Origin of the sequence: Paenibacillus sp. FSL K6-0108 (assembly GCF_045040695.1) — a bacterium.
Lineage (GTDB): Bacteria > Bacillota > Bacilli > Paenibacillales > Paenibacillaceae > Paenibacillus > Paenibacillus pabuli_B.
Genome location: NZ_CP150288.1, coordinates 5,766,960 through 5,882,302, shown reverse-complemented (window position 1 = coordinate 5,882,302; position 115,343 = coordinate 5,766,960). Strand labels below are relative to the sequence as shown.

Here is a 115,343-nt window from a genome sequence, read left to right as displayed (position 1 = left end):
ACTTTTTCATTGGATTAACCTGCAGTCGGGACAGCTAACATACTTGAATGGCATCATGATATTCTTTGCGAAATTTGCAATTTTTATGTTCCCGGTGGGCATATTTGCGTATGGAGTATCGAAGAGTCGTAGAAACCTCATGATGGCTCTTCAAGCCATTCTGGCAGCATGTGCCGGTACCACCGTCAGTTTTATTATAGGTCACTTGCTGTACAGAGATCGCCCATTTGTGACTCATTCGGTCATTCAATTAATCAGCCATAGTGCGGACGCTTCCTTTCCAAGTGATCATGCGACGGTTGCGTTTGCTTGTGCCACTGCCTTTTGGCTGGGTCACGTCCGGTACCGATGGGGTTGGGTTTTGATTGCCGCTTGTATTGCATTTGCCCGAGTATGGTCTGGCGTACACTATCCTTCGGATGTAGCTGCCGGCGCGCTCCTTGGTGTGGGAAGTGCGTGGGGAGTCAGACAGATCTTCATCCGGTTGAAACTTCCAGCGCTGGTCATCCGTTCACAGGCCAAAGCATCCCATTCAAAAAAAAGCAAATAATATGCTGGTCATCCGATGCTTCAGATCAGCTGTTCAAGAATCAGGATTCCATGTTGCAGTGGTGGAAATGAGGGCTGTTTTGCAGCCCTCTTATCCATGACCGGTTTCGATTTGGCGCCTTTCGGAAGGCAGGTATGCGGGAAGCAGAATGGTCACGGTAGTTCCTTCATCTTCCTGGCTATCGATAAATATCTTTCCGTTGTACCGTTTGACGAGACGTTCCGCAATGGCGAGTCCCAGGCCGGTACCGCCTTGTTCACGGCTGCGAGCTTTATCGACACGGTAGAAGCGATCAAAAACAAAAGGCAGGTCTTCTCTTGGAATCCCCATGCCTTTATCGGCTACCTGAATACAGACATCGTTGTCGCGTCGCGTTCCGCAGACCTGAATCTCTTTGGTCAGCGGTGAATATTTAACGGCATTATCAACCAAAATTCGCAGGATCTGCTCCAGATGTTGAGGAAGGATCTCCACTTCTATACCGGATAGGTGCTTCAGATCAATGTCAAAGGCAGCGGCCGGGTGCAACTGCACAACGTTGGTGAGCGCATGCTGAACAGTCTCGCGAAGATTGACCGCAGCGTCTACTGCAATGTGCCCGGACTCGGATTGGCTGAGTATTAACAGTTCATTCACAAGGGTTTTCAACCGTTTAAGTTCCTGGGCCGAGACATCCAGGGACTCATTCAAGACATCCGGGTCATGCTTGCCCCAACGGTTCAACAGGGAAATGTGTCCTTCAATGATGGCAACGGGTGTACGTAACTCATGTGAAGCATCTTCGACAAACTGCTTTTGCTGCAGAAACGAAAGCTCCAGTTCATCCATCAGGCGGTTGAACATCCGGGCGAGATTGGACAGTTCATCATGTTGATCAGGTACATCGACGCGCTCATGAAGTCCTTTCTGCTGGATCTGGATCATCGTTGCACTCATAGTCATAATGGGCTTGACGAATTGGCGTGATAACAGAAATGCGCCCAGGATGCTTAATCCCACAGCTGCAATCCCCCCGGCAAACATCACCAGCAATAGCATATCGCTTAATTTATCGGTAGTTTCCAGGTTGGTCACGATTTCAATCGTCCCGCTAAACTTCGTGGTCATGAGTGGGGACCTCATAATAAGCAGGTGATCTTCGTAATGCCATGCAGTAATCAAAATGCGTTTTTGGACCGTTTGCGGCTCAACCCACTGTTCAGGAAGGCGGTCGGTTACTTCAAGGAGCGCAGTTCCATTCTGGTCCAGAATGCGGATCATCTGATTCTCCTGATTTAACTTGGTAATAAAAGAACGATTATATGCAATTTGCGCTGCTGACACTTCTTTCTCTTGCAGGTAACTTTCGATCTCATTCATGCTTTTCTCAATGTTCTGCTTTTCCTGAACAATGAGCCATTCGTTGATGACAAAGTATTGGACAATGTTATACACAATAAACAATGCGCCCAGCAAGAGCGAAATCCAGATCGTCAGTTTCCAGCGAATAGACCAATGGGCACGGGGAAGATATTTTCGAATCCAGCGAATCATTTCTGAATCCCGTAACCCAAACCGCGTATCGTCTGAACAAAGCTGGGGGAACCCGGAGCATCGATTTTACTGCGCAAATAACTGATATACACATCCACTACATTCGTCTCCACGTCGGCATCGTATCCCCACACCAGATCAAGCAGCATTTCCCGAGTCATAACACGGCCGATATTTTGCATGAGGATCACCAACAGGTCAAATTCGCGTCTCGTTAATTCAATAACCTCTCCGTATTTCTGAAAAGTGCGTCCCTCCAGATCCAGCTGCAGTCCTTGATGTACAAGTAAAGAATGTTCGCTTACCGTGTCGGAACGACGAAATAAGGATCTCATCCGTGCCAGCAATTCTTCAATGGCAAAAGGCTTCGGAATATAATCATCGGCTCCACTGTCAAGCCCCATAACCCGATCCATCACGCCATCCCGTGCCGTAATCATGATGATTGGCGTTTGTTTTATGTTGCGTATTCTTCGGCACACTTCTACGCCATTAATGCCGGGCAACATGAGATCAAGCAGGATCAGATCCCACTCCTTGTCGAGTGCCAGTTGAAGTCCGTTTCTTCCATCGTAGGCTACACTTACCGTGTAGGCTTCATGCTGCAGTTCCAGTTCTATAAAGCGAGCCAGATTTTTCTCATCTTCAATCAGCAATATGTTTTTCATTAGAATCGGTCCATTCCTTTAATTTGGAGGCAGCCAGATCGAGCTTACAGGTTAAGCTTACCAAGTCCAGTGTACAACATTCAAATTGGAAAAGATTAAAAAATGTAATGCCGTTTTCTTATCAAATTTTAATGAAGAAGGTCTAGACTGGGCTTTAACTCCCTACGAGAGAGAAGTGATCATGATGAGCCGGCCGAATCGGATTCAACCCATTAGTTCAACAACATATGCCAAAACACCTAATAACGAGATCAAATCTGAGCCAGCCAAAATCACAACAAAAGCACCGCCTAAAAAGAAATCATCGGGGATGGGGTGGCTTGTTGCCCTGATCTGCATTGGCGCTGCGGGAGCATCCGCATTTTTGCTGGTTCCATCTGTCAAGGACACCGTACTGCATGCCGTGGAGAACATGACTGGAGTTCATGCAACACCGACTGTTGCATCTGACAATCCAGTCAGTCAAGCTAAGGCATCATCCATGGCTTCGTTGCAAGAACAGAAATCCGTTCAGCCCCAGGCCACAGCTTCCACAATTCCGGTGGTTCCGGCTGTACAGTCAACGGATCATATGGCTGCAGCCAAGGACGTTGCCAAGACTTATGCCGGTATGCCTCCAAACAAGGCTGCTGCTGCACTCACACAATTGACCGATCTGGAGATCGTGTATGCCATGACCGAAATGTCCCCAGAACAAAGGGCGCTGATTTGGAGTAAAATGGACCCGGACCGGGTTGCAACCCTTTCCATGCAAATGAAGCCTCGCTCTGTAGTAACGGATCATGATCTTGCGCTTATTCAGCGTAAAATCAACAAGCAGAATAGCGACATAGCTAACCAATCGGTCAAGAAACTGGTTCAAACCTTCTCCAAAATGTCTTCCCCAAGTGCAGCCCTGCTGATCCAAAAATTGTTCCAGGCCGACTCTGTCAAAACGATAGATGTACTGAAGAAGATGGATGTGAATACACGAGCGAGTATTTTAACGGTGATGTCCAGCAATTCAGTCATGATGGATACGGCAAAACAAATTTCCCAGTCTTTTCTGAAATAATAAAAGGCAGCTGGAGCACAAACCAAGCGATAGCTCAAAAAAAATCCCCATTATGGGGATTATCATTATGTTATAATAATTTATAATTATGGAATTTGGAGGAATTCGACAATTACATATCAAGGCAAGTTTAATTCAGGAAGAAGGAGAACGGAAATGAAACGTTTAGTCTGGATAACGTTGGTTCTGTTAGTCATTTCAACTGGATTCACGGGATTTTGGGAAGAGAAAGCTTATGCTTGCAGCTGTGTAGAATCAAATGCCCAAGAGAAACTGAAAACGTCCACATCGGTATTTACAGGTAAAGTGGTGAAAAAGGGGGGTACACAAATATTCAGCCCTGACCGATTGAGAGCATATACCTTTGAGGTGGACACCGCATGGAAAGGTGTTTCTTCTAAACGAATGACCGTCATGGGTAATGATGCCGGTTCGGAATCTTGTGGGATTCAATTGGAGAAGAACCAATCGTACCTGATCTTTGCTTATCAGAATAAAATGGACGATAAACTGCATACGAATCTTTGCAGTGGCAATGTTTCCGTTGATCAAGCTGGAGACGCGTTAAAGCTGCTGGGAGCAGGAAAAAAAAGCAGTGAGCCAGGATGATTTTGGAGAAGCTAATTATGGAAGAAGTTGGTCATTTTATTTCATAATATATGGTGGGGTTATTCTATTACTTGTATTGGTAAGTGGCTGGATCTGGAGAAGGAAGAAGCGCGCCTGATGTTAGGATCTGATACAAGGGGAAATGGGATTACGGGAACGAACGAAAAAATAAATCCCCGTGTGGAACGTTGAGATAAGCTCGCGTTCCATGCGGGGATTTTATACATTTGGTTGGATAATCCTACCGATTCAATTAGTTTAACTGCAGCATATATTCATAAGCCGTGATCCCAAATACCCGTTTAAAGTGTCTGTTCAGATGAGTCAGGTCAACAAAACCACATTCGGCTACAGCGGAGTAAACATCCTTATGCGTTTCAATGGACTGTCTGGCACGCTCCACTTTGCAATTCAGAAAAAACTGGTAAGGCGAAATGCCGGCATGGGACTTGAACTCGCGGATAAATTGAAACTTGGACATGTTGAATTCTGAACACAGGTCGTCCAGCTTCAGCACATCTTCTATACTGCAAAACATCATTTCTTTCGCTTTTCGCACCAGATTGTCCTGAGGCCGCCATAGCTTGGTGTCCATTTCCGACTGGGACAGCAGCTGCAACAGGTCAAAGAGCAGTTCACTGCACTTGGCTTCATCCTGTCCGTTTTGAACGGCATCATTCAGCATCAGGATGCTTCGTGCAAGCACAGGGTCATAGACAATCGGGCTATTAAAACGCAATTCCTTTTTCCCTAGAACCTCTTCGACCAAATCGGGCTTCAGATAAAGCATGACATAGTCTATGCCAGCCTTGTCATAGGAGCTTCCATCATGGGACTGTTCCCGGTTGAATAACATCACGCCGTTTTTGTGGGAGGCCTGATAGTGTCCGTCCAGATGGTATTGCTGAATACCGCGAAGCGTTACTCCGACCGCATATTCCTCATGACAATGTTTTTTATAGGTGAAATCCGTAAAGCTGGCGGATAGAGCCAGGACGTCCTGTGATTTCTTATAGTTAAACAATTCCATGCTGTACACACCTCCCGCGCGTTAGATGATTCCCGAGACCATAATGGCTGAGTATATCAAAAAAAGAGCCATAAGGATACTCACTGCTTTTTGATGACGATTGAGCAACGTTCTGAAGACGGAGCCAAACACGACCCAACTGGAATAGGCGAAGAAGCCAATGATGGTAATGATGATTACGAACAGAAACGTTGACATGGTGCTGTCGTAGTACGGCAGCACATAGCTGGGAATAACTGTGAACGTGAACAGAACTACTTTTGGATTCACAAACTGCATGATTAAACCGTTCAGAAACCCCGTAACTTGCTTCGATGCCGTCTCGGTGGAACCCATTTTATAGACTTGATAAGCCAGATATATCATATAAACACTACCCACGATCTGCATCACTTGGAGAATGCCAGGCAATATCTCAGCGAGAAGGTGATTGAGAAGAGCAGAAGCAGCAAGTAACATGCCAAATGCAACGGTGGCTCCCCACACATACTCCATCGTTTTCCGAGGACCCACCTGCCCGACGGAAGTGAGAATGACAATATTGCTGGGGCCAGGTGTAAACGTAACGACAATACAATAGATGAAAAAAGCTGTAAGATTCATAGGGCCTCCCCGAGTTGTAGTTACATGATCATACTGCGGGGAGGCATTGGCTTATAGTACATTATTGCAGCAGAGTGCACATGAGCAGGAAAAGAAAGATGAATTCCGAATATGAAGGGCGGTTTCCTTTTTACATGATTGCGTTTACAATTTAAGCAGAATGTTGACTGCGACACCACTTGAGGAAGTGAATGGAATGAAAAAAATGCTGCTGGTTTATATTTTGCTAATCTCGGCGTTTGTATTGTATGTACTTCGGTTTGAATATTCCAGTCAGGTGAATGGCTCCTGGGAAGACCGGGGGCTGCGCGGGGATATCGGCGAAACGTACATCATGATTACATTCCAGTCTGGCCTGGAATATTGGAAGAGTCCCTTGAAAGGTTTCGAGGATGCCGGGGATGCGCTTGGCGTAACCGTAGAATACCGTGGAGCGACCCGGTATGATGCGAAGGAGCAGACAACGGTGATTGAGCAGGCCATTGCACGCAAGCCCGCGGGAATCGCCATATCTGCCATCGACCCGCAATCGCTGATCCCGGCCATTAATAAAGCACTGGACGCGGATATACCGGTGGTGCTGTTTGATGCCGATGCACCGGGAAGCCGGGCATATTCTTTTCTCGGGACGGATAATTACAGGGCGGGTGTTACGGCTGCTGATAAAATGGCCGAGCTGATGGCCCGTGAAGGTGAAGTCGCCGTGCTGACCCTGCCGGGGCAGCAGAATCATGAGGAACGGACCAAGGGGTTCCGCGATACGATTGAGCAGCGGTATCCCTCGATGAAGGTGGTTGAAGTCGCGGATGGACACGGAGATGCGATCGTATCGAGAGACGAGACGCTTAGAATGATGAAGGCTCATCCGAAGCTGGCAGGGATTTTTGTGACCGAGGCGACCGGAGGGGCAGGTGCAGGTGAAGCTGTCCAAAATTCAAGCGAAGGCCGTTCGCTCAAAATTATATCCTTTGATACCAACAAGGCTACACTGGATATGATTAAGAGCGGCACGATTTCGGCTACGATTGCGCAGGGAACCTGGAACATGGGATACTGGTCGCTTCAATATTTGTTCCATCTGCATCATCAGCTAACCGTACCTGCTCCATCCTCCTCCGGTGAGAATGCACCGCTGCCGGTGACGGTGGACACCGGAATTTCCGTGGTAACAAGCGTGAATGTGGATGATTATTATGCCAAATAAACAGAACCGACAGAATAGTTCCTTGATACGGGAAGCCATTCACCTCTGGATGAAGAGGAGCCTGTACCGTTTGCGCTTACGCAATATGCAGCTGCGTTATCAGCTGATGCTGCTCTTTTTGTTATTTGCCATCGTACCTTCCGTAGGTCTGGGATTGTTAGTGAACTGGACGGTGGAACGGATTGTTGAGCGACAGGTTGAGGGTCATACAATGCAGCTCATTGGCAAAGTGAATGAAGCACTCGACAGCAAGATGGAGAACCTGCAAAACATGACGTATCTGATTGCCTTTGATCCGGATATTATCGCTTTTATGCAAGGAAAAACAACATCGGATAACGATCCCGGTACTGGCACCGGCACAACTGTATCCAAAAAGGAACGAAATGTGTCGGAGCAGGATCAGCTGTATGGAATTAAGCAAACCTTGCAGGGCTTCACGACGTTGTATCCTGAGATTGCCGGAATCGTTCTTGCGAATGGACGCGGTGACTATATCAGCAATGAGATGTACCCCCGTGGGAGGCAAAGCCTGACCCGGGAGGACTGGTACAGGAGGGCTGCGGCGAATCCGGGCATTTTTACAGTGCTGGGTCAGCCGCTGGATCGCAATATTACAACACACGTACAGTATAAGGATAATGAGATCGTATCCGTTGCCCGTTCCATAACGGATGAAGCCTCGGGACGTGTACTGGGCGTCATTATGATTGACCTCAAGCTGAGAACCGTCTCTCAGGCTGCAAGGAATGTCACTTTGGGGAAATCCGGTTATGTGATGGTGACGGATGCAGAAGGACGGAGCGTCTATATGCCGGAGCATCCGTTGGTGGAACAGATTCCCGCAGCATGGTTTCCATCCGGTGACAGCGGGACGTTTAATGCTGAAGCGGACGGGAGGGAGCTGTTATTCCTCTATCAGTCCTCCGCGTTTACGGGGTGGAGAACGGTAGGCGTATTTCCTGCACGGGAATCGACCACGGAGGTGCGTCAGATTCAGTTTTATGTGGTCAGCTTTGTGTTTTTGGTGTGTTTATTCGGTCTGAGCGCCTCCTTGTGGTTCTCGCGTTCCATTGCGCAGCCCATTTTCCGGCTGATGTCTTACATGCGCAGAGCGGAGACGGGCAATCTCATGGCGGGCCGCTGGAGCAACCGCGCCGATGAGATCGGTATGCTGGGCAGAAGCTTTAACCGAATGCTGGTTCAGATCCGGCAGCTAATATCCCTGAATGAACTGAAGGAACGGCAGAAAAGGGAGGCCGAAATGCGCAGCCTGCAGGAGCATATCAAACCACATTTTTTATACAATACATTGGATACGATCCATTGGATGGCTCGCAAGGAAGGCGCGGACGATGTATCGGAGATGGTTGGCGCTCTCTCCAGACTGTTTCGCATCGGCCTTAGCAAAGGCAATGACTTCATCCCTTTGCATGCCGAGCTTGAGCATATAACCAGTTACTTGCAAATTCAACAGACCCGATACCGTGATCGTCTACAGTACGAATTGATCGTACCGGAGGATATGCGTGAGTTGTTTGTGCTCAAGCTGCTGCTCCAGCCCCTCGTGGAAAATGCCATCTATCATGGAATCAAGGGCAGACGAGGGCCAGGCAAAATCCGGGTGGAGGCCAAAACAGAAAACGGAAAACTGCTGCTATTGATTCAGGACGATGGAGCGGGCATGTCCGGTGAACGGCTTGCAGAGATGGAGCAGCTGCTAGCAGCGCCTTTGGAAAGTATGGAAACCGCGTCGTCGTCCGGGAAGGCTGGCAAGAGCTATGGCATGTTGAACGTACAGGCCCGTCTGCGGCTTTCCTTTGGTGAAGAATATGGCATTATGCTGGGCAGCAGAGAAGGAGAAGGCACCAGTGTGACGATCATTCACCCGCTGCTGCGGCAGCTTCCGCCAGCGGGTTCACTGGACAGGGAAGAGGGGGAGGAGTACGAATGAAAAAGTTCAATCCACAGACAACATGGACGTCAGCGGATGAGATGACAGCTTTGGCTGCGACAGAGACAGGGAATTTGGGGAAGCGTTACCGGGTGCTGATTGCCGATGACGAGCCCATTATTCGGGAGGGCATTCGGGATTCAACCGACTGGACAGCACTGGGCATGGAGGTTGCCGGAGAAGCAGAGGATGGCGAGGAAGCGCTGGAACTGGCTACAGCTCTGGGTGTGGATATCATCTTGGTTGATATGAACATGCCCTTTCTGAACGGGATCGATCTGATTCGCCGCCTTCAGGTCGACTGTCCGAACTGCCGCTGTGTGATCGTGTCCGGACATGATGAATTCGCTTATGCCCAGGAGGCGGTTCGTCTAGGGGTAGAGGATTATATTTTGAAGCCTGTACAGGCAGACCAGCTGTATTCGGCGCTTGCACGGCTGCGTCAGCGGTTGGATGAAGAACGGAAGCGTACGGCGTATGTGAGACAGGCTGCGGATCAGATTGAACGCAATATCCCATTGCTGCGCCAACGCTTTTGTCTGGAGTGGCTGGAAGGACAGGCGGAGGAAAAGAAGCTGACCGAGCAGCTTTCGTTTTTGCGTCTGCCCTCTGCGCCGCCAGTGCAGATCGGAATCGTGCGTTGGCCTGCGGCAGAAGCGAGACAGACCATTATGCGGGAAAATGATCGTCAATTGTTCCTTTTTGCTGTGGAAAATATTATCAGTGAGCTGCTGACGGACCTGTCTCATGTACTGTTCAGGGAACCGAACGGGTTAATTGGCATATGTCTGTGGCAGGCGGCTTCGGCAGATATGGAGTCCACGATTGAACAGTCCGTCAGTTCCGCTCTGAACATTGCCGTTCACGTCCATATGGAGACGCACATGGGTACGTTGAAGGAAGCGCCGGATACCTATCGCGAGTGTCGTGAAGTTATATATGGACAAGCCCGTTTGTCCCCGCTGGTTCGCCGGGCACGCCAGCTTATTCAAGAGGACTATACGGATCGGAATCTGACGCTGGAGTCGCTCGCTTCCCGCCTGCAAGTATCTGCTGTGTATTTGAGCCGGGTGCTCAAGAAAGAGCTGAACGACTCCTTCGTGACACTTGTCACGCATGCCCGCATCCGTAAGGCTGTGCAGCTGCTGGACTCTACGTCATTGCCTGTCCACCGGATTGCAGAGCATGTAGGGTACGATACGCAGCATTATTTTAGTACCGCGTTCAAAAAAACGATGGGCATCTCGCCTGTACAGTATCGCAAAGGCGGTGGTACAAGAGAGGGCGTCTCATCGGAGTGTGAATAGGCTGGTTTAAAAAGGGTTTCTCATCAAGGGATTTGTTCTGCTTGTATCAAGCGGAGCGGGTCCTTTTTTGTTGTTAGCCGATGTCTGAATGATTTATTCCGTACAACAGGCCTGTTCTTCACCTGATCCTTGAACCCGTTGGTTACAAAAGTTAAAAATTTATAAAAAAGGTTCAAATGCAGCAAAGACCTTCCTGTTCCGTGATGATAAGATGGGTCTCAGACAGGAACAACAGCTTGTATGTATCGGATGCATTGTAAGCGTTATCTTATCATTCATTCAAGTCCGTATGATTTGAGGAAAGGGGAAGTTCATATGAAAAAAGGAGCACTGATCATCTGGCTGCTGGTGATGACCTTGATGCTCTCTGCCTGCAACCTGGCTGAGAGTGAAACTGGCAGCAAGGAAAAAGGGTATGTCGGCATCTCGATGCCAACGAAATCCTCCGAACGCTGGGTTGGCGACGGGGAGAACATGGTTCGTCTTTTTCAGGAGCAGGGGTATAAAACCGATTTGCAGTACGCAGAAGACGTGGTGGAGAATCAAATCTCACAGATTGAGAACATGATCACCAAGGGTGTGGACGTGATGGTGATTGCGTCTGTTGACGGCAATACGCTGACGGATGTCATCAAGAAGGCGCATGACCAGGGCATACAGGTCATTTCGTATGACCGCCTGATACGCAACACTCCCTATCTGACGTATTACGCGACCTTTGACAATTTCAAGGTCGGCGTGCTCCAGGCGTCCTACATTGAACAGAAGCTGGGGCTCAAAGAGGGCAAAGGTCCTTATAACATTGAGCTGTTTGGCGGTTCTCCAGATGACAACAACGCCTACTTCTTTTTCGATGGCGCGATGTCGGTCCTGAAGCCATACATGGATTCTGGCAAGCTGATTGTACGAAGCAAGCAGACCACGATGGCCCAGATTGCGACGCTGCGCTGGGATGGCGCCTTGGCTCAATCGCGAATGGATAATTTGCTCAGTGCCTATTATTCGGCAGATAACCTGGATGCGGTGTTATCCCCGTATGACGGGATTAGTATCGGGATCATTTCATCGTTAAAAGGGGTTGGCTACGGGAAAGCGAACAAACCTCTGCCGGTGATTACCGGCCAGGATGCCGAACTGGCTTCGATCAAGTCCATTGTGGCCGGGGAACAGACTCAGACCATATTCAAGGACACCCGTAAGCTGGCGGAGAAGACGGTAGAGATGGCCAACAGCATATTACAGGGAAAAACGGCGGAAGTGAATGATGAAAAGTCATATAACAACGGAATTAAGGTCATTCCTGCCTTTTTGCTTGACCCCATCTCTGTGGACCGCACCAACGTGGAGAAGGATATTGTCGGCAGTCAATATTACACGAAAGAAGAAATCGGACTGAAATAAAAAGTGAAAGGAGCACATTCCATGGCCGGAATAATTCTGGAAATGAAGGGCATCACCAAAACATTTCCCGGTGTAAAAGCGCTGGAAAATGTCAATCTCAAGGTCAGAGAAGGCGAGATTCATGCGTTATGCGGTGAGAATGGCGCAGGCAAATCCACGCTGATGAAGGTGCTTAGTGGTGTATATCCGCACGGAACGTATGAAGGGGATATTTTATTTCAGGGCAAAACGTGTGAGTTCAAGGACATCAAGCAAAGCGAGGATCTAGGTATTGTCATCATCCATCAGGAGCTGGCGCTGATTCCCTACCTTTCAATTGCGGAAAATATCTATCTGGGCAATGAGCGTACTAGCAAAGGCATTATCAACTGGAAAGAAACGTTTGTAGGTACAAGGGAATTGCTCGGCAAAGTGGGCCTGAATGAAAATCCGAACACCCTGGTTTCCAGCATCGGTGTGGGTAAGCAGCAGCTGGTTGAAATTGCGAAAGCGCTCTCCAAAAAGGTGCGACTGCTCATTCTGGATGAGCCTACCGCGGCATTAAACGAGGATGACAGTGAAAATCTGCTTCAGTTGATGCTGGAATTCAAGAAGCAGGGCATCGCCTGTATTCTCATTTCCCACAAGCTGAACGAGGTGTCGAAGGTGTCGGATTCGGTGACCATACTGCGGGACGGCAAGACAATCGAAACACTGGATATGAAAAAGGACAAAGTGACTGAAGACCGGATTATTAGCGGGATGGTAGGGCGTGATCTGACCAGCCGTTATCCGGAGCGTCATGCGAGCATCGGTGAAGTCATCCTGGAAGTGAAGGATTGGACCGTATATCACGAGCATCATGCCGACCGGAAGGTGCTGGATCAGATCAATATGAACATCAGACGAGGCGAGATTGTAGGCATTGCCGGTTTGATGGGAGCAGGGCGCACGGAGCTTGCGATGAGCATATTTGGCAAATCCTATGGTCGCAGCATATCGGGCCAGCTCATCAAAGAGGGCAAGCCCATTCAGAACAACAGCGTCACGGAGGCGATTCAGAACGGCTTCGCTTACGTGACAGAGGACCGCAAGGAATATGGTCTGATTCTGATGGACGATATCAAACGGAACATTTCGCTGACTGGTCTTGGCAAGCTGACCAAAAATGCGGTGGTGAATGAACGGGAGGAAGTGCTGGTCGCCGAGGATATGAAAAAAAGCATGAATATCAAGGCACCTAGCATTTTGCAGAAAACCGGCAATCTGAGCGGCGGGAACCAGCAGAAGGTGGTGCTGAGCAAATGGATTTTTGCCGGACCGGATATTCTCATTCTGGATGAACCAACACGCGGCATCGATGTCGGAGCCAAATTCGAAATCTATACCATTATTCATCGGCTGGCCGCTGAGGGCAAGGGTGTGCTGGTGATCTCATCCGAGCTTCCGGAGGTACTGGGCCTGTGTGACCGAATCTATGTGATGAATGCCGGACGAATCACGGGAGAAGTCAGCCGGGAAGAAGCATCGCAGGAAACGTTGATGAGATATATGACCAAGTCAGGAGGCGGGAAGCATGGAAATGTTAACTAGACTGTTCAAAAACAATATACGGCAATACGGCATGATTATCGCGCTGGTTGTCATTATGCTGCTGTTTGAGGTACTGACCGGGGGACTGCTGCTCAAGCCGATCAACATTACGAATCTGATCTTGCAAAACAGTTACATTCTTGTACTTGCCATTGGTATGGTGCTTGTCATCATTACCGGACATATCGATCTGTCGGTAGGTTCGATTGCTGCTTTTGTAGGGGCGGTTGCCGCCATTATGATGGTTGATTGGCAGCTTCCGGCCTGGCTGGCGGTCATTGCTGCTTTGGTGGTCGGCGCGTTAATTGGAGCGTGGCAGGGATTCTGGATTGCATATGTACGGATTCCGGCATTTATCGTAACCCTGGCCGGCATGCTGCTTTTCCGTGGTTTGACGATGATTGTGCTGGAGGGCCAGTCAATCTCTCCTTTTCCAGGAGGGTTTCAGAAAATAAGCTCAGGCTTCCTGCCTGATATTCAAATTTCTGGCCTCGGTCTGGTGTCGATCATTGTTGGTCTTGTTCTCACGGTCTGGTATATCGTAAATGAACTGCGGGAGCGCCGTTCCCAGCGAAAATACGGATTCGAGGTTGTATCTCAGGGGCTCTTCCTGCTCAAGCTGCTCGTCGTGGCTGTAGTGACGAATTTGTTCACTTTCATGCTTGCGAGCTATGCAGGCATTCCGAATATTCTGATTCTGCTGTTTGTATTAATTGTTGTCTACTCCTTCATCATGAACCGCACCGTTATGGGGCGCCATGTATATGCACTGGGGGGCAATGAAAAGGCTGCCGGTCTGTCCGGGGTCAAAACGAAAAAAGTGACCTTCTGGGTATTCGTTAACATGGGTGTAATGGCCGCCATTTCCGGCCTGATCTTCGCGGCGCGGCTGAATGCAGCTACGCCAAGAGCCGGTACCAACTTTGAGCTGGATGCCATTGCAGCCTGCTTTATCGGCGGAGCTTCCGCTTCGGGAGGCATAGGGACTGTATTTGGCGCCATCATCGGTGGTTTGGTCATGGGGGTTCTGAACAACGGGATGTCCCTGATTGGTTTGGGTATAGACTGGCAGCAGGGCATCAAGGGTTTGGTACTGTTGCTGGCGGTTGCCTTCGATATTTATAATAAAAACAAACGATCTGCGTAGTTCTCTGTTGAAATGCAGTTTTGAAGCGGACACCTCTAGGATAGATGGAAAGGTTATATCGAAATACAGAAACAGACCATGATCCGCTGGATCGTGGTCTGTTTTCTCTGTGCACTTCTTCGTGTATGAATCGGGATATTTACATCAAGGCATCCAAAAAACGGGTTGCGATGCCGAAATAGATAAACAACGACAAAATATCATTCAGCGTTGTGATTAATGGGCCGGAGGCAACCGCAGGGTCTACTTTGAAACGACTGAGCAGAAGCGGAATACAAGTACCGGTCAGTGTTCCAATAACCAGGGTGAAGAATAGTGATACGCCAATAATCGCTCCGAGCAGCCAGTCACCTTGCCAGAAATAGGCGATGACCGTAATCAGCAACCCGCATACAAGTCCGATCATGGTGCCCACCTTGATCTCCCGCCCAATTAGCGCGAGCACTGTGGCCTTGTCCAGCTTGCGTCCGATCAATCCCCGTACAACGACTGCAAGGGATTGCGTACCCGTATTTCCCGTCATGCCGGCGATCATGGGCATGAAGAATGCCAGTGCCACAACCTGATTCAGCGTGTCCTCGAAAAAATCCACGATGCTGCCCGAAATCAAACCGATGAACAATAGTAAAATCAGCCAAGGCAGGCGACGTCTGACGGCAACCAGCGGTTTGGTATCAAAATCGATATCTTTGCTGCCGCCACCCATCTTGGCGATGTCTTCACTGGCTTCGTCCATAATAATATCAATAACATCATCCATTTGGATCACACCGCATAGTCTGCGGTTCTCATCCACGACAGGCAATGCCATAAATTCGTAACGCTGCAACAGCTGTGCGGCTTCTTCCTGGTCCATATCAACTGTTGCATGGATGACACGCCGGGTCATCAGCTCTTCCACTTTGGTGTTGTCATCTGCTTGAGCGAGGGACTGATAGCTCACGACCCCAACCAGCTTGCCTTCATCATCCGTGACATACAGGTAACTGGCCGCAGGAATGTGCAGTGCAGCCTGCGATTCTCGCAGCGCTTCTTTTGCCGTTTCATGCGATAACAGGGTACGGTAACGATCGGTCATGATCCGTCCAGCCGTCTCTGGTGGATAGTTCAGCACGGAGCGGATAATGGCTGAATGGTCGAGATTCATATTGGTCAGCAGTTCTTCTCTCCGTTTGAGGGGCAGATCATGCATGAAGCGAATCAGATCACTTTTGTCCATTTGCTGCATGACTTCAAGCGTGCGCTCCGGGCCTAACTGTTCGAATAGATGCACCTGTTCGTGAAGGGTGAGTGCTTCTGCCATGTCGGCGAGAATATCAGGCTTGAATAAAAGCAGGAAGCGTTTCGTCTCTTGTTCAGGGAACTTTTTATATATGAGAGAAAGGTCGTAGGGATGCAGTTCTTTGGCCCATTTATAAAATTCGGTCAGGTTTTGGGTTTGCACGAATTGCACAAGGAGCTCCGTAATCTCTTCAACCGAAAAATCTTTTTTGGGATGGGATCGATTCATATGTAGTCTCCTTTCTAGATGAGTTCAACAAATGAATATTTACACTGGCACTCCGATGACAGAACAACCTTCCGATCGCTGTTATCCCCAGATTTCTTTGATTCCTTTCTGAAAAGGGAAAATCCGGGGATAAAGGCGAACGCTTCGCTTCTTCAGGTTATTTCTGTCCTCTCCGTTATTGTGTAAATGTTTGGTTGAACATATTTCAAATGGATTCAACTCCGTATTCTTAAACGAAATGGAATGAAAGTTAAACAGTGACCACGAGAAATGGATATTGTAATCTTGCTAAAACATTCGATATGGGCTTACAAATGAATGCTGCCGGGATATACTTGTTGTAGAAAACCCGATGAGGAGGAGACATGTGGAATCGGTTGTAAGAACACAATTGTTATCTCTGGTCGAACCGGAATATCAGAAATTCTCGGCTGCGCTCATTCCGAATATCACGAATCTGCTAGGTGTGAGACTGCCTGAAATACGCAAGATGGCGAGACAAATCGTCAAAGAGGACTGGCGTGCCTACCTGAAAACCGCTGATGATGATTATTTTGAAGAAGTGATGCTGCAAGCGATGGTTATCGGTCATGCCCAAGCAGATATTGAGGAACTTCTGCAGCATATTGCCTGGTTTGTTCCCAAAATAGATAACTGGTCGGTATGTGACAGCTTCTGCGGTGGTTTGAAATATACAAAGTCACATCTGGATGAGGTATGGCATTTCTTGCAGCCCTATCTGGTATCCAACCAGGAGTATGACATTCGCTTCGGGGTTGTGATGCTGTTGAACTTTTATATGGAAGAAAAATATATCAGCAGAGTGCTTACTTCATTAGATACCATTCATCACGAAGGGTACTATGTGAAAATGGCAGTAGCCTGGGCGATTTCCATCGCTTATGTGAAACAGCCAGCAGCCACGATGCGTTATTTGCAGGACAACACCTTGGACGATTTTACCTATAATAAGGCTCTTCAGAAAATAACGGAGTCCTATCGCGTTGATCCGGAGACGAAGCAGATCATCCGCAGCATGAAACGAAAAGTGAAAAAACCGGTTCGTGTGTAGTATGTGTGCATAACGAAAAAAGAAACCAGATATAAACCTACAGGGGAAAGGACGATAAACGTATGAGAAAGAGCATCATGTGGACCAAAATGGAATTAGACGGTCGTCCGTGGGTATTGCTTGCCACCGAAAAAGGGTTATGCCGAATCATTATGCCGAATGAAACGCTGGAAGATTGGAGCAGCTGGATTGGCCGAATTGCTCCTGGAGTGGAGCTCGAAGAGAATGAAGCAGCGTTGAAGCAGACAGGCATGATGGATTGGCTGCAATCCTATTTTGCCGGAGACAAAGTGGCTTTTACAGATACAATCCCGCTCGATCTGATTGGAACGGCATTCCAACAGCAGGTATGGACAGAGTTGGGGAATGTTCCTTATGGTGAGACAAGAACCTATGGCGACATTGCGGCTGCGGTGGGAAGACCTTCAGCGGTGCGAGCTGTTGGGGCAGCCAATGGAGCCAACCCCGTTCCGGTACTGCTGCCGTGTCATCGCATTATCGGTGCCAACCGCAAGCTGACCGGTTTTCGCGGAGGACTGGAGATGAAGCGAAGACTGCTGGACATTGAGCAGATCGAAGGCGTGACCAATGGCGGGCATGCGCGGTTTAATTTCTGATCATCATATTTCCATGTAAAAAAGAAGCGGTGAACTATTAGCTAATTATTTCGCTCGGTCCTCAATATGTACAGGCACTCCCTAGTGCCTGTTTTTTGCATTCTCTACGGTTAACGGTTAGAAGAAAGGATGCTGAACGGAACTATCGCTGAAGTTTTCTTTTCCTTCTGGGTCACAACCTGAGTCACGACGCTACCGAATCTCATACACCTTATTGTGAGCAATAGCGTGATATGCAAAAGCTAACGAACGTCAGGCGCCTTATTCCGGTAAAAACCCGCAGATTGATGTGGTAAGACTCACAAAGCAAGGGAATAAGGTTTCTGTGGTTCATTACGATGATTGATCCGTGGAATTTCGCTAAATAGGGTGTTCTGGATTCGTTAAAATAATAATGATTGTCTGAGAGCTGTCACTGTAAATGGCTTAAACGATCCTAAGATTTTCGTATATACCACATTTTGGGTTATGATGGACGTGGATTACTCGGAAGACGTAGTCACGATTCGTTTATGAATCGATGATCAGGTGATCGGGATTACACAGGCATACCACCAAGGAAAGGGAAATGGAAGCGAAGAAATGAACAATCATAAAGATACATTTTATTTAAAATTGAGTAGTGTTTTAATCGTTGCTACCATAGGCTGTCTGCTGGTTGCTTTCTACTTGCGTACCAAATCAAACACAAACATGTATCAATTTTTGACGTGGGACATTTTCTTGGCATGGGTTCCATTCATCATTTCATCAACGATTAGTTATGTAAGCAATAAGAAACTTTCGAAAATAAGTATCGCATTGGTCGGGGTGATGTGTGTATGCTGGTTGTTCTTGCTACCGAATTCGGCATATCTTTTCACAGAAATTCTGCATGCATTCAGATACTTTGATTCTCAAGGGGAAACTAAATTCTGGGTTAATATTGATTTTTGGTATAGCCTCAGCCTAACGTTTGTCGTAGCTATACTGGGTTTAGTTCTGTCCATTTGCTCGATAAATCAAATCCACAGATTGTTAACTAAACGATTAAACCCATTTAGCAGTATGGTAATTGTAGGCGTTATTTTACTCCTGAGCAGTCTAGGGGTATACATCGGGAGATTTAATCGGTGGAATAGTTGGGATATCTTGAAGCAGCCTGGCCTTATTTTGAAGGATATCATGACTGATTTAAGTGCAGGCAACAGCATTCTGGTTGAGTTTGTGGCTTTGGTATTTGTGATTCAGGCTTTGGGATATATCTCACTTCGTATACTAACGGGGAAGTCCAATAATATCTAGACGATAATCGTATGGAACACCAACGTTTTAACTATTTTTGCTGAATAAAGTCCTATGGTACCATTGACCACAGATGAATCGGTACTCGATGCACGATAGACCGAGTGGAAAGAGGGAGTGACCATGTTGAAGCAGGAATATTGGTTAACCAACGTATCATTGGAGCAAAGTTATGTAATGAAAGACGGGCAGGTAGAGGGCACCCGGACAAGCCTTGGTCATCTGCGGATTGAAAATGGAGTCATTGCAGCCATTGTGGATGGGGATACGGAAATAACAAGCGAGTTGCCGCAGGTAGATGGTAAAGGACTGCTGCTGTTGCCTTCGTTCGAGGAAGCCCATATTCATTTGGATAAAACGTATTATGATGCACCATGGAAAGCGGTTCGACGCATCTCCAGCATTTTCGAACGGATTGAAGAAGAGAAAGTGTTGCTGCCCAAGCTATTACCCGATGCAAAGCGTCAGGCGGAGAGCATTCTGAGCCTGATTCAGGGATATGGGTCCACCCATGTGCGCAGTCATTGCAATATTGAACCGGTTAGCGGCTTGAAACGGCTGGAAGCGACAAAACAGGCATTGGAGACATTTTCGGGCAAAATATCCGCTGAAATCGTCGCTTTTCCGCAGCATGGACTTCTCCGCTCTAATTCGGTTGAGCTCATGCGTCAAGCCATGGCAGAAGGGGCCACTCATGTAGGTGGACTTGATCCTCACACCGTGGACGAGCATATCGAGAAATCGCTAAATGCAATGGTTGAATTGGCTGTTCAGTATCAGGCAGGCATCGATATTCATTTGCATGATTCGGGAGAAGCGGGTAAACAAACGTTGCTGCAATTGGCTGATCTGACTGAAGAAGCAGGACTTCAGGGTAAAGTTACCGTAAGCCATGCGTTCTGGTTTGCCTGTGCGGAGCAGCAAGAAGCGGAAGATATGGCCAAGCGAATGGCTTCCCTTGGTATGAGTGTTGCTTCGACCGTGCCTATCGGTAAAATGATGATGCCACTTCCGATGCTTCAACAACATGGGGTGAACGTGAAGCTGGCGACAGACAGTTTGACGGATCATTGGTCTCCATTTGGTACTGGAGATCAACTGGAGAAAGCCGGCCGCTTCGCCGAATTGTACGGGTATAACGATGAGCGCTCCTTGGCTCAGTCTCTTGCATTTGTTACAAGCGGCATCACTCCACTGGATTCAGTGGGAATGCAGGTATGGCCGAAGGTAGGGGACACAGCTAGTTTTGTACTGGTAGAAGCCAGCTGCTCGGCAGAGGCGGTTGCCAGAAGATCTGCACGACAGGCGGTATGGTATAGGGGGCAATTGGTGAGCGGATCTTTATAGGTTATTGGGAAAAGGTTACGTCTTATGAAACCACGAATATTCGTGGTTTTTTGTGTTGCGTATTCCACATTTTGGGTTATGATGGACATAGTTTAATGGGAGGAGCAATGACAATGAAAATTATACATGCTGATGAAACCGATTACAGTTATATTCTTGAACGAGATCGACATATGCATCCTTCGCTTGTGGAGACAAAGATCAAAGAGAACGAAATCCTGATGATATGGGAGCAAGAATCAAGAATTGGGTGGATGAGGTACGGGTATTTTTGGGATAACATTCCTTTCATGAATATGATCTGGATCGATGAGTCCTATCGGAGTGGAGGGATTGGCAGAGCCGTCGTGCAGCACTGGGAGCACCTGATGAAGCAAAAAGGGTTTGATACGGTGATGACTTCTACACAGTCAGATGAACATGCACAGCACTTTTATAGAAAATTGGGGTATGTTGATGCAGGGTCTCTATTGCTGGACACGCAGCCTTTGGAAATTATTTTGATCAAAAAAATCTAGTCATTTAATTCAAGGGGTGGGATATGTGAATATGAATGAAAAGCAAGTAACACTACAACCTATAACCCAAGAAAACGAATTAGAATGTATCCAGCTTAAACCGCGAGAAGACCAACTGAATTTGGTAGCAAGCAATGCAGATTCCTTAGTTCATGCGACGAAGGAGATCACCTCGAAGCCATACGGAATTTTTGCAGAGGACCGTATGGTAGGCTTTATTTTATTTGATAATGAGATATATAATGATGGATATTATTGGATACTTCGATTCATGATTGATGAGAAATACCAGGGGAAAGGATACGCTAAACTGGCAATAAAGGAAGTGATTCATAAGTTAAAAGAGAGAACCGATTGCAAACAAATCAGGGTATCTCATGTGCCACACAACATGGTAGCAAACGCTTTGTATAAGAAATCAGGGTTTCAGGAGACAGGTGAATTCGAGGACAATGGTGACATCATATTAAGCTATTATTTAAATTGAGGAGTGGGACCTGATGATTAGAGAGGCTGAAGCAAGGGATGCTGAGATTATTGAAAGGTTGTACAAAGAATTATTACCGAACAACGTAAATACGAACGTACTTGCGGAGCGGATTGAAGAAGTAAGGCATAATCCCAACAGTTTCTTATTTGTTTACGAAGTCGGTGATCAGGTTATCGGAACTGCGCATTTACATATTTGTCTAGATGCCTTGGTGGAAAATAGACCGTTTGGCGTGGTTGAGCGGGTTATCATTACGGAACATGTACAGAGCAAGGGATATGGATCTGAACTTATGAAGTATATAGAGGATGTATGCATACAGAAAAATTGTATAAAGGTGTTTCTCACCAGCGGTTCATCCAGATCCGAGGCACATGGCTTTTACACAAAGTTAGGATACGATGGGGAATCCAGCAAGGCTTTTAAGAAATATTTATAAAACAGATCAAGCTTGATTGTATATTCGTATCCATATTTTTTTCTGAATTGATGGGAGGGTATATAGATGAAAGACATGAACTATTATGAAACTTTTATTGCAGTAGCAGAAGATTGTCCTGTTAAAGTGGCAGAGATCCCCAAAGCCAAAAATGGCGCCAAAACCGTTCCAGTAATCCAATATGAAATGATAACAAACCATCCTTATCAATATACGCAAGAGGATGTCATGTTTGAAGTATTCGCGCAGCGCAATGATATTCCAGATAAACAAAGATCCATAGAGAGAACCAAGTTTTTCTCTAAGGGACAACCCTGTCTTCGTACTTCTTCCTTGGGCAAACGTTATGGATGGGGCATTCATCATAATTCACAAGGAAAAGTGGCGATCTACGCTGTTGAATCCGAAGAATATAAAGCCTTTCTAAACGATGGCAATTTAAAACAGGTCAAGGCGATGCGTTCGAGCCGTCAATAGCTTATGGCCAGATGAGGACATTTAGTACAAAAGAATAAAAAAACATAGGGGCTATATTGAAGAAATTACAAGACGTCCGATAAAGACTGGAGGTAAGGGATGACCGCTTTAACCAAAGAAACTACAGACGAATTACTCGAAGCAATGGACACGTATAAAAGAATTGCACAAGAATTGATCAATAAATTGATCTCGGAAACCAGCCAGGCTGAAAAGGAAAAGATTATCGATGGAGCGTACTACTTGCTTGCCAATGAGGAAGTTTTAAACGGTGAAGAACTTCTGAGTGGAAAGTGGCATTTCGATGTTCATGGAGAGCATTGCATGTTCGAGAATGCAGAAACAGGGCAAACGTTGGAGGTTTCTCTCGGCAGTAAAGATGATGCGGGAAACATGGACCCTTATTTTTTTTATAACTTCTTGAAATCCACTGCAAATTATGAACACCTGATTGCCTATTTCGAAAATCCCTTTGGGGATATGTTGGATTTTTTTGAAAGGTTGGCAGCCCAGAACGTACTTATTCATGTCCGTGGGGTTGAATATAGAAAGCTTCTTTGACTGCGTACAGCAATATCCCGTTCATTTAAATAGGGTTATACGTTTGAAGCAAAGAACGGGATTGTTCATTAATACATAAAGAAAGATTAACGATGTACGCGTATGACAATATCCTGGTCATGATTGCCGAACCCGGAACCATAGAGTGTTAATCCCCCTACGTTAGATCCTTCCTCATCAACCGTGAAACGAAGCGTCCAGAATGGTTCCTCTAGTTTAAGATCCTCAATGGTCACATCCGACATCCGCTCTCCATCCATATACGTACCCGAGTCATCAACACGTATTGTCTTTAATAGTCCATATTGATTCACATTACGATGCCACCATGTCGGCGTATATTTGCCTCGGGCAGCTCGTCCGAAGTCAGCGGGGCTTGTCCAGGTTCCAAGCGAAATGCCGTTAAACGTAAATCGGATATCTGATGGCCAATGATCTCGTAAACCCGGGGCCTCAGAAGCCATTTCCACTGAAATCTCAATGGCACTGGCAGTCTGATCGGGAAGCATATAGTTAGGCGTTTTGTATTCGACATAACCCCTTCCAAACCAGAGGATGGCCGCGTGCACCCGCTCAGGATCAAGAAAGTAGCGTGGGTCGTCCCAGACTCCAATTTCTTTCTCGTGCGTCCCAAGACCACAGGTAGGATGAACTTCAAATGCAGTATAGTGCCCCACTGAAATGGTCTGTTCTCTAATTCTTGCTGTCCGACTGGCGGAGGGGAGTTCAATCTCGATGTTATTTTGTTTGAGGAAACATAATTTGTGCGTGCCTCCATTCAGGCGTATCCTACGGCTATCGATCAGTCCAGCTTGCTCAAGCTTTCGTATGTGCATCGTGACGATGGAGGGGCTAAGTTCTAACGCAGCCGCAATATCCTTCACATTCATTTCGCGATCTGCAATCATATCCATGATTCTCCATCGAACCTCGCTTGCCAGCGCTTCGTATAACGGTATGAATTTTGGATCTCCGTTCGCTTTGATCATCCTTAACCATCTCCTAACTCGATCTATTGAAATCATATATATATTAATTTAATGAAATTAACTTGACTCTTCAACTCTAACGCATTGAAAGAATGATTGCGATAGTGTTTAATTTTTTTATCTGCTTATGAAGTTGGATTCTTAAATATGTGAATTAGAGAAAAAGAGGTGCCTCAAATGAAATACAATAATCCGGTCATTAAAGGGTTTTATCCAGATCCAAGCATCTGCAAGGTGGATGACACTTATTATCTGGTGTGCAGTTCCTTTCAATACTTTCCGGGTGTTCCGCTTTTTGAAAGCAAAGATTTATTGAACTGGACGCAAATTGGTCATTGTTTAACCCGGAAAAGCCAGGTTCAATTGGAGACGGTGAGCAGCTCAGGTGGCGTCTTTGCCCCAACGATACGATACAATAACGGGCGACTCTATATGACCACGACCAACGATACTACGCGTCAGAATTTCTACATATGGACTGACGATATACACGGAGAGTGGTCAGAACCGATTATTGTGAATCAAGGAGGAATCGACCCGGATTTGTATTTTGAGGACGGTAAGGCCTTCTTTATGAGCAATGGGACCGACGATGAAGGCATTGGTGGAATCATTCAGTGTGAGATTGACATTGAAACGGGGGACAAAAAGACCCCAAGTCGTTCAATATGGCAAGGGACAGGCGGACGTTATCTGGAAAGCCCGCATTTGTATAAAATGAATGGATACTATTACCTCATGGCATCGGAAGGTGGAACCGAATACGGTCATATGGTTACGTATGCCCGGGGAGATTCTCCTTCAGGTCCTTTCGAACCCTATGCCAACAATCCTGTTCTGACCAATCGTAACTTGGGCGGTTATGAACTGCAGGGGGTTGGTCATGGCGACCTGGTTCAGGATCAGGAAGGGAATTGGTGGATCTTCCATTTGGGCTTCCGTCAGATTGGACAATGGCTCACCTATCATCATCTTGGCAGAGAAGTATTCCTTACGCCAGTTACCTTCGATGAGGATGGCTGGTTCACGGCAGGGCATCAAGGGACCACGCTTATGAGCTTTGATACCGATCGTATCTCTGACTTAGTCATTCAACAAGAACAAAAAAGCTATACGTTTGAGAACACGGATTGGAATCTGGACTGGTGTTATCTCCGTCATCCCAATACCAAAAATTACTTGTTAGAACATGACAAAATAAAGTTGAAGGGAACCGAAGTTACGCTGGATGTTCCTGCATCCCCAACATTCATTGGCATACGTCAAAAAGACTTTGACGCGACCATCTCTGTTGACGTTAGTCTTACGAATGGAGAGGCAGGCATCACCATCTACATGGATGAACAGCACCATTATGACTTGGCCATTCGCAAAGAGCAAAGTGGGTATAAGGTAATTGAGCGTCTGAATATTGGGGATATCAAATCCGTCGAAAATGAAGTGGAACTGGGAAATGATCATCATGCCACATTGGTTATACGGTCAAGCCATGAACGATACAGTTTCTTTATTGATAGAGATGGAGAGGACATTCTCTTAGGCACGGCACAGACGAGATACCTTTCCTCGGAAGTTGCCGGAGGATTTACAGGGGTACTCATTGGTTTATACGCGAGCGGAGAAGGTTCTGTGGCTGAGTTTTCTAAATTTAAGTGTGATTACAATTAAAGTGAAGGGAAGGGACGTGGGTTCCTTCTCTTTTTTTCGTATTCCCATTTAATATATAATTAACCTAAACTGTCTATTTTTTTGAAAGACTCATATAGTATGATATCAGGAAGAGGTGTTTAATGTGGAAATGAATTATGAAATGCCTAGATCATTAATAAACATCGTCCGAATAGATAAGGAACTACGTGAACGACATGATGGAACCTTTCAAGATTATGTGGGTTTCTATATTAGTTTTAATAATAATGATGATAGATACTACTGTACTCCTGATGATGCCATTGTATTTGGAAGAACAGGGGCAGATGGTGACCACTTTGCTTTTTTAACGTTTAACGGATCAATTAGTGATTTGGAAGAAGCTCCTATTATTTTTATTCAGCCTATGGCATTGGGTAATCAAGTAACTTTAGTAGCCAGAAATCTCAAGGATTTTTTAGCTGTATTCATTAATCTCAAGGAAATTTATGTTTTGGAACGATTTCGATTTTATAAGAACAAATTAGATTTTACTAATGATTATAATGATAACTACTTAAAAGATATAAGACTGAGAGAGAATGATAGTAATTTTATCATTGATCTATTGAGGAGGAATGTCAAAGGTATAGTAAATATTGATGATGTATACGAATACATTACTGAGTTAAAGAAACAAATAAAACTAGAAATATATGATGATGATTTTTAGTTTTCGGATGACAGGTGTAGTCTAGTGGATTTAATAATTTAAATTGCGACAAAAACATAGAAAGACTTGTTTTCCTTATATAGCTGGATTAGAAACCTGAGGGAGGATTTCATGGAAGATCAATGGAGAATTGCAACGTATGATCCGTCTTGGAGGCATATGTTCCTCGATACCGGAATGAGTTTAAGAGAGGCGTTAGGAGAAAAGGCCTTACGGATTGACCATGTCGGATCAACCTCCATCGTTGGAATGGATGCCAAACCGATCATAGATATACAAATTTCCGTACCCAATTACGAAGAATTGCCTAACTACCAGCAAGAAATCGAAGCGGTCGGTTTCATATTCAGAGAAGGTAATCCGGATAAAACCAAACGATATTTTCGCGAAGTACCCGGACACAGGAGAACACATATACACGTAAGGCAAGCGGGGAGTTTCTCTGAGCAAATGAACTTGCTTTTTAGAGATTATTTGAGGGAACATCCAGAGGAAAGATTTAAATATGCCGAAGAAAAGCACAGGCTTATGGCTTTATACAAGGACCAGCGGTCAAAATACGTGGAAGGCAAAGGACCGATGGTGTGGAGCATATTAGAGAAAGCTCATATATGGTCCCAAGAAATCGGGTGGCAACCAGCAAAATCTGACGCATAGGAACATTCATTGTATAGGGATAACCTTATGGGAGTGGTGAGATGAACATTGGAAGAAAGCTGCTGACAACCGTTCTAACCATTATTAGTTTTACTTTAATTGCAAGTATAATATCTATGAATGAATCCTACAGCTTTGATTTTTATATTCTTGTTTATCTTGTATATGCGACGCCCCTGATCTTATTTATCGGGTTACCGTTATCTTTATTGCTGGACTATCTGTTGAGCAGAATACAGTTCGTTAATCATGCCTTATATGTAAGTTTGAGAATACTGGGTTACGCATGTGCTGGAATCTTAGGGATGTATATCTATTATTTGCTCATGGGCGCGGGGAATGAAATTTTAAATTTTAAAGAGTCGATAGTTTTGACCTTATTTGGCGTTCTAGCTGCTATAATATTTGTGTTGATCGATCTGGGATTGGAAAGTTTGTTAAATATGCGAAAACGGAATAACTAGTCATAACAAGTGCTGAATTCATATTATTTTTCAGGAGGAATATAAGATGCCAACCCACTGTGCACTTCTTGTAATCGATGTACAGGTAGCCATGTTCGATGAATCAGATCCGGTATATCAGGGGGACTTATTGCTTCATCGAATACAACATGTCATTGCCAAGGCTCGGCAAAAAGGATACTCCGTTATCTACATTCAGCACAGTGAAGGAGCAGGGAGTCCCCTTGAGCGTGGAACGGCAGGTTGGGCGATTCATCCGTCCATTGCGCCGATCGCGGGTGACCTTATTATTGAAAAGCAGACACCGGATTCGTTTCACGAAACAGATCTGAATCTGAAATTGCAAGAAAACGGAGTGACGGATCTTATTCTTACTGGCATGCAGACTGAAATATGCGTGGATACGACCTGTCGCAGAGCAAGTAGCCTTGGCTATACAGTAACCTTGGTTCGTGATGCTCACAGCACATGGAAGTCCAACACTCTTCAAGCTGAACAGATTATTGAACATCACAATTCGATTCTGAGCATGTTTGCGAACGTGGTGGATACTGAAAATGTAATGAATGGATGAGATGAATTGACGTTTAATAAAAGAATATTTAATATTTCGGCTTGGATTGCCGTGTTGGCTGTCATTTTTATTCCTGGAACAGCCTATACGGAGGGGCCTTTACGAACAGAGTATGGTTTTCCATTGCGATTTTTCACTGATTATCATTATAAGAAACCTGATGACACGATCTGGTTCCTTTCCAATGTATATGTGAATGCCCTTCTGTATTTATTTAATGTCCTGTTTATATACGCTGGAATTCACGTTTTGCTCTATGTAAAGAAGAGAATGACGACGCCAAAAGAGTAGGGGGCTGCGACGATCGCGGCTCTTTTGTTTTTACCATATCATGGGTTATGATAGAAGGCATGAATAGAGTGGAGCCACAGAATTAACGTGGCGCTCAAAAATTGGCCTGCCTTACGATTTTGGACCAAATCGGGATTCGATCAGATTAGCGGGATTTACGGAGACCGTGAACATACAGACAAAACTTTTGCCAATATGGAACTGATCAAAACACTTAAAAAGCATGATGTATAAATTGAACTAAACATTTACACGAGAACGTAGAGGACAGAAATAACCTGAAAAAGCGGAGCGTTCGCCTTTATCCCCGGATTTTACCCTTTGAAAAAGGAATTTCAAAAAATCTGGGGATAACAGCGATTGGAAGGTTGTTCTGTCAACGGAGTGGCAAGTGTAAATATCTTTAGTTCAATTTATATAGAAAAGGAGAATGGCTATATGGAATCTTTCTTTCGTTATAACTGGATTGTGCGTGAGCAGTGGTTTCAATGGTGTGAGGACGTACCGCTGGAAGAGCTGCTTCGGCCCCGAACAGGCGGAGTAGGCAATATATTGCAAACGTTTTTTCATATCATTGATGTGGAGTGGAGCTGGCTCCAAGTATTACAGGGCAAACCGGATGGAATGGAGAATTTTGAGGACTATAAGACACTGGAAGCTGTGCGACAGTTCGAGCACAAGCTGCGACCCGATGTGGAGGCATTTGTTCTATCCTGGGAGCCCAGCATGGAAAAGAGACCTTACATTGATCCTGAATTGGATCGTACCACTGTCAAGGAATCGTGGGGAGAAGTGATGCGTCACGTGATTGCTCATGAGATTCACCATATGGGACAATTATCGATATGGTCCAGAGAACTGGACAAGAAGCCTGTGTCTGCCAATTTCATTGGTAAAGGACTTATTGCTCCTGACAACTAAAGTGAAAAGGGACAGAAAGATCCAAATTCTAATTTCACAGAGAAGGGTCGGACACAAAATGAGTATAGCTCTGGAAAATATCCGTTGGGTCGAGTTGAGCGAAGAGATTCGCCTCTTGCTTGAAAAACCATACAAGATGCTTCCCCTGTCGCCAGGCTTGGAAGCAGACGTTGTGAAGATAGAATGTACAGATCACTCTTATGTGTTAAAGATATGGAACAAGGACTCCAAACCTAATATTCGCAACCAGTATGAACTTTTATCTGACCTTTATCAGAAGGGGATACAAGTCTCCAAACCGTACGGTTGGGGCATGGATGTGGATTCTAATCAAGTCCAGTTAACAAGTTATGACGGGGAGCCTATAGCCAAGTTAAGCAAAACCAAGCTGGAGCAATTGGCTCAAAGGTTAATTCAAGTCCATGGTTATAATGTAAATGATACGGGTAACGCGGATGCAAATTTTATACCACAATATGATTTCGTTGGATATTTTTTTCCCTCCATTGAACTGCATGAGGACATACACCAGATTCTGACGAGCCTTCTTCAACGGACTGAGTTTAGACAGGATCATTTGATCCACGGTGATTATAACCTGGGTAATATTCTGGAGGCAGATGATCAATACACCATTATCGATTGGACAAATGGGCAGCTTGGTGATCCGAGGTACGATATGGCGTGGTCGATTTTTCTAATGACGATCTATGCGGGAGAACGAAACGGAAAGATGTACAGGGCTCTATTTAAGAGTTTAACGGAATACACACCAGACGATGCAGAGATTTTTGAAGCTATGGCTTGTTTGCGCTGGATTCTATTAAAGCGAGTGTCTAATGTTCCTATGGGGCCGGGTGTTATGCAGCGGGTTAAAAAGATTACTGGCACTAATTCATATTTAAATGATGAACTGCTGTAGTGTTGTCCTAAACTATCTTTCACTGCATACCTATGGTATAGAGGAGCGTGATAGGTATGGAAAAGAAGGTGCAAACCTATTTTGAACTGAAACAGCAGCAAAAAGAAATTGAACAACAACTATCTGTGTTGCGAGATGAGATTGTCGGGTATTGTGAGGAGCAGGGCGTCTATGAGACGCAAGTTGGCGGATACGCCGTGAAAACGGTGCTTCAGCACCGTAAGGAATATGATGATCAGAAGCTGTACGCTTCCCTTCCCGATCCGGACATCTGGCGACTGCTGTCCAAGGTGGACAGTCATAAGCTGAAAAGCCTGATCAAGCTAAACATACTGACGGAGGAGCAGATTAGTCCAGCTTGTACGGTGAAGCAGGTAACATTATTACAGGTAGACAAGTTGTAACCGGATAATTTCTAGGTACGTGAAGCAAAAGCTGGCCTTTTGTGTTCTATCATTAGCTACAGCCGAAGGAGCCGTTCTGGACTATCATTAAGGAGTAGCAATCATACTTTCTTTTCATTCGCACATATATCCAATGCTCCCCGAGAAGCGGATTGAATCGGTCACGAGGTGGCCGGTTTTTTTGTTTGGCAATATGTTGTGCCAATTCCAGTCGAGTGTTCTTTGATAAGGAGGGGAGAGAATGAAGACTTTCCCTTCTCTGTCCGTATTCAGTGGAATGAAGATCAGGAAGAGAATGTATATCTTCAAAAGTTGTGGAACCATAGTTGAGGAGATGGGCCATGAAGAAAAAAATCATTTCGATTGTGCTTGCCATCTGGGTGTTAATGATTGTAATCAGTGTGGTTCTTCTGTTTCTACCCAGAACGATCCATCTTGATGGTGTGGCTGTAAAATATCGGCTGGGAGAAGACAACAGGGAACCAGAGCAAATGGTTCATATCAACATGGATGGCAAGCGTTATCTAACGACCTCGGGTGATTACATATTCAGAGGAACGATTGATATTGAAGGTGAGCCTTTACCTGTATCTGAAGATCAAAATAGGCTCGAAATTCGTTTTCATAAAGGACACGGATTGATGGAATACATCATTTATGAAAATGGGAAAACGGATATCTTCGTATACGGAACACTATTCGTAGATCGTGCATTCAGCAAACTCACTATTGCCATTTCGGAGGAAAATTCGAACGGAGAGCAAAACAGTAGAAGCTGGAGCTCCGAAGATGGGCTCATGCTCTCGATGCCCGCAACGAATCGTTCTGAAGCGATTCAGCTCTCTAATGAACTGATGGAAACTTATCTTGGGGGCTATATATTAAAATGAGAAATCATAAACATAAACAGGCATGCATTTACCTTGAGGGTCTTCTCCCTTCATGTAAACGACATGCCTGTTTTTTATTTATGCTGCATCTTTCTAGTAATTTACTTTCCCGATTCTTTTCATCCTCTTTCATAATCCAGCACGCAATGATAACTGTTTAATAGCGTTTACATTGAAATTCGAAGTGAAACACCGAAATTAAATGGATTATCCTCTTAAAATGATCGATCTGCCGTTAATTAAGTATGCCAAATGTTGGTCCGATTTTATAAGCTTATTTTGTAGGCCAGAGGCTTCTGGATTATACAAAAATAAAGGATAAAGGAGAGTCTTCGTGAGCCAGAACACAATGGCGAAAGAACGCCTTCCCTGGTCAGCTCTGCTCGCTCTGGCCATGGCTGGATTTATATGCATTCTTACAGAAAGTCTACCGGCGGGGCTGCTGCCGCAAATAGCGCAAGATCTGGAGATTGGGGAAGGTTTGGCTGGACAGCTCGTCACTTTGTATGCGCTGGGATCTCTTCTGGCGGCAATTCCGCTGACGACAGTAACTCGTGGATGGAGACGCAGGCCGCTGCTGCTATTATGCATCTTCGGTTTTCTAATTTTCAACACGATTACGGCTGTATCTTCGGTATATGGTTTGACCCTTGCTGCGCGCTTCATGGCAGGCGTGTCTGCTGGAGTGTTGTGGGGGATGACTGCAGGTTACGCACGCCGGATGGTTTCAGACTCGTTAAAGGGAAAAGGGATGGCTGTCGCCATGGTGGGCACACCGCTCGCTCTTGCATTGGGCGTTCCCTTGGGTACCTTTTTGGGCAATTACGCCGGATGGCGTCTTATTTTCGGAACAGTTTCATTATTGACAGTAGTACTTGTATTGTGGGTGCTCTGGAAAGTACCTGACTATGAAGGGGAGCCTGCGCGTCATCAGCTTGCGCTTCATCGTATTTTTGTTATACCAGGGGTTCGTCCCATATTGTTTGTTGTTCTGACCTGGGTACTGGCCCATAACATTCTGTACACGTATATCTCACCTTATCTGGGCGAGACGATATTGTCAGAACGGGTGGACCTGATTCTGATGATCTTTGGGGTGACTTCGGTGCTCGGTATATGGATTATTGGGCTGTTGATTGATCGTTACATGAGATTATTGATTCTGGTTAGCCTTGTTCTATTTGCGCTGGCCTCGCTGGGAATGGGGATCTTTATCCATCAACCGATGATGATCATTCTGGGAGTAGTGGTCTGGGGGCTTACATTTGGCGGAGCGGCTACGTTATTACAGACTGCAATTGCGCAGGCGGGAGGCAAAAGTGCCGATGTTGCCCAATCCATGCTGGTGACAGCATGGAACCTAGGGATCGGAGGGGGTGGGATCGTCGGAGCCATTCTGCTGGACCAGACAGGTGCTCGTTTCCTGCCCATTTCCCTGATCCTTTTGATCGTTATGGCTTTACTCGTGGCTTGGTCCGCCAGTAAACATGGTTTCCCAAGATAGGTTTTTGAACAGAGCAATTACACCGGATTCGTTCCTTCGATAAGATTTTTGCTAGCAATAGGTGAAGATATCGCGATGAGGGTGGTATAGGTACCGTATTGATCACATCGGTCCCCAAACGCTTCAAGATCAGCAATTGAATCCGTCATGATCTTTAACAGGTAATTATGCTCTCCACTCACGCGATGACATTCGACCACTTCGGGTGACGAACGGCAGAAATCAAGAAAGGCATGACAATCCCGTGTGCGAAAAAGAAGATAGGAAGTACTCGACCTCCCTATTTTTTGCGGGGAAATGATGGTACGGTACTCTTCGATTACACCGCTTTCTTCTAGACGCTTCACGCGTTCCGTTACGGCGGGTTGAGATAAACCTACCAGCTTGCCCAGTTCCGTCATGGATAGTCTCGCCTGGTTTTGCAAATGAAAGAGGATATTGGTATCGATTTGGTCCATGAGATGGCCTCCTTTTAAATTATAGGGAATGTTTTGTAAATGCCTTTATATTCATCGCAGATTAAAGCAGATAACTTGGTTGTCTTATGTAATACGGATGAGATCATTTATATAATAAGCACACTTACTTTAAATAATCAAGCGTAATGCACATGGAGGAGAATAGTAAAATGGGAGATAGAAATATGAAGTTTAACGCTGCATTTGTAGAAGAAGTGATTCACCGTACGTTGGCAGAAAAAAGAATCGTGGGGTCCGTTGTTCAGATTGCGTGGAAAGGGGAAGTGGTCTACAACAGCGCGGATGGCCTCGCCGATCGAGAACAGAACATACGCATGCAAGAAAATGCGCTGTTCAGGTATGCTTCTGTGACCAAGCCAATTGTATCTACTGCCGCCATGGTATTGATATCCCAGGGTAAATTGAAGCTGGATGACTTGGTTGTGAAATGGCTGCCTGAATTCCGTCCCAAACAGCCAAATGGGGAAGTTGCTTCCATGACGGTTCATCATCTGATGACACATACGGCGGGGTTAACGTATCGTTTTTTTCAGGAAAACGGGGGAACATACGAACTTGCCAGAGTATCAGATGGAATGGATATCGCTGGCATTACGCTGGAAGAGAATTTGCAGAGGATTGCTTCTGCTCCACTGCTGTATGAGCCCGGGAAGATGTGGAGATATTCGATTGCAACTGATGTACTCGGTGCAGTTATTGAGAAAGTGACCGGGCTGACACTGCGAGAGGCAGTACAACTGCTCGTGACTCATCCACTAGGCATGAAGGATACGGATTTTGTCGCTGTGGATTCGATGAGAATGACGGCTGCCTATGCGGACAGTTCCGACAGTTCGGGGCAACCTCGTCGCTTGCGTGATGAAGACCAGGTTCCTTTTATTGAAGGAACGGCGGGCTTCCAACTCGCTCCAGAAAGATACCTTGATCCGTCGGCCTATCTCTCGGGTGGTGCGGGCATGGTAGGAAGTGCGGGAGACTTTCTAGTATTGCTCGAAACGCTGCGTCAAGGTGGAGGTTCGCTGCTTCCTAAAGCGCTGGTCACCGAAATGATGACTAATCAGATTGGCGATCTGGATATGCCTTATTGGCCAGGCAGAGGATTTGGTCTGGGATTCACGGTGCTGAAAGATCCGGTAGAAGCAGGTACACCGGAGTCTGCTGGAACGTGGCGTATGGGAGGAATGTATGGTCACTCGTGGTTTGTTGATCCAACAGAAAAACTGAGCGTTGTCGCGTTTACCAATACAGCTCTGGAGGGCATGTCGGGCAGGTTCACAACGGAACTTTGCGAGGCTGTCTATAAGGGGATTGAGCGAGAGAGATAAGTGGTATTATGGATTAACGTGATGTTTGCTTCACTGATGCTGCTGCTGAGCATGGGAATGGATTTCATGAAAAGCAAAAATCAGCATTCGCTGGAGCAGCAGTAAGCCAGCATATCATTACATGTCATTCGGAATACCTTATCCGTATTTTAATAGTAGAACCGATTCTCGACAGAGGATCGGTTTTTTGTGTACAGTTGAAGCATGAATAGCTTGAATATTGATTGAGTCAGAAGGTGGGGGAGCTTTTCGTGATCCGAAACGAATATCTCTTTATCCGGCTCCCATTTACATGATCGCTATTGTTCATTACACTTGGTTTATAGTACTTATTTAATCCAAACTCAGATATTCAGGGGGAATATATTTATGCATCAATCCGCTCATATTCAGGAAGCAAGAGATTACATAGTAAACCGTATTAACGCCAAGCCTGTCGTGGGCATGATTCTGGGATCCGGACTGGGAGCAGTCGCGGACGAAATCGAGAATGCTACCGTCATTCCATATACGGACATCCCTTATTTCGCTCAATCCGAAGCTATCGGGCACGCCAACGAATTGGTTATCGGAGAACTGATGGGCAAGACGGTCGTTGCCATGAAAGGTCGCCTTCATTATTATGAAGGGTTTACGTTGGATGAAGTTACGTTTCCAGTTCGAATTATGAAAGCACTGGGTGTCGAGCAGCTGATCATCACCAATGCTTGTGGAGCGATCAATACCAGCTTTGAACCCGGACAGCTTATGTTGATTACCGATCATATCAATCTGGTAGGCAATAATCCGCTGATGGGGCCGAATAATGCTGAGCTGGGTGTGCGTTTCCCGGACGTATCACAGGTATATAATCGCGAACTCCGCAGTATCGCCCTGAAGGTAGCGGAGGAGCAGAATGTTGGTTTGCAGCAAGGGGTGTATGCATGGTGGAGTGGTCCGGCGTATGAGACTCCAGCGGAGATTCGCATGATTCGCACAATGGGTGCAGATGCTGTGGGTATGTCGACGGTACCTGAAGCGATTGTAGCCATTCATGGCGGCATGAAGGTGCTGGGCATTTCCTGTCTGACCAATATGGCTTGCGGCATACTGGATCAGCCGTTAAGTCATGATGAAGTCATTGAAGTCGCGGCAAAAGTGAAAACAACCTTCATTGGGCTGGTCAAAGGTATTCTGAAAGAGATGTAATCCGTAATCGAGAAGGAAGCTCTATTTTCAAAGCACAACTATATTAAGCATTGTCCAAGACGGAGTGATCCGTTGGGCAGTGCTTTTTTTTCTTTGGTGGACAAGGCTATTTGGCAAGATGGGCATAAGCTCCCTTGTATTTTTCAGACCTCTTATCGTACTGTTGAAAGATAAGGATTATCATGGATTATCAGCGCATCATCTATATCTGGGGAGAAGCGTGAAGTATAGACTTTCTGTATGAACGGATGAGACGACTATAAAGCGCACAAGAAGGAGGATGTAGAATGATCAAGCAAGCAGAGCTGCTGTGGCAACGTATTATTGAAAAAGGGACGGGTGCAAATGCAGACGTTGAAGCAGCGCTCAATCTTCAACCTGGTGCGAGCGATGAAGATTTTCAATCTGTGGAAAATCAACTTGGCGTGACATTGCCTGAAGAGATGAAGGCTATGTATCGTGTGCATAACGGACAAGCCTGGAATATTGGCGTAGATTCCTTTGTTCGTAACCTGACATTGTCACCTCTGGATCAGGTGAAGGAGAACTGGGCCTTTTTGCAGGAAGAATTCGACCCGGATGATATGGAGCCCGAGATTGAAGATGATGCCATTAAGCCAGTACTGTGGAGCAGCAAATGGATTCCGATCGCGGAAAATGGTGGTGGGGATTATCTATGTCTGGACACTGATCCATCTAGTGCGGGAACGGTAGGACAGGTGTTGTACTTTTGGCATGATTGGGGACATCGTTCGGTTGAGGCTAAGGGATTATTTGAATTTATTCAGAAATGTATAGAAGAAGAGGATGAGGACGATAGAACGTAGGAGCACGAGTTCAGAATAAATTAATGCATAAAAGGAGCCTTTACAATGATCCAAATAACCATGCGTCAAGCCAAGCAGGCAGATCAGGAGCACCTTGCAGAACTGCGAGCCTTGGTTCTATATGATGATCTATTCAGGTTGGGAAGGTACGACGAGGTGAAGGTACGTGAACGTTTCCGTCATACATTCGACCCAGTCCACACGTGGATTATTGAGGTGGAGGGTGAACTGGTGGGGTGTGTAGCGCTGAAACCCAAGTCGGAGGAGATGCTGCTGGAACATTTCTATATCCATCCCGATTATCAAGGTCAGCAAATAGGGACCCAAGTGCTGGATATGCTGTTGAAACGGGATGACGTCCGGGGCAAACGTGTTATTTTAAATGTGTTGCAGGGCAGTCCGGCTCGGCGATTGTATGAACGCTTTGGGTTTGTTTTGGACAGTGAAGATGAGGTGGATGTATTCATGTCCGTTCAAGTGCAGTAATCGTTACTGTCAAAAAAGCAGCATATAACAGATCCATTCATTTAATTCTTGAATGGGTCTATTGAACTTTTCTATTATACTTTCCAGTTACGGTATCCTAATATGGATAATAACCTACTTTTTATATAGGAATTATATAGTATGGAGAATGCCAAGATGCCGCATTGGAAGCGAAATCTGTATATTCTGTGGTTTGGCCTATTTTTCAATCATATGGCTTACACCTTGTCTGTGCCGTTCTTTCCGCTGTTTCTGCAAAATGATCTCGGTATTCAGAGCGGATTGGAATTCTGGTCCGGCATTTCGATCTCGATCAGCTTTCTGATTAGCGGACTATGTGCTCCCTTCTGGGGATCGCTGGCTGACAGATACGGCAGCAAACTGATGCTGATTCGTTCAGGCGTTGGTCTCGCCATTGCTCACCTGGCTAACTATTTCGTTTATGATCCTTACACGTTTATCGCTGTGCGGATATTTCAGGGACTCATGGCCGGCTTCAATCCTGCATCCATTACGTTGGTTGGCACCAATACTCCGGAAAAGCATGTAGGTTATGCGCTTGGTGTCATCTCCACATCCACGGCTGCCGGAGGAATTCTGGGACCACTTGTGGGTGGAGTACTAAGCCATTGGATCGGGCTGCGCGGATGCTTTATCGCATCGGGGATCATTACGCTGCTCTCGGCTGTGATGGTGATATGGGTAAAAGAAGCCCGCGGTCCCCGCACTGTGGTTCGCACAAGTATTCTGGGTGATCTGAAAAAAGCAGCCTCCACTCCGGGATTAATGCGGATCTATGGTTTGATTTTGCTCGTTTCAACTTCCGTGCTCATTATTGAACCTGTACTGACGCTTTATGTGGTCCAGATTGGTGGAGATGTCAATACTGCAACACTTAGTGCAGGAATCGTTTTCTCGGCCATCGGCGTGGCAACGGTAATCATGGGGCCGCGCTGGGGAAGAATTGGCGGAAAAATTGGATACGAGAAAACGCTGTTTATCGGCCTGCTGGGCGGTGGCATTGGCAGTTTACTGCAACTAACGGCGGTTAACCTCATTTATTTTGGAAGTCTGCGATTTGTCTATGGCCTGTTCTTTGCTGCCGTGTATCCGGCCTTGAATGCGTTAATCATCAAATATGCTGACCGGGATTTCCGGGGGAGGGCTGTCAGTCTGAGTCAGACTGCGAATCAATTCGGTATTGTACTCGGCCCGTTACTCGGCGGTTTTCTCGGCGGATGGACGGGGATTCCTTTTGTTTTTCTCCTGACAGGCATTGTCCTTCTGGGAGCAGCCTGGACAGTCCGGGCAAGCGAAAGGAACCAGGCGAATAAACCGGGATTGGGTATGGCAGCAGCAGATGCAGGCGGAAACAGCATAAAGAAATGAGGAATGAAGAAATGACTCTCAGAGAAAAAAAGGCACTCGGACTGAATTAAATGGTCATCACCACAACATAGGGAGGAATTAATATGTCACAACGACGATTGAGATTGGGAGCAAACTTGAATGGAGTTGGAAATAGCATCTCTTTTTGGCGACACCCGGATATTCCGATCAATGCCAGCGTCAATCTGGATTTCTATAAAAAGCAGGCGATTAAGGCGGAGGAAGGGAAGTTCGATCTGCTCTTTATTGCGGACGGTCTCTTTATTAATGAAAAATCCAATCCGCATTTCCTGAATCGTTTTGAACCGTTAACCCTGCTCTCCGTTCTCGCGGGAGCAACTTCACACATCGGGTTGGTTGCGACGTTGTCCACCTCATATAGTGAACCGTTCACAGTGGCAAGACAATTTGCCTCCCTGGACCATATTAGTGGAGGACGAGCCGGATGGAACGTAGTCACTTCACCCCTGGAAGGATCGGCACTGAATTTTGGCAAAGGCGAACATCCGAACCACGCGCTGCGTTACGAAATTGCAGAAGAACATCTGAATGTGGTCAAAGGTCTGTGGGATTCCTGGGAGGATGATGCGTTTATCGGGGATAAAGAGAACGGTGTTTTCTTTGACCCATCCAAGCTCCATACGCTGAACCACAAGGGAGATCACTTTTCTGTCCAAGGTCCACTCAATGTGGCGCGCTCGAAGCAGGGACATCCGGTCGTTTTCCAGGCAGGTTCTTCCGAATCCGGCAAGGATCTGGCGGCCCGATCGGCCGATGCTGTATACACGGGGCATGAGACGTTGGAGGAAGCTCAGGAGTTCTATTCGGATGTGAAGGCACGAGCGGTGGCTTATGGTCGTAAGGCAGAAGATATCCTGATCTTCCCTGGCATCGGTCCCATTGTGGGCAGAACGGAGGAAGAAGCGGAGCGCAAATATCAGGAGATCGCAGAGCTGGTCAGTATTGACCAGGCACTGAATTATTTGGGACGTTACTTCGATCACTATGACTTCTCCCAATTTCCATTGGATGAGCCTTTTCCGGAGATTGGTGATTTAGGTAGTAACAGCTTCCGCAGTACAACGGACAAAATCAAGCAGCAGGCACGAGAACAGGGATTAACCCTCCGCCAAGTGGCATTACTTGCATCGACGCCTCGCACATCGTTCATCGGTACACCGGATCAGATTGCTGATCAGATTCAGGAGTGGTTCGAAGGCGGAGCTGCGGATGGTTTCAACATTCGTACAGTTGTGCCGAACGGACTCGCGGATTTCGTGGATCTGGTCGTACCTGTCTTACAAGAGCGCGGCCTGTTCCGTACCGATTATGAGCATGAGACACTGCGGGGTAATCTGGGTCTTGAGATTCCACGCAATCGATATACATTGGAGACGGTAAAATAAATCAATGATTATTCATCGAACTTGCTTTCGGTTCAGAATGCTATAAAAGCGATCCGAAAGCGCCCTTGTTGTAACGACAGCACAAAGAAACCAGCAAGTCGCCCATCATCTGGGGACTTGCTGGTTTCTTTAGTTGATCTGCTGCAATTATACGATTATACTCTCAGATCAATCTCAAACGTCTTGATTTCATATGGCTCAAGTGTAAACGTTACTGGCGTATCATACAGGAGTTCGCCCTCCGGTACTTCCATAAGATTGCATTCTCTCCACGCGTGAATCCGTAGATCGCTTGTCAGTTCAAGCGTATTCATGCTGCCGGAATAATCATGAACGCGTACGATGACACGATCTGAATCCTCCGCCTTCTTAACTGCCGAGATCATGGCTGTGCTGCCGGACAAGGTGAGCATGGATCGACTTGGCTGCTCTGATACCCCTTGTGTATATCGAGCTGGAGCATTCAGAAGCCAGGCCTGCTGCACGGTTCCGCCAACGAGCCAATCTCCCTGATGCGGAAGAAGAGCATAGGTGAAGCTGTGCAGTCCCTGATCGGCATGTGGATCAGGGTGCGTAGCGCTCTTGATCAGGGTCAGCCGCATGACGTTGTCTTTAATGTCATAACCGTACTTGGAATCATTCAGCAAACTGACACCATAACCTCTGTCGGACAAATCAGCCCATTGATGGCCAACGGATTCGAAACGCGCCCAGTCCCAACTTGTGTTCCAGTGCGTGGGCCGTTTAACGTTGCCGAACTGAATATCATAGGTGGCTTCCGTAGAGCGGATACCGACAGGAAAGGCAACTTTCAGCAGTTGATGCTGTTCATGCCAATCCACCTCAGTGGCGTAATCGATTCGTCGATGCCCGGTATATACAGTCATGTTCTGCGTAATCGTGGAGCCAAGGTATTCCCAAGCAAAGCGAATCACGGTCTGAAGTGGTCCCGTCTCTACGACTTCAATGCTGGTGCATTTCGTAATCTCTCGCATATCTTCCTGATAGAAGATATCAATATCCCAGGCCTCGTGGGCAAGCGGTTTGTCCTCGAACACCTGAAGCACATTGCCTCTAGCGCCTTTGGCAAGCACCTCACGATGTGACTCTTTATCGTAAAGGCGGGTCAGCTGCCCATTCTCGTTCCACTCGAGCAGATAGTACGGCGTCTCAACCCCATTGGCTGTGTGGATAAATGGCGAGTGCTCAGGGATATCGTTTTCCGTACTGCTCTGGAAGTGAATTGTGGTGTACCCCAGTGAAGGAATATCCTTCACCTCGACGGCCCAACGTGCATCCTGGTATTGAGCGTTCAGGATCTCACCGGTATCGCTCAGCCAATTCCCCGTTTTCAATTCGCCTGATACCGCAGGAATGCTCACGATTTCTGTAACGACCCATGGGGAGGAGTTCCAAATGGTGTACGTATGCGGAGATTCTCCGCTGCCAGCGATAGCCATTCGAGCCTGCGTGTCTACGTGACTGCCAATCTGCTCAGCTTCTGCATATTCAATTCTGCTATCCTCATACACCTCTGTGATGGAGGAACCGGGAATGATGTCATGGAACTGGTTGCGCAAAATGATTTTCCAACCCGCAGTCAGAGACTTCGCTTGATACAGATTCCAGTCATTATGCACAATACTTTGCAATGCATTCAGCCATTCCGCTTCGCGGTAAGCCAGCTCAAGCTTGCGGTTCATCCGTTTGTTGTACGCCTGACTGGTATACGTTCCGCGGTGATACTCCAAATACAGTTCGCCATCCCATGTGTGAATGTACGAATCGGTTTTTTCCACCGTCTCCTGCAGCTTTTCAAAATAATCATCTGCGCGTCCTGTCTTGACCTTGGGCAATCCGGGCAGTTGATCCAGCCGTCGTCTCATCTCCAGCATTTCGCGGTTAACTCCGCCTCCGCCGTCTCCGTATCCGTACGACAGCAGCAGATCCTGGTTCATCTCCTTATCGCGGTAGGCATCCCAGATGCCCTTGACCGTCTTCGGAATAATTTTCCCGTTATAGGTATAGAACCATGAACCCGGCTCGGACCAAGGCTCGGGTGTAGTAATGAAGTGGGTCAGCACCTCTGAGCCGTCAATTCCGCGCCAGTGGAATGTATCGAATGGCATGCGGTTGTATTGGTTCCAGCTGATTTTCGTTGTCATGAACGTATGAATGCCGGATTTTTTCAGAATTTGCGGCAAGGACCAGCTGTAGCCGAATACATCGGGCAACCAGAGATATCGGCAATCCGTCCCGAATTCTTCTTTGAGAAAACGAGTGCCAATCAGCAATTGTCGGACCAGGGATTCGCCCGAGGTCAGGTTACAGTCAGCCTCCAGCCACATGCCGCCGCCCGCTTCCCAGCGACCTTCAGCGACACGTTCCTTGATGGATTCGTACAATTCCGGGTAGTCCTCTTTCACATATTCGTACAATTGGGGCTGTGTCTGAAGGAAAACATACTCCGGGAACATTTCCATCAGGCGCATAACGGTGGAGAAGGAACGAGCGCATTTCTCGCGCGTATGCTTCAACCGCCACAGCCAGGCAACGTCAATATGAGTATGGCCGATACAAGTAACAGTCACATCAGAGGCTTTGTCCATCGCACTTAGTCGGGTGCTTAAGTCATCCCTTGCGTCATGCACAGAGGAATAGAAGACATCGGACTTAGGCTGCGACCAGTCAATCAGGCGGAAGGACTGTTGAAGCGAATGAAGCAGCTTTGTACGCTCCGGTGCATGGGCATCCAGAATGTTGACCGTTTCCAGAATCGCCGACCCTGTAAATACAAGATCATCAACAGCTTCATCCAGCCAGCACAGTTCTGCTTGTCTGAACATATGCGTCTGGTTGCGGGGCTGACCACCACCTTCCAGACCGGACCATAAGCGGAAGACCAACTCGTTGGTGCTGCCTGCGGCAGAGGCTGGAAAGAACACTTCCTTGTGGTTGGAATCTACGCCTTGAAACGGCTTGCCATCCCAGTAGAACAGTGATTCAAAGCCGGAATTGTTACCACCCCCGGTATCGCCGAAATCAAACAGTCCGACAATCCGTTTATCTTCCCAGGAGGCAGGGAACTCGACTTTTGTACGCAGCCACAAATAGAGATCTCGACCGGACCAACTTTCTCCTGTATGCATAGACTTCCAATGGCTATCGTCTCCCGGCAGGACCGGGTTGATCTCTTCCCTGCGGTCTTCGCAGGCGAGAAAATGATTTAAAGGCAGACGATCCCGGTAACGGAGCTCGGATAATTCATGAATACGTGCTTGTAGTTTGTTTTCAGTAAGAAACATCATAAAAACCCCCAGTTCATTTTATCGGGGAGTGATTCATATATAGAGAGCATCCAAAGCGAGTATGTATTACATAACTTTTATAGGGGAATGCGCCCATTATAGCGCTTCCATTCAATTTTGACAAATCGTAATATGGATTACTGGTTCTATGCACTGGTGATTGTCGAATTTAACCAAACGGTGATACACTGGGTTGGAAATGGGTCTGGAGGAGGTGTTCAGGCGAGAATGTCCAGGATACGAACCATGTATAAGAACTATTTGAAGAAAAAAATGTTCAACAAAATTCTGCTGTTTTATTCCATGGTCATGGTTCTGTTGTTCATCAGCATCGCGGTGTTGGCCTACCGCTATTATGAACAGCGAGTGGTGCAGGAACAAATGGATGCCAGTTTGCAGGAGCTGGATATTGTCAGCATCAACTTGAACCAGCAGTACGAACGGCTGTATAATGCCGTGCAGCAGATTTATACCGACGCCATGATCGGCGATGATCTGAAATATTTTTTGACTCATGAATACGAGAATTTTCTCAATTGGCGCCTGAATCAATATGCATATAGCTACCGTACGGAACGAGGGAATTTCGATTATCAATTACGTCTGCTGCTAAAAGATGAGGCTTCAATTGCAAATGTCGTGTTATACAGCACGGATCAGGATTTCTTCTATGTTCTTAATCGGGAGACCCAGCACTTCTACTATCATCCCAAGCTGTCTGCAGGGCATCAGGACTGGTTGCAGCGGCTGAGGAGTGCACCTTGGCAGTACATGGGCAGCGAACCGCTTTTCGAAGGGAAAATGGCTGATGAGCCTACTCCGTATAGTTACGCGAATGTGCTCAAAGACTCCGTGACATTGAAGCAGTACGGTGCAATTATGTTTGAGCTGAATACAGACCGCATCAAAGGGCTGCTTCGAGACAGACTGGGCGGCAAGAACAGTCGGATCATGCTGATGACCGGGGAAGGGGAGGTAATTTTCGATTCGCAGGGCAAGTATGATAACACCGTCTACCCCTACTGGGGGAAGATGAATTTGCCGGAGGATTGGGTGGAACTGGAGGAGCGCTCCAAGGTGCAGCTGCTGAATATCGGGAATACGGGAATGGTCGTGGCTTCTATTATTCCGGAGTCGCAAATCAAACACAGCCTTCAGGCGATTCGTTTCAGCCTCATTGGGATTGTGATTCTGTGCATCATGATTAGCATCGCGGTGACGTTCACCATCATCCGCCGTTATTCCAAAAAAATTCACAGACTTGTGCTTTACATGCGGCGCTGGCAGGAGGGTGATCTGAGTAAACGTATCGAGATGGAGGGGGAAGATGAGCTGCAGCAGATTTCGCAGAGATTTAATCATATGTGTGATCGGCTGGAGTCTTACATAGAAACGGTATATGTGTCGGAGATTAAGCAAAAAAATGCGCAGCTTGTCGCGTTGCAAGCCCAGATCAATCCGCATTTTCTGTACAATACGTTGGAGAGCATCCGCATGAAAGCCATCAGTTTGGGAGCGAGGGATGTTGGGCAGATGATTTATATTCTCGCCACGATGTTCCGTCATTTGATCAAAAAGCAGACACATGTAACCTTGGCGGAGGAAATAGAGCTGTGCGGCATGTACCTGGCTTTGGTCCAATATCGGTATGAGGACAAGCTGCACGTGGAGACCCATATCGAGAATGCAGCGGCGGGAAGCATGGTCGTCAAGCTGCTGGTCCAGCCAATTATTGAGAATTACATTGTGCATGGTTTTCGTACGAATGATGAGGATAACCGGATCTCCATCACAGCCGAAGAAGAGAACGGCGTAATTCGTATCCGTGTGAAGGATAACGGAAAAGGGATTTCCGCGGAGAGATTGCTTGAACTGCAACAAGGGTTGCATAAGGGCGATGAAGCTGCTGAGACATCTGACCGATCTTTGGGTCTTAAGAACGTCCATGACCGCATACGTCTGAATTATGGCAGTGATTATGGTCTGCACCTGAGCAGTGTGGAGGGCGAGGGGTGTGAAGTGACCATCAGCATTCCAGTTACATGGGAGGAAACGGGATGAGAAGTGTAATGTTGGTCGATGATGAGCCGCTTATTGTCAAAGGAATGCAAGCCATCATTGATTGGGATCAGAATAACATGCAGATTGCCGGAACGGCCTGCAATGGGTTGGAAGCGCTAGCAATGATGGACGAGGTTCCTGTCGATCTGATTATTACGGATATCATGATGCCGCAAATGACCGGACTAGAACTGATTCGGGAGACTAAAGCGCGGAATCCATATACTAAATTCATTATTTTGAGCGGTTACGAAGAATTCAAATATGTGCGGGAGGGCATCTCGCTTGGGGTCGAGAACTACCTGCTCAAGCCAGTCAATATGGATGAATTGGAAGCGACCATCAAGCATATGCAGCGGGATTGGGAGCACGAAGAGATGCGCCAGATTCAAATGGATCAGAGCTGGAGGATTTTGCGCAACAATATTTTGCAGCGGTGGGCGAACGAGACCATTGACGCCAAAGAATTCCGTGAGCGTGCGCAGATGCTTGAGATTCCCATGAACAAGTCCACATATTGTGCGGCTTCTCTGCGGATTGTAGGCGATGACAAGGGGGATGATCCCCAGATATATCTGCCTGGAATTGCTGAGCAGTGTGAGCAGATCGGGAACAAAGATCTCCCTGATGGCTGCGGTGTTATCTGCTTTCCCGATCAGGAGGGAGACATCATGCTGCTGTTCGTTTCATCCGGTACGGAAGGTAGCGCTGAATGGCAGCTTCAGGCACTTAACAGGATGAAGCAAGCGGTTTCCGAGGAAACAGGTGCACGTGTATGGGGGATCATGGGTCAATCCGAATCGACCTATCTGGGTTTTCCGAAGAGCTGCAAATCCGTAAAGCTATGGCTTCAGAATCACTTGTTTATAGATTGTAATACCTTCATCATGCGAGTGGAGAACGAGGAAGCTACCAATGAGTATCAAGAGAAGCCAGGGCCTGCGATGGAGCAGTTTCACAAGCTGCTGCGGGATGGTGAAGGTACTGAGGTGGATCGGTTCATCGACGAATTCTTCATCGCTGAGGGTAAGGAATCCTGCCTCCAGAGAACACCGTTCTTCAATTCTGCGATCCAGCTGATGCTGGCCGCCAAGGAATTGGAGAAAACGCCTGACTACGGGGATATCTTCGGGCCACTGTCCAGAATTCATACGCTCAACAAACTGAAACAATTGGTCAGAAAGGTTGTTCATCGTACGCTGGATACATATCATACCGCCGAGAAAACGTACAGTCCGCATATCATGGCTGTGCTGGAGGTGGTGAAAAATCACTATCAGGATGAGCTTTCACTCAAGACGCTCAGTCAGAGGCTGGAGCTTCATCCGAACTACCTCGGCCAATTGTTCCAGCAAGAGGTCGGTACCACCTTTTCTGATTATGTGAACCAGTACCGAATCGAGCGTGCTACTCATTTGCTGTTATATTCGGACAAAAAGACGGCTGAAATAGCGGGCGATGTGGGTTATTGGGACTCCACCTATTTTTACAGACAGTTTAAGAAATATGCTGGCGTTTCGCCTACAGAGCTGCGCTCTATCTACATGAAAAAGTAAGCCTTGGGCTCCGGCTGAATGAAGACACTTCCCATTTGGGAGTGTCTTTTTTGTTAAGCAATGAATGCACGATCTTTAATTAATCCATCTATTTATTGGTTTTTTCAACTATCTCAAAATTGGTAGCGCTTGCATAATGGAGGAAGGAGTGAACGAGGAAATCCAAAGCACCAAAAGAGTGAAGGTCCAGTGTTGATTATAGGGGATTCATGCTGGATGCAGCTAAAGCGATAATGAACGAGATTATAAGGAGGGACAGCCGTGCAGGGCATCTTCAAAAGTCTGATGAAGAACAAGGCGTTTCTTCTGCTTGTACTGCCGGGAGCAGCTTGGTTTATCATTTTTGCCTATTTGCCAATGTTCGGAACGATTATTGCTTTTAAGGACTTCCGGATTCATCCGGGCGGATTTCTTGAAAGCGTTCTAAAAAGTGAATGGGTCGGGTTCAAGAACTTTGAGTTTCTGTTCTCCACCAGTGATGCCTATATCATCACACGTAATACGATTCTGTATAATCTGGGGCTGATCTTTCTCGGGCTGGTGCTCGCGGTGACGCTTGCGATCATCATGAACGAACTATTGAACAAACGGCTGGCGAAGATTTACCAGACCGCGATGTTTATGCCTTATTTCCTGTCATGGGTTATTATCAGTTATTTCGTCTTCTCGTTTCTGAGTGTGGAAAAGGGTGTGTTCAACCAGATCATCATGTACTTTGGTGGAGATCCGGTCAGTTGGTACAGTGAGACAGGGTATTGGCCGTATTTTCTCATTCTGCTCGGCCTGTGGAAAGGTGCAGGTTATGGCAGTGTAGTATATCTGGCGGCAATCGCAGGTATCGATCGTTCTTATTATGAGGCAGCGATGATCGACGGAGCCACCAAGTGGAAACAGATCCGGTACATAACGCTGCCCCTGCTCAGACCGCTAATGATCATCCTCACCATTCTGGCGATCGGCGGGATCTTCCGTTCCGACTTTGGACTGTTCTATCAGGTTCCACGGGACTCTGGTGCGCTGTATCCGGTCACCAATGTCATCGACACGTTTGTATACCGCGGCTTGACCATTATGGGTGATACAGGAATGAGTACAGCTACAGGGTTGTATCAATCGGTTGTCGGTTTGATTCTTGTCCTGCTGGCAAACTATGCTGTGCGTAAAATTGAAAAGGATTATGCCGTATTCTAGGCTTGCGGCAAGGGGGTGCTGTCCATGAGTAATTTAAGCGAACCGGTAAAGCGGGCATCTGCCCATGCGAAGAGGACCAGAAAGAAATCGAGAGATCTGAATGCCATTTCGCCATTATCCAATGTGATTTTTAATATAGGTATCGGTCTGTTTGCCTTATCTTGTATTTTTCCGTTTCTGTTCATCGTTATCATCTCATTTACCGATGAGAAGACGCTGGCGATCAATGGATTTAAGTTAATCCCTGATGTCTGGACGCTGGATGCCTACCGATTCCTTATGGAATCCGGGCAGCAGATGGCTCAATCGTTTGGAGTTACCTTAACGGTGACGGTTGTAGGAACCGCGCTCACACTGTATTTGGTCACCACGTATGCGTATGCCATCTCGCGCAAAAATTTTGCACAGCGTCGGTTTTTCAGCTTTTTGGCCTTCTTCACCATGCTGTTCTCTGGCGGTCTCGTTCCCAGTTACATTGTGGTTACGCAGGTGCTGCACTTGCGGGATTCGATCTGGGCGCTGATCCTGCCGTCGATCATGAATGCTTTTTACATTATCGTTATGCGTACATTTTTCACGACCACCGTGCCGGATGCGGTTATTGAGTCGGCCAAAATCGACGGAGCTACTGAATTCGGTATCTATACGCGCATCGTACTGCCGATTTCGTTGCCAGGCATTGCGACTATTGGATTGTTCAGTACGTTAGGATTCTGGAATGACTGGTTCAATGCGCTGCTCTACATCGACAATGCGAACTTGATTCCACTCCAGACATTGCTGATTCGAATACAGAACAATATGGATTTTGTAGTGCAAAACAGCAGCCGGGTTGTGTCCTATGACATTGCCTCGACACTGCCAACAGAGACGGTCCGCATGGCGATGGTAGTCTTGGCTACACTGCCGGTTGCGCTGGCGTATCCGTTTTTCCAAAAGTATTTTATACAAGGCCTGACCATTGGTTCGGTCAAAGAATAAGTCTGGTTGTGCCTGCCCTCAAAGGGCAGTAACAATAACATTGATAAGGGGGATACACATGAAGACCAGAAAAATCGCTCTGCTCATGGTTACTTTACTGCTTGCTTTTTCTACTGTTCTAGCAGGCTGCGGTGGCAGTAATACCAATGATACAAGCGGGAATGCGGCATCCGGGGGAGCATCCGGCGGTAAGGACACGGTGAAGCTCAAGGTATATTTGATTGGTGGTCCACAGCGCGATCTGCCAATGGTACAGGAAGAAATGAACAAATACTTAATGGAGAAAATAAATACAACCGTCGACATCACAATGATTGACTGGGGTGATTATTCCAAACGGATGCCAGTCATTACCGCTTCGGGCGAAAATTATGATATCGCTTTCACCTCTTCCTGGGCTTATGACTATCTGCCGAATGCCACCAGAGGAGCATTCCTGCCAATCAATGATCTGTTGGATAAGTATGGTCAGGGCATCAAAGAGCAGCTTGATCCACGATTCCTCACCGGATCGCAGATCGATGGCCAAAACTATGCTGTGCCAGTGAACAAAGAGTTGGCTTCGCAATGGGTATGGCGTTTCAACAAGCAGTACGTTGATAAATACAACATGGACATCACCAAGATTCGCACCTTAGAGGATCTGGAGCCTTACCTGCAGCAAATCAAGGATAATGAACCAGCCGACATTACTCCGCTGGCTGTTCCGAAGGGTTTTAAGCCTTATCTAGCGTTTGATTTCCTGCTCGGTGACGAATTCCCGGTGGGTATCAACATGAATGGTGACACCGGTAAATACGTTAATGTGCTGGAATCCGAAGAGCTGAAAAGCTCGTTGAAAACCATCCGTAAATACTATCAGGCAGGTTATCTGCGCAAGGATGTAGCAACGTTGGAAGGCATCGACAACATCAAAACAGGCAAATGGTTTGTTGACCGTGAACAGACACAGCCTTACGCCGAACTGGGATGGTCCAGAAGTGCGGGCTATGATATCGTGACTACACCGATGCAGGATCCGGTTATTTTCACTGGCTCGGCAACAGGTGCTATGCATGCAATCTCGGCGAACTCCAAGAACCCGGAACGGGCCATGATGTTCCTGAACTTGCTCAATACCGATCCATACCTGCGTAACCTGATCAACTACGGCATTGAAGGAACACATTACAAAAAGATTTCGGATAACGTTATTGAGGATCTGCCAGCGATGAAGGACGGATTCCAGATGCCTGGCTTTGCCCTGGGTAACCTGTTCTTGACTTACATGCACAAGGAAGATCCAGCTGATAAGTGGGAAGCATTCAAGGAATTCAACAATTCCGCGAAAGTTGCTCCAAGCTTTGGCTTTAACTTCAATCCTGACCCGGTGAAGACGGAAGTGGCTTCCATCTCCGCCATCGTGAAGGAATTCTATCCATCCATCATGACGGGGGCTGTTGACCCAGATGAGCATCTGCCGAAAGCGATCGAGAAGTTAAAGGCGGCAGGTCTGGATAAAGTGATTGCAGAAGCGCAAAAGCAATACGACGAATGGAAAGCTGCAAATCAAAAATAAGCCTGAATGATAAAGTAGACATGGAAACGTCTGTCCGGTTGACGGACGTTTCTTTTTCCCTGATTGGATTGCCAAAATTGAATTGGAGGGTATGGCATGAAAAAGCTTGGTGCGAGTCTCCTATTTGTAATATTGGTATGCGCAGTTCTTTCCTCAGCGGCTTTGGCGAAGCAACCTTATTCATCCTATTGGCTGCCTGAACAATTGCTCAACTGGAATCCAGCTTCCGACCCGGATGCGGCCTTCAACCGGAGCACCATTCCGCTTCAGAGCCGATTCACCGGAGAAACAGTTAACCCGAACGCAACGAAAGATCCCAAAGTGATGGCCTTGTCTGCGCTGAATCAGGGAACCAGCGGTGTTCCGTCACAGGGATCGGATACATTCTCTGCAAATACGTTCTCTTACTGGCAGTATGTCGACAAGCTCGTATATTGGGGCGGCTCGGCAGGAGAAGGTATTATTGTGCCGCCAAGCGCTGATACGATTGATGCGGCACACCGGAACGGAGTGCCCATCATGGGCACAGTGTTCTTCCCGCCATCCGTATACGGTGGCAAATATGAGTGGGTGAAGCAAATGCTTCAGCAGAACAGCGATGGCTCCTTTCCGGCCGCAGATAAACTGATTGAGGTAGCGGAGTATTACGGTTTTGACGGTTGGTTTATCAACCAGGAAACCGAAGGTGGAACAGCCACTGACGCACAGTTAATGAAGGCATTCCTCCGTTATCTTCAGGATCATAAGCCCGCGGGTATGGAAATCATCTGGTATGATTCAATGACAAAGGAAGGCAATATTTCATGGCAGAATGCGCTGACGGACCGGAATGCGATGTTCCTTCAGGATAACGGGAACAAGGTATCTGACAGTATGTTCCTGAATTTCTGGTGGAATGATCTTGGCAGTTCTGCGGCCAAAGCCAAAAGCCTGGGCAGATCGCCATTTGAATTGTTCGCAGGCATCGATGTGGAAGCTAAAGGATACGACACCAGTCTGAAATGGAACTTGCTGTTTCCTGAGGGGAAACCAGCTGTGACTTCCCTGGGCATATATCGACCGGATTGGTCGTACAACAGCGCGGACAGCATGGCCGATTTCTTTGCCCGTGAGAATCAATTCTGGGTAGGCCAAAACGGTAACCCGGCCAATACGGCGACAAGCCAGGCCTGGAAAGGGATTGCGAACAATGTGATTGAATCATCGCCGGTGGACCAACTGCCATTCACGACCAACTTCAACACGGGCAGTGGTGAGAAATTCTATGTCCATGGCCAGCAAGTACGGGATAGTGGTTGGAATAACCGCAGTTTACAGGATGTGCTTCCGACATGGCGCTGGCTGACAGAAAGTAAGGGTAAAGCACTTACGCCGTCCCTCGATTGGTCGGATGCCTACTATGGCGGCAGTTCCCTCAAGGTAGCGGGTACGTTAAGTTCAGCAAATGCCACCCATCTAAAGCTGTATCAAACCGATCTGAAGATTGAGCCAGCTACCAAGCTGTCGATCACGTACAAAACGCAGAACAAGCCGAGCATGAAGGTTGGCCTGGCTTTTGCAGACCATCCGGGCCAGTTCGTCTTTTTGGATGTAAAAGACAAAAAGGCATCAGGTTGGACAACGGACATCTTGAATCTGACGCCTTACAAAGGAAAGCGGATAGTGGCACTGTCTTTGTATTTTGACAGCAAGGAAATCATATCGGATTATGACATCCATATTGGTCAGATCGCAATCCATAACAATTCTAATCCAGTAAAGCCACTTGAAGCAGTTCAAGAATTAAATGTCATCCAATCCGACTTCCGCGGGGGCATTTACGGTGATGCAAGGTTGCAATGGAACGCGTTGGACGGGGAAGTTCAACAATATGAGGTTTACCGTGTACTGCCCGACGGCAAAGAGACTTGGGTGGGGGCCACCGCCAATAACGTATTCTATGTGCCTGAGATGAAGAGAATCAACGCGGAACAGGCAACTGTCCTGAAAGTCGTGGCAGTGAATGCAAAGTATGAGCGCGGCCAGGCTGCCAGCGTGACCATCCAGTGGCCGGCGTATCCGAAGCCGGAAGCAGGATTCAAGGCCGATGTAACCCTGATCACACCGGGTCAGCAGGTGCATTTCACTGATCTCTCTTCTGAGGTGACGGAAGGCTGGTCGTGGACTTTTGAGAATGGCAGTCCGGCTGTCAGCACGGAGCAGAACCCAGTGGTAACGTATGACAAGGAAGGCATGTACAGTGTGACGCTTACAGCTACCAACAGCTCGGGGCAGGATACGGTAACGAAGCAAGCTTTGATCACTGTCAGCAAGGGCGCTTCCGAGATCAAAAATGTCGCACTTGGCAAAACGGCCACTGCCGACCATGCCTGCGGACCTGCTGAAGGCGCAGAAAAGGCGATCGACGGCAAGGTGACAGACAACAGCAAGTGGTGCGCACTGGGTAATCAACAGCATTGGCTGCAAGTGGATCTTGGCAAAGAACATCAGATCAGCGGTTTTGTCATCAAACATGCGGAGAGTGGTGGGGAATGGTCCGGTTTTAATACGAGCGACTATTCGATCCAGGTCAGTGCTGATGGTGTGAATTGGTCAGATGTCGTTCATGTACAGGGGAATACCGCAGCCGAAACTTCGGATGCAATTGCACTGATCAAGGCTCGTTATGTGAAGCTGAATGTGCTGAAACCTACGCAGGGCGGCGATACAGCAGCCCGAATCTATGAGTTTGAGGTTCATGGGTTGCAGCCGTAGTTGGCGGTTGAGAAGTGACAAGTGCAGCTGTGAAATTAGCAAAAAAGGAATATACGAGACAACACGATTTTAATGATGGCTGTTTACTTCTGAAGTAGCTGCTTTCCTACCGGGGTATCGCTCGGCATTAGACCACGACTGAATACGACTGAATACGACTGAATCTGAGGCTCACAGATCATTGGATCTTGTGAGTCTTTTTGCGTTGATGCCGGATTCGGTTGCAAAGGGTTTAAAATCGTTGTTTCAGATAAAAAATCGGTTTTGCAATCAAAGACATTGCTAATGAAAAGTCTTATATTGTAGTTAAAAAGATAAGAAGGGAGTGAAGGTGATGAAGAATAGAAAGATCATGTTTGCTCGTCCATTGCAAGTGGAAACGGTAGAAGAGGACTTTATTTTGCCATCTCTAGGTGAGAAGGAAGTATTGGTTAAACTAATCTATTCCCTCATCAGTCCGGGAACGGAGCTGGCCATGTTATCGGGAAAAGAAGAGTGGGCCAAGCTTCCCGTATGCCCGGGGTATGCGAGTGTAAGTGAAGTGATCGAGGTGGGACAGGGTGTACACCATGTTCAGCCCGGGGACGCTGTGTTCCATTATGGTCAACATGCTGAATATCAAGTGGTATCCACAGATCATGTGTTCATCAAGGTACCTGAGCACTTGGAATTGAAGTGGGTTCCCTTCACCCGTATGGCAACCGTGGCATTCACATCAGTTCGTGTATCCAATATTGAACTTGGGGATGTTGTGGGCGTGACTGGGCTCGGATTGGTAGGAAATTTGGCTGCTCAATTGGCGCGCCTGCAAGGTGCAACCGTGATTGGCATAGATCTGTCAACAGAACGAATCCGAACAGCCCATAAATGTGGGGTTGACTATACGCTTCATGGCGGAGAAGATAAAATAAAAGAAAAGATACACGCCATAACGAATGGAGCAGGTGTATCCACTCATATTGAGGCGACTGGTGTACCCAGTGTAGGTGTTCAAAGTCTGGAGTGGATCGGGAAGCTGGGCGAGATTATTTTCCTGGGCAGTCCACGAGGCGAATATAACACGGATGTTACCGATATATTGAACTACTGCCACCTGTATGGACGAGGCTGCATTACGTTTAAGGGGGCACATGAATGGCGCTTCCCGGTGGAGCCAAACGAATTCGTGAAGCATTCCCTGGTGAGAAATTCGAACATTGTATTTGAACTGATGTTGAAGAACAAGCTGCATATCGAACCATTGATCAGTCATGTGATGAAGCCGGAACAAGCGCAAGAAGCCTACGAGGGATTGAGAATAAATAAAGACCAGTATAACGGTGTTCTGTTTGACTGGTCATAGGAGGAGATTGGGATGATTAGAGGATTAACAAGAGCAGGCTTAGGGAACATCGAGTCCAATGAACAATATATTACGAATGCTGCAAAATACGGATTTCAGTCTGTAGATTTGAATCCGCTCTCATTGATTGAAGAGGTTGGCCAGGAACAGGCTGTGCACTTGCTCAAAAGCAATCAGGTGATCATTGGATCATCCGATCTGACCGTAGACTGGAGAAACACAGATGAGCAGTTTCGTGAAGGTCTTCAAGCCCTGGTTCAAATGGCAGAAGCCGCTGCTTCGTTGGACTGTTACAGCTGTTGTACCTATATTTTACCTTCTACAGATCAGCCAGCAGCATCATTTATGGCGGCAGCTACCAAACGATTGAGACTGTGTGCAGATATTCTGGACGCATATGGAATACGACTGGGCCTGGAGTTTGTCGGTTGCCATCATTTGCGCACTCAATGGAAGAATCCATTTATTTGGAGTGTGGAGGATACGCTTGACTGGATCGAAACAATTCATGCTCCCAATGTAGGTTTATTGGTGGATTCCTATCATTGGCATACAAATGGATTAAAGATCGAAGAGGTGTTGGATCTTAAGAAGGAACAGATTGTCCATGTTCATATCAATGATGCTTATGATCTGCCCATTGAAGAATTGCTGGATCATGAGCGTTTATACCCTGGCGAGGGAGTAATTGATCTGCAGGGATTCTTGAAGAATCTAAAAGCGATTGGATACACTGGCGTCGTATCTCAAGAGGTGCTGGCACCAACGCCAACCGTCGATTCAAGTGAATTGTTTGCCAAGTCCAAGGCAGGCTTCGATAAAGTGTTTGCGACAATATAACCGGATCAGTGAGAAGGCAGCGGGGAGGAATACATGTGTATGAGGCATGGATGAACAGCATTTCGCCATTCGTAAGAGCGGCAAGAGTGACGGAATCATTTTCTTTGGCAGGGGAATGGATAGACCACGATCATGTGTATACCTACATCGAACAAGGGGAAGCGGAGTTCTTCTTGAGTGGCGTGAAATATCTGGTCAAAGAAGGCGACATTGTGCTGATGCATCCATTCATGTCTCATATCATTCGGTCCACCTCCACGCAGCCATTGATTCAGTATATTTTTCATTTTGATCTGTATTATGAGGAAGAGCGTAGTTTATTGAAGACTACCAGTGCAGCTCATAGTGCAAGACCTGATCTGGAAGATAGAGAAATGAAGCTGGCTTCCATACGCCCAATCTCTCATTTGCAGCTAGCTGATCGAATCGAATGGAAAAAGAGATTTGCGCTTATGCATAAGGAGTTTCAGGAGCAGCGGGGAGGATCTTCGTTAATCACGAAATCCATATGTTTGGAGCTGCTGCATCTGTTTTTCAAAAATCAATCTGAAGATCAGAACCAAGAGGGGAACATGACCAAGGGGTGGGCATTCATCGAAAAGTCGATTCGTTATATTCATGAATGCTACGCCGACCCTCAATTAAATAATGCTGCCATCAGCAGACATGTCGGTGTATCGACGAACCATCTATCGCATTTGTTCAAAAGCAAGCTGGGGATTACCCTTCACAAATATGTGACACATATCCGAATAGAGCAGTCCCAGAAAAGAATTATTGAAGGAACACATAATTTAACCCGGATTGCCGAGGAGGTTGGCTTTTCGAGTATTCATCTGTTCAGTCGGTCTTTCAAGGCTGCTGTAGGTATCACTCCCAGTAAATATGCAGCGATGAAATCGAAGGTAGAGTGAACTAAGTAAAATCCATACGGCCGTATGACAGCAATGATAATCATAAAAGATGGGGCTGTCTCAAAAGCCCCTAAAAAGGATATCGGTGAAAAGAAATAACAACGATTCGTTCAAAAGGGATAATGCAGATGTTTATCCTGCTTGGTCCCTTTTTACGTTTTTCCGTCCTTGCAGCTTTTTTTAGCAGATTGGGCAAGGCAAAGCCATCCGGCCTTCAGACTTTACTTTTTGCAAGCCGCAAAGCAGGAATCTGCGGAATCCCCGGTTGTTTTTGATTTGCCCAAATACACTCTCCGGCTCGATCAAGAGACGAAACGAAAGGATGTACCCTTCTTCGCTGCGCAGTCGTTCACGGGCGTTTTGCTGTTTGTGATTAGAAGCGAATAACGTTAAAGGACTCCTCATAATTCTGGGAACGCCTTGGAGTAATAGGATCAACACCAAATTTTTCAATATACATATTACGAAGCGTAGCTAGTGGGGTAGACAATTCTAAACCAAACTTTTGAAAAGTTTTTTGCTCCTGCTGTTTAGTATCCCTTCCCTCATCTGTAGAAATGCAATTGGAATACGTCATGACCGCTTTGTGTACAGCTTGGATGCTTTTAACAAATAATTTTGACAAACCAATGTAATCACTCCTTTATGTTGGTAGTATGATTCATCAGTTACTAATTTTTAAGGAATAAATGACATGCTATCAACTTTTATGGGGTTTATATGATATATAATAATCTTTGTAAAATAGACTAACATTTAGAAAGGAAGCGGGTTTAATTTTTAAGAAGTATTCAGTGGTCCTAAGTTCCATAGTTGCAGTAAGTATTTTATTATCTGGATGTGGTACTGAATCAGATAAACCTATTGATAAAACAGGAAATACATCGACAGAGACGAATAAGAGAGATGAAATTAAAAGTCATACTCCAGATTCGCCCTATGCTAATGTAGTTAAGATTGATACCAATCAAGAAAACCCGACCGTTCGAGCCCGGATAGATACAGATAATGGTGAGTTATATGTTGTTTCAGAAGGAAAAGAAGCGATTGGACATGTCACTACACCAAGTGTTCTAGGGAAAGAAAGCGACTTTTTTTATCAAGGCAATTACTCCGTGATTTACAAACATAATGAGGATCAAAAAGAAATAAAAGAATTACAGGATCTTGTTTTTATTCAACCGTCTGATCAACCTATTTCTTTCGAGAAAATCAGTTTTGAAGCAATGGACGTTTTCTTGCTCACTCCTGAATACACATCTTCAAGAGGTTATAATTCTTATGCCTTTGGCATTGATAAAAAAAGTGGAGAAGCATTTGCAATCACTTTTAAAAATGCTGAAAAAGTTCAGGATACTATCAATTATGAAAAGGTTAGTATTCCGGTTAATAAAAGCGAAAAGCTGGTTGTAACCACGAGAAATACAGAAGGACAGGGTGATACATTAACCACAGAATATAGCTTTAATAAAGACAGTAAACAATTCGTTGCTGAATAGTAAGATGCATTACGTAACCCGTATACATCTGGATCTGTTTTTTGAATATAGATAAGAGTATTAAGACAAGTATTTCCTAAACCTGTGATTGTACGGTAGTATGCAAGTAGTACTTCTTACTTCTCACATTACTTTTGAGCCACAGCTTTTAAACCAAGTTCGCCACATTCAATTTCTTGCAGAATATTCAATTTTTCAAGTGCCGTAAACTTCTTTTGTTCCATAAAAACGCTCCCCATACAGTAACAGGATTTTATTATTTCACCTGTCTACTATATGGGGAGCATATCATTATGGGACAGCCCCATTAGTGTTTCACGGGGCATAGGATTGAAGTAGACGCTGAAGTGCACTTCGAACATCCCCTTGAAAATGACCCCCATGATAGCAAATGAGCGTATCGACCTCATATCCAAGCAAACGTTGTACAGAGCGAACCGCTTCCTTCAGGTCCAGTGTATGCTGGGGATTGGCGATTCCGAGCTCTCCATTGTTCTCAATGACCACTGCATCACCGGCAATCAGGGTACGACTGGAGGGAAGGTAAATGGATATGTGCCCTGGTGTATGACCAGGTGTGTGTATAATCTCCATGCCTTCACACCATGGAAGTAGCTCATGATCATGAACTGTCTGATCAACCGGACTGGGTTCAATCATTTTCAATGTACAGATGAATTCCTTCGCTGCGGGCTGCTCTTTTTCAGGCAGAAGGCTAAGTGTTGCTAGCGCTTGCTCCAGCCGCAATGAGGTTTTCGTGCCATCAATATATGGAGCTTCCTGTTCATGCGCGATAATCCGGATATGGGGATGGGTTCGCTTGATCTCTGCGAGAGAGCCTACATGATCCAGATCATGATGGGTAATGATGAGGCCAGTCAGATTGGAAAATGACAACTCATGTCTATCCAATGCTTTTTCAATATGTGGAATGAAGCCGGCGTACCCGCAATCTACCAGAAAGGCATGCTGTTGATCACCAATCAGAGAAGGTGTAATCACCTGCGGCATCCCGTTGTATTCAAATTCGATACGTAGTGGTTTAACGTATAAACTCATGAAGTAAAGGCACCTCCTGATTTGAATCCTTCAGAAACAGATTACCGTATGCTATTAACAACGAGCAAGGACATACATGATGCGGTATTAATATTGTCCCTGTTTGTGTTGGAGAAGGATACGGCGAATACTGCGCTCTGTCAGGTAGTACTGCTGTGCCAAAAGACGAACAGAAATTCCAGAATGATGAGCCTCAGCAATCGCCTTATTGCGTTTTCGCAACATGGCTCTCGAACCGGAACATGCTCCCCATGATTTCTTATATTCCTCCTGGATCGGGATATACAAATAGGTTCCCTGAATATATTGTTGAATGCGCTGCACCAGTTCTGGTGGCAGTACATAGTCTGCATTTTTGTATTTCATCTGATTTTGCTCCTATCTATATAACGTAATGGATATATAGAGGGGCAAAGCTCGTACCTTCAATGCTGTTAGAAAAGGCTCCAGGCAAATATGGAAAGAAGGCTCTGCCCAGAGCCGGATGCATCGATTCGAACCATCCCATCAGCTCCTTTCTTAAGTTCAGGATGATGTGCATATGAACGTGACATACAGTTGAAACTGGCATTGTATTACACCGGAAGGGGACAGTCAACCGAATGTTTCTTGATCTTGCTGTGAAAGGGTGTTGTGTACTTGATAACTAAACATAAAAGATATATAGTATATTTAGAAAAGAAATAGTAAGGATGAATCAAAGTGGCATACTCTACAGCTTTATCACAGGGAATCTCTATTCTGCTCTATATTCACGCTCTATCTGAGGAGAACTGTTCGAATTATTTATCCACCAAATTGATTTCGGAGCAATTAAATATTCCGGTTCCTACGACGGTAAAAGTCATTCGCAACCTGAATAACGCCAAACTGACAATGGCCAAAGAAGGGGCCAAGGGCGGCATATTGCTTGCTCAGCCTTTATCGGAAATCACGATGTTGGATGTATTCCTGGCGGTTGAACCCGGCAAAGACTTGTTTAAAGTTCATATCGATGTAACACTCCAGGGACAAGACGTGGATGACGTGAAACAAAAGGTCATTCATCATCTTGAAGGCGCAGAGATCGCGATGCAGAATTATTTAAAAGACATACGGTTAACCGATCTGTTCCATGAAGAGAAGAAGGGTTAACCCCTTTTTTTAGATTTAACTAGATATAATATATATCAAGTATATTTCGATCTATTTTTGAGAGGAGAAGTCAAAATGAGTTTGCATACAAAAGTGGTTGAAGCCAGGAACGGTGTTCCCATTCCTCAACTGGGTTTTGGGGTTTACAAAATAACGAAAGAAGCAGAATTTACAACAGCAACTCGCGAAGCGATTCAGGTCGGGTACCGACATTTTGATACTGCCCGAATCTATGGGAATGAGAAAGCGCTGGGAGCAGAGATCAGGCATAGTCCAATTCCACGCGAGCAATTCTTTATCACATCGAAAGTCTGGAATACGGATCATGGCTATGAAGCGACCAAGAAAGCTTTCCAGAAAACGATCAACAAGCTGGGTGTCGATTACCTCGACATGTATTTAATCCATTTTGCCTCACCAAAGTATATCGAAACGTGGAAAGCGATGGAGGAATTATACGAGGAAGGCAAAATCAGGGTCATTGGGGTCGCAAACTTTGAGATTCAGCATCTGGAAGAGTTAAGGAAGCACGCGAAAATCTTGCCGATGATCAACCAGATCGAGACGCACCCGGAATTTCCACAGAACGAACTCCGTGCCTATATGGATAAACATCAAATTTTGCATGAAGCGTGGGGGCCGTTGGGACAGGGGAATAAAGTGTTATTGCAGCATCCGATATTGAAGGTAATCGCTGATCATCACCATAAGACGGTGGCTCAAGTGATTTTGCGTTGGCATCTGGAACGGGGCGTCATCCTGATTCCCAAATCATCCAATCCAAAACGGATCAGAGAGAATAGTGAAATCTTTGATTTTGAGCTGTCCACAGAGGAAATGGAGAAGATCAGCCGTCTGAACTCGGGTAAGAGGTATTCGATCCATCCAACAGGTTATATTGTGAATCCGATTTTTAATACATTGATGAAACTTTTTATCTAGGAAAATAAGACAAAAAACGAGTCGTGGGTCATATTCCATCGACTCTTTTTTTTGTATTTATGAAAACATTGACAATTCGTTAACAATTCCAGGATTTCCCGTTTACAAATCTCTCCTATAATTACAATCGTGATAGGTCATTTTTACTATGAACGTGGAAGTTTGGGGGGATGAGCCGGACAAGCTCTCATAAAGACGATACATGCAGAATACCAGACAGCAGGGCATGACAAACAAGGCAAATTAAATGGAATAGAGAAGGGTGACAAGAGCCAATGTCAATGAAAAAGGTGTTAGTGGTGTCCATGGTAGCAACAGTGTTAGGTACTTCTGTGGTTAGTGCAGTATCGGCTGCTCCTGCAGTAAAACCTGCGGCTAATGCAGCTCAGGTGCAAAATTCCACGCTTACAATAAACGGTAACAGTGTCGTCGTTCGTTCCATCGTTAAAAATGGGGAGACACTTGTGTCACTTCGTGATGTGATCAAAGCCATCGGCGCACAAGCCGAAGTACATAGTGGAACGACGGTAATCAAGCTGAATGATCACAGCGTGACGCTCCAAAACAATAGCAAACAAATCGTGGTAGATGACGTCAAAGTGAATTTGAATCAACCGGTAACCGTCATCGGTGGTACAAGTTACATCGCTCTTCGCCCACTGGTGTCGGGCGTAGGCGGTACGATCGTCAAGCGTAACGGACTGCTTGAGATCAGTACGGTATCGTTGATCGATGAAGTCGAGAATCCACGTTTTGCCGGAGCGGATAAGCTGATTGTCTCCAAGAGCGACAACAATGGCAGAAACGATTATCTCGTGGATACAACAAGCGGCAAATATGAGTTGTTGTTAACGACAGACGGTGGATCGGATCTCGTTATTTCGCCAAGTGGTGATCAAGCGGCGTATACGAATGCCGAGGGAGCCGTATATGTTATTGATCTGAAGACAAAGGCTTCCAAACTGATTACGAGTGACAACAGCATCAAGCCTGAGTTGGTATGGTCTGCTGACGGGAGTGCAATCTACTTCCTGCAAGGGGATAAAGGGTCCGTGATTGCCAAGCTGAATCTGGCGGATGGCACGATTACGAAAGTTGTCGAAGACAAGGTTGACTATAAGGAAAACCTGAATGTTTCTGCTGACGGCAAGAAATTCATCTATACCGTAACAACACTTGGTACCGTAACTTCGGATACAACCAATGTGGATGAAGACAATGTCTCCATTGATTTCTCATCCAATCAACAGCAAATATTTTCGTATAACACAGGAGATTCGAAACCAGGGGCTGTGAAGCTCACAACATCCACTGACGACAAGGTATTTGTATGGTCTGCTGATGGACAGAAAGCCTACTACGTGAGTGTACCTTCCGAAGACGGTAAAGCATCATTGCTGTCTGTGGATTCATCTCAAAAGTCTACGCCGGTGTACACCGAGTACGATGTAGAACAAGCTATTCTGTCGGGTGGCATCTTGTATGTATTGGCGGCCCAGGATGACAGCAACAGCGTGATTCTTTCGATTGACCTGGTAACTGGCAAACAAACCAAGCTGTACACCGTATCTTCCGATGTATCATCCATCGCAGTTGCCGGATCACAAATCTCTGTGGTTGAGAACGGCCGGGTTCTGGTACAAGCTGGCGGCAGCTGGAGAGCCGTTACGAAGTAATGTTTTGTATCAAGTATGATCACAAGCTTTTTAATTCGAGAGGAGTTTAGTTAACATGAAAAAATGGATCAAACCCTTCACAGCAATGCTTATGGCTGTATCTTTAATTGGTGGACTGGGCGGCGCAACAACAGCATCCGCTGCCAAGAGCACGGAGAAAGGCAAAATTGTCATTAATGGTTCCTCCGCATTGCTTCCACTGACACTTCAAGCTGCGAGCGAATTCAAAAAGGATAATCCAAAAGTTAAAATCTCGGCTTCCGCAGCAGGTTCCATCACAGGTCCTCAATCCGTTCGTAAAGGGATCGCGGATATTGGCGCTGTTGACTGGGATGCATCCAAAGATGTACCTGGCTTCAAGAAATTTGATGGTCTGGTTGCCAATCCGGTAGCTGTAACAGTGTTCACGGCGGTCGTTAATACCAATGTGGGTGTGAGCAATCTGACAACCAAACAACTGCAGGACATCTTCTCCGGCAAAGTGACAAACTGGAAGGAAGTCGGCGGATCGGATGCCAACATCGTTGTAGTTAACCGTAAATTTGGTTCCGGTACACGGGTTAACTTCCAACAAAAAGCACTGGATGGCAAGGACTTCATGAGCAAAGGGGACAACTACAAAGAGGTTGGCTCCAGCGGTGATATGAAAACAACGATTGAAACGACACCAAATGCAATCGGTTATATTGACCTTCCTTATGTAACTAGCAAAATGAAGGCTGTATCCATCAATGGTGTGGCACCAACGGAGAAAAACGTCCTGAACAAAACATACAAAGTATGGGGCATTGGATATTACATGACCAAAGGTCAACCTACTGGAGCAACCAAAGCGTTTATCGAGTATATCCAAAGCAGCAAGTTCCAGAACGGTTCCCTGAAAAAGCTGAAATTCATTCCGCTTGCTGCCGTTAAATAACGAAAGCTGCGAACGTTCGTCATTCTCGTATTTCATAAGGAAAGGGATAGCCAGCTTCTGCGCACGGTCGCCAAGCTGGCTTCTCTATGTGAAAGGAAGAGTCCTTCATGATCGATTTGAATCCATCCACGAACAGCCCTGCTCCAAGTGAGCTTGGTCCAAGCATCGGCAAGGCTCCCGGATCAGGGACCCGGTTTGACCGTAAGGCGCGTTTAAGATGGTCTAATAAACTGTTTCGCATGATCTGTATTGGCAGTACATTGTTCGTTTGTCTGGTTCTGTTATGCATTTTGGTCCTGATGCTTCGCACAGGCGTTCTAACCTTTGCGGATGTTTCACTCCGCGAATTCTTTTTCTCCACCAACTGGGACCCCGAAAATGAGCATTACGGCGCGCTGATCTTTATTCTGGGAACACTGGCACTCACGGGACTTACCATGCTGTTTGCTGTTCCAATCTCGGTCATCATTGCGGTATTTCTAGCCGAAATGACTCCCAAGTGGCTCCGTCAAATGCTGCGTCCAGTTCTGGATTTGTTGGTGGGCATTCCTTCTGTAGTTTACGGTTTTCTGGGACTGACCATTCTCATCCCCTGGCTCCGGGATCTCAGTGGACATGATCTGGCGGATGGTTTACTCGCGGCATCCATTGTATTGACGATCATGGTGCTTCCTACCATTAGCCGGATCAGTGATGATGCGATATCTGCTGTACCGAACAAGTATCGGGACGCAGCGTATGCACTTGGCGCCAACCGGTTTCAAACCGTGATACGTGTTGTTTTGCCTGCTGCAAGAAGCGGGATTATGTATGCCGTTATTCTTGGGATGACACGTGCCATTGGAGAGACGATGGCGGTGGTGATGGTTATCGGCAATACGGCGCAGCTCGCCAATAGTCTGTTCACGCCAACAGCCGTACTGACAAGTAATATCGTCATGCAAATCTCTAGCGTCGAATTTGATTCCACCTGGAATCACGGGCTGTACATGATGGGCTTTATCCTGCTCGCCATTTCTATTCTGATGATCGTCGCGGTTAGAATGCTTCAGAAGAGAGGGGGCCATAACACATGAGTGTGAAGAAACAGGCAGAAGGTATCCCTTCCTATTCCTTTGGCAAACGAAGAGGTTCATCCACACTGTTGGACCGGATTTTTACGGGCATAGTGTGGGGCGTTGGCATTGTCGTCATTTTGTTTATAGTTGGACTGTTATTTCTTCTTCTGGAAAAAGGCTTGCCCTTGCTGAGCTGGGACTTTCTATATGGTGTTCCAAGTGAGATTGAGGAAGGAGGAGGGATTGGGCCGGCATTGTTCAACTCGTTCTATGTGCTAATTCTCTCTCTTCTGATCTCCATCCCGATCGGTATGGCAGCCGGGATTTACCTGGCGGAGTTTGCACCAAACAACAAGGTCATGGAGATCGTGCGGATTTGCGTGGAGGGGCTGTCGTCTGTTCCATCCATTATCTTTGGATTGTTCGGCATTGCGCTGTTTGTAGAGTATTTTGAGATAGGTCTTACGATTCTGGGCGCCGCTGTCAGTCTGGCTTTTCTCAACCTGCCAGTGCTCACCAGGGTGACAGAGGAATCCATTCGTACAGTTCCGGTTGAGCTCCGCAATGCTTCCTTTGCCCTCGGCTCCACCCATCTGCAGACGATCCGTCATGTATTGCTGCCGGTAGCCCTGAACGGAATCATGACGGGCATTTGTCTGACGGCAGGTCGTGCGTTCGGGGAAAGTGCAGTCATTATCCTAACTGCGGGGGTATCAACTTCAGGCGAAATGTGGGACTTCAATCTGTTCTCGCCCGGTGGGACTCTTGCCGTGCATCTGTGGTACATCCAATCGGAAGCGATTGTGCCGGATGCCGAAGAGATTGCACAAAAGGCAACGGCTGTACTGATTTTTGTTGCCTTACTCATTAATATTTTGTTCCGTGTACCGCTGTGGCTGAATGCACGCAAAAATCAAGTCTGATGTGTGTCAGGCAGATGGTGACCGGACTCTTCTATATAAGTTGAACTATGCATTTGTCAAAATGGAGAGCAACATATTTTAATTCAACACCGGGAGGAACCACTGTGCAGCCAATTATTGAGATTAACAAGTTGAATTTATATTACGGTCAATTTCAAGCGCTTAAGGATGTCTCCATTGAAATTCCGGAGCGGGCCATTACCGCTTTTATCGGACCGTCCGGCTGTGGCAAATCCACGCTGCTGCGGACCCTCAACCGTATGAATGATCGGATACCCGGAACACGCATCGAAGGTAAAGTGGCTGTAGGTGGGACGGACATATACAGCGGCGAGGTGCATGTGGAGACCATTCGCAAGAAGATCGGCATGGTCTTTCAGCAGCCGAATCCCTTTCCAAAATCCATCTACGATAACGTGGCATTTGGCCCGCGGCAACATGGCATTCATGGCAAAAAGAAGCTGGATGAAATCGTGGAACAGAGCCTTCGATCTGCTGTCCTGTGGGATGAAGTAAAGGATAATCTGAAGCGTTCCGCGTTGAGTCTGTCCGGAGGACAACAGCAGCGCCTCTGTATTGCACGTGCACTGGCTGTTGAGCCTGATATTCTGCTGATGGATGAGGCTACGGCATCGCTTGATCCCGTCTCGACCTTCAAGATCGAGGAGCTGGCTCATGAGTTGAAGGAACGTTATACCATCGTGATGGTGACTCATAACATGCAGCAAGCCGCTCGCGTATCCCAGCAGACGGTGTTCTTCCTGAATGGGGAGGTCGTGGAATATTCCGCTACCCAAGACATGTTTGCCGAGCCCGTCGATTCGCGCACGCAGGACTATATCAGTGGTCGATTTGGTTGATCGTGGATTCTTAAGTGGTGGAAGTCTTTCAGATATGATCTGAAAGACTTTTTTCTGTTTTTGATTATTTCAACAGACCACGTTGCTCCAGTAATTGTGTCGTAACGGTCCACAACTTGTTTTGCATTCCAGCATCTCCGCCCGGATACACAGGAGTAATGGATGCACCGCTTCCAACATTGAAATATTCTCCCGAAACCTCACCAAATGCCGGTTCCATTGCCAGGCGAGTCATAATCTCTGCGCCCCGCCGTGGGTCGCCGATATGCAAAAACGTTAAAATGCGCTCAAGCATACTGGCAAACCACAACTCTCGCCCAAGACCCGTAACATTAAAACCTGGATTCAAAGCATTCACTCGGATTCCGGTTCCGTCCCATTGACGAGCAAGTTCACCTGTAAACATAATATTGAGCAGTTTGGTTTTGCCATAGATTGAGGAGGAGCCGCGTGCAGTAAAGGGGGTGGTATCCTTTAAATCATCGGGCAGCACCAGTTTGCCGTGATTTCGCGAGGCTTCAGATGCAACATTGACGACTCGGGCGTGGCTTGCCTGAATCAGGGAAGGTTGCAATGTGTGTGTTAGCAGCCAAGGGGCCAAGTAGTTCACGGCGATCATCTCGGCAAACCCTTCAGAAGTGACTCTTTGTTCAAAAGCATGAAGACCCGCATTATTCAAAAGCACATTGATACGCGGATAAGTGTCTGCGATTTCCAGCCCTATACGTTTTACATCGCTCAGTATGGACAAATCTCCGAAGAAAAAGTTGATCTTGGCGGTTGGCGCAACTTCACAGATTTTGTTTCTGGTGGTCTCTGCCCGTTCTTCGCTTCGGGCTGTTAGTACAAGATGTGCACCACGTTTGGCAAGTTCAATGGCAGCAAGCTGACCTAAGCCACTTGTTGCTCCGGTGATGACAATAATGGGTTGTATTGTTTTCATAATGAGGTCTCCTTTTGACACAAATAGGATTGAATTATATAATGGACATAAATCAACTATAAATATTAATTGATATTTGTCAACTATATATTCAACATTCTGTTTTGATGTATCGAGGAGAGGGGAACCACAATAATGAGTGAAAATCCAGTTAAAACAAATGCCAGAGAAACCCTGGAACTGGCACTTGGTGAGCAGATCCATGCGCTAATTAGTGCTTCGCATGCGCTTAATGTCCGATCTGCCGAGCGTTTTGATGCGACTATGCAGCCTGCGGCTTTTCATCTGGTGCGGTGGTTGTATTCTTATGGTCCTACAAGCGCAGCAGCTTTGGCAGAAGCGACGGCCATGGACCGCAGTTCGGTAAGCCGTTTGATTAAACAACTTGAGCAAGCGGGGTATGTGAGCAAGGAGCCGGACCCCGAAGATCGGCGCGGCGTTTTGCTGTCTTTGACGGAGCTTGGTCAACAATCGACGGTGAGTGCGCTCAAAGAGAAGGAGTCCGCCTTTTATGACCGTATATCCAGATGGGATGATAAGGAGCTGGAGAGTTTCACCACCATGCTTCGGCAGTTTAACGGGTTGGATGGTTAGTGTGAGGTATCATCATAGTTTCCAAGGAAGCTTTGGAAGCTTATATCGGAAAAAGGTAGTGTTTTCTTTCCTTACATAAATCCAAGGTGGTGAGATAGGGGTCCCTTTTGCTTTATATAAGACCGCCCCTTCATCGCTTGTCGAATATCCCTCGACACTTTGGATGTCGTCAAAATTAACCTTTCCCTGGTAAGATAACGTTTGTCCTTTAAGGACAACATGGGGTGCACCTGAGGTGACTCTTCTCATCGTGTTGAGAACTCCAACCTTTCCTGAGAACAACATCACCAATTCACTCATGAAAAGTATGATAATCAAAATGATTATGCTCTTAATCCATCGCTTTTTTTCCATTTTGTGGCCTCCACTACTTAGGGAATTCCCTTATAGTTCATGTCTTTTAATGACATGATCTCGTTGGATATGTTATTGAGTTTCGCTGAATAAGGTTTAATCGCATGAAGGAATTCATTAAGAATTTTCTTGCGATCTTGATCAAAGGCGGCTGATGTTATGTAATTCTCTTTTAATACATTATCGTTCTTTACGACTTGTTTAGAATAACTAACTGAATTACCATAGTCGATTAAATGCGTAGACCCCGTGAATTTGCCACTAGTTAATATGCCTTTGGAGAATTCGGATGGTTTAATCCCAATATAAATTTCTGAAGAAGCGTGTTTCTTTTTATAATTGATAATCGTGTCAAAAAAGTACGGGTCCCCGGTCAGCTTTCCATTGAAATAATTATTATCGAAGTTGATCGTCGTCTCGTGATCCGTATAACCTAATGAGACAATATCTGAAGAGTGGATTGCGTAATATCCCTGAAACGTCTTGCCTTGATTGAATGTTCCATCATTAATTGTGTTTATGTAACTCCCAGGTATAGCGTGAACTTCACCATCAGCAGTGAGATACTGTACTTCTAACCATTGCGTAATTTCCTTTCCTTTTCCATGATATGTGTCATTAATCCACGATCCGTTGTAGGTTTTTAAAGTGAATTCACCTGTTCCTTGACCCATGTTATCTTCATCATAATCTTCAAAGGGTACACCCGCACCTTCGACTAATTTATATGTATACTTGCCTATTCCTTGCCGCTTTCCATTCACCCAATCCCCTGAATACACTTCAGATTTCCCCCAGAGTGCGGTTCCTTTTCCATGAGGTTTCCCGTCTAGAACTTCGCCATAGTACGTTGCTCCATCTGACAGTTTAAAGGTTACTTTCTTCGATGCTGCCTCTGTTGGAGTAGAGCTTAACGATGTAAAATTAGCGCTATAATACTTAACCTCAAACTTTGATAAAATCTTCTCAAAAGTGTGCAACTCCTTCTATGTATTATGACCGATGTCTAGTGAACCAGAGTCATCTTCAACATTATCGGTTTATTGGGAGAATTTTTCTAGTTTAAGTATAAAGTAGAGATTGACCATATTTCACAACCTGTTAACTATCTCTTCACAGAAGTAACTATGTAAAAGCCAAATCAAAATCAAAATCCAGTCCAAACCCAGACTACCTACGGATTCAGGGCGCATTGATCCTGTGCATTCGTGGGTTCTTTTTTCTGGATCAGGCGATTGCTCATCCTCAGATATTTACAAAGTCCTTCATGTTCACATCTTCATCACGCCTGTTACTATCGAGGGGAAAGAACATAGTCTCATTGAGAGTCGCTATTTTAGCGACTTTTTGTTTAATCGGTACAAGTTCGTGTCCCGAGTCAAGGACAAGAACTTGTACCGATTGCTGATTTGATAAATATCTAAATAAAATAATGAGGAAAATGTAGTTAATAAGAAAATAAATAGAAACAATGAACCTGAATAGCAATTAGCCGCAAATAGGTGGACATCAATATAAGACATTAAATGTAATAGCCTGTTTCATTCCGGATTGAACAGACGATTCTGTTATAGAGTCCATTCATATGTCGGTAGCCACATTCAAGCTGGTTTAAACTCCATATCCTTTGATGCGATTCTGTAAAATTACCCACGTCTATGAAACAATCTCCGATCAATGAAAAATCCGATAAGTAGAGATAACATGCCAAGTATAATCGGCACAGCAAATGCCTCGATTGAGAAAGGGTTTCCCTCCAGCTTCAAATGGTCGGTAGCGCGATATTCGAGTCGCTTGGCAGCAAATTTTGCTGTTAATACATCTTCTTGCTTGGACAAATCCTCAAATGCGGGGTCCATTGCGAACCTCCCTTGCGCATCCTTGTGTAAGAAAAGCAGATTTGCACGATTGTCTGTTTTTTCCCATTGGTGGATATCTTCGGCAGCTACAGACTCGGCCTGGGCTCCGACGATAATCATCTTTGATAATGCGGGGACCTCTTCCATCTGATAACGTGCAACCAAATTCAGGCCGTGCTTGGTTACAATCGGTTTATTTTCACGAGACACAGTTAATGTAGTCGTCGTTCCAGAAGCGGCATAGGTATCGAAGGCAGCGGATAAATCTAATTCATCTGCACCTGGATATAGCAGTACTCCTGCTTTCTCCTTCTTCCATTGATAAGCTTGATTTAAAATATACGTGATATCACTCAACCCTGCTGTGAATGGTTCCATTTTTGGCTGTGTTACATAATGATAAGAGGGATAATTGATTTCACTTGCCACTTTCTTCGCAGCTGCCTCGCCCAACTGCTGGGAAATCACATGAAGGGTCGCGTCAATTCCGGATGTAAGGCCGGCAGAGGAGACGATATTGCCTTGGGCAACATAACGCTGATCTTTCACCCACTGAATCTCCGGATAATTTTTGATTAGACGATTGATATCTCCCCAGTGAGTCGCAGCCATTTTTCCGTTCAGCAAGCCGGTATCCGCCAGATTTTCCGCGCCATTACATATAGAAAGAAGAATGGTTTTATCACTCGAATGCTTGCGGATCCATTCACGGACGGGTGCATATTTTTCTTCATCTAAAATAGGCATAAACGGTATGACGATAATATCTGGACTTTTGCCAAGCATCAGGTCCATATCATCAAACGAATAATGCGGGACAACATCCAGTCCTCCGGTTAAAGACTTAATCTTGTAATCAGGTGCTACGCTGAACACGTTGTAAGCTCCCGTGAGGGCAAACATCTCGTACGGGACAAGAAAATCAAAAACTTCTGTTACTTCGTTAGCCAGCAAAACAGCTACGGTTGGTTTGTCACCATCATATGTAGGTACCTTTACATGATCCAATGTAGGAGTATTCTGGTTATAGAGTGACATTCCAGCATTCATGGTATGGGTGAAACCAAAGGCGCCTGCCCCTCCCACAATGATGATAAAAACGAGGACATACATCAAGATTCGTAATACAACTTTCACTAACCTGTTCCCCTTCCCAAAATTTAAAATTGTTACCTCAAAAAATATACCAATTCAGCATCAACTACACATCTGACTGCGGTCGGGTTGGGGGACTCGGCTACCGTAGGAGGGGAGTACTGGACTTTGGTCTATTCTCTTTTATAATCAAGACCCGATAGGGCTACATTCATATTCCGCTGTGCTAAAGGTTTTTCAATTTGATGACTTCGGTCTTTTTCTATGTGGATGAATGATTTGAGCGGGGAATTGAAAATGAAGGAGCAGTATCGCCGGCGGCGACTGCTCCATTTTTTTATTACGCTAATAGGCTTTTGATGATGTTGTAATGCTCATGCCTACCAAATTGGCCAAAAGAGCCAGTCCAGAGAACAACTTGCCATCGATTGCCGTCGTTTGCCCTCCAAAGCCTTATCGTCGAGCAGATGGTTCCTCATAGCTTTGCAAGCCGGCATCGCGCAAAGTTCTTCCGACATAGCCCAACTCCCGACGTGCAGCGGCATCGTTGACGGTGAACTCACGTCCAATCATGCGTATCATCGAGCGTGAGATCGGTGGATCGCCGTCTTTCCGCGTGACGCCCCAGATCGTGTCGAACAGCCGGCCAACGGCAGAGGAGAGCCAGTAGGGTATCGAACGCAGTTTATCGATGGACAGGCCCTGCAAGTTCGCAAGCGAGGCGACGAACTCACGGAAAGTCTGCCCATCCTGGTCTTTGATAAAGAAGGCATGGCCGCCTTCTCCGCGTTCAAGAGCGCATTGTATGGCTTCAACTACATTGTCCACATGGCAGGTTGAAAAAGGGTAATCGCCGCGGTCGATGAACGCGAACTGTCCAGATTTGACTGCTTCGGGAAGCGCTCGGCTAAACGGATCACCTGGCCCCCAGATAGCCGGTGGGCGAAGCGCGATCGTGCGAAAGCCGGGTTTGTTGGCTGCCAGAACCAATGAATCGGCCCGTGCCTTGCTCGCCAGGTAGGCGGAGAAGTGGTTCGGGAAAGTCGGCGCGCTTTCATCGGCGTCGCGGATGAGCGTACCGCCGTTATCCATGTGGATCCCCGCCGCGCTAATGTAGACGAATGTCTTTGCACGGGCGGACTCCGCTGCCTTCAGCAAGGCTGCGGTGCCATCGACGTTGGTTCGGAAGAAGGGTTCGCGTGGCCCTGAAAAGCGGAAAAGGGCGGCCGCATGCACAACTGCATCGATCGTCGGTAACACGATTGGCGTGCTGCTTTCGAGATCGGCATCAACCGGCGTCGCACCCATGGCCTTGAGTTTGGCGTGAGATGATACAGAGCGAGTGAGGGCGAAAATCTGGTGACCATCCTCCACGAGCTTAGGGATCAGTCGGCCGCCGAGCAGGCCGGTGCCTCCCGTGACGAGAATTTTCAAGGTGCTCATCCTTTCGGTTCGGAATTCAGGATAGTCCGTCATGGCGCCGCCGCGGATTTGCTCAAGAACCGCAGAGTTGTGTGTGGTCCACCTTGCGTAGCCGATCTGTGACGTGAAAGCAGGGATGCAGCATTCTCAGACGCCCACTAGCGTCAACAGACTCGCCTCCCGTCAAAACCAGACTAATGCCGAACAATCGATCATCGTAAGTGGAGTTCATCCTCCATGGGATTTTCCTTCTCTCCATCCTTTGATTATTTATCTAGCGATCTTAGCGAAGTGCTCCAGCGTACGAACCAATTGGGCTGTATAAGACATTTCGTTATCGTACCAAGCTGCGGCTTTCACCAATTGCTGGTCACCGACTGTCAGTACTTTCGTCTGCGTGGCGTCGAAGAGCGAACCGAATGTGATGCCTTTGATATCGGAAGATACAATTTCGTCTTCCGTGTAGCCGAAAGTTTCTGGATCGGAAGCTTCTTTCATAGCAGCGTTAACTTGCTCAACCGTTACCTTGGTATTCAAAACGGCAACGAGTTCAGTCACGGAACCTGTTGGTACAGGTACACGTTGAGATGCCCCATCCAGTTTGCCCTTCAGTTCCGGAAGAACCAGACCAATGGCTTTGGCGGCACCGGTGGAGTAGGGAACGATGTTCTCCGCTGAGGCGCGTGCAGCTCGGAAATTGCCTTTTGGATCCGGAGCGTCAAGCGTGTTTTGGTTACCCGTGTAAGCGTGAACGGTCGTCATCAGCCCGGATTGGATACCAAACTTGTCGTGCAAAGCTTTAGCCATAGGGGCCAGGCAGTTGGTTGTGCAGGAAGCGCCGGAAATGACGGTTTCCGTTCCGTCCAGTGTGTCATGGTTCACGTTGTATACGATCGTTTTCATGTCACCTGTAGCAGGGGCGGAAATGACAACTTTCTTCGCTCCGCCTTTCAGGTGAAGCTCGGCCTTTTCTTTCGTGGTGAAGAAGCCTGTACATTCGAGAACAATATCAACGCCAAGCTCTCCCCAAGGAAGCTCTTCAGGATTCCGCTTAGCCAAAACCTTAACCTCTTTTCCGTTTACTTTGAAGGTTCCGTCATGGACTTCAATGTCACCGTGAAAAGTGCCTTGCGTCGTATCATATTTGAGCAGATGAGCTAACATTTTAGCGTTCGTAAGGTCGTTAATCGCTACAACCTCGACGCCTTCCACATCTTGAATTCGGCGAAAAGCGAGTCGTCCAATTCGTCCAAAACCGTTTATACCTACTTTTATTGTCATTGAAAAATCCCCCTATAAGTTTTATTTATTACAATAAGAAAATGCCAGTGATGACATAAAAATGGGCAGCGTTATTTCATTCTAGAATGGCCTGTTGTATAATGTTAAAAGAGACCGATCGGTATCTTTATATTAACATGATATTATTGAATTGCAAGACGAATTGAGTTATTCATTTAAAACAAATGAAATAAAAAAAGGTTCATACGGAGGAGCTTATGAAAAAAGGGGACAGAACACGGGAACATATCATTATGAAATCGGCTGAAATTTTTAACCAGAGAGGATATGCCGGTACATCGCTAAACGATATTATTGCCGACACAGGAATTAAGAAGGGGGGTATCTATCGACATTTTGCCAGTAAAGACGAGATAGCACTTGAAGCCTACAATTATGCTGCCAGTATGGTCGCCAGAAAATTTTCTGAAGCGGTCGATCAAGAGCAGTCTGCGTCAGGAAAGTTGGTTGCTTTTTTTCGTGTCTATGAGAATGTCGTCGACGATCCACCATTTATTGGCGGATGTCCCATGCAGAATACAGCTGTAGAAAGTGATGATACTCATTTGGAGCTTTGTGGGCAGGCAAGGCAAGGGCTGCATAACTTCTTGGATATGATGAAAAGTATTATTCGTGACGGCATTCAAGCTGGGGAGTTTAAGGAGGATCTGGATGTGGATGCGCTGGCATCATTTGCATTTTCCTTGTTGGAGGGGGGGATATTACTCAGCAAGTTGGATGGAGATAACAAGCACATGCTAATGAATAAAAAAATCTTCTCGTCCTATTTGCAGCAGTGCTGCTTAAAGACCTGTTAATCTGGTGTGCTGGCACATCGAAATGGGGCTGAGCATCATCGATGAACAACTCAAGTTCAGAATTTTGACTTTCGATGGATCTTTACTTGAACGTTTAGAGGAGAAGACGTGACCACGATTGCAAGGCTAAACGTCGAATATATAATAAATTTTAAATATCAGTTTATGTAATATTTCAACTGCATTTCTCGCAAATTTGGGGAAATGCCAACTTACTATGTGAAAAAATTCTCTTTTTATTCACGAATCTATGAATCAACTAGGGGGATTTACGTTTGAAGGAGGACAATTCACAGCCGTTGACCCCGTTCAAGCAATGCTGAGTACGGCAACATTCTCCAAGTTCATGTATTAAGTTCGGCCTATTTAATTGGAGCTGCTCTGCTGGCAGGGTTTTGGTAGGGAACTTTATTAGGGGACTTAAGCTGCAAGCAGTTTCGCTGTTGTAATAATTACTGTACAAAAAAAGACGCTACAAAAGTCGATTGATAAATATGTAAAAAATTGAGTATGTATAATACGCCAGAACGGAAGCCAGCCATATAACCAGCGCTTCAAGTAGTTTTAGATGAGCATCAAAATAGAAAACGATGTGATCAGTTGTCGAGGACAAGAACATATTTCCATTAAAGTCGCTATAATAGCGGCTTTTTTGGAACCAAGATCTTGTCCCAAGCTAAGGACATGAACTTGGTTCCTTTGCCGAAAAGGCCAAGAACACGGTGTCATTTCGAATTAGATTATTCACGTTCAGCGTAACACTCAACTCTTATGGGAAGATGTCTACTTGTTTAGCAATAAAGTCCAACGGAATCGGATATGGACGCTTCACTTATGAAATGGCCTGCAATATATTAACGATCTTCCTTTCAATATCGGAGTCGTCTATCATCTTCAGATATTCAGGTTTTAGCAATTGATACTGCTTCATATAGTAGAAATCTATAATCGCTTGTTTCAAGGTGATATCATACTGAATCGAAAATGACGGCTCGATAAAGCGTCGCAGAACAGCGTCATCTTGAACCATAAACAACACGGCATTCAATCTGTTGAAAATCTGTTGCTCCATACCGGATTCAAAAAAAGTTTGTAAACTTTTATTCCGATTTTGTAGGGCAACGGACAGATTCTCAAAATGGTGCGGATAAAATTCTTTCAGATCTTGCAAGAACAAATCAGAGATATACGCGGCACACATCAAAGATTGTAAAAATGTTAATTGAAAACGATCCAAAAAAGAGATGGAATCGTCTTTGACAACGGTGTCAGCCTTCTTCGAATAATCGATGTAATAATCCACGACTTGTTCGATGATGTCGTCTTTGGAGGAAAAATGCTTATAAAGTGTCACTTTGCTGATATCCATATATTTTGCGAGATCGTCGACTTTTAGTTGGCTGAATTTTGTTTTTCTTATAACGGGTTTTATTTTTTCCACATATGTATCTACACTCACAGCTTTTCTCACGGTTAAGTACCTCCCTTTGATGCCTATAAAACATATTATAACAAATTCGCTACCCTATATGTATGAAATTAATTAAATGAACTAATTTAATAAATTTAGTTTACTTATTAAATTTATTGCTATATAATCGCTTCTATACCTAATCATCCGATTACGGATTATACAAAGGGAGGACGATTTAAATGGAACTACTCAGTAAGGGCAAATTCTCTGACAAAAGGGTCGTGATCACAGGAGGTAGCAGCGGAATCGGTCTTGCGACGGCAAAGTTGCTAGTGGATGAAGGCGCACACGTTCTGATTACTGGACGTACTCAGACGACGCTGGATGCGGCTCGTGAACAACTCGGCAACAACGCTGTCGCATTGCTGAGCGACGCAGCGTCGTTGACGGATATCGAGGAGTTGGTCGACCGGGTCAAGGCCGAGTTCGGCATGATCGACGCACTGTTCGTTAACGCCGGTATCACGCGCTATGTCCCCTTCGAGTCAATGTCCGAAGAAGTGTACGACGAGTTACTTACAATCAACGCCAAAGGTCCGTACTTCACCGTGCAGAAACTCGCCACATTGCTAAACGCAGGAAGTGGCGTGGTGCTCACCACCTCTATCACGAACGTATTGGGTATCCCGATGATCAGTGCGTACGCGGCCAGTAAAGCAGCGCTGCGCTCCATGACTCGCAGTCTGGCCCGCGAGCTGTTACCGCGGAAGATTCGCGTCAACGCGGTCAGCCCCGGCCCCATTGACACCGACATCTTGGAGAGGTCGATGCCGAAGGAAGCTGCAGAACAGACCGGGGAGCAGATAAAACAGCAGATCCCGATGCTGCGTTTCGGCGATCCAGTCGAGGTCGCCAAAGCCGTAGCATTCCTGGCATTTGAGGCCACCTATACCACCGGGGCTGAGTTCCCTGTTGACGGAGGCGGATCCCAGATCTGAGCACTCTCAGTTCGCAACTGGATCAGGGCTTCTTATCATGACTATTAAAGCGCGGGCAGGAAGGTCATGAATTTTCATATAACTCTCCCCTCAAGACATCTTGCCTTCAAGTGAACTTTATAGTTTAGGATTTCGTTGCCTTTTCCTTGGAAGAGCGTTTGAATTCACGGAGAACACTATTACATCAGAGCAAAATGGAGGGAACATCGAAATGGAGAATTTAGATACTTCTTTCAAAAATGTGAAGAATCAGGCATCCAACCCTGTTACCATGCGGACAATCCGGTTCCATGACTACGGCGAACCGGCCGATGTCTTGCATTTGGAGGAGGTGGCGATCCCAGAACCAGGCCCGGGACGCATCCGCGTAAGCGTACGCGCTTGTGGGTTAAATCCCGTTGACTGGGGGATGTGCCGAGGACAGTTTGCCGGTGAACTGCCCTTGCCTCGCGGGATTGGGCTGGACGTGTCAGGAATTGTAGACGCAGTTGGAGAGGGCGTAACCGATGTCGCCATCGGTGATGCCGTTCTGGGTGCCGCAGATTTCATGGGCGGATCGAGCGCCGGTGCGTCCGACCGAGCGATTATGTACTACTGGTTCCGCATGCCGGCTGGACTCGACTTTGTACAGGCTGCAGCACTGCCAATGGCGGTCGAAACCGCCTACCGGGGCATCGATACTCTCGGAGTGAGGGCGGGCCAGACCGTACTCGTGCATGGAGCCGGCACAACGGTAGGCTTCGCCGCCGTCCAAATTGCCCTCATGCGCGGTGCTCGTGTGGTCGCAACCGCTGGTGCCACCTACGCCGACAAACTCCGCGCAATGGGAGCGATGGTGACCTCGTACGGTGATGGAATGGTCGAGCGAGTGACCGAACTGGCGAAGCAGCCGGTTGACCTCGCCCTGGATGCCGCTCCGGTCAGCGGCGCAATGATAGATCTGATCCATATCGTCAATGGGCATCCCCAGCGAGTCCTAACCGTCAGCGATTTCGCCGCAGCCGCCGAACTTGGCGTTCGCGCCAGCTACGGAGAAATACATACTCTGCGTTATGACGTTGTCGGCGATTTTGCCCAGTACGCAGCTGACGGCAAGTTCACGATTCCGGTCGCCAAGACTTTCGCACTCGACGCATGGCGTTCGGCCGTCGAAATCAGTCAGAGTGGGCGTGCCCACGGCAAACTGATCCTCCTTCCTGCCTCCGACTGATGTGCGCAAATAACCGGTGAATATTCTGAAATATGAAGGAGGACATACATTGAATACGAACCAACAAGAACATATCGCACTGATTACAGGCGCAAGTAGTGGGATCGGGTTGGCATTAACCCGGAAATTGCTGTCGGAGAACTGGCAGGTGGTTGCTTTAAACAGGTCGGATTTTCCAGAGGACGATAGATTCCTCCAAAATCATCTCAAGGACGGAAGGCTCCGAGCCTATAAAGTGAAGGATCTCACCGATTATGACAGCTTGAGACACTCTTTGGAAAAAATAAAAAGCAAGGAGCAGCGGATCGATATTTTGTTTAACAACGCCGGAGGAGGCTTAAGTGAGCTGCGCTATTCGAAACAAGGCCGCGAATTGCATTATGAATTGTTGACGGTCGTTCCTTATATTATTCTGATGGAATTGAAGGAGCTGTTGAAGAACGGCAGCTTAAAAACGGTGATTAACACTTCATCGCAGGTGTTTAGATTTACGAAGGAGTTTACGATCGAAAAATTGGAGCATCCCAAAACCTTCCGCAAAATGTATGGACCATATGCGACTTCAAAGCTGGCTCTTTCGTTGTGGACCCAAGCCGTCGCACCGCAGCTTGCCAAGGAAGGCATCAAGATCCGCAGCGTTGACCCGGGCATTAACAACACGCTAAGAAAAGGAAAAGATTCCGGACTGACCGCAGGGTTTGAACTGTTTATGAAGTTTTTTTCCTCTCCGCCTACTCATGGAGCCAACCTATTATATGAGGGAGCTCTGGGCAAAAACAGCAATGAGACTGGCGTGTTTCTGTTCAAAGATCGGATTGCGGACTTGAAATTTCCAGAACATGCGCAGCGTGTGCTGGAAAAAATATCTGATATATATAGCCATGAATTTCTTGGCGGGCGTTTTCAAGTTAATGGTTGAGTTCCAGAAGATTGTTGCTTATAAGGTATCTTCTGAAGTTTGTTCTCACATTAGGCTGGAAGAATCTCTCCAGCTGTTTTTATGGACTGCTGGATTGCTTGGTGAAAAAGTTCTTTGATTCGCGTAAGCACCGACAGCGAGGTTATTCCATCAAAGAAATGGTACTATAGTGATTCAAATACTTCGTAGTCACATCGCGGAAGACGGCTTTAAATCGATCGAGATATGCGTTCACGTTTTGAGTGTCACACAGGGGCAGTCATTTTATGAGCTCAGTCAGTTTTTACTGGTTGAGCTTTTTAGCTTCTTCGAGGTACTTATGCGGTCGCGTCGGAAACGGCGACATTGTAGGAAAGGGCAGTACTCTGACAGTGGAACAATGTTCTTGTCTTTTAAGGAACAATGTATTCCTAATAGACCACTAGCAGTGGGGGAAATTCCCTGAATGGTGAACAAAATTTGAACTTTTCTTCCCCCTCTTGAAACTTCAATCTAGCACATTTCAAGACCATAATATGGAGTAAGAATGAGCATGATCTTCATATACAAAGTAAAAGAAATCGTTAACGAAATGTAAACCAATGCAGATATATGTCAAATTTTTAATAGGCGCTTTCATTGCGTTGACCCTTTCCCCAAAGTCACTTATATTTACTCCCGACACAACAACTTAGAACGGTGGTGGGATGACTTTGTTCAACAATAAAGGAAAGAAAATGCTCGCTATGCTTACGCTTATACCACTGGCTACGGGCCTTGTCATGGGGGCTTTCCCTGCTCCGGTATCCTATGCGGATGCGGGAGATAACACCCCAACCAACAGCTCGGCAGCAGGTTCATGGCAAACGGGAGATTTGCATGTACATACGTTTGAGTCCGATGATGCGCAGAACTCGCTGGAAAATGTACTCGATGCGGGACTGACGAAGTATGGTCTGGACTGGATTGCGCTTACGGATCATTTGCGGTTATCCAAGCGGGATCACAATGGAGCAGACATTCCAACCGGATCGATTCCGATGTCTCAAGGGATGAACGAATATCAGGTACCGCAGATCAAGGCCCTTCAGGCAGCAGGCAAGTACGCAGGCAAAACGATCTTCTCGGGTTTCGAATGGGACATGCCGACACATGAACATGTTGGGGTGGGGATTCTTACGGATGAACCGAATTCGACCGAAGCGCTTGAAGCTGCAAACGAATTTGAATATCGTTTTACCAATCGCGCAGCGAACCTGTTCAATGCGGCTGACGTAGCGAATTGGAATCAGACAGGTGGACGTGCCTATACGACTCATCAGGATGCGCTGACCGCCATTAATTGGCTGGCAACCAAGTATCCAACGACGAGTTATGCAATGATCAACCATCCTTCACGCGGCAAAAACAAATATACTATCGCGGACTTCCGTGAATTCAACGATCTGGCCCCACAAGTCGTATTCGGAATCGAAGGTATGTTGGGCAACCAGATGGAACCGGACCGTGGCGGGTACAACACAACATATAACGTAGCCAATCCGACCGCAGACGATGGATACAAATACCGTACATACGGTGGTGTGGACTACATGGTCGCCAAGGTGGGCGGACTGTGGGACGCATTGCTGGGAGAAGGGCGCCACTTCTGGAATTATGGCAATTCGGATTACCATTTCAAGACAATTGACACGAATTCCAGCGGTTATTTTCCGGGCGAATATGCCAAGACCTATTCGTGGGTTGAGGGTACAGGTATGCAAGCCGTGCTGGAAGGACTTCGTTCGGGGAAATCATTTTCCGTATTTGGTGATCTGATTAACGCACTGGACTTCACGGCTTCCGGCGCGGGTACTCAGGCTGAAATGGGCGGAGACCTGGGTGTGACCCAAGGTGACGAAGTGGAACTGAAAATCCGTTTCAAGAGTCCAACTACAAGCAACAACTATGAAAAACCAATTAACAGCGGCACGTCTGCTGGACAAGTACCGGTGGTAGATCACGTCGATCTCATCGCGGGAGATGTGACGGGTAAGGCTGAGAAGGGCACACCCGCATATTCCAAAGACACTAACGATTCCACTGAAGTGCTGGCAACCTTCACGTCCAACGATTGGACGACAGATGCCGAAGGTTACAATGTCATCACGTATAAGATCAAAGCCACAGATCAGGATAAATATTATCGTCTGCGTGGTACGAATCTGGGTATGAACGTTACAGGTGAAACCGTAAATGGTGAACCGCAGCTTGATCCGAAAATTACAACAGCTGATGCAACGACTCGGTTCAACGAGATCAATGATCAGAACTATCGCGATCTGTGGTTCTACTCCAATCCAATCTTCGTGAGTGCTGCACCTTACAGTGATGCACAGGCGGTAACGGATACGCTTCAAGCGATTGATCTGGGCGATCTGAACGCGGTCACTTCCGACCTTACCCTTCCTGTTGAAGGAAAACATGGAGCAACGATTAGCTGGTCCAGCTCCAAACCGGAGTTGATGGATGCACAGGGCAAACTTCTTACACAGCCTGAGAATAATGAGCGACTGGAATTGACGGCAACGGTACAACGTGGCAGCGAAATGGATACCAGAACGTTCACTGTCATTGTGGAAGGAACAAATAATCAGGTATTGGTGTTAAAAGGCAACATGAACACTGCTGACAGCCAGCCATATCATACGGATACATGGACAAACCAGTCCGTAACGGTTAGTGTAACCAGCACAGTATACGCGCCTGCCACTTCGGCGACGATTGAGCTGTCTCATGATGGAGGTCAGACGTATGAGCCGTATACGGAGAGTACACCTTTGGAGATCACCGAGGCTGGAGAGCATAAGCTGTTATTCAGAGCGACAGACGATCTGAACGAAACGTATACTTTACCATTGGTGGTCAAAATAGACCATGAAATCCCTGTCATCACCCTGCAAGGCAGCAGCCAGATGACATTAATGGTAGGAGATACGTATAACGAGCCCGGAGCACAGGCAGCAGATAATGTGGGCATCCGTGGTTCCGTGCAGATTGACGGCACAGTGAACACACAAGCGGCGGGGATCTACACCCTTCGTTATAATGTGAAAGATATTGCCGGCAATGCTGCACAGGAAGTCACACGTACGGTTACCGTACAAGCCCGCTCAGGTAATGGCGGTGGGGGTTCAGGTGGAGATAATGGAGGCAGCTCTGGTGGGAATTCTGGAGGAAGCACACCAAGCGTGCCAACAACGCCTACCGTTCCAACCACACCAACTAACCCGGATGCGGGGTCAGAATCAACTACTGAAGTGAAAGTAGAAGTAGGAGCGAATCAGCCTGTACAAACGGGCCTGAAAGACATCGTGCAATTCAACGCGCCGGCTGGAGCCATTGTGGCAAAAGATACGTTGCAACTATCTGTCGTGTCCAAGGACCAATTGCCGAATGCAACTTCACTGAACGTACTGGGTCAAGCGGTACAGATTACTCGCAGTGGAGGACGGACATTGAATGAGCAGGCAGCACTTCGCTTGCAATATGATGCTTCCAAGCTGCCTCAAGGTACACAGCCAGCAATCTACTATTATAATGAAGCTCGTCAGAGCTGGGTATTTATCGGCGGGAAGACAGACGCAGCAGGAACGGTGACGACGAATGTGAATCATCTGGGAACCTTCGTGGTGTCCAGTTACGTACCAGCCAATCTGTCCGACCTGAACGGTCACTGGTCATCCGACTATGCAGATCGTTTGATTGGCATGGACGTTATCCAAGGCTACACAGATGGTACATTCCAACCATCCAAGAAGATTACACGGGCAGAGTTTGTTACGTTGATCAGTAAGGCACTGGCCTTGAAGTCCGTGCAGTCGGATACGACGTTTGCAGACCAAAGCAGTCTGCCAGACTGGGCGAAGAGTGACATCGCCGCAGCCGTACAAGCCGGAATCGTGAAGGGCTATGGTGATAATACATTCAAGCCTAATCAGACGATCACTCGTGCCGAGATGGCTGTGATGATGGCGAATGCATTGAAGCTAAGTGCAGATGCACAGTCGGGAGCGAGTGGAGATACTGTAAAACCAAGCTTCACTGATGCGACGCAAACGCCGTCTTGGGCACAAGAAGCACTGAATACAGCCGTTCAGGCTAACATTGTGAACGGATATACTGATAATACGATTCGTTCAGGAAATATGACGACCCGTGCGGAAGCCGCAGCAATGATCTATAAGCTGCTGTTGGCGATGTACGTGTAATCTCAACAGAATAAATGAAGGCAAGGGCCATCCTGAAAAGGGATGGCCTTTGTTTATTTAATAGTTAACTCATATATTTCAAATAAATGATTATTTACTTGTCTCGTCCAACTTTCAACTTTATTACCTACATTAACATTGTTGAAATCAGCCTCGATTCGCATTTTGCTGAATTTGGCATCAGCTTGATAAAAGTCACTCGAAGTAACATAAAACCTCGAGTTTTTCGTTACATTCAGATATTCTCCATTATCCAGTATGATGGAGTAAAGTACCTTGTCTCCGTCTATTTTACTATCTTGCTCTTTTATTTCAACGACGGTGCCTGTGTAATATTGCTGTTCCTTTGCTGGCGAAGACCATCCTTTCATATAATCCGAAAAGAAAACGAAATAGACGATTACCAGAAGCATCACGACAAAGCTGCTTATTACGACGAAGGGCCATTTTTTTTTACTTTCAAATTTTTCATCCTTTCCCAATGTACTTATAGTATGTAGACGTCCAATCACTAAAAAAGTTACAAAAAAAGAATCTATGGCTAAAAATATCCATAGTGTTGTTTTCTTGAATTTTATTGTGTTGGAAAAATTTTAATAAACTCGATTAATTCAAGCCGTAAGCGTCAATACAAACTTGAGAAGTGGTTATGTACAATCCGATAAAAGTCAGTACAATTGAATCTGTAAGATCCTAAGAAGCGTAATTTAAAATGGTATGAAAACCAAACACCAATAGATGAAATGAAGCGAGGTATTCACTGATGACCGATTCGAATGGAACGCGCAAAGTTGACGGCTATCTTAAGAAATTAAAAACGTGGAAGGAAGAGTCCGCGAAACTAAGAGAGATTATTCTGGATTTTGAACTGACAGAGGATATGAAATGGATGCACCCTTGTTATATGCTGAATGGGAAAAATATCGCTTTAATCCATGGATTCAAAGAATACGTGGCCATTCTGTTTTTCAAAGGTGCTCTGCTGAAGGATACGCACGGCATTTTGGTCCAGCAAACGGATAATGTACAGGCAGGACGCCAGCTTCGCTTTACCAGTCTGGAGCAGATTGTGGAGCAGGAGCCTATGATCAAAGCCTACATCCAGGAAGCTATTGAAGTGGAACAAGCTGGTTTGCAAGTGGAATTAAAAAAGACTGCCGAATATACCGTTCCCGAGGAACTTCAGCAGCAATTCGATGAGAACCCTGCCTTTCAGGCTGCATTTGAAGCGTTGACACCCGGACGGCAGCGGGCATATCTCTATTATTTCTCACAACCCAAGCAGTCCAAAACGAAAGTGTCACGAATAGAGAAGTACATGCAGCCGATCATGGAGGGTAAAGGATTGAATGATTAAGGTGTTTGCTTGATAAAGGTATCTACCATCCAATGAAAGAATCTTTGTTTCTCTTCATAATGTGGGTAGTGAGCCGAATTCTTATAGGCAATGAATTCCTTTTGTTTTCCTTCAATCTGGTCAAAAAACGTCTTGGCGGCATGGGATGAGGTCATAAAGTCGTAATCTCCCATAACAAAATAAAAGGGTAGGTTCAGCTTGGTAATCAAGGCTGGCAAAGGACGGCTCATGGCTTCACTTATCAGTATTTCTTGCGAATAAATGATCCCTTTATTATATCGAATGGCATCAAACATATTGTATTCATGGCTGAAGGTCATTCCCAGGAAGCTGGTGTCAGGGCTGTCCATCAACCTTGAAGCGCCCCCATAACGTTGAACGATATTTCGCGGCGTGAATGCCTTTCCTTGTTTGATCGGTTCATAGATCTGCTCCAACTCGTCTACATCTTCAGGATTATCAGCCAACTGGGCTTGCTCCATAACGAAATTCCATCCGTCCATCTCGCTCTGTTGTGTATCTGCCATCTGCCCGATCCCAATGTAGGCTTCATATTTTTCGGGTGCTCGATGTGCAGCAAGAGTTCCTATGTATGTTCCGTATGAATGACCAATCAATATTACCTTTTTCTTCCCTAGACGTTGGGTAATATAATCCGTGACGGCCAGTATATCTTCAACCAGCAAATCCGCTGAGAGATTGGAATAGTCCTCGAAAAAATGATAGGATTTGCCGCTTGCTCTCTGATCGTAGTTCACAATCGTAAACTGAGATTCTAATAAATCTTGGTACTTTTTCGCGTACGGAAGTTCAGATGCACCCGGTCCACCGTGTAAATAAAGGATAACTGGGTTTTCCAGATCCTCCCCTCTGATCATGATTTCATGTCTCGTACCATTGAGTTTAACTTGTTCCAGTACATGAATAGGGTTTGAACCTTTTATTTTTGACGTCCATGTTGGAAAATAAAGAACTACGAGTGATAGTGTCAGAGTAGTAACACCAAGCCACAAACCTACTTTTTTTTTATTTTGTTCATAGGATAGGTCTCCTCTGGTTCAATGTCTTGAGGTGATTATTGTTCATAAACTCATAACCCTATCTTACTTGACTCGTCATTGATTCAAATCGTACGCCAGATTGAATTTGTTCTCAGTCTCCGGTTGGACGTGAACGGCCTTAGCCCTGACGTAGTCAGGATCAAGGCCGCCGCTTAACTATCTTTTTATGTTTATGGAAAGACCTCAGTATGCTGAACCTACAGCAAAAAGATTGGAATAAATGATGCAGGCAGCAGATTCAACACTTTGATCTTCGTAATCTTCAAGATGTTCAATCCCGTACATAGTGCAAGGATACCGCCAATCAGACAGTGCGAAGGGAAGAAAGACTGTAAAAATAAAGAGCACCGTTTCTGGTGCTCTTTGTCTTTTGAACTTAACCATGTTTTTAATGAGAGGGAAGTATGAGTTTGATTGCTTTCAAAATTACATGCGCCAAGGAACTTGTGGCGTTTTATAGCGAAAAAAAGTATTCAAATCTTTTTTTACATATATCCATGGTGGGTTTGGTGGTGTACCTTTGGCCTTGTAAAGTGCTTCGCCTTTATCACTTGATGCATATTCGTCAAGATCGGAAGGACTAGAATGAACTGTTCCTTGATAAGATAAACTTTTCCCCTGTACTTCAACATTAGGTGCACCAGAAATAATTCTGTTCGCTATATTGAATAATCCAACTCTTCCTGAAGACCAAAGGAATAATTCACTGAGTAGTAATAAGCCAACCAGCGTAAAAATGCCTATTAATATTCGTTTTTTTCTCATCATTCTTGATCTCCTATTGAGTTATCGACTATGGTGTTACAACCCAGGTAATAACGTGAGTGTTTCAAGTTCCGTATTCTTCTAAATATCCCGAATCTCAATAATCTCTCTTATATCTTCAATACCCAACGCTTCTGCGATCCGCTCAATATGAGCAAAGTTAATGTTCTCACGCTTCCCAGACTGCAACTCACTTAAAGCGGCGTGGCGAATATCGGCCATACGTGCTAATTCTCGCAGTGAAATGTTATGTTTTTCCGTAAGTCTGTGAATATTGACAACAACTTTTTTTGCCATCTTAAATCACTCCTGAAATTTCCATATGGTCTTGACGTTACGCATGAGCGTACCATATGCTTTTTGTATATCTGGTACTCTTATGCGTACCAATTTTAGGAGTGGTGACATGACAAGTACCAACTGCGAGATCCTATCTTTGCAGTACGCACAACTAGTCCGACAGGAAGACGATTACGTAGACCAATTGGTCACATGCAACAAACTGATCCTAGACGCCATGGACATTATTGCGAAGCGGGCAGGGGTGCTGCACATGGATACAGTAAAACAAGCCGCGTATCACCTTCATGCGATGGAACAGGATTTGAACCGCAAGTTATTTGAAGTCAGGCTGGAGAAGAGCATCTTGGCCCATCACATGAGCCAGTCTACATAAGCATTTGAATCAAAGGACGGCACAGGATCATTCCCAAGATGATCGTGCACTGTCCTTTTTCTCTTTTAACCAACCCTCAAACCATTACCAAATAAGCATTGACTTTCCACACCAATCCCCCTAAACTTCAATTATTAAAACACTTTTAAAAACTTCCCTCCAATACTTTCTCGAATACGCGATCACCCATATACATACAAACGAAAGGAGGCATATAACTAACGATGTTACCTACATCACACAATACCCAACAGGTGAAGCGCATCAACGTTGAACTGGTGAAGAATACACTTCGGTCAATGGGCGTCGGCACGAAGGCTTCCATTGCGAATCTGACCAAACTCAGCGTAGCGACATGCGGCACGATCCTGAACGAATTACTCCAAACTGGTGAAATAATCGATCTGGGCCCGGATGAATCGAGTGGGGGAAGACCTGCGAGTCGGTATCAATTCAATGCGGACTACGCGAGTGTGCTGTGTCTGATTATTCGAACGGAGGGTGGCATTCACTCGATCACACATACATATGCCAATCTGAACGGGGAAATGGAGGATGAACAGACACTCATTTTGGATGAGATTAATGTAACGGTAGTAGAGGATCTGATTGCAAACTTGATCGAACAACACCACAATGTTCAGGCGATTGGTATCGGCATACCTGGGGTGGCACACAACGGCGTTATTGGGATTTGCGATGTACCAGAGCTGATGTATCAGCCGCTCGGCCCAAGGCTTAAGGAGCAGTATGAGGACGTGGAAGTGGTCATTGGCAACGACATGAACTTGACGGTCTACGGGCTGTACAACCAGCAGCAATTTGAGGGAGAGAAGAACTTTGCGGTGGTGACGTTCCCTGAGAACCATTTTCCAGGGGCAGGCTTTATTATTGATGGTCGTCCGCTCACAGGGAACACGCAATTTGGGGGCGAGGTGTCTTTTCTACCATTTGGTGTGTCACGGGAAGAGCAGCTGCGAATGTTGAAAACGACAGAAGGGTTGAAGGAAATCGTCGTCAAGACGCTGATCTCCATTATCGCGATTATTAACCCGGCAGCGATTGTCGTTACGGGCGATACGATGGACCCGGCTATGCGGGACGGCCTGTTACAAGGCTGTCTGGATCACCTGATCCCACAGGAGCATATGCCTGAGTTGATCATCCAGAGAGACACTCGGCGCGAATATGTGACTGGGCTAGTCGCTGTTACGTTGGAGAGCCTGACCTACCGCATTCAGGTGGTTGAGAAGCAGTGGTAAAGGAAAAAGGAGCTTTTACGAGTATTCTATTTTTAGGAATAAAGCTTAACCATGTTTCCTATTTCAACTGTACAAATTATTGACACGATAACGGAGAGGGCAGAACCAATCTGAAGAACGCCTTTATCACTGTATTTTCACCTTTAGGAAAGATTCAAAAAAATACAGGGATAACAGCGGTCGGAAGATGGTACTGCAATCGTAGTTATAACGTGTAACCATTTTTCCGAACACAATGGAGGAACTTATTTTGAATCAGCAAGCAGATACGCAAGGGAACAAGAAAAAGTTCAACAAGCTGTACGCCATGCAATTGGCAACGATTTTTCTGGGATTTATCGTATTCGGCATATCGGAAAATATTAAGGGGCCAGCCATCCCGCGCATTCAATTCGACTTCAATCTGGATGAGAAACAGCTCGGAACGTTGTTGTCCCTGAATGCACTGGGTTACCTGATTGCCTGCTCATTCACCGCGATCCTGGTTCGCAAATGGGGCATTAAGGCGGTTAGCATCATTTCGTTTGCATCAATGATTCTCTCGGGTGTGTTCATTTATGTGTCTCATACATATCCACTCTTTGCTTCATCATACTTCTTCATGTACATCGGAAACGGCATGCTGGAGATTGCTTTGGCGATTCTGGGTGCGCGGATCTTTGTGAAAAACACAGGTACAATGATGAACCTGTCCCATTTCTTCTATGGGCTAAGTTCAACGATAGCACCTTTGCTGGCGACAGGTGTGATGTCGTTGCACGTGTTCGGTCACGAACTGGACTGGCGCGGGATGTATCTGGTGATGTTGTCGCTCTGTCTGCTGCCGATCATTGCGGCACTGCGCAGCAAATTTCCGGGGGATGATCTTCCTCATGAAGATCGGACTTCACTGAAGACGTTAACACGTGATCCAGCCATCTGGCTGATGGTGCTCATTCTTTCTTTTGGCGTGGTATCGGAACTGGCGGTTGGTGGCTGGCTCGTTAACTTTCTGGAGAAAGCCTATACGTGGGACACGGTCAAAGCATCTGGGCTGCTCTCTGCGTTCTTCCTTGCTTTCTCGCTGGGGCGTCTGCTGCTTGGTCCACTGACGGATCGAATCGGTTTCGTGCTATCGCTTATTCTTTTCTCTGCTTTCTCGGCGGTATGTACGTTTGTGGCGCTTACAGGTGGAGAGAGTCTTGCGTTCTTCTTTGCGGTATCCGGTGCAGGTATAGCGATGATCTATCCAACGGTGATGGCGTTTATCGCACGCAGGTATCCAAACGGCAGTGACACCGCGATTACGTTCACGGTCACCCTTATGGGGGTCGGAAGTGTCATTGGTAACTATGTGATTGGCTGGGTCATTGAAGGTGTGAAGAATGCGTACGGTCCAACGACTCAGTTGGGGTTACTACGCGGACTTCAAGCGGGATATGGATTCATTGGTTTATGTGCTGTGATCTGTGCGGCATCTGGTGTAGTGTTGTATGTGTTTTTGAAGCGGAAGCAGGAACTGATTTAGATATCATCTTTTTTGCTTAAAATCGAAATCAGGTACTGGATGTCAAAAGAAAATAAAGTGTTGAACTGACCGACGTATCTTTAAGTTAATGGGAAACGATAACTCAATAAATCCAAGAAGGCAGCAGATCATCATGATCGGCTGCCTTTGTTCAAATGACTTAGGTTTGTGCATAACTGCAAGTCTACTGCATGGGGAGCTTGAAATAAAATTCCTGTTAAATATTGAATTTGCAGTCGCAAATTTTTAGAGATTAATACTTGAATTGGATTGTCAAACGCTCTAACTGCTGTGACATATCCGACAAGGTTGTGGCTAGGCTTGTAATTTGTTCCATTGAAGCCAGTTGTTCTTCTGAAGATGCAGCTATATTTTGTGAGTTGTCTGCGGCTTGAAGTGCAAGGTTGGATACTTGCTCTTGACCCGCTGTGATTTCCTGGACACTTGCAGTTATCTGCTGTGTAACACTGGCGAGTTCTTCCGTTTGTTGCGCGATAAAGTTTGTGGACCCCACAATTTTGTTGAACTGTTGTTCTGTCTCACTAGCAATCTGTATACCGGAGTCGACGTCCTGTTTAACTCGCTCCAACGTTTTAAGAGATTGCTCTATATCTGTACGCATATCTTGAATCAACGTAGAAATCTGCTCAGATGACTGATTTGATTGTTCAGCAAGTTTTCTCACTTCAGCAGCAACTACGGAGAAACCGCGGCCTTCTTCTCCTGCACGGGCAGCCTCAATCGAGGCATTTAAAGCCAGAAGGTTAGTCTGCTTTGCGATATCCGTAATGGCCTGTAGCATCGTACCGATCTGCTGGCTGCGTTCATCAAGCATCCTCATGACTACATCGGTTTCATTAACGGAATGGTTAATCAGGTTCATTTGCTTCGTCGTGTGTTCTATGGCAGTACTACCTATGTTCGCCAATTCCATCGCATCAACAGAAGAATCAGCAATAGTTGATGAGCTTTCCGCTATTCGCTGGATACCAATTGATATTTCCTCAAGTGAGTTGGTTGTTCTTTGAAGCATCCTTTGTTGCTCTTGTGCGCCGACTGCGGATTCTTGGATCGAAATGGTGATATTCTCAGTTGCCTGACTGGTGTGCTCTGCTCCAAGGTTCAATTCTTTGGAGGATGAAGCTACCTGCTTTGTGGAGAGATCAACTTGTCTAATAAGATATCTCATGTTTTTAATCATTTCATTAAAGTCTTTAGACAGCTCGCCTATTTCATCTTTGGACTTCATTTTGACTTCTTCAACGGTCAGGTCACCGTCCGCAACTGACTTCAGTCGCTTTGCGATCTTAAGGATAGGCTTCGTTAGACGCCCTGAGACGATGCTGACGATAACTGATCCAAGAATTACTGCAACTGCCGTAACCATTATTACAAGATAAAGAACTTGCGTTGCACCGCTGTTGAACTCACTTAAATACGCACCAGAACCAATGATCCAGCCCCAATGTGGATCCATTTCAGCATATGAAACTTTCGTTTCTATTTCACCTGTGTCAGGTAGAGCCCACTTGTAGGTGACAAATCCCCCTCCGGCTGACCCAACCTTAACAAGCTCTTTTCCCAAATACACGCCATCTTCCGTTACGACATCTGTCAAATCCTGACCTTCATTGGAAGGATTCATCACGGAATGAGCACCCTTATCAACTGCCCATGGATATCCTGTTTCCCCTACAGTATATTCACTTTTTACAGGCCGCTTATTATCTGCATTTTTTTCACCGAGCAGTTCGACGCGGAGTTTTTCCTGTGCTTGCTCTAATGTTAAATCTCCGTTCTCTACTTGCTCATTAAGGAGGCTAATCATGCCAATAACCATATTCACACTATTTTCAAGTGCTGCCTTGCCTGATTCATTCATTTCATTTTTCGAAACCGTATACGAAGTGTACCCTATCACCATCGTGGGCACAATTAGTATAGCCAAGCATAGAGTGACTAACTTTGTTCTCAAAGATCTCATTTTTAGTATGGATACAATCTTTGTTTTCACTACATTTCCCCCTCATCACAACAATTTACAGCTCCCATAACTTCAATAGTTAAAATTTAAAATAAAAGTCTGTACATAATATATCGAAAAAATATACTGTAAAATGAAGTCCTTGATCTATGCCTTTCCTCTTATCTAAATCCAGTTGACCTACTAAAAACATTACGACTTGGAGTTCGTGTTAGTTTTTGGTTTTTGTATAGCAATGAGTAATAACAAATAAGAAGTATATTCATGCTGTTAATGGACTACGCTTAAGGTTAAATGTGATCTTATGAGGGAGGTCATCGTTTCTTGAGATTTGAACTAGGACGTTGCTTACGACTTTATTGAGAACAAAAGAGTGATGCCACTCAAAATTGCCATATTGATTGCCGATTCCGTCGGTTGTGATGTTAGCCTTGTATGAATTAATTCCAAATGATATCAAAGTAATGGGAGAATAGAGAAATAAGTGGTAGGTTATGTTAAAGATAAATACGTGATTCATAAAATTTAGACAAGCTGAAAACTGTTGCGGATTTCAAATTATTAACACCGTCTTACTCGGTTGAAAGCTATAAATTAGAAATTAAGGAGCCATACCCGTTTGTTCCTAGTCCATCAGTTTCAAAAGTTAGACTTCATTTTTTTGACGAATCAGGACAGACATATTTGTTTGGAATTGAGGAACATAAGGCGGGTGGATATAAAGTAAACCGAGTTGTCACTAACGTCGATATTCGTAACCGAACAAGTACAACACGAACTATAGTCGAGGATTTTAAATTTAATGAACATGGAGAGAAAATTTACATAAATGGAATCGAAGGGCGATTTGAACCATGGGCTAACCATATACCAGGAGGATATCTACGATGGGTGCAAAATGATACTTTTGTTGAAATCGACAGCAAAGAATTAACTAAAGAGGAAATGATCGTGTTAGCAAAATCAATAAGATGATTCAGTAATTCAAACTAACGGAAAACGAAAGCAATTAAGGCTGTCATCTTACATGGGAGCCTATTTTATTTGACTTTAAGTAGACTATGAAAGCGGAATGACTTGTATCCTTGAAATTAAGCAACAAATTCGATATAAATCGTTGTAGTATGAGAGAGGTAAAATGATGTGACAAAAATGAGTAGTTGGATCTTAACGTTGGTATTAGTGGTACCCATGATATTTGCTGGGTGTTCATCAACAGAAAAAAATGAAAGAACTGTGACTCAAAGTGTAGTAGCATCTGATTTTGTTCTCGAAGTAACAACGCCAACTATTATAGTTACTGGTGAAGCAATAAAAGTAAAAGGGACTCTTAAATATACGTGTATTAAACCAGTTGAAGTTTCCCATGGAGAACCGATTATTCGTTTTTTCTTTTCGGGTAGTCACTTTGTGAATTACAGATGTAACTTTCATTGATTTAATAGCGTTATTAATAACTAGGAACGTCTTACAGGTTCTAGAATATTATAAGAATAAGAGGGATAAAGTTGTGAAAAAAAAGAGACTTTTTTCTGCTGTTTTATTATTATCTTTAACAACAGCGGCCGTAACTGCATGTGATTCAACAAGTCTAACTCAAGAGAATACCTCTACTCCAAATTCTGGCGTATTATCAAGCAAGTCCACAAGTACGACCCCTACTAATTCTTTAAGTGAAGAAGAGAATAAACCCTCACACTACATTGCTTCTGGAGGCGCAACAGTACAGCAACCCTTTTCAATAAATCCGGAATTTGTACATATAAAACTTCTAATGAAGAACAATAGTAGCCATGAAGTCAATGTTAGTTTAACACACTTAGATAATAGTAAAGTGTATTTCGCTAGAACGATTGCTGCCGGGGAATCTCTGGATTGGATAAATATTAATGAAGGTTTCACACAAGGCATGCGTACTGGAGGCTACTTGCTTCAATGGAGTGGTGGCGGTTATAACGTTGATGGGGAAGTATGGGGAGCAGCTGGTTCAGACCCGGACGATACTGCTCCTCTATCTTATTGAACTTACGGGCAGGTTAATTGAATTTCTTGAACATACTACAGGTATGAGAACGAAAAAAATAATAAGTATGATTTACAAGATTTAAGACACGCTACGGTTTCAGAATTCGTGAAAGCAAGTACGACCAAAGAAAAAAGAGGTCAAACCAGTACATTCTGGTGACCTCTAATACGATCCGTTAGGTTGATGGCGATCTATTCGTTAGCGCGAAGTGACAACAAGTGTTTCAGATTGTCATCGATGAATTGATTATCGGCACTGTTGATACCGCGGCCGGCAAAGTGACCCCAGATTGACTGGATCGGGTTAAGACTAGCATTAGGGATACGTGCAGCTTCATATGCATTATCGTCCGTTGTGCAGAAGAGATCGGTACTTCCCGGCATAATGCAAGCCAATGCCTTTATGCTTTTAAGTGCCTTATCAAAATCTCCGTTATAGGAAGAGTTGGCACTAATGTCTGCATGCTGGCCTGTCCATAACATGGCTAGGACGTTATGTGGATCCATATTCATAAAGCTATTTTCCCAGACACCAGCTACAAAATCCTCCAATGAATCAAATCCCATCTCACGATAAAGCTCTTCTCGATAAAACGCATGTGATAATCCCCATCCTGCATACACCCGACCAACGGCGCGCATGTCTGCAGAAGTCAACTGATTTAGTTTACTTGAGTCGAAGCCGACTGCAGATAGCAGTGAGGATTTTACACCTTCCAGCACTACATATGTGTGAGGCCAAGGTTTGGCGATACCTCCGAAAGGTGCAATCCGTTCGACCATATCCGGGTAACTTGCCCCCCATTGAAATGCCTGAATGCCGCCCATGGACCATCCAACGACGAGAGCAATCTTCTGAATTCCGAATTTTTCGGTCAGCAGTTGATGCTGAAATCGTACGTTGTCATAGATCGTTACCTGTGGAAAGTTAGCCCGATCGAATGGAGGAGGCGTGTTACTGGGAGAGGAAGATAGCCCATTGCCCAGCAAATTGGGAACGATAATGAAATATTTATCTGGATCAAGTGCCATCCCGCTGCCAATGAGCCATTCATTCTGAACATGCTGATCTCCAAATGCCGTTGGATAGACAATTACATTATCCTTCTGTTCATTTAATTTTCCGTATGTTTTATAAGCAAGAAAAGCATTTGGTAACGTCACTCCTGATTGTAAGAGTACATCACCCAAGTTAAAAATTTCATAGTCCATCGTAGAGTCGCTCCCTTCAAAATGAAAACCACATGTTCACTGTGATCTCTTGTGGTCAGTATAGCGCTGTGATACTCTCAATAAAAGTGAATAGAATTCAAGATAGTATTCAATATAATTGAAAGAAGGAAGGGGGGCCTCCGATGGAATTGCGCCAACTGAAGACGTTTTGCACGGTTGCTGCAACATTGAATTTCACGCGGGCAGCAGAGGTGCTGAGCTACGTTCCTTCGAACGTCACGATGCAAATTAAAGCATTGGAAGAGGAGCTGGGTGTCCGCCTCTTTGATCGGTTGGGCAAGCAGCTCGCACTCACAACTGCGGGTAAGCGATTTTTAACACACGCCCAAGAGGTTCTTGAAAAAATGGACGAAGCTCGTAGTGCTGTCCATGATAATGAAAAAATAAGTGGTACCTTAACGGTAAGTGCGAATGAGGTTGTTTGCTCCTACCGGCTTCCACCTGTTTTCCAACAGTTTCGTTCGCAGCATCCGGGAGTTCGTCTAATTTTCCGCTCAGTTCCGAATCAAGAGCTCAAGCAAACGCTCTTTGAGGGAACCACGGATATTGTTTATATGTTGGATGAACCCATTCGCTCGAGTGGACTTTCCGTTGAGCCGCTCGTAGAAGAGAATTTCCGTTTGTTGGCTGCTCCAGATCATCCACTTGCTAAGCGAAGTGTGCTAGAGTTGGAAGATTTTCATGAAGAAGTGTTTTTGACCAATGAAAAGGGTTGCCCATATCGAATGATGTTTGACCGATCTTTTGAGAAAGAAGGCATTGATAGCATCACGTATCTGGAGTTTCAAAGTGCTGAAGCCATTAAAAAATGTGCAATTTCTGGAATCGGTATTGCCTTTCTTCCTGAAATTGTTGTGGAAGCTGAAGTTAAACGCGGAGAACTTGTTGTCCTTCCATGGCAAATTCCGGATTTGCAGGTGTTCACACAGATGTTGTGGCATAAAGATAAGTGGCTTTCACCAATCATGTTATCTTTCATAGAAGCAACAAGGAATGTTTTTCATGTACAGAATGAGAATAAAACCATATAGCCTTGTACAAAAGAGGCATCAACATAAATGTGAGAGGAGCTGGGTGAGAAAGGTGTCTCATTATCCAACTAACGGGGAACGATAGTTCAACCTCAACATAACGGCAGCTGACCATGACTGGCTGCCGTTTTTCATTGATGTAACGAGAGCTCATCTTTTTGTTAATACTATGAAGAAATAAACGCAGTCAGTTAGGGTATGCAGGATAGTTATTTCTGAAAATACAAAAAAAGCCGCAACCGCGGCTCAAATAAATTAGAAATTAAGATGTAGTAATGGTTTAATATGCTCAGCTGCCGCACTAAACTTATCCGCAAACCCCTTCGAATTTTCGTATTCTTTTGGCAAGTTATTCAGGAATAATTTGACCTGTTTGGCCACTTTCATACGAATTTCAGAATCTGCACGATTACCTTTTAATTGATCTTTTACAAGATAACCATATTCATCTCTAAATATTAAAAAGTCATTGATGAGAACATTTAGTTCAGGGAAACTTTTAGCATTTTCTTTTAAAAGAGTTAATCGGTCAGTCACCAAAATAATGGAAGTATATATGTCAAACATTTGCTCCATTTCGCTATTAGACGCCATTTCACTGGTTTGAGAAAGTGTATTATCCAATTTCTGTACTCTCGCAACAAAACCAGTATAATAATTCGAATTAACCTCAACTTCCTTCTTTGTGTTTAAGCTTTCAATTAAAATAAAAGTTGAAGCAATAATCAAGAGAGCAACAACTACTAAAATGATTTTAAAATATTTTTTCTTCATCATTAATTCAACGTGTGGTATTTTCTGCAATTAAGTATGCCCCTATAATTATTTTTGTTATGTACACAACATTAGCGATACTACCACAAAAAAAGGGAATAGATCTATCTGTACAATTTACCAATTATATGGAATCGAATTACAATAATCTATCATATTGCTGCAATAGATATAGGTTGTGAAGCTCCATATGGACAACTCTATCTCACTTGATACAATCGTATTTTCTTATTGCTTTCATACGAGGAAATGCCCTAGTCTAAACGGATTGTTTTATTGGTTTTTATCTTTACACTTTTCTGTTGGAATCAACAATGATCTACTCATCGCATCGGCTAAACCTGCGCTAGCTTTTTCAAATGTTGATTTGGACAAGCTGAAAACTGCTGCGGATTTCAAGCTCTATACACCGTCTTACTCGGTTCAAAGCTATAAATTAGAAATTAAACCCGTTGAAGTTTCCCATGATGAATCCAATTGAAATTCTTGTTAAATAACCTTAGTTGTATTTATCTAACGGGCAGGTTAGCTCAATGTTATTATAGAATACAATAATATTGGATACATAGAAGTAACTCAGAATGATTTCGAAGATGTGGTTCAGATATATACCAACGAGCAAGTTAGAAAATATCTAGGCGGAATCATTCCTGAAGAACATACTCATGCAAAATTTCTCGATACTTTAAATCGTAATGATAAAACAGATTCGTTTTATTGGGTTGTCCGGTTAAAAAAGAGTAATCAATTTATTGGGTTGGTATCCCTGGATAAGCATATTGATGGTGGGACAGAATTGTCATATGAATTTCTTCCTTCCTACTGGGGGCAAGGGTTAGCATCAGAAGTTACCATTAGAGTTATTAAATATGCCTTCGCGGAGTTGGGAATAAGCAAACTTTTGGCTGAAACACAAATCGCAAATTTAGGTTCATGCAAACTTTTAGAGCGAGTAGGAATGAAAATGGAAAGGACAATCCAGAGGTTTGGAGCAGAACAAGGGATTTTTTTGTTACAAAATGATGGGGTATCATTAAGCTAACGCGAAACAATAGCTTAAAAATATCCAAAAAAGGTAGCCGATATATGCAACGCGGGACCTAGGTCTAGCGCGTTTTTTATTATTTGTTACAAAAGAAATGGAGGACAGTAAAAATGGCAATCATGACAGATTCAAGAGGTAATATTTTTTTGGAATTTATTAATATAGAGTATGATAAGGTCATTCCGATTACATTGGATGCTCCACTAACACATGCTCTAATTGTGGTGAAGTGCCAAGGAAAGTACCTTTTCATGCAGAATAAGTGGAGAAAGAACTGGGAACTGCCGGGAGGTATTATTGAAGCCGGAGAGAATGCTCAACAATGTGTAATTAGAGAATTATTTGAGGAAACCAATCAAAACATCGAGACGGCTGAGTTCAAAGGACTAATGAAGTTTAGACTTCAACCCAGTTTTCATGGACCTGAGCGGACAGAATATGGGGCTCTGTTTATGGGTGAACTGTACCAACTTGATGATTTTGTTGAAAACGATGAAGCTTCTTCAATTATCCTTTGGGATGGTACATCGGAGATTGGTGATATCGCAGAAATAGATAGGAAGTTAATTGAATTCGTGTGATATATGATTAAAACTAAAGGGAAATACGATTCTTTACATAATAAGCCAAGCACCCGATAAGTACTTATAGTTACGATTATATCCAGAAGGACGGTACGATAATGATAATTCTTAAACGTATGACCGCTTGCTTTGTTTTAGCCACATTACTTTTGGGATCTACAACTGCAGTAGCCGGATCCGAGATACATGAGCAGAATGACAAAGATATAGTCACTTGGGAATGGAAAGGAATCCCGGTAATAAACATGAACGAACACTGGGCCAAGCGTCTATTTCAATGGGGTATCTCTCAAAATATCATCAATGGATATTCTGATGACAGCCTTAAGCCCGACCAAGAAATAACAGAGGCTGAATTCCTCAAAATGTTGTACAGAGCAATGGGTGTGGCGATTCCAAATGCAAGTGCAAATAGTGCATATCTTCCCAGTGAGAGTTGGACAGAAGGCCCCTACAGGATAGCTAAACTATACAACCATCCGACAACTGGAGAAAACAACTTTGCGATGAGAATGAAGCCGATTACAAAACTGCGTGTTGCCGAAATTATCAGTGCATCTCAAGGTGTTCATTATACTGGTCAATATGCTGTTACCTATCTGATCGTACATGGTTTATCCAATAGTAAAGCTAATTCTCCGGAGCAGTTTGATGAGAAAAGCACACTTTCGAGGGCAGAAGCACTTCAATGGATACGTCAGCTTGCTTTTCATGGAAAACTTAAGATTTATGAAAGACCAAAAGTTCCTACGGACCTCAGTCTTCTTCCTGATATGATTGATATACCTACTGAGGTGATTCCTGATTTCAGTACAGAGCCCGTCACTGATGAGGATTTTAATTTGTTCATGCATGGCGATTTTTCAGATCTTAAATTTGGAGACTCGAAAAAATCCATTGATGAACAATTTGGAGAATCGACAGAGCAGAATATCTTTAATTATAATATCTATCCGTTATTCAATGCACACTTTAACCAGAGTGGAGAATTGGATGGTTGGAGTACGGACTCAGATATAGATGTTTCCCCTAATACAGATATTTCACTATTTACCAAAAAAGAAATTGTATTGGGTAAAAGTACCGTGTCAGATATTATAGACCGATATGGTTCAGCTGGAGTGAGCCGCCAAGGGATCTTAGAGTATTTTTACATAAAGATGAACGATGGTACCTATCAGGATATTTCAATCTATGATCCAATTCAAAATATTGAAGATGTGTATACGATCACGTTTATTGTCGATGATGAAACCAAGGTACTCTATCATATAATGGTAGCACCATTAAAGACTGCTTTGGGTTATTCCTAGATCTTTGTTTTATTAAATTATCGAAAAACGAAAGAAGCAGCTGATCCATGTGATCGGCTGCTTTTGTTCAACTAAACCAGCTATTAGTTTGTCAAGATTTTTCATTAGAACCTCAAACAAATACTGTGGAAAGCTTCCAGCCCTTCACGATTATCAAAGACGATAAAGCTCTTTCCGTAAGGCTTACCTTTGTCTAGAAAGCATAAGGAGCCGCCATATGGGCGGCCTTTTTCTTCACTTTGCATTAATCCGGTGATTTATAAGATCCTGCACGCTCAATCATTACCTTCCAATCCTCTGCTTCATAAGGCAAGCTGTCCTCATTCTCCGGTACGCCAAGCTGGACCTCAAGAATTACCATCCTGGTTTCGGCCAGAATTGAAAAGAGGCTATTCAAGGTAATCGCAAACTGATTGCCTGTGGTTACCTGCCTGATCTGCCCGTTAATAAGCACCTGCCCACGGCCTGAAATTACAGTCCATGCTCGGCACCCTAATCGATGCTGGCGCAATCCGATATGTTTGCCAGGCAAAAGCGTCATATTCAATGTGGTTACGGTTGTATTTTCGTCTTCTACCAATCTCTCCATGACGCGATAGCTGCCCCAAGTTGCCTCGACGTACATCGGTTGCAGTGGAATACTGCCCAATTGCTCTTTAATTTCATTTGAATCTTTTTTGTTGGCTATGAGAATTCCGTCCGGACTTGCAACAGTGATAATTCCTGGGACTCCGATGACGTGGATCGGGTAGGGGAGCTCGTTAACGATATAGGAATCCGGGGAGGATTCGGATATTCTGCCGTGTCCCAATACATTGGAATCCAACTGATTACACAGAGCATCCCAGCTCCCGATATCCTGCCATACACCCTCATATGGCAGTACAACAGCCCGTTGCGTTTGTTCAGCAACTTGTTTGTCAAAACTGCGTTCAGGCAACTGTTCATACAGGGTTAACAATTGTTCGTAATGAACCGGAAGGCCATTTTTTTCAATATGGGACAACATAAACGCAAGAGAGAAGGCATACACCCCGCAGTTCCACAATGCGCCATGCTGTAGCAGGGTTTCAGCGACATCCAATTCAGGTTTCTCTATGAATTGTGTAACCGGTGCATACCCATTAGGTTTTTTTCTTCCTGGCAGGATATATCCATATTGTTCTGAAGCGTATGTGGGCCTTGTCCCAATTAAAATGATATCGGCACGAGTCTGTTTCAATATATCTGGAAGTAATTTGAAGCTCCTGAAAAAGTCCTCATCTGCGAACACATCCGCTGGCGCGATACAAATCATATCGTCAGGTTCAGCCGCGCCGGAGGATTTCAGATACAAGGCCGCCAAGGCAGCTGCGGTAAAAGTTCCTCGCTTGAAAGGTTCTCCAATGACAGGTATCTTGCCTTTGGTATGACGGGCTGTAATGTCGGTCTGGTCCTGATGTGAAATGATGAGCGTTGAGTCCAGTAAGCCTGAGCTGTCAAGCTGGCGGCATACTCTGCTGATCATGGATTCCCTTCCGCCTGTAGGTGACGGAAGTATATCCACGAACAGCTTGGAGCGAAGCTCATTGGACAGCGGCCAAAGCCTTTTGCCTGCGCCGCCACATAGCAGTACGATATGCATGGGCTTCCTCCTTAAGCTCGGGGAGTTTTGCTATAGATTTTACGTTTGTGAAAGGAAAGAGATCGGTATTTAAGCGCAAAATTGCGAATTTGTTGTTCTTTTAACGAAGAAGCGTTCATGTTCAGACTTTTATTCATGGAACTTTTCAGGATCATGCTGGCCGGGTTCTTCGAATACATAAAATTAGCATAGGTTTCATACTCGGAGAACCCAAACTGCTTCTTCTTATTGATATTCGAGATAATCGCTTTGTACCATGGCAGCTGATGGATCGTTTCGATTTTCTTTTTCAAAGCAGAGAGTTTCGATTTTTCGAACAGCATATAATGGGTGACAAAAGAGCGTGGGCGCGGCGCTTTCATGTCTAACAGCTTGCGGTAGGTGTTGAAATATTCTGGCTGACTCCAGTCGCGACAGTAAAATACTGTCTTATTTTCAACAATAAATGTATGAGGTCTAATGAGCACCGTATCCGCATCCATCACGAGAAAGTGCTTCGCTCTCACAATGTGATCCCCGTTCATTTTAAGCAGTTGTTGATATAACCAGCCTGAGCGGTCCCAGCGGGATGATTGATAGTGTATATCTTTTTTGGTGATAGGCAGGACTGACCGCTCGTTAACAAAAATGCAGTGTTTGCGGGAACAAAGGTTTCTGATTTTGTTGCTGGTCGGGGAAACAATATAAATCTGTCCAATCGGATGCCGTACATAACGGCGAATATTATCGATAACTTGGGGAAGGGTACTCAAATCTTTTTCGATCGCAGGTATAAGAACATCGATCATAGGCGCACGTTTTAACTGTATTCCATGCTGAACTGGCATCTTCTCAACTCCTTGCACAAATGGTTACGTCTTGTTCATGATATGTGTGCAAAATTGGTTTGGTCAGGGCATGTGCGAATATACCGTTTTTACGAACAAGGGCATTTGTTTAGGGTTGTTTTATCGGTATTACATATAATGCATGATCTTGATGAAACAGCAGGGGTTGATTCATTTGCTGAAGGGAGAAGTGTGTGTTATATGGAGGTTGATAAATTGAAGCCGTTAAGAAGCAAATGGTTGAAAACAAAAGTGATCCTCAATAATGGTGCTATCAAACCATTTATACCTGATACGCAGCGATATAATAAAGCCAACCTGCGGTCCATGCTCAGCAGATACGGTATGGTTTATATTAAACCTGAGATTGGCACTTACGGAATGGGTGTCATAAAGGCGGAGATGGTGAGTCATCAGAATTTTGCCTATCAGATTGAACAAAAACGCCTGTCGTTTGACAACTTTGACTCGTTCCATGCAAGTCTTGCACGTCTGGTGCATAAAAGAAGCTACCTCATTCAGAGAGGAATCGATCTGCTTAAGCACAACAAGAGGCGTTTTGACATCAGAGTCATGATACAGTTAAGTCCCGACAAGCAGTGGGAGGCTACGGGAATCATCGGACGACTCGGTCATCCGAAAAAAATCGTGACCAATTATCACAGCGGTGGTAAACCAATGGATGTTCACAGACTGCTGGAATCTCATGCATCCCTGAAACGCAGAAATGAACTCATTCATGAGATGAATGAGCTTGGATTACGTATTGCACGCCACATGAAGAAAAAATACCCGTACCTAAAGCAAATTGGCGTGGATATCGGGCTGGACCGGAGGTTGAAACCCTGGATTATTGAGGTGAACGTCAAACCGGACCCTTATATTTTCAATCAATTAAAGGATAAGACAATGTATCGCAGGGTGATAAAATATTACCGCCATGCTGCTAAAAAATCAAAATAGGGAACCAAGGGACAGATTGTCAAAGGAACAGGCATCGGAATGGTAAACAATGAATTGGTTTGTGAAGCAGAAATAATGTTTGCATTTAATTCTATTGAGGCGTTCAACTAACGGGAAACGATAAGTCAATAACACCAAGTAGGCAGCCGATCCATGTTGAACTGCACCTCCAATTGTTAGATGGTGTCTAACAATTGGGGTGCAGTTCAAGTGATCGGCTGCTTTTGTTAAACTAACGGGCAGGTTAACGTGAAAACATATTTCTCATACTTAAATTCCATGTTATGGTAATGTAGAGTTCGATTTATGAAAAGTGTACAAGGGTGTGTAAACGAAATGTATGAAGAACCGTTCATCTTTCTGACGTGTATAATATGTTTTAAGAAATGGATGAATGTAAATAGTACATATGGAGGTAATTAAATTTGAAGACTCACTACTATTTCAGTTGGTTTAATGATTTTTTTCCAGAGAAGCTGGTCAAATTGTTGCATAAGGATATAACTGACAGAAAATCGCTTGTTATGATTAGCGCTGATCCGTCTGGTTATACAGGTGAGCAAATTAACTTTGATGATATAGCTGAATGGACATGGTTGAATCAGGCTAACATTATTTTTGAGGAATATCATTTCATTGATTACCGCATGCAGAAGGCAGATGCCCAGCGAATCATTCAGAACGCTTCTGTCATTTTTTTATGCGGTGGATATCCTGTTTTGCAGAGCGATTTTTTGGCGGAATATGAATTATTGGATGTTATTAAGAACAGCAAAGCCGTTATAATGGGTGCCAGCGCTGGCTCGTTAAACATGGCTGCCAAATGGTTAAGCTTGAATAACACGGATGAAGTTGAAACAAGTACTATTTATGAGGGTATTGGCTTTGATCCTTTTGCCTATGAATCTCATTCTCAACGCGACTACGCTACGTTTGTTCAAGGCTACCTGTTCCCCTTGTCTGAAGAGATTGATGTTTATGCTGCAGAACAGGAGAGCGCTATACGTGTAAAGGATGGCAAAATAGAAACAATGGGTCCTGTATATTTAATTTCCCACTCCAAGATTCAGAAATTGGTTGAGACACTAGGGCTCTAGCCTCTTTGTTATAGACATTTTTACATATATAATTCAGGTCAAGCTGGTTCATAACTTCCCTTCTAGGGACAAGGGATGAGACAAAAGCGGATATGCTTCTAGCCATCAAGACCTCTATAGAAAAACATTTTTGGATGTTGACTGCTTATTTAGAGTAAAACAAGACGGATCTCAGAATAAACTTCATGCACACAACCATTTATAAAATCTAATACAAATAATTCAAAGAAGAGACAGGAGTTGTCAACATGACAAATAAAGTCGTACTCGAAACAGCTGCTAAACAATTTGCGGAAGCGACAGCCAACCCTCCCTATTTGTTTGATCATGGCCCGGTGAAAGGCCGTGAAGTCGTCGATCAAGTCCAATCCGGTGCTGTGAATAAATTGCCAGTTGATATAGAAGAATTGACTATTAACGGTGGGCCTAAGGGTAGCGTGTCTCTTACCATTGTCCGCCCGCAAAATGCACCGAGTGTGCTTCCGGTTATTCTGTACACACACGGAGCCGGCTGGGTATTCGGTAACGCACATACTCATGATCGATTGGTCCGAGAATTGGCCGTTGGTTCCCAGTCTGCCGTTGTGTTCACAAATTACAGTTTATCTCCCGAGGATCGCTATCCGGTAGCGATCGAAGAAGTATACGCTGCACTCGGCTGGGTGGCTGAGAACGGCAGCGAATACGGATTGGATACGAACCATATTGTAGTAGCCGGTGACAGCGTCGGAGGTAACATGAGCGCAGCAATTACGTTGATGGCCAAAGACCGTAAAGGACCGAAAATTCACAAACAATTGTTGTTCTACCCGGTAACAGACGCTTCTTTCGATACCGATTCCTATAGACAATTTGCCGAAGGATACTTTTTGCGTCGTGACGGCATGCAATGGTTCTGGGATCAATATACGACGAACCCGGATCAGAGAAAAGAAATTTACGCGTCTCCTCTGCAAGCGACAACCGAGCAATTGGCAGGACTTCCTGAAGCTCTGGTCATTACAGGCGAAGCTGATGTATTGCGGGACGAGGGTGAGGCGTACGCCAATAAACTACGGGAAGCCGGCGTTAGAGTAACGGCAGTTCGCTTCCAAGGCATCATCCATGACTTCGTAATGCTAAACGATTTGGCCGACACCGCAGCTGCTCGCGGAGCCCTTCTGCTGGCTAACGCCTGGATTCAGGCATAATCAAGCTGGAATCTGAAAAAAGGGACGGTATCTGAAGTTTAATGTATGGCTCCATAGGTACCGTCTTCGACGTTGTAACGCTATTGGCGGCTTAACATGTAAAGAAAGGACAGGGGGTCACTTTGGACCGACCTGTCCTTTTTTAATAGATTAGGATAAATAAGTGATGAGTACGATTATGGTTTATAGATCGATTTTCCAGTTGCCCATCATCTTGGCGACTTCGGGATCACGGTATGATAAGAAAAGACTTTCCCGCGTATCGAGGGCCGAAATTTGTTCGATATCGTCCGTGCTCAACTCAAAATCAAATATGTTGAAGTTTTCGACGATCCGCTCTTTGTTCACCGATTTAGGGATTACAACGACTTCACGCTGAACAAGCCAACGTAACACAACCTGGGCGACGGACTTATTGTGTTTTGACGCGATCGATGTCAGCACTTCGTTACCGAACAGGTTGCCCCTTCCTTCAGCGAACGGTGCCCACGACTGGTGCTGCACTCCCTGTTCCTTCATAAAAGCGCCATTCTCAATCTGCTGATAAAACGGGTGCGTTTCGACCTGGTTAACGGCAGGCACGATTTCATTATGCACGATGAGGTCCATCAGACGATCAGGCAGGAAGTTGCTGACACCGATCGCCTTGATTTTACCTTCGCGGTACAGGTCTTCCATCGCACGCCAAGCGCCGTAGTAATCGCCGAACGGCTGGTGAATAAGATATAGATCGAGATAGTCGAGCTGCAGCTTTTTCAGGGATTTGGAAAAGGACAGCTTGGCACGCTCGTAGTTGGCATCCTGAACCCAGAGCTTGGTCGTAATGAACAGCTCCTCACGCGGTATGCCGCTGCGCTTGATCGCGCGTCCGACCGCTTCCTCATTCATATAACCGGAGGCGGTGTCGATCAGACGGTAACCAGCCATCAGCGCTTCATATACGGAGTTCTCGCATTCTTCAGCATCTGGAACTTGGTAGACACCAAAGCCGATGATCGGCATTTTCACACCATTGTTTAATGTTACGGTTTGCATTGTAATTCCTCCTAGGGTTTAAATGTAAAACGCAAACGGCCCCGAATTCGAAAATCGGGCACCATAGCTGGGGTTCCGCTTATGGTGGATTTGCATTACAATAAGCCTATCACCTTCGTGTTACACGAAGGCAAGCCGATTTCGAAAAAAATTTTCAAGGAGGATTTCACATGCATACGGTCAAAGAAGCCGCCCTGATAACGGGACTCACTGAGCACGCTGTACGCTTTTATACGGATAAAGGCCTGGTGCCAAGCGTGCAGCGCAATCAAAACAATATTCGGATGTTCGACGAAGAATCGATCAACTGGCTGCATGGCATCAAATGCCTGAAGCAATCCGGGATGTCTATTGAAGTCATTAAAATGTACGTTGATTTCTGTCTCGAAGGAGATTCGACCATACAGCAACGATACAAACTTATGATGGAGCATAAAGAAGCTGCACTCGTTAAGCTCGAAGAAGCCAAACAGCACATGGCTCATTTGGAACAAAAGACTGCTCTATATCAGGCTATTCTGGAGCACCGCTCTCCAGATACAACCAATCCCGGTAACTGGGACAAAATTCAGCATATGCATGCTGACGTATTTTACTCGCCCACAGTTCGAAATGCTAAAGTTCTACGTGAGACACAACCGCTATGAGAATACTCCTTGTTCAAATAAGCGATGAGGTGAAGAGGGGGAAAACGAAGTGAAGACGATCAAGTGCATGATGGACCACCTGTATTGGGCGGATGGACGTATCTTGGAAGCGCTCGAAGAGAGTGGCACGAAGAACAAGGACCTTCTGAAACTCGTTCGGCACGTCGCGGTCGCGGAACGAGTCTGGCTGTCACGATTGCAGGGCAAGGGCAGTGCAGAATATTCATTATGGGAGGAAGCGGGAGACCTGACGGCGATCCGGACGATGTTCGAAGAAAACGCAGAGCAATATCGCATCTATATCGAAAGGCTCGAGGAATCTGAGCTGGACGAGATGATCGATTATGCGAATCAGAGCGGGGTTCCGTTCCGAACATCCGTCCGGGACATCCTGTTGCAGGTCCTCTTACATGGGCAATATCACCGGGGACAGATCAACCGGGCCCTACGGATCGAATCGGCAGAACCTGTCCCAGTCGATTACATCACGTTTGCGAGGCTCTAATGAGGTTTAATAAACACCATTACTCGGAATGGATTGCATTGAACTACTGGAAAAATTTTTCCTGGGTGATCCTCTACTCTCTAACGGATAACATTAATTCAATGAAAACAGCGGCAGTATAATAATTTATTTTCTTCTGACAAGGGAATCGATTGACAAATAAGAGAAGAGCCTGGGGGGAACGAAGAAAATACCTCCAGGCTCTTCTCTTATCATCTTCATAACCATATTATTCTTGATTATTTATTGAGAACATCCGCGTATTCAGAGATACGTTCGAATCGACCTTTGGCAAACGGGCATAAGGGTAGAATCTTAATATCGTTTTCCCGCGCGTATTTCACCATAGCTTCGATAAGTTTATCGCCAAGCCCTTGTCCTCGGTAAGCATTTTCGACAAAGGTGTGATCGATAATGTAAAGTTCCGGACTTGAGATTACATACGTCATCACCGCAGCAATGCCGCCGTTATCTTGGATAAGAAATCTTTTATTAGCGTTTTCATGTTCTACAACATGCATGTTCATCCCTCTTTCTCTGTTAAATATTCTCCGTCTAGACGTCTATACGTCAGTGCTCCACTTGGGCATGTGTCAATATGCCGGGCAATTGCTTCTGAAGTGTCAGCATCGGGATTAACCCACGGACGCTTGCTTAAATCAAAAACACCAGGGAGCCCTTTTACGCAAATACCGGAATGAATGCATGCCTCCGAATTAAACATTACCTCGAGATCTTTACCGTAGTATACTTTCTGCTTAGTCATAATTTCTTCACCATCTTTCACTATTGAGTTTGTTTACTTTAAATTCGACAACCGACTGGGGGATTGTCTTGGCTCTCGATGTCCGAATTATAAAGAGGAATTCTTGGTAAGTCAACGTAATGAATTACCCAATGCTTTGGCGAAAGTTCGTCGGTAGCTTTAAAACCCTTTAATTGAAAGATCCTTTGGAAGACTTTCGCATAAGATATCGAGAATTAGTTGTCTTGGTTCACCGGGGTATCGCCTTTATGTCAAGAGAGGAGTCCTGTTATGGATCGTAAGGGAATAAGGGGTATAATTGAAAATTATCTTGAAGCATACAATTCATATGAAATTGAAAGAATGGTTGAACTTTTGCATGAGGACATCATATTCAGAAATATTTCCAATGGAGAAACGACAATAGAGACCAGAGGAATACAAGCATTTAGGGAGTTGGCAGAACAGTCCGCAACGATGTTTTCTAGACGTCGCCAGACAATTACCGATTACAATGTTATAAGGGATGACAAAGTAGAGGTTGGAATCAATTACGAGGGTATCTTAGCTGTGGATTTACCGAATGGATTAAAGAGTGGGGATAAGCTAGAGTTAAAAGGTAACTCAACATTTAAGATAAGGGAAGGAAAATTCTCGTTAATTGAAGATTACAGTTGAGCCACGTTTATTAAACGAACGGGCAGGATAGTTTAAATAAAAATTGAATAAAAATAATAAGTGAACCGAAAATCTCATTTAAATCGAGGAGGGACTATGCGGACTCTTGTATGTTGCTTTATCTTTTTATTGTTTTTTACAGCATGCGGAGCACAGTCTAAAACTGAAGAAAATAAATGGAAGGAGAGTTCATTATTTAATTCTGGTTCTTACACGATGATAGGGGAAGAAGGAAAGTTAGGTTTTATTTATAACGATTCGGAAGCTGATAAATTTTACCCTAACAAAACGAATAAGTATATGTGGCATTTTTGGGGTGAGTCGAGTGATTTAGAAGGAAAAGAATTGAAAGTGGTGGGCACTAATAACGATAATGAACAGATTGATATTTTTGAAGGTTCAATTTTCAATGGGCCTATAAACGGGGCTGATGCTCACCGTCCATCCCAGATGACTTTACCATCAGAGGGGATTTGGCGTTTAGATGCATATGTTGGAGAAAAATTATTTGGTAGTGTCTATGTTAAGGTACATGAATCAAATTAAATAGTAAATCATTAAACTAACGGGGAACGGTAGTTCAACTTCAACATAACGGCAGCTGACCATGACTGGCTGCCGTTTTTCATTGATGTAAGAGTAATAGGCACAACTAAATTTTCGCTAATGCAGGAGGCATTGATAATTGAGTTGCATCCAATTGTTAGGAGATTTTGTATGCTATATCGTAAGCTAGGTAACACGGAAGTGAGCATTCCTGTTATAGGTCAAGGGACTTGGAAATATGGTGAAGATAAGCAGAAAGAAAAAGAGGAAGTGGAGGCGTTGCGTTTTGGTATTAGGAATGGACTTACTCTGATTGATACTGCCGAAGAATATGGGAATGAAGGAGCAGAGAAAATTGTTGGTCAAGCCTGTAAAAAAAGGAAGTATATTCATACTGTTAATGGACTACGCTTAAGGTTAAATATTATTTTATGAGGGAGGCCATCGTTTCTTGAAATTTGAACTAGGACGTTGCTTACTGAATGAACGATTGATGGAATCCGGAAAGTCAGCGGAATGGCTGGCAAAAGAATTGCTTTTTAAACCGGAACGAGTTTACGACTTTATTGAAAACAAAAGAGTGATGCCACTCAAAATGGCCATATCGATTGCCGATTCCATCGGTTGTGATGTTCGTGTCTTGTATGAATTAATTCCGAATGATTATGAAGTGAAGGCACAATATCAACGAAATGATTCAACTAACTGAAAACGATATCAACTAAGGCTGCCAGCTTACATGGGAGCCTATTTTTAATTTGTCTTTAAATAGACTATGTAAGCGGAATGACTTGTACCCTTGAAATTAAGCAACCAAATTCTATATAACGGATAAGGGATACTTAACTGAGTTTAAGTCAGGTCAAATCGTTGAGGTTGAAGACGAATTTATAGTAACGAAAAAAGCGAAACAAAATCTCTTCGTGAATATTGACGGGATATCCCAATAACAATGAATCCAATTGAAATTCTTGTTAAATAATCTTAGCAGTATTGAACTAACGGGCAGAATAATTAAATATGCTCTTGGTTAAATTAAGCTCCGAGTACATCAATGGGCGAATTTTCCATGTTCTATTTGTTGGAATCAGATGATATTGTCCACCTCACTTTTAACGAACTGACAGAGTATGAGAATTTTAAAACCGAGAAATAGGAGCATGCAATGATAAAACCAATTGAACTGATCACGCATCCCCCGTTCAACCCAATTCACGATAAGCTCTATAATCCATTTGAGTTACTTGAGCACTTTAATCCGGAAAATGCGCTAAGTTTACCTGCTACGCCAGATTTCCAGTGCTTTTTATATTTTCATCAACAAGGGGGTACTACCATCTCGGACCCCTACGCCGCGATGATGGAAGCTTTGCATGACACATCAGTTGTGCGTGAAATGAACGCATTTCTGACAGAAGAGATGCAGGCAGGGCGCCGTCCTGTCGCAATCATGGGTGGGCATCGAGAGCCACGGGGCAGCAAAGCATATCGAGACGTTGCACGAATTGCTCAGAAGCTTTCTGAATCTGGTTTCATCGTCGTTAGTGGCGGCGGGCCAGGCTGCATGGAAGCGACCCATCTTGGTGCACTTTTCGCAGGACGCTCCGCAGACTCACTTACTTCTGCAATCAATAGATTGGCGGAAAAACCTTTTGATGAATTCCCCAAGAACATGCATCACCTCATCGGTAAGGATGGGAGGACAATCAATGAAGATTTGTTAAGTGATCTCCACGCATGGATGCTCCCGGCTTGGGAAATTGCTAATGAACTTAAGGACCAACTGACCCCTCTCAATCGTAGTTTGGCATTGCCGACATGGCATTATGGTCATGAACCATTTACGCCGTTTGCGACCCACGTGGCGAAATACTTCCTAAACAGCATACGGGAGGATGTTCTCTTGACGCTTGCTTCATGCGGTATCATTTTTTCTGAAGGGCGGGGAGGAACTATCCAAGAAGTGTTCCAAGACGCGGGCCAAGTCTATTACCGCGACACAGATAACAAGGCTCCTATTACTTCAATGTTGTTTCTTGATAGCAAGTTCTGGACACTTCCAGAAGTCCCGGATGGTAAGCTGCACATGCCAGTGTTGAATTTGCTTTATCAACTCTTTGTAGTTTCAGGGAATATGACAGAGGAGGAATTCAAACGCTATATCCGGCTTGTCGATGATGTTGAAGAAGTCGTGAACATCATCATTGAAAATGCACCGTCCGCGAGCGAAGTCGTGCATAAACTTACCAGATTCGGCATCAGTAAAATCAATTCAGAGCTCATGGCCGAAAGGGCGGAGACTTTTGTGAGTCAAAGGAAGAAATAATGCTCAGGTTTGCTAGTGGAATCTCTTTAATAGGCTTCTGGAAGAGGCATAGAGCTGGAATTAAAACTGAGGAAGACAGAAATTATTTCTGAAATACCAAACGAAGGAACCGCATTTAATCATGCTCGCTCCTTCGTTGTATCCTTTTTCTATGGGGTCGATATGATAAATGAAACCGTAGTTCCTTCACCAGGTATACTATGAATCGCTAAGCCTTGTCCGTAAATTTTTTTAAGTCGTCGATCTGTATTCGTTAAACCCACACCGGATGTCCCCGCTTTTTTATTGCTATCTAGTAGGGATGAGAGCTTGGCCTCATCCATACCAACTCCGTTATCATGTATGATGAACTTGATGTAATCTGCTTCTTTTGTAGCAGATAGAGTCAGCTTTCCTCCGCTTGTGCGGTTTAATATTCCGTGCCGAATGGCATTTTCCACGATAGGTTGAATCGTGAGTGGAGGAAGTTTTGCCTCCAACTGATCGGGTAGATTCCAATCTACTTCCAATCGATCTCCAAATCGTTCCTTTTCGATATATAAGTAAGCTCGTAGTAAATCAAGTTCATGGGACAGGGGAACAAGGCGCTCTAAATTCCTTGAACTAAAACTTCCTTTTAAATAATCACCAAATGCTTCAAGCAGAGTAATCATGCGATCTGGATCTAATAGACTAAGGGAAGCAATAGAGTTGATTGTATTAAACAAAAAGTGAGGCTGAATTTGAGCTTGAAGCCATGCAGCTTCCATGCGCAACTGCTCGTCAACGGATTGTTTAAAATGGATTAATGCACGAATTCTTGACTGTAGCTCTAACATTTCAACTGGTTTTGTTAAATAATCATTAGCGCCCGCAAGAAAGCCAGTATGAATGTCTTCTGGTCTGATTCTGGCGGTCAATAGCAGTATGGGTAGCTCAAAAATAGTAAACTTTTTTCGTATCAATTCAGTAAGGGCATAGCCGGACATTTCCGGCATCATGACATCCGTTACGACCAGATCCCACTGTCTATGGTTAATCCGTTTAAGGGCCTCTTCAGCACTATTTACAGCGGTAACTTCATAATTGTCCAGCTCCAGCAATGATTTTATAACCTTCAGATTGATGGCATCGTCATCCACTAAAAGGATTGACCCTGTGACATGCTCTAACTTATGCCTATTCTCTGAAGAAACAGCTGTTTCAAGCGTAACATTCGTCACGTTTTGTACTAGCTGATCGAAATGAGAATCAATTCTTTCGTCTTTCTTTACACCTTTAACAGCAGGTATGTCCTCTGCCAGAGGTAGGGAAAATGTGAAAACAGATCCTTGCCCAAGCCGAGACTTAAGCTTCAATGTTCCGCCATGAAGTTCTACTAAATTTTTGCATATGCTAAGTCCCAGACCTAAGCCGCTACCTTGAGAAGTTATGCTGGAATCCGCTTGTTCATACGGAGAGAATATTCTTTGTTGCATTTCTTCATTAATTCCAATCCCCGTATCTACAATATGGACATAAACAGTATCATTTAGAGTCTCCGCACGAAGGGAAATACTGCCTTCCTTTGTATATTTCAAAGCATTGTGAACTAAGTTGAACATAATTTGGGTAAGTCGGTTTTCGTCAGCTGCAACGTTAGGTAAGAAATCAGGAATCTCGTTCTGAAGCGTTATATTCCTATTCACCGTCATATAGTTCAGCATATGGACTACTCCCTTAGCCACTGCGGGTAAAGAGACGCTTGTTTTATCTAGCATAATCCGGCTATCTTTAAGCAGGGTAATATCAATTAAGTCATCGAGCAGATGTGACATACGTTGTCCAACTTTAGTAATTAACATCAAGTCTTCTCGATCAGGTGAATCTAGCGTAATACTCTTCCGAACCATGATAGATTGAGCCATATTAATGATCGCATGCAGTGGATTCCGAAGCTCATGTGATGTGTTAGCGAGAAATTCATCTTTTTGTTTGTCCACTTTCTTAAGCACTTCCGCTTGTTTTTCAGCGCGTATCGCTGTTTTAGTGAAGCGTACAAACCAGAAGGAGGCAAAAACAACAAAGGCAACAATGAGGTCAATGGGGTAATAAGGCAGATCTTTATCAAACCATGACTTGAAAAATCCGCTAAATACCATATTTAACGATACGGCAATGCCGGCAAGCAATATGGATAAAGCTGCCTCTTGACCTGTCCTCACGGCCTGTCTTGAAATAATGGGCACAAGTAAGATGGCTGAGAACATAAAAACACCTAGAATCTTAGATGTATAATCCAACCAACCGATCGGAAGGAATAGAGTAATTGATACATATAAGTAAAAGTTAATAGAAAAGATATAAATGAGTCGCTTGAAACTATATACACTCAGCAGGTGCTTTGTACATAATACTAGACAATATGAAAGAGCGGCGTAACTAATAATTCTCATACGTATCGCCCATTCAAAATTGATTGGGAACCATTGAAGCAACATTTTTTCATCGTCTATTAACAGAGCAATCAAGGCAAATAAAATAATTCCTGCAAAATAAAAAATCTCTTTCTGTCGGCGTCCGACGAAAAGAAGGATAACGATATATAACATATGAAGTAGTAGAATAATGCCGACTAACAATTGCATATTCTCGCTTAAATGTTTTTCACTCAGGACAGCAGATGGAGTCCCAAATTTAATGGATTGAATAATTCCACCTTTGTTATGATAGTGATAATTACTTACTTGAATGAGAATATCCATTGTTGAATGCTCTACTGTAAAGTTACCTGTATAGGGTACAACCTTAGAAATCGTTCCAGCTGAATTTTCCCCAGGGTGACCAGA

111 protein-coding genes (2 of these 111 cut by a window edge) are annotated in these 115,343 nt (G+C 45.2%); 79 read left to right on the top strand and 32 right to left on the bottom strand.

The window, feature by feature from the left end:
- On the top strand, positions 1-550 hold the 3' portion of the coding sequence (locus MHB49_RS26770; RefSeq protein WP_405153659.1) for an undecaprenyl-diphosphatase. Its footprint begins 26 nt before the window's first position; 550 of the gene's 576 nt are visible here — the last part of the coding sequence; the start codon falls outside the window, past its left edge; the stop codon is at positions 548-550.
- A 90-nt stretch (positions 551-640) separates the two neighbouring features.
- Here the strand turns inward: MHB49_RS26770 and MHB49_RS26765 are convergent, their stop codons facing one another.
- A complete protein-coding gene (locus MHB49_RS26765; RefSeq protein WP_405153658.1) occupies positions 641-2,083 on the bottom strand; it encodes an ATP-binding protein in 1,443 nt (480 codons plus the stop codon).
- Positions 2,080-2,751 carry a response regulator transcription factor gene (locus MHB49_RS26760; protein WP_405153657.1) on the bottom strand — a complete coding sequence of 224 codons (672 nt, stop codon included), beginning with the start codon at positions 2,749-2,751 and terminating at the stop codon, positions 2,080-2,082. The genes MHB49_RS26765 and MHB49_RS26760 overlap by 4 nt, the downstream gene beginning before the upstream one ends.
- 181 nt (positions 2,752-2,932) lie before the next feature.
- On the opposite strand from MHB49_RS26760, the gene MHB49_RS26755 reads away from it, so the two are divergent.
- Together MHB49_RS26755 and MHB49_RS26750 are read left to right on the top strand one after the other, a co-directional pair.
- A complete protein-coding gene (locus tag MHB49_RS26755; protein ID WP_405153656.1) occupies positions 2,933-3,805 on the top strand; it encodes a hypothetical protein in 873 nt (290 codons plus the stop codon).
- Between the two features lie 156 nt (positions 3,806-3,961).
- Entirely contained in the window at positions 3,962-4,414 is a 453-nt protein-coding gene (locus tag MHB49_RS26750; RefSeq protein WP_405153655.1) for a hypothetical protein, read from the top strand.
- Between the two features lie 253 nt (positions 4,415-4,667).
- Here MHB49_RS26750 and MHB49_RS26745 read toward each other — a convergent pair whose 3' ends face one another.
- Positions 4,668-5,444, bottom strand: coding sequence for an AraC family transcriptional regulator (locus MHB49_RS26745; RefSeq protein WP_090903890.1), 777 nt, complete (start codon positions 5,442-5,444; stop codon positions 4,668-4,670).
- A gap of 21 nt (positions 5,445-5,465) precedes the next feature.
- Positions 5,466-6,047, bottom strand: a complete 582-nt coding sequence (locus MHB49_RS26740; RefSeq protein WP_090903889.1) for a LysE family translocator — start codon at positions 6,045-6,047, stop codon at positions 5,466-5,468.
- Positions 6,048-6,243: 196 nt separating this feature from the next.
- Between MHB49_RS26740 and MHB49_RS26735 the strand changes: the two genes are divergently transcribed.
- The 6 genes from MHB49_RS26735 (at position 6,244) to mmsB (ending at position 14,632) form a co-directional block, all read left to right on the top strand.
- On the top strand, positions 6,244-7,251 hold the full coding sequence (locus MHB49_RS26735; protein WP_405153654.1) for a substrate-binding domain-containing protein: 1,008 nt from the start codon (positions 6,244-6,246) through the stop codon (positions 7,249-7,251).
- Positions 7,232-9,205, top strand: coding sequence for a sensor histidine kinase (locus MHB49_RS26730; protein ID WP_405157247.1), 1,974 nt, complete (start codon positions 7,232-7,234; stop codon positions 9,203-9,205). Before MHB49_RS26735 ends, MHB49_RS26730 begins: the two co-directional genes overlap by 20 nt.
- Before the next feature lie 41 nt (positions 9,206-9,246).
- The gene (locus MHB49_RS26725) at positions 9,247-10,512 is read left to right on the top strand and encodes a response regulator (protein WP_405157246.1); all 1,266 of its coding nucleotides are present in this window, start codon (positions 9,247-9,249) and stop codon (positions 10,510-10,512) included.
- 315 nt (positions 10,513-10,827) lie between these two features.
- Entirely contained in the window at positions 10,828-11,913 is a 1,086-nt protein-coding gene (chvE, locus tag MHB49_RS26720) for a multiple monosaccharide ABC transporter substrate-binding protein (RefSeq protein WP_090903886.1), read from the top strand.
- Between the two features lie 21 nt (positions 11,914-11,934).
- A complete protein-coding gene (mmsA, locus tag MHB49_RS26715) occupies positions 11,935-13,485 on the top strand; it encodes a multiple monosaccharide ABC transporter ATP-binding protein (protein WP_110001923.1) in 1,551 nt (516 codons plus the stop codon).
- A complete protein-coding gene (gene mmsB, locus MHB49_RS26710) occupies positions 13,469-14,632 on the top strand; it encodes a multiple monosaccharide ABC transporter permease (protein WP_110001922.1) in 1,164 nt (387 codons plus the stop codon). The genes mmsA and mmsB overlap by 17 nt, the downstream gene beginning before the upstream one ends.
- A gap of 139 nt (positions 14,633-14,771) precedes the next feature.
- Here mmsB and mgtE read toward each other — a convergent pair whose 3' ends face one another.
- Positions 14,772-16,142, bottom strand: a complete 1,371-nt coding sequence (gene mgtE, locus MHB49_RS26705; protein ID WP_405153653.1) for a magnesium transporter — start codon at positions 16,140-16,142, stop codon at positions 14,772-14,774.
- Positions 16,143-16,509: 367 nt separating this feature from the next.
- Between mgtE and MHB49_RS26700 the strand changes: the two genes are divergently transcribed.
- The 9 genes from MHB49_RS26700 (at position 16,510) to MHB49_RS26660 (ending at position 22,947) form a co-directional block, all read left to right on the top strand.
- Positions 16,510-17,214 carry a DNA alkylation repair protein gene (locus MHB49_RS26700; RefSeq protein WP_405153652.1) on the top strand — a complete coding sequence of 235 codons (705 nt, stop codon included), beginning with the start codon at positions 16,510-16,512 and terminating at the stop codon, positions 17,212-17,214.
- A 62-nt stretch (positions 17,215-17,276) separates the two neighbouring features.
- Entirely contained in the window at positions 17,277-17,831 is a 555-nt protein-coding gene (locus MHB49_RS26695; protein ID WP_405153651.1) for a methylated-DNA--[protein]-cysteine S-methyltransferase, read from the top strand.
- A gap of 582 nt (positions 17,832-18,413) precedes the next feature.
- The gene (locus MHB49_RS26690; RefSeq protein ID WP_405157245.1) at positions 18,414-19,115 is read left to right on the top strand and encodes a DUF1361 domain-containing protein; all 702 of its coding nucleotides are present in this window, start codon (positions 18,414-18,416) and stop codon (positions 19,113-19,115) included.
- A 123-nt stretch (positions 19,116-19,238) separates the two neighbouring features.
- Complete coding sequence (locus MHB49_RS26685) at positions 19,239-20,462, top strand: amidohydrolase (RefSeq protein WP_405153650.1); 1,224 nt, start codon at positions 19,239-19,241, stop codon at positions 20,460-20,462.
- Positions 20,463-20,575: 113 nt separating this feature from the next.
- Positions 20,576-20,980 carry a GNAT family N-acetyltransferase gene (locus MHB49_RS26680; protein WP_405153649.1) on the top strand — a complete coding sequence of 135 codons (405 nt, stop codon included), beginning with the start codon at positions 20,576-20,578 and terminating at the stop codon, positions 20,978-20,980.
- 31 nt (positions 20,981-21,011) lie between these two features.
- Positions 21,012-21,467 carry a GNAT family N-acetyltransferase gene (locus MHB49_RS26675; protein ID WP_405153648.1) on the top strand — a complete coding sequence of 152 codons (456 nt, stop codon included), beginning with the start codon at positions 21,012-21,014 and terminating at the stop codon, positions 21,465-21,467.
- A gap of 13 nt (positions 21,468-21,480) precedes the next feature.
- Positions 21,481-21,909: a GNAT family N-acetyltransferase gene (locus tag MHB49_RS26670; protein WP_405153647.1), complete on the top strand. Its 429-nt coding sequence runs from the start codon at positions 21,481-21,483 to the stop codon at positions 21,907-21,909.
- A gap of 66 nt (positions 21,910-21,975) precedes the next feature.
- Positions 21,976-22,386: a DUF6157 family protein gene (locus tag MHB49_RS26665; protein ID WP_405153646.1), complete on the top strand. Its 411-nt coding sequence runs from the start codon at positions 21,976-21,978 to the stop codon at positions 22,384-22,386.
- A gap of 99 nt (positions 22,387-22,485) precedes the next feature.
- Positions 22,486-22,947 carry a DUF6896 domain-containing protein gene (locus MHB49_RS26660; protein WP_405153645.1) on the top strand — a complete coding sequence of 154 codons (462 nt, stop codon included), beginning with the start codon at positions 22,486-22,488 and terminating at the stop codon, positions 22,945-22,947.
- 86 nt (positions 22,948-23,033) lie between these two features.
- On the opposite strand, the gene MHB49_RS26655 is transcribed toward MHB49_RS26660, so the two are convergent.
- Entirely contained in the window at positions 23,034-23,936 is a 903-nt protein-coding gene (locus MHB49_RS26655) for an ArsR/SmtB family transcription factor (RefSeq protein WP_405153644.1), read from the bottom strand.
- Positions 23,937-24,113: 177 nt separating this feature from the next.
- Between MHB49_RS26655 and MHB49_RS26650 the strand changes: the two genes are divergently transcribed.
- The 11 genes from MHB49_RS26650 (at position 24,114) to MHB49_RS26600 (ending at position 32,925) form a co-directional block, all read left to right on the top strand.
- Positions 24,114-25,604, top strand: a complete 1,491-nt coding sequence (locus MHB49_RS26650) for a glycoside hydrolase family 43 protein (RefSeq protein ID WP_405153643.1) — start codon at positions 24,114-24,116, stop codon at positions 25,602-25,604.
- Positions 25,605-25,728: 124 nt separating this feature from the next.
- Positions 25,729-26,298, top strand: a complete 570-nt coding sequence (locus MHB49_RS26645) for a hypothetical protein (RefSeq protein ID WP_405153642.1) — start codon at positions 25,729-25,731, stop codon at positions 26,296-26,298.
- A gap of 111 nt (positions 26,299-26,409) precedes the next feature.
- Positions 26,410-26,955, top strand: a complete 546-nt coding sequence (locus MHB49_RS26640; protein WP_405153641.1) for a GrpB family protein — start codon at positions 26,410-26,412, stop codon at positions 26,953-26,955.
- Positions 26,956-26,996: 41 nt separating this feature from the next.
- Positions 26,997-27,419, top strand: a complete 423-nt coding sequence (locus MHB49_RS26635; protein WP_405153640.1) for a hypothetical protein — start codon at positions 26,997-26,999, stop codon at positions 27,417-27,419.
- A gap of 46 nt (positions 27,420-27,465) precedes the next feature.
- A complete protein-coding gene (locus tag MHB49_RS26630; RefSeq protein WP_405153639.1) occupies positions 27,466-27,993 on the top strand; it encodes a cysteine hydrolase family protein in 528 nt (175 codons plus the stop codon).
- 378 nt (positions 27,994-28,371) lie between these two features.
- Positions 28,372-28,518, top strand: a complete 147-nt coding sequence (locus MHB49_RS26625) for a hypothetical protein (RefSeq protein ID WP_405153638.1) — start codon at positions 28,372-28,374, stop codon at positions 28,516-28,518.
- A 204-nt stretch (positions 28,519-28,722) separates the two neighbouring features.
- A complete protein-coding gene (locus tag MHB49_RS26620) occupies positions 28,723-29,205 on the top strand; it encodes a DinB family protein (RefSeq protein WP_405153637.1) in 483 nt (160 codons plus the stop codon).
- 58 nt (positions 29,206-29,263) lie between these two features.
- Positions 29,264-30,127 (top strand): aminoglycoside phosphotransferase family protein, encoded by an 864-nt coding sequence (locus tag MHB49_RS26615; RefSeq protein ID WP_405153636.1) that lies wholly within the window; start codon positions 29,264-29,266, stop codon positions 30,125-30,127.
- Positions 30,128-30,183: 56 nt separating this feature from the next.
- A complete protein-coding gene (locus MHB49_RS26610) occupies positions 30,184-30,531 on the top strand; it encodes a hypothetical protein (RefSeq protein WP_405153635.1) in 348 nt (115 codons plus the stop codon).
- Positions 30,532-30,872: 341 nt separating this feature from the next.
- Positions 30,873-31,421 (top strand): hypothetical protein, encoded by a 549-nt coding sequence (locus tag MHB49_RS26605; RefSeq protein ID WP_405153634.1) that lies wholly within the window; start codon positions 30,873-30,875, stop codon positions 31,419-31,421.
- 349 nt (positions 31,422-31,770) lie between these two features.
- Entirely contained in the window at positions 31,771-32,925 is a 1,155-nt protein-coding gene (locus tag MHB49_RS26600; RefSeq protein ID WP_247903271.1) for an MFS transporter, read from the top strand.
- Between the two features lie 17 nt (positions 32,926-32,942).
- On the opposite strand, the gene MHB49_RS26595 is transcribed toward MHB49_RS26600, so the two are convergent.
- A complete protein-coding gene (locus MHB49_RS26595) occupies positions 32,943-33,383 on the bottom strand; it encodes an Lrp/AsnC family transcriptional regulator (RefSeq protein ID WP_405153633.1) in 441 nt (146 codons plus the stop codon).
- A gap of 170 nt (positions 33,384-33,553) precedes the next feature.
- On the opposite strand from MHB49_RS26595, the gene MHB49_RS26590 reads away from it, so the two are divergent.
- The 6 genes from MHB49_RS26590 (at position 33,554) to MHB49_RS26565 (ending at position 40,025) form a co-directional block, all read left to right on the top strand.
- A complete protein-coding gene (locus MHB49_RS26590) occupies positions 33,554-34,729 on the top strand; it encodes a serine hydrolase domain-containing protein (protein WP_405153632.1) in 1,176 nt (391 codons plus the stop codon).
- Between the two features lie 369 nt (positions 34,730-35,098).
- Positions 35,099-35,917, top strand: a complete 819-nt coding sequence (locus MHB49_RS26585; RefSeq protein WP_405153631.1) for a purine-nucleoside phosphorylase — start codon at positions 35,099-35,101, stop codon at positions 35,915-35,917.
- A 287-nt stretch (positions 35,918-36,204) separates the two neighbouring features.
- The gene (locus MHB49_RS26580; RefSeq protein ID WP_405153630.1) at positions 36,205-36,744 is read left to right on the top strand and encodes an SMI1/KNR4 family protein; all 540 of its coding nucleotides are present in this window, start codon (positions 36,205-36,207) and stop codon (positions 36,742-36,744) included.
- Between the two features lie 45 nt (positions 36,745-36,789).
- Positions 36,790-37,230, top strand: a complete 441-nt coding sequence (locus MHB49_RS26575; protein ID WP_405153629.1) for a GNAT family N-acetyltransferase — start codon at positions 36,790-36,792, stop codon at positions 37,228-37,230.
- A 141-nt stretch (positions 37,231-37,371) separates the two neighbouring features.
- Positions 37,372-38,619: an MFS transporter gene (locus tag MHB49_RS26570; RefSeq protein WP_405153628.1), complete on the top strand. Its 1,248-nt coding sequence runs from the start codon at positions 37,372-37,374 to the stop codon at positions 38,617-38,619.
- 83 nt (positions 38,620-38,702) lie between these two features.
- On the top strand, positions 38,703-40,025 hold the full coding sequence (locus tag MHB49_RS26565; protein ID WP_405153627.1) for an LLM class flavin-dependent oxidoreductase: 1,323 nt from the start codon (positions 38,703-38,705) through the stop codon (positions 40,023-40,025).
- A gap of 155 nt (positions 40,026-40,180) precedes the next feature.
- Here MHB49_RS26565 and MHB49_RS26560 read toward each other — a convergent pair whose 3' ends face one another.
- Complete coding sequence (locus MHB49_RS26560; protein ID WP_405157244.1) at positions 40,181-43,330, bottom strand: alpha-mannosidase; 3,150 nt, start codon at positions 43,328-43,330, stop codon at positions 40,181-40,183.
- Between the two features lie 120 nt (positions 43,331-43,450).
- Between MHB49_RS26560 and MHB49_RS26555 the strand changes: the two genes are divergently transcribed.
- From MHB49_RS26555 to MHB49_RS26515, 9 genes are all read left to right on the top strand, one after another.
- Entirely contained in the window at positions 43,451-45,394 is a 1,944-nt protein-coding gene (locus tag MHB49_RS26555) for a sensor histidine kinase (protein WP_405153626.1), read from the top strand.
- Entirely contained in the window at positions 45,391-46,950 is a 1,560-nt protein-coding gene (locus MHB49_RS26550) for a response regulator (protein ID WP_405153625.1), read from the top strand. The genes MHB49_RS26555 and MHB49_RS26550 overlap by 4 nt, the downstream gene beginning before the upstream one ends.
- 285 nt (positions 46,951-47,235) lie before the next feature.
- The gene (locus tag MHB49_RS26545; protein ID WP_375137200.1) at positions 47,236-48,141 is read left to right on the top strand and encodes an ABC transporter permease; all 906 of its coding nucleotides are present in this window, start codon (positions 47,236-47,238) and stop codon (positions 48,139-48,141) included.
- A 24-nt stretch (positions 48,142-48,165) separates the two neighbouring features.
- Positions 48,166-49,122 carry a carbohydrate ABC transporter permease gene (locus MHB49_RS26540; RefSeq protein ID WP_405153624.1) on the top strand — a complete coding sequence of 319 codons (957 nt, stop codon included), beginning with the start codon at positions 48,166-48,168 and terminating at the stop codon, positions 49,120-49,122.
- Positions 49,123-49,180: 58 nt separating this feature from the next.
- Positions 49,181-50,680, top strand: a complete 1,500-nt coding sequence (locus MHB49_RS26535; RefSeq protein WP_405153623.1) for an ABC transporter substrate-binding protein — start codon at positions 49,181-49,183, stop codon at positions 50,678-50,680.
- Positions 50,681-50,776: 96 nt separating this feature from the next.
- Positions 50,777-53,434 carry an endo-beta-N-acetylglucosaminidase gene (locus tag MHB49_RS26530; RefSeq protein WP_405153622.1) on the top strand — a complete coding sequence of 886 codons (2,658 nt, stop codon included), beginning with the start codon at positions 50,777-50,779 and terminating at the stop codon, positions 53,432-53,434.
- A gap of 334 nt (positions 53,435-53,768) precedes the next feature.
- A complete protein-coding gene (locus MHB49_RS26525; RefSeq protein ID WP_405153621.1) occupies positions 53,769-54,776 on the top strand; it encodes a zinc-binding alcohol dehydrogenase in 1,008 nt (335 codons plus the stop codon).
- Between the two features lie 12 nt (positions 54,777-54,788).
- On the top strand, positions 54,789-55,616 hold the full coding sequence (locus tag MHB49_RS26520; protein WP_405153620.1) for a sugar phosphate isomerase/epimerase family protein: 828 nt from the start codon (positions 54,789-54,791) through the stop codon (positions 55,614-55,616).
- 35 nt (positions 55,617-55,651) lie between these two features.
- The gene (locus tag MHB49_RS26515) at positions 55,652-56,530 is read left to right on the top strand and encodes an AraC family transcriptional regulator (protein WP_405153619.1); all 879 of its coding nucleotides are present in this window, start codon (positions 55,652-55,654) and stop codon (positions 56,528-56,530) included.
- 180 nt (positions 56,531-56,710) lie between these two features.
- Here the strand turns inward: MHB49_RS26515 and MHB49_RS26510 are convergent, their stop codons facing one another.
- Entirely contained in the window at positions 56,711-56,935 is a 225-nt protein-coding gene (locus MHB49_RS26510; RefSeq protein ID WP_405153618.1) for a transposase, read from the bottom strand.
- Between the two features lie 389 nt (positions 56,936-57,324).
- On the opposite strand from MHB49_RS26510, the gene MHB49_RS26505 reads away from it, so the two are divergent.
- Positions 57,325-58,029, top strand: a complete 705-nt coding sequence (locus MHB49_RS26505; protein ID WP_405153617.1) for a hypothetical protein — start codon at positions 57,325-57,327, stop codon at positions 58,027-58,029.
- A gap of 315 nt (positions 58,030-58,344) precedes the next feature.
- On the opposite strand, the gene MHB49_RS26500 is transcribed toward MHB49_RS26505, so the two are convergent.
- Positions 58,345-59,088 (bottom strand): MBL fold metallo-hydrolase, encoded by a 744-nt coding sequence (locus tag MHB49_RS26500; protein ID WP_405153616.1) that lies wholly within the window; start codon positions 59,086-59,088, stop codon positions 58,345-58,347.
- An 87-nt stretch (positions 59,089-59,175) separates the two neighbouring features.
- Complete coding sequence (locus MHB49_RS26495; RefSeq protein ID WP_405153615.1) at positions 59,176-59,454, bottom strand: CD3324 family protein; 279 nt, start codon at positions 59,452-59,454, stop codon at positions 59,176-59,178.
- A gap of 336 nt (positions 59,455-59,790) precedes the next feature.
- On the opposite strand from MHB49_RS26495, the gene MHB49_RS26490 reads away from it, so the two are divergent.
- The 7 genes from MHB49_RS26490 to pstB all read left to right on the top strand — a co-directional run bounded on the left by MHB49_RS26490 (position 59,791) and on the right by pstB (position 66,600).
- Positions 59,791-60,222, top strand: coding sequence for an RrF2 family transcriptional regulator (locus tag MHB49_RS26490; protein WP_405153614.1), 432 nt, complete (start codon positions 59,791-59,793; stop codon positions 60,220-60,222).
- Between the two features lie 75 nt (positions 60,223-60,297).
- Complete coding sequence (locus MHB49_RS26485; protein ID WP_405153613.1) at positions 60,298-61,164, top strand: aldo/keto reductase; 867 nt, start codon at positions 60,298-60,300, stop codon at positions 61,162-61,164.
- A gap of 281 nt (positions 61,165-61,445) precedes the next feature.
- Positions 61,446-62,840 (top strand): stalk domain-containing protein, encoded by a 1,395-nt coding sequence (locus MHB49_RS26480; protein WP_405153612.1) that lies wholly within the window; start codon positions 61,446-61,448, stop codon positions 62,838-62,840.
- A 55-nt stretch (positions 62,841-62,895) separates the two neighbouring features.
- Positions 62,896-63,759: a phosphate ABC transporter substrate-binding protein gene (locus tag MHB49_RS26475; RefSeq protein WP_063565318.1), complete on the top strand. Its 864-nt coding sequence runs from the start codon at positions 62,896-62,898 to the stop codon at positions 63,757-63,759.
- 107 nt (positions 63,760-63,866) lie between these two features.
- Positions 63,867-64,835, top strand: coding sequence for a phosphate ABC transporter permease subunit PstC (gene pstC / locus MHB49_RS26470; RefSeq protein WP_247898944.1), 969 nt, complete (start codon positions 63,867-63,869; stop codon positions 64,833-64,835).
- Positions 64,832-65,740, top strand: a complete 909-nt coding sequence (gene pstA, locus MHB49_RS26465) for a phosphate ABC transporter permease PstA (protein ID WP_405153611.1) — start codon at positions 64,832-64,834, stop codon at positions 65,738-65,740. The genes pstC and pstA overlap by 4 nt, the downstream gene beginning before the upstream one ends.
- A gap of 104 nt (positions 65,741-65,844) precedes the next feature.
- A complete protein-coding gene (gene pstB, locus MHB49_RS26460) occupies positions 65,845-66,600 on the top strand; it encodes a phosphate ABC transporter ATP-binding protein PstB (protein ID WP_181586589.1) in 756 nt (251 codons plus the stop codon).
- Between the two features lie 64 nt (positions 66,601-66,664).
- Here pstB and MHB49_RS26455 read toward each other — a convergent pair whose 3' ends face one another.
- Entirely contained in the window at positions 66,665-67,543 is an 879-nt protein-coding gene (locus MHB49_RS26455; protein ID WP_405153610.1) for an SDR family NAD(P)-dependent oxidoreductase, read from the bottom strand.
- A 135-nt stretch (positions 67,544-67,678) separates the two neighbouring features.
- Here MHB49_RS26455 and MHB49_RS26450 point away from each other — a divergent pair, with 135 nt between their 5' ends.
- A complete protein-coding gene (locus tag MHB49_RS26450) occupies positions 67,679-68,137 on the top strand; it encodes a MarR family winged helix-turn-helix transcriptional regulator (protein ID WP_247898940.1) in 459 nt (152 codons plus the stop codon).
- A gap of 12 nt (positions 68,138-68,149) precedes the next feature.
- Here the strand turns inward: MHB49_RS26450 and MHB49_RS26445 are convergent, their stop codons facing one another.
- From MHB49_RS26445 to gap, 5 genes are all read right to left on the bottom strand, one after another.
- Complete coding sequence (locus tag MHB49_RS26445; protein ID WP_405153609.1) at positions 68,150-68,491, bottom strand: hypothetical protein; 342 nt, start codon at positions 68,489-68,491, stop codon at positions 68,150-68,152.
- Positions 68,492-68,508: 17 nt separating this feature from the next.
- Positions 68,509-69,471, bottom strand: coding sequence for a hypothetical protein (locus MHB49_RS26440; RefSeq protein ID WP_405153608.1), 963 nt, complete (start codon positions 69,469-69,471; stop codon positions 68,509-68,511).
- A gap of 666 nt (positions 69,472-70,137) precedes the next feature.
- Complete coding sequence (locus MHB49_RS26435) at positions 70,138-71,487, bottom strand: DJ-1/PfpI family protein (protein ID WP_405153607.1); 1,350 nt, start codon at positions 71,485-71,487, stop codon at positions 70,138-70,140.
- A 411-nt stretch (positions 71,488-71,898) separates the two neighbouring features.
- Positions 71,899-72,888 carry an NAD-dependent epimerase/dehydratase family protein gene (locus tag MHB49_RS26430; protein WP_405153606.1) on the bottom strand — a complete coding sequence of 330 codons (990 nt, stop codon included), beginning with the start codon at positions 72,886-72,888 and terminating at the stop codon, positions 71,899-71,901.
- 249 nt (positions 72,889-73,137) lie between these two features.
- Entirely contained in the window at positions 73,138-74,148 is a 1,011-nt protein-coding gene (gene gap / locus MHB49_RS26425; protein ID WP_405153605.1) for a type I glyceraldehyde-3-phosphate dehydrogenase, read from the bottom strand.
- Positions 74,149-74,366: 218 nt separating this feature from the next.
- On the opposite strand from gap, the gene MHB49_RS26420 reads away from it, so the two are divergent.
- Positions 74,367-74,966 carry a TetR/AcrR family transcriptional regulator gene (locus MHB49_RS26420; protein WP_405153604.1) on the top strand — a complete coding sequence of 200 codons (600 nt, stop codon included), beginning with the start codon at positions 74,367-74,369 and terminating at the stop codon, positions 74,964-74,966.
- An 832-nt stretch (positions 74,967-75,798) separates the two neighbouring features.
- Here the strand turns inward: MHB49_RS26420 and MHB49_RS26415 are convergent.
- Positions 75,799-76,437, bottom strand: a complete 639-nt coding sequence (locus MHB49_RS26415; protein ID WP_405153603.1) for a TetR/AcrR family transcriptional regulator — start codon at positions 76,435-76,437, stop codon at positions 75,799-75,801.
- A gap of 182 nt (positions 76,438-76,619) precedes the next feature.
- On the opposite strand from MHB49_RS26415, the gene MHB49_RS26410 reads away from it, so the two are divergent.
- The 4 genes from MHB49_RS26410 to MHB49_RS26395 all read left to right on the top strand — a co-directional run bounded on the left by MHB49_RS26410 (position 76,620) and on the right by MHB49_RS26395 (position 83,736).
- Positions 76,620-77,378: an SDR family oxidoreductase gene (locus MHB49_RS26410; RefSeq protein ID WP_405153602.1), complete on the top strand. Its 759-nt coding sequence runs from the start codon at positions 76,620-76,622 to the stop codon at positions 77,376-77,378.
- A 211-nt stretch (positions 77,379-77,589) separates the two neighbouring features.
- Positions 77,590-78,588 carry an NADP-dependent oxidoreductase gene (locus MHB49_RS26405; protein WP_405153601.1) on the top strand — a complete coding sequence of 333 codons (999 nt, stop codon included), beginning with the start codon at positions 77,590-77,592 and terminating at the stop codon, positions 78,586-78,588.
- Positions 78,589-78,637: 49 nt separating this feature from the next.
- On the top strand, positions 78,638-79,507 hold the full coding sequence (locus tag MHB49_RS26400) for an SDR family NAD(P)-dependent oxidoreductase (RefSeq protein WP_405153600.1): 870 nt from the start codon (positions 78,638-78,640) through the stop codon (positions 79,505-79,507).
- 692 nt (positions 79,508-80,199) lie between these two features.
- Positions 80,200-83,736 (top strand): S-layer homology domain-containing protein, encoded by a 3,537-nt coding sequence (locus MHB49_RS26395; protein ID WP_405153599.1) that lies wholly within the window; start codon positions 80,200-80,202, stop codon positions 83,734-83,736.
- A gap of 53 nt (positions 83,737-83,789) precedes the next feature.
- Here MHB49_RS26395 and MHB49_RS26390 read toward each other — a convergent pair whose 3' ends face one another.
- Positions 83,790-84,107, bottom strand: coding sequence for a hypothetical protein (locus tag MHB49_RS26390; protein WP_405153598.1), 318 nt, complete (start codon positions 84,105-84,107; stop codon positions 83,790-83,792).
- 392 nt (positions 84,108-84,499) lie between these two features.
- Between MHB49_RS26390 and MHB49_RS26385 the strand changes: the two genes are divergently transcribed.
- Positions 84,500-85,093: a YdeI family protein gene (locus MHB49_RS26385; protein WP_405153597.1), complete on the top strand. Its 594-nt coding sequence runs from the start codon at positions 84,500-84,502 to the stop codon at positions 85,091-85,093.
- Here the strand turns inward: MHB49_RS26385 and MHB49_RS26380 are convergent.
- The 4 genes from MHB49_RS26380 to MHB49_RS26365 form a co-directional block, all read right to left on the bottom strand.
- A complete protein-coding gene (locus tag MHB49_RS26380; RefSeq protein ID WP_405153596.1) occupies positions 85,090-85,971 on the bottom strand; it encodes an alpha/beta fold hydrolase in 882 nt (293 codons plus the stop codon). The two genes, MHB49_RS26385 and MHB49_RS26380, sit on opposite strands and share 4 nt — an antisense overlap.
- A gap of 380 nt (positions 85,972-86,351) precedes the next feature.
- Positions 86,352-86,459, bottom strand: a complete 108-nt coding sequence (locus tag MHB49_RS26375) for a DUF554 family protein (protein ID WP_405157243.1) — start codon at positions 86,457-86,459, stop codon at positions 86,352-86,354.
- Positions 86,460-86,580: 121 nt separating this feature from the next.
- Positions 86,581-86,922, bottom strand: coding sequence for a hypothetical protein (locus MHB49_RS26370; protein ID WP_247898919.1), 342 nt, complete (start codon positions 86,920-86,922; stop codon positions 86,581-86,583).
- 78 nt (positions 86,923-87,000) lie between these two features.
- Complete coding sequence (locus MHB49_RS26365; protein ID WP_405153595.1) at positions 87,001-87,216, bottom strand: helix-turn-helix domain-containing protein; 216 nt, start codon at positions 87,214-87,216, stop codon at positions 87,001-87,003.
- 109 nt (positions 87,217-87,325) lie between these two features.
- Here MHB49_RS26365 and MHB49_RS26360 point away from each other — a divergent pair, with 109 nt between their 5' ends.
- The 3 genes from MHB49_RS26360 (at position 87,326) to MHB49_RS26350 (ending at position 90,364) form a co-directional block, all read left to right on the top strand.
- Positions 87,326-87,595 (top strand): hypothetical protein, encoded by a 270-nt coding sequence (locus tag MHB49_RS26360; RefSeq protein ID WP_405153594.1) that lies wholly within the window; start codon positions 87,326-87,328, stop codon positions 87,593-87,595.
- Between the two features lie 224 nt (positions 87,596-87,819).
- A complete protein-coding gene (locus MHB49_RS26355) occupies positions 87,820-88,857 on the top strand; it encodes an ROK family protein (RefSeq protein ID WP_405153593.1) in 1,038 nt (345 codons plus the stop codon).
- A 307-nt stretch (positions 88,858-89,164) separates the two neighbouring features.
- On the top strand, positions 89,165-90,364 hold the full coding sequence (locus MHB49_RS26350; RefSeq protein WP_405157242.1) for an MFS transporter: 1,200 nt from the start codon (positions 89,165-89,167) through the stop codon (positions 90,362-90,364).
- 253 nt (positions 90,365-90,617) lie between these two features.
- Here the strand turns inward: MHB49_RS26350 and MHB49_RS26345 are convergent, their stop codons facing one another.
- Positions 90,618-92,378 (bottom strand): methyl-accepting chemotaxis protein, encoded by a 1,761-nt coding sequence (locus MHB49_RS26345; RefSeq protein ID WP_405153592.1) that lies wholly within the window; start codon positions 92,376-92,378, stop codon positions 90,618-90,620.
- Positions 92,379-93,032: 654 nt separating this feature from the next.
- Here MHB49_RS26345 and MHB49_RS26340 point away from each other — a divergent pair.
- Together MHB49_RS26340 and MHB49_RS26335 are read left to right on the top strand one after the other, a co-directional pair.
- A complete protein-coding gene (locus MHB49_RS26340) occupies positions 93,033-93,323 on the top strand; it encodes a DUF4367 domain-containing protein (protein WP_405153591.1) in 291 nt (96 codons plus the stop codon).
- Between the two features lie 535 nt (positions 93,324-93,858).
- Positions 93,859-94,371 carry a pilus assembly protein gene (locus tag MHB49_RS26335; RefSeq protein ID WP_405153590.1) on the top strand — a complete coding sequence of 171 codons (513 nt, stop codon included), beginning with the start codon at positions 93,859-93,861 and terminating at the stop codon, positions 94,369-94,371.
- Between the two features lie 194 nt (positions 94,372-94,565).
- Here MHB49_RS26335 and MHB49_RS26330 read toward each other — a convergent pair whose 3' ends face one another.
- Positions 94,566-95,585, bottom strand: coding sequence for an alpha/beta fold hydrolase (locus tag MHB49_RS26330; protein WP_405153589.1), 1,020 nt, complete (start codon positions 95,583-95,585; stop codon positions 94,566-94,568).
- 143 nt (positions 95,586-95,728) lie between these two features.
- Between MHB49_RS26330 and MHB49_RS26325 the strand changes: the two genes are divergently transcribed.
- Positions 95,729-96,637 (top strand): LysR family transcriptional regulator, encoded by a 909-nt coding sequence (locus tag MHB49_RS26325; protein WP_405153588.1) that lies wholly within the window; start codon positions 95,729-95,731, stop codon positions 96,635-96,637.
- Positions 96,638-96,892: 255 nt separating this feature from the next.
- Here MHB49_RS26325 and MHB49_RS26320 read toward each other — a convergent pair whose 3' ends face one another.
- On the bottom strand, positions 96,893-97,441 hold the full coding sequence (locus MHB49_RS26320; RefSeq protein WP_405153587.1) for a hypothetical protein: 549 nt from the start codon (positions 97,439-97,441) through the stop codon (positions 96,893-96,895).
- 160 nt (positions 97,442-97,601) lie between these two features.
- Here MHB49_RS26320 and MHB49_RS26315 point away from each other — a divergent pair, with 160 nt between their 5' ends.
- The 4 genes from MHB49_RS26315 to MHB49_RS26300 all read left to right on the top strand — a co-directional run bounded on the left by MHB49_RS26315 (position 97,602) and on the right by MHB49_RS26300 (position 100,353).
- Positions 97,602-97,892, top strand: coding sequence for a hypothetical protein (locus tag MHB49_RS26315; protein WP_405153586.1), 291 nt, complete (start codon positions 97,602-97,604; stop codon positions 97,890-97,892).
- A 57-nt stretch (positions 97,893-97,949) separates the two neighbouring features.
- The gene (locus MHB49_RS26310; protein WP_405157241.1) at positions 97,950-98,453 is read left to right on the top strand and encodes a GNAT family N-acetyltransferase; N-acetyltransferase; all 504 of its coding nucleotides are present in this window, start codon (positions 97,950-97,952) and stop codon (positions 98,451-98,453) included.
- A 113-nt stretch (positions 98,454-98,566) separates the two neighbouring features.
- Positions 98,567-99,037: an NUDIX domain-containing protein gene (locus MHB49_RS26305; RefSeq protein ID WP_405153585.1), complete on the top strand. Its 471-nt coding sequence runs from the start codon at positions 98,567-98,569 to the stop codon at positions 99,035-99,037.
- A gap of 101 nt (positions 99,038-99,138) precedes the next feature.
- On the top strand, positions 99,139-100,353 hold the full coding sequence (locus tag MHB49_RS26300; protein WP_405153584.1) for an S-layer homology domain-containing protein: 1,215 nt from the start codon (positions 99,139-99,141) through the stop codon (positions 100,351-100,353).
- A 244-nt stretch (positions 100,354-100,597) separates the two neighbouring features.
- On the opposite strand, the gene MHB49_RS26295 is transcribed toward MHB49_RS26300, so the two are convergent.
- A complete protein-coding gene (locus MHB49_RS26295) occupies positions 100,598-101,977 on the bottom strand; it encodes a sugar phosphate nucleotidyltransferase (RefSeq protein WP_405153583.1) in 1,380 nt (459 codons plus the stop codon).
- 11 nt (positions 101,978-101,988) lie between these two features.
- Positions 101,989-102,804 (bottom strand): DUF6492 family protein, encoded by an 816-nt coding sequence (locus MHB49_RS26290; protein WP_405153582.1) that lies wholly within the window; start codon positions 102,802-102,804, stop codon positions 101,989-101,991.
- Between MHB49_RS26290 and MHB49_RS26285 the strand changes: the two genes are divergently transcribed.
- The 3 genes from MHB49_RS26285 to MHB49_RS26275 all read left to right on the top strand — a co-directional run bounded on the left by MHB49_RS26285 (position 102,790) and on the right by MHB49_RS26275 (position 106,054).
- Entirely contained in the window at positions 102,790-103,767 is a 978-nt protein-coding gene (locus tag MHB49_RS26285; RefSeq protein WP_405153581.1) for a YheC/YheD family protein, read from the top strand. The genes MHB49_RS26290 and MHB49_RS26285 overlap by 15 nt on opposite strands.
- Positions 103,768-104,192: 425 nt before the next feature.
- Complete coding sequence (locus MHB49_RS26280; protein ID WP_405153580.1) at positions 104,193-104,864, top strand: Type 1 glutamine amidotransferase-like domain-containing protein; 672 nt, start codon at positions 104,193-104,195, stop codon at positions 104,862-104,864.
- A 248-nt stretch (positions 104,865-105,112) separates the two neighbouring features.
- Positions 105,113-106,054 (top strand): alpha/beta hydrolase, encoded by a 942-nt coding sequence (locus MHB49_RS26275; protein WP_405153579.1) that lies wholly within the window; start codon positions 105,113-105,115, stop codon positions 106,052-106,054.
- Positions 106,055-106,237: 183 nt separating this feature from the next.
- Here MHB49_RS26275 and MHB49_RS26270 read toward each other — a convergent pair whose 3' ends face one another.
- Positions 106,238-107,089 carry an aldo/keto reductase gene (locus MHB49_RS26270; RefSeq protein ID WP_405153578.1) on the bottom strand — a complete coding sequence of 284 codons (852 nt, stop codon included), beginning with the start codon at positions 107,087-107,089 and terminating at the stop codon, positions 106,238-106,240.
- Between the two features lie 170 nt (positions 107,090-107,259).
- Here MHB49_RS26270 and MHB49_RS26265 point away from each other — a divergent pair, with 170 nt between their 5' ends.
- The gene (locus tag MHB49_RS26265; RefSeq protein WP_405153577.1) at positions 107,260-107,736 is read left to right on the top strand and encodes a MerR family transcriptional regulator; all 477 of its coding nucleotides are present in this window, start codon (positions 107,260-107,262) and stop codon (positions 107,734-107,736) included.
- Positions 107,737-107,785: 49 nt separating this feature from the next.
- A complete protein-coding gene (locus MHB49_RS26260; RefSeq protein ID WP_405153576.1) occupies positions 107,786-108,241 on the top strand; it encodes a DinB family protein in 456 nt (151 codons plus the stop codon).
- 239 nt (positions 108,242-108,480) lie between these two features.
- On the opposite strand, the gene MHB49_RS26255 is transcribed toward MHB49_RS26260, so the two are convergent.
- Positions 108,481-108,762 (bottom strand): GNAT family N-acetyltransferase, encoded by a 282-nt coding sequence (locus MHB49_RS26255; protein WP_405153575.1) that lies wholly within the window; start codon positions 108,760-108,762, stop codon positions 108,481-108,483.
- A gap of 2 nt (positions 108,763-108,764) precedes the next feature.
- On the bottom strand, positions 108,765-109,028 hold the full coding sequence (locus MHB49_RS26250) for a (4Fe-4S)-binding protein (RefSeq protein WP_405153574.1): 264 nt from the start codon (positions 109,026-109,028) through the stop codon (positions 108,765-108,767).
- A 249-nt stretch (positions 109,029-109,277) separates the two neighbouring features.
- Here MHB49_RS26250 and MHB49_RS26245 point away from each other — a divergent pair, with 249 nt between their 5' ends.
- The 5 genes from MHB49_RS26245 to MHB49_RS26225 all read left to right on the top strand — a co-directional run bounded on the left by MHB49_RS26245 (position 109,278) and on the right by MHB49_RS26225 (position 112,536).
- On the top strand, positions 109,278-109,664 hold the full coding sequence (locus MHB49_RS26245) for a nuclear transport factor 2 family protein (RefSeq protein ID WP_405153573.1): 387 nt from the start codon (positions 109,278-109,280) through the stop codon (positions 109,662-109,664).
- Positions 109,665-109,760: 96 nt separating this feature from the next.
- Entirely contained in the window at positions 109,761-110,210 is a 450-nt protein-coding gene (locus tag MHB49_RS26240) for a hypothetical protein (protein WP_405153572.1), read from the top strand.
- A gap of 171 nt (positions 110,211-110,381) precedes the next feature.
- Positions 110,382-110,645, top strand: a complete 264-nt coding sequence (locus tag MHB49_RS26235; protein ID WP_405153571.1) for an aldo/keto reductase — start codon at positions 110,382-110,384, stop codon at positions 110,643-110,645.
- A 16-nt stretch (positions 110,646-110,661) separates the two neighbouring features.
- The gene (locus tag MHB49_RS26230; protein ID WP_405153570.1) at positions 110,662-110,919 is read left to right on the top strand and encodes an XRE family transcriptional regulator; all 258 of its coding nucleotides are present in this window, start codon (positions 110,662-110,664) and stop codon (positions 110,917-110,919) included.
- A gap of 456 nt (positions 110,920-111,375) precedes the next feature.
- Positions 111,376-112,536: an LOG family protein gene (locus tag MHB49_RS26225; protein ID WP_405153569.1), complete on the top strand. Its 1,161-nt coding sequence runs from the start codon at positions 111,376-111,378 to the stop codon at positions 112,534-112,536.
- Positions 112,537-112,685: 149 nt separating this feature from the next.
- Here the strand turns inward: MHB49_RS26225 and MHB49_RS26220 are convergent, their stop codons facing one another.
- On the bottom strand, positions 112,686-115,343 hold the 3' portion of the coding sequence (locus MHB49_RS26220) for an ATP-binding protein (protein ID WP_405153568.1). 285 nt of this gene lie beyond the right edge of the window; only the last 2,658 of its 2,943 coding nucleotides appear in the window; its start codon lies beyond the right edge, outside the window — the gene reads right to left on this strand; its stop codon occupies positions 112,686-112,688.

Bases quoted from the DNA above. Each gene is read 5' to 3' on its own strand.
- MHB49_RS26635 (WP_405153640.1), top strand. From the start codon at position 26,997: ATGAACATTGGAAGAAAGCTGCTGACAACCGTTCTAACCATTATTAGT.
- MHB49_RS26735 (WP_405153654.1), top strand. From the start codon at position 6,244: ATGAAAAAAATGCTGCTGGTTTATATTTTGCTAATCTCGGCGTTTGTA.
- MHB49_RS26545 (WP_375137200.1), top strand. From the start codon at position 47,236: ATGAAGAACAAGGCGTTTCTTCTGCTTGTACTGCCGGGAGCAGCTTGG.
- MHB49_RS26330 (WP_405153589.1), bottom strand. From the start codon at position 95,585: ATGGACTATGAAATTTTTAACTTGGGTGATGTACTCTTACAATCAGGA.
- MHB49_RS26675 (WP_405153648.1), top strand. From the start codon at position 21,012: ATGAATGAAAAGCAAGTAACACTACAACCTATAACCCAAGAAAACGAA.
- MHB49_RS26680 (WP_405153649.1), top strand. From the start codon at position 20,576: ATGAAAATTATACATGCTGATGAAACCGATTACAGTTATATTCTTGAA.
- MHB49_RS26305 (WP_405153585.1), top strand. From the start codon at position 98,567: ATGGCAATCATGACAGATTCAAGAGGTAATATTTTTTTGGAATTTATT.
- MHB49_RS26520 (WP_405153620.1), top strand. From the start codon at position 54,789: ATGATTAGAGGATTAACAAGAGCAGGCTTAGGGAACATCGAGTCCAAT.
- MHB49_RS26730 (WP_405157247.1), top strand. From the start codon at position 7,232: ATGATTATTATGCCAAATAAACAGAACCGACAGAATAGTTCCTTGATA.
- MHB49_RS26605 (WP_405153634.1), top strand. From the start codon at position 30,873: ATGAAGAAAAAAATCATTTCGATTGTGCTTGCCATCTGGGTGTTAATG.
- MHB49_RS26445 (WP_405153609.1), bottom strand. From the start codon at position 68,491: ATGGAAAAAAAGCGATGGATTAAGAGCATAATCATTTTGATTATCATA.
- MHB49_RS26285 (WP_405153581.1), top strand. From the start codon at position 102,790: ATGCTGAACTGGCATCTTCTCAACTCCTTGCACAAATGGTTACGTCTT.
- MHB49_RS26385 (WP_405153597.1), top strand. From the start codon at position 84,500: ATGACCGATTCGAATGGAACGCGCAAAGTTGACGGCTATCTTAAGAAA.
- MHB49_RS26540 (WP_405153624.1), top strand. From the start codon at position 48,166: ATGAGTAATTTAAGCGAACCGGTAAAGCGGGCATCTGCCCATGCGAAG.
- MHB49_RS26570 (WP_405153628.1), top strand. From the start codon at position 37,372: ATGGAGAATGCCAAGATGCCGCATTGGAAGCGAAATCTGTATATTCTG.
- MHB49_RS26575 (WP_405153629.1), top strand. From the start codon at position 36,790: ATGATCCAAATAACCATGCGTCAAGCCAAGCAGGCAGATCAGGAGCAC.
- MHB49_RS26535 (WP_405153623.1), top strand. From the start codon at position 49,181: ATGAAGACCAGAAAAATCGCTCTGCTCATGGTTACTTTACTGCTTGCT.
- MHB49_RS26665 (WP_405153646.1), top strand. From the start codon at position 21,976: ATGAAAGACATGAACTATTATGAAACTTTTATTGCAGTAGCAGAAGAT.
- MHB49_RS26695 (WP_405153651.1), top strand. From the start codon at position 17,277: ATGAGAAAGAGCATCATGTGGACCAAAATGGAATTAGACGGTCGTCCG.
- MHB49_RS26610 (WP_405153635.1), top strand. From the start codon at position 30,184: ATGGAAAAGAAGGTGCAAACCTATTTTGAACTGAAACAGCAGCAAAAA.
- MHB49_RS26750 (WP_405153655.1), top strand. From the start codon at position 3,962: ATGAAACGTTTAGTCTGGATAACGTTGGTTCTGTTAGTCATTTCAACT.
- MHB49_RS26225 (WP_405153569.1), top strand. From the start codon at position 111,376: ATGATAAAACCAATTGAACTGATCACGCATCCCCCGTTCAACCCAATT.
- MHB49_RS26270 (WP_405153578.1), bottom strand. From the start codon at position 107,089: ATGCAAACCGTAACATTAAACAATGGTGTGAAAATGCCGATCATCGGC.
- MHB49_RS26615 (WP_405153636.1), top strand. From the start codon at position 29,264: ATGAGTATAGCTCTGGAAAATATCCGTTGGGTCGAGTTGAGCGAAGAG.
- pstA (WP_405153611.1), top strand. From the start codon at position 64,832: ATGAGTGTGAAGAAACAGGCAGAAGGTATCCCTTCCTATTCCTTTGGC.
- MHB49_RS26630 (WP_405153639.1), top strand. From the start codon at position 27,466: ATGCCAACCCACTGTGCACTTCTTGTAATCGATGTACAGGTAGCCATG.
- MHB49_RS26500 (WP_405153616.1), bottom strand. From the start codon at position 59,088: ATGAGTTTATACGTTAAACCACTACGTATCGAATTTGAATACAACGGG.
- MHB49_RS26600 (WP_247903271.1), top strand. From the start codon at position 31,771: ATGGCGAAAGAACGCCTTCCCTGGTCAGCTCTGCTCGCTCTGGCCATG.
- MHB49_RS26360 (WP_405153594.1), top strand. From the start codon at position 87,326: ATGACAAGTACCAACTGCGAGATCCTATCTTTGCAGTACGCACAACTA.
- MHB49_RS26690 (WP_405157245.1), top strand. From the start codon at position 18,414: ATGAACAATCATAAAGATACATTTTATTTAAAATTGAGTAGTGTTTTA.
- mmsA (WP_110001923.1), top strand. From the start codon at position 11,935: ATGGCCGGAATAATTCTGGAAATGAAGGGCATCACCAAAACATTTCCC.
- MHB49_RS26565 (WP_405153627.1), top strand. From the start codon at position 38,703: ATGTCACAACGACGATTGAGATTGGGAGCAAACTTGAATGGAGTTGGA.
- MHB49_RS26245 (WP_405153573.1), top strand. From the start codon at position 109,278: ATGGATCGTAAGGGAATAAGGGGTATAATTGAAAATTATCTTGAAGCA.
- MHB49_RS26745 (WP_090903890.1), bottom strand. From the start codon at position 5,444: ATGGAATTGTTTAACTATAAGAAATCACAGGACGTCCTGGCTCTATCC.
- gap (WP_405153605.1), bottom strand. From the start codon at position 74,148: ATGACAATAAAAGTAGGTATAAACGGTTTTGGACGAATTGGACGACTC.
- MHB49_RS26455 (WP_405153610.1), bottom strand. From the start codon at position 67,543: ATGAAAACAATACAACCCATTATTGTCATCACCGGAGCAACAAGTGGC.
- MHB49_RS26255 (WP_405153575.1), bottom strand. From the start codon at position 108,762: ATGCATGTTGTAGAACATGAAAACGCTAATAAAAGATTTCTTATCCAA.
- MHB49_RS26525 (WP_405153621.1), top strand. From the start codon at position 53,769: ATGAAGAATAGAAAGATCATGTTTGCTCGTCCATTGCAAGTGGAAACG.
- MHB49_RS26580 (WP_405153630.1), top strand. From the start codon at position 36,205: ATGATCAAGCAAGCAGAGCTGCTGTGGCAACGTATTATTGAAAAAGGG.
- MHB49_RS26405 (WP_405153601.1), top strand. From the start codon at position 77,590: ATGGAGAATTTAGATACTTCTTTCAAAAATGTGAAGAATCAGGCATCC.
- MHB49_RS26590 (WP_405153632.1), top strand. From the start codon at position 33,554: ATGGGAGATAGAAATATGAAGTTTAACGCTGCATTTGTAGAAGAAGTG.
- MHB49_RS26510 (WP_405153618.1), bottom strand. From the start codon at position 56,935: ATGAGGAGTCCTTTAACGTTATTCGCTTCTAATCACAAACAGCAAAAC.
- MHB49_RS26325 (WP_405153588.1), top strand. From the start codon at position 95,729: ATGGAATTGCGCCAACTGAAGACGTTTTGCACGGTTGCTGCAACATTG.
- MHB49_RS26485 (WP_405153613.1), top strand. From the start codon at position 60,298: ATGAGTTTGCATACAAAAGTGGTTGAAGCCAGGAACGGTGTTCCCATT.
- MHB49_RS26350 (WP_405157242.1), top strand. From the start codon at position 89,165: ATGCAATTGGCAACGATTTTTCTGGGATTTATCGTATTCGGCATATCG.
- MHB49_RS26725 (WP_405157246.1), top strand. From the start codon at position 9,247: ATGACAGCTTTGGCTGCGACAGAGACAGGGAATTTGGGGAAGCGTTAC.
- mgtE (WP_405153653.1), bottom strand. From the start codon at position 16,142: ATGAATCGATCCCATCCCAAAAAAGATTTTTCGGTTGAAGAGATTACG.
- MHB49_RS26430 (WP_405153606.1), bottom strand. From the start codon at position 72,888: ATGAGCACCTTGAAAATTCTCGTCACGGGAGGCACCGGCCTGCTCGGC.
- MHB49_RS26765 (WP_405153658.1), bottom strand. From the start codon at position 2,083: ATGATTCGCTGGATTCGAAAATATCTTCCCCGTGCCCATTGGTCTATT.
- mmsB (WP_110001922.1), top strand. From the start codon at position 13,469: ATGGAAATGTTAACTAGACTGTTCAAAAACAATATACGGCAATACGGC.
- MHB49_RS26650 (WP_405153643.1), top strand. From the start codon at position 24,114: ATGAAATACAATAATCCGGTCATTAAAGGGTTTTATCCAGATCCAAGC.
- MHB49_RS26585 (WP_405153631.1), top strand. From the start codon at position 35,099: ATGCATCAATCCGCTCATATTCAGGAAGCAAGAGATTACATAGTAAAC.
- MHB49_RS26620 (WP_405153637.1), top strand. From the start codon at position 28,723: ATGGAATCTTTCTTTCGTTATAACTGGATTGTGCGTGAGCAGTGGTTT.
- MHB49_RS26370 (WP_247898919.1), bottom strand. From the start codon at position 86,922: ATGATGAGAAAAAAACGAATATTAATAGGCATTTTTACGCTGGTTGGC.
- MHB49_RS26410 (WP_405153602.1), top strand. From the start codon at position 76,620: ATGGAACTACTCAGTAAGGGCAAATTCTCTGACAAAAGGGTCGTGATC.
- MHB49_RS26450 (WP_247898940.1), top strand. From the start codon at position 67,679: ATGAGTGAAAATCCAGTTAAAACAAATGCCAGAGAAACCCTGGAACTG.
- MHB49_RS26365 (WP_405153595.1), bottom strand. From the start codon at position 87,216: ATGGCAAAAAAAGTTGTTGTCAATATTCACAGACTTACGGAAAAACAT.
- MHB49_RS26480 (WP_405153612.1), top strand. From the start codon at position 61,446: ATGAAAAAGGTGTTAGTGGTGTCCATGGTAGCAACAGTGTTAGGTACT.
- MHB49_RS26595 (WP_405153633.1), bottom strand. From the start codon at position 33,383: ATGGACCAAATCGATACCAATATCCTCTTTCATTTGCAAAACCAGGCG.
- MHB49_RS26380 (WP_405153596.1), bottom strand. From the start codon at position 85,971: ATGATCAGAGGGGAGGATCTGGAAAACCCAGTTATCCTTTATTTACAC.
- MHB49_RS26275 (WP_405153579.1), top strand. From the start codon at position 105,113: ATGACAAATAAAGTCGTACTCGAAACAGCTGCTAAACAATTTGCGGAA.
- MHB49_RS26300 (WP_405153584.1), top strand. From the start codon at position 99,139: ATGATAATTCTTAAACGTATGACCGCTTGCTTTGTTTTAGCCACATTA.
- MHB49_RS26560 (WP_405157244.1), bottom strand. From the start codon at position 43,330: ATGTTTCTTACTGAAAACAAACTACAAGCACGTATTCATGAATTATCC.
- MHB49_RS26550 (WP_405153625.1), top strand. From the start codon at position 45,391: ATGAGAAGTGTAATGTTGGTCGATGATGAGCCGCTTATTGTCAAAGGA.
- chvE (WP_090903886.1), top strand. From the start codon at position 10,828: ATGAAAAAAGGAGCACTGATCATCTGGCTGCTGGTGATGACCTTGATG.
- MHB49_RS26755 (WP_405153656.1), top strand. From the start codon at position 2,933: ATGATGAGCCGGCCGAATCGGATTCAACCCATTAGTTCAACAACATAT.
- MHB49_RS26390 (WP_405153598.1), bottom strand. From the start codon at position 84,107: ATGAAAGGATGGTCTTCGCCAGCAAAGGAACAGCAATATTACACAGGC.
- MHB49_RS26685 (WP_405153650.1), top strand. From the start codon at position 19,239: ATGTTGAAGCAGGAATATTGGTTAACCAACGTATCATTGGAGCAAAGT.
- MHB49_RS26315 (WP_405153586.1), top strand. From the start codon at position 97,602: ATGGACAACTCTATCTCACTTGATACAATCGTATTTTCTTATTGCTTT.
- MHB49_RS26640 (WP_405153641.1), top strand. From the start codon at position 26,410: ATGGAAGATCAATGGAGAATTGCAACGTATGATCCGTCTTGGAGGCAT.
- MHB49_RS26475 (WP_063565318.1), top strand. From the start codon at position 62,896: ATGAAAAAATGGATCAAACCCTTCACAGCAATGCTTATGGCTGTATCT.
- pstC (WP_247898944.1), top strand. From the start codon at position 63,867: ATGATCGATTTGAATCCATCCACGAACAGCCCTGCTCCAAGTGAGCTT.
- MHB49_RS26530 (WP_405153622.1), top strand. From the start codon at position 50,777: ATGAAAAAGCTTGGTGCGAGTCTCCTATTTGTAATATTGGTATGCGCA.
- MHB49_RS26290 (WP_405153582.1), bottom strand. From the start codon at position 102,804: ATGCCAGTTCAGCATGGAATACAGTTAAAACGTGCGCCTATGATCGAT.
- MHB49_RS26235 (WP_405153571.1), top strand. From the start codon at position 110,382: ATGCTATATCGTAAGCTAGGTAACACGGAAGTGAGCATTCCTGTTATA.
- MHB49_RS26495 (WP_405153615.1), bottom strand. From the start codon at position 59,454: ATGAAATACAAAAATGCAGACTATGTACTGCCACCAGAACTGGTGCAG.
- MHB49_RS26660 (WP_405153645.1), top strand. From the start codon at position 22,486: ATGACCGCTTTAACCAAAGAAACTACAGACGAATTACTCGAAGCAATG.
- MHB49_RS26420 (WP_405153604.1), top strand. From the start codon at position 74,367: ATGAAAAAAGGGGACAGAACACGGGAACATATCATTATGAAATCGGCT.
- MHB49_RS26760 (WP_405153657.1), bottom strand. From the start codon at position 2,751: ATGAAAAACATATTGCTGATTGAAGATGAGAAAAATCTGGCTCGCTTT.
- MHB49_RS26295 (WP_405153583.1), bottom strand. From the start codon at position 101,977: ATGCATATCGTACTGCTATGTGGCGGCGCAGGCAAAAGGCTTTGGCCG.
- MHB49_RS26655 (WP_405153644.1), bottom strand. From the start codon at position 23,936: ATGATCAAAGCGAACGGAGATCCAAAATTCATACCGTTATACGAAGCG.
- MHB49_RS26240 (WP_405153572.1), top strand. From the start codon at position 109,761: ATGCGGACTCTTGTATGTTGCTTTATCTTTTTATTGTTTTTTACAGCA.
- MHB49_RS26265 (WP_405153577.1), top strand. From the start codon at position 107,260: ATGCATACGGTCAAAGAAGCCGCCCTGATAACGGGACTCACTGAGCAC.
- MHB49_RS26355 (WP_405153593.1), top strand. From the start codon at position 87,820: ATGTTACCTACATCACACAATACCCAACAGGTGAAGCGCATCAACGTT.
- MHB49_RS26740 (WP_090903889.1), bottom strand. From the start codon at position 6,047: ATGAATCTTACAGCTTTTTTCATCTATTGTATTGTCGTTACGTTTACA.
- MHB49_RS26670 (WP_405153647.1), top strand. From the start codon at position 21,481: ATGATTAGAGAGGCTGAAGCAAGGGATGCTGAGATTATTGAAAGGTTG.